Source organism: Winogradskyella echinorum (assembly GCF_014297365.1).
Lineage (GTDB): Bacteria > Bacteroidota > Bacteroidia > Flavobacteriales > Flavobacteriaceae > Winogradskyella > Winogradskyella echinorum.
Genome location: NZ_JACOQD010000002.1, coordinates 922,740 through 1,027,909 on the forward strand (window position 1 = coordinate 922,740; position 105,170 = coordinate 1,027,909).

Sequence of the window (105,170 nt, forward strand, 5' to 3'; positions counted from 1 at the left end):
ATAATCTGGATATTGCTGTAATAAATGAAAACCTTCAGATTGAAAATATTATTCCGATTACAAATAATTCTTATACAGATACAGGAATTGATGTGTTTTTTGTTCATCCAACAGTCTTAACCCAAAATGAGATTCCCGAATATATTGACATTCAGGACCAGCCCGAATTATTAATAACAGGTACCATAGTTGCTCAAGGTGCACTATTGTCAAAGTATGGTAGGCTATTTGCCCCTAGATATAGACAATCAACAGGTAGAACTTATAGACCCGAGACAGATAAGGAAACACAAGCTTCTATAATTGCTGTATCCTATAGTGATATTAAAGCGGCCTTTTTAGACTATCTAAATAATCATAATAATGGTAATAAAATCATTATTGCAGGACATTCTCAAGGGTCGTATCTTCTTGCCATGCTACTTAGAGATGTTATTGATTCTGATGAAAATTTGCGTAGCAAACTGATAACTGCGGCACTCGCTGGAATGGATTATTTATACGCTTCTGAAAATAGTTATCTAGGTGGCTGGTGGCAAAATATCCCCTTATGTACTACAACTAATGAATGTGGATGCGTTCACAACTGGACCAGTTTTGATGAAAGCCAGTCGTTACCAGAAATAGATTATGCAATGCCCCAATTTAATCCCTATTTAATCAATTCGGGTTTAGTATATAGAACCTTTAATGAAAGTGAAGATTGGTTCATTCAAGATTTTTCTTTTTATGATACGCAAACACAACCATTGAGATATTATATTGTACCAGATGCTAATTATAATCTTAGTGCAGGAAATAACTTCATTGCATTTGATAATTTATATAATGTAAGGCATAAAAGAGACGGATTAACAAAAGTTGCTTTGAGTCTAGCTCATAATCCTGAAGTTAATGATATGCGCCCTAACGATTTAGCAAATGAAGTATTTCATCCTAATTATAGCGATTGGGGCTATCATATAAAAGATTACCATATTTATTTATGGGCGCTGATGCAACAAATTGATTTAAAAATTAATAACTGTCAATAGAAATTAAGCCTATGCACAACACCGTGTATAATTCATTGCTAGCTAGAGCTTACTTACGAAAGTCCTCGCGGACTTTCTATCTGTGATTTATTTGCTAATTTGGTTGCTGAAACACGCAACGAAATCATACACAAACACGTTAGCACCAATTTGAGAACAACAATGAGAAAACCAATATTTTTAGTTTTAATTTTAATGGTCTTTTCTTGCCAAAGTAAGAAATCTGAAAAAACGCAGAATGCGGAATTGAATACTGAAACGGAAATTATTAAACCTGAAAGTTTAGTGCTTAACGATATAGTTGTCTATTTAAGTGGAGATAACGATTTGGCTCTTATAAAGCTGACTTTAATTCCGAATGGAACTTTTGATTTTTATATGAGCATTTATCCCGAACCAATGCAAGACGCTAAACCTGAATCTGACATAATAAACTTTAACGGAACTTGGAGCGGAAATGGAAAAACTGTATTGCTGAACTTTGCAGAACGAAAAAAAGACACGCTGAATTTAAATGACCTTTTTGACTCAAACTATAAAGAAGGAAATGAATTTAAAGTTATTAATCAAAATACGGTTGAGATTGACTATTCTTTGGGTAAATTAAATATTTGGGGAATTAGTTGTCTCAAATCGGGAAAATAAAAACTGGTGCTAACAATGTATAACCGCAATTACGACAGATTCGACTACGTCTGAATCCACTCGGAATTGCTAACGTCAGTGCTAAACCTAAAATTAATGCATATTGACCCGTAACTGACGGTTATACGAGACCGTTGGGCTTCATTATAACCAACCATTAACTAATGATAAAATTCTTTAGAAAAATTAGACAAAAAATGCTAACGGAAAATAAATTCAGTAAGTATCTGATTTATGCTATTGGCGAAATTATTCTTGTGGTTATCGGAATTTTGATTGCTCTTCAAATAAACAATCAGAATGAATATCGTAAAGAAAAAGCTGAAGAAATAAAAATGCTCGAAAATTTTAAGACAACCATCAAAGGGGATTTTAACGAAGTAAGTGGCTTTAGTAAAACTTTTGACGAAACAGATAGAGCTATTTACTACTTGCTAAAACATATGGAGGGAAATTTAGAATATAATGATTCATTAAAGACTCATTTTAGACAAACGACCGCTTTGTTTTCACCAAAAATTGACCAAGAAGTTTTTGCTACACTATCATCGACTGATTTGAATATTATCTCTAATGATAATTTGAAGAATGAAATTATATCATACTATTCATTTGCAAAAAGAGCTTTCGATGTAAGGATCAATCGCTATGCTAATATTATGGAAGATGCAAGCAAAAATATTTTTAGCAGTAGATTCAATGAATTATGGGGGAATACTTGGGATGACCCACACTATATTGATAACCTTCAACATAAGACAATGACACCAAAAAACTATGAAGAGCTAAAAAAGGACGAAGAATATCTATTCTTTTTAAAAAGCTTGAAAAATCAATTGTATTGGTATGTAAGGCGTCCTCTAAAACAAGCGACGGAAAAATCCGAAAGAGTGCTACAATTAATAAATGATGAATTAGAAACACTAAAAGAATAACGAAAGTAAAACTAACCAATGATAAAATTTTTTAGGAAAATTAGACAAAAACTGCTGACTGAAAACAAGTTTAGTAAATATCTGATTTATGCAATCGGAGAGATTATTTTGGTTGTCATTGGAATTTTAATTGCACTTCAAGTAAATAATTGGAATGAAAATCGGAAAATCGTGAAAATTGAAGAAAAATACTTATCGGAATTGTCCGAAGCCATAGAGTTGGATATTCTCGATTTAAAATCCAATATAAAAAACTCTCAAAAAACCATAGAAAGTATTGATTTATTATTAAATCATTTAGAAAAAAACTTACCCTATAACGATTCGCTAAATAAACATTTCACGAGAAGTTCATTATTTACAAATCTTATTACAAATTCTTCGGTTTATGAAAAGTTGGCATCAACCGGATTAGATATTATTTCAAGTGATAGCCTTCAGAAAAAAATTGTTAGATATTATGATTACTCTTCACCTTACTTAAGAAAAAATGAGGAAGTAATCGTTAATCCCCATCACAATTTGAGTGTTAGACCTACAATGATTGAGAAATTCAGCTATTCTTGGCTTTTGAAACCAGCAATTCCGAATTCTTACGAAGCATTGAAATCTGATTCGGCTTATTTAAGTCTTTTAAAAACAACGAAAGAAATAATAGCATTTAAGCAAAGAATGTCAAAAGATTTACTTGAGGAAGCTTCACTTTTGCAAGCAGACATAAAAAACCACCTAAATGATTAATTTTAAACTAAAATAACGAAAGCACAACAACGGCTATAAACAATTGCTATTACAAGGCTTATCCTGAAAATTTCTGCGGAATTTTCAGCTTGTTGTGTACTTGTAAAAGTCCGTGCCAACCCACGCAATTGTTCATAGCCGAGACCGTTGGGCGTAATGTAAAAATCCTCCTCCGAATATGACAGAATTACTAACACAAAATATATTAAACCATATTACCCTTTCTAAAAAAGAGTTAGATAACTTTTGTAATTTATTCAATCAAAAAGTAGTTCAAAAAAAGCACTTTCTTATGCGTGAAGGAGAGGTTTGCAAGTTTGAAGGTTTTGTTACCAAAGGTCTTTTTAGAGTATATCATATAGACAGTAATGGCTTTGAACAAGTACTTTATTTTGCACAAGAAAATTGGTGGATTACCGATATTGACAGTTTTACCAATGAGCAACCATCACAACTATACATACAAGCCTTAGAGGATAGTGAAGTATTATTAATTTCAAAAAAAGACAAAGAGTTTGCTTATATCAATATCCCTAAAATAGAAAAACTCTTTAGAATCATGACTCAAAAAACGCATATCGCTTTACAACAAAGAATGATTGACAATTTGAGTAAAACAGCCGACCAGCGTTATTTGGACTTTATTGAAAAATACCCCAATCTTTTTCAACGATTAACCAACCTGCAGATTGCCGCTTATTTGGGCATAAGCCATGAATTTTTGAGTAAAATTAGACGAAAAATAGCTAGTAAATAATCGTTGCCAAATCATTTATTGAACTTGTTCAATGTTTTGAAGTGGGTAATCATTGCATCTTTGTACCATCATAATAAACAGGACAAAAAAATGAAATCGATTATTTCAACAACATTATTTACAATTTTAATTTTATTCAAAATGAATGCACAAGAACAAAGTTTTAAAACAATAGAAACAAGCAAATTTAAACTTCAAATTTACAACGCATCCGAAAATAGTTTTGGTGTGGCATCTTTAATTATCTCAGGAAAAAACGATGCCGTATTAATAGATGCACAATTTACATTGGCAGAAGCTGAACAAGTCGCTCAAGAAATTAAAAACTCAGGTAAAACCTTAACAACTATTTATGTGTCTCACGGTGATCCTGATTTCTATTTCGGATTAGAGGTATTCAAAAAATATTTCCCTGAGGTTACAGCTTATGCAACGCCTGCAACAGTAGAACATATAAAAGCAACAGCCCAAAAGAAATTGGAAGTTTGGGGCGAAAGATTAGGTGATAAAATTACATCCAATGTTATTTTACCACAAGTTCTTAAAGAAAATTTTATTGCCTTAGAAGGTGAGAAACTAGAAATCATTGGATTAGAAGATTTCCCAAAAAGAACTTTTGTCTGGATTCCATCAATTAAAACAGCTTTAGGCGGCATTAATGTATTTGGCACAACATTTAATGTATGGATGGCAGATGCACAAACAACAGAAGCACGCCAAAACTGGTTATCAATCTTAAATAGCATTAGTGATTTAAAACCTGAAATAGTAATTCCGGCACACGCAAATACAAATTCAGATTTCACTATTGATGCTGTAAACCATACTAAAAATTACATTCAATTTTATGAAGAAGCTTTAAAAAGTAACACAACTTCTGAAGCGTTAATAGCAACGATAAAATCAAAATATCCGAATTTAACTTTTGAAACAGCTTTAGTGCTAGGAGCAAAAGTGAATACAGGAGAAATGAAATGGTAAGATTTATAATAATTATCAACTTGACATTGCTTTTAGTAGTGTCAAGTTGTTCGTTTAAACAGGAAGCAATGACAAATTTAGAAATCATAAAAAGTACATATGAAGGTAAAACTTCAGAAGAAAACGGTAAAAACTTGGCCAAACATGTAGCCGAAAATATTAGTTGGACAGAAGCTAAAGGTTTTCCATATGCTGGAACTTATATTGGTTTAGAAAGTGTTACCAAAAATGTTTTTCAGCGCTTAGGTAGCGAGTGGATTGATTATAAATTTACACCCGAAGATTATATTGCAAATGAAGACAAAGTAGTTGCTTATGGCACCTATTCGGGTACATATAAAAAAACGAACAAGTATTTTGAAGCAAGAGTGGCCCATATATGGAAACTGAACAATGGCAAGATTATCAGTTTTGAGCAGTTTGTGGATAGTAAATCGGTTGACGAAGCAATACGTTAAAACACTACGCCCAACACTGTATATAATTTATTGCTAGTCCTAGCCTACTTACGAAAATCCTCACAGACTTTCTATCTGTGATTTATTTGCTAACTTTAGTGTTTAAACCACGCAACTAATCATATACAAATACGTTGGTAGCATTTAAATTTATAGTGATAATTTAAAAGAATGAATCGTGAAATTATAGATATAAATGATTACACAATTTTGTTGGAAGAGGCTTCTACTAACAATAATCTAATAGATTCCTGTTATTTTGATGAGCCTGTAATAGCTGTTGCTTTTTATGGTGCAGGCGATGTTGGTCTTAATGTAAAATTTGATGGAAAAGCTAGAACATTCCATCATACTAAAGGTATGGTACTATCATTTTATGCAGATGAGAAAGTAGAGTTTGAACATCATGTTTCCAAACTAAAATCGTTGCAATGTTTAGTCATAACAACAACCATTAAAAACTTAGACAAATTGCCTAATGGTGAAGGTCAATTTTTGGAACAATTTTTATTTCAATTAATTCACCCAAAAGATCATTACATTGAAGGTCCTGTATTTAACATGAGTCCAGAAATGTTTCAATTAGTTGAACAGTTCTTTAGCAATACTTTCGAAGGTGAGATTAAAATGATGTTTTATAAAAGCCATATTACAGCTTTACTTTCTCATTATTTCGGCCAATTGGCAAAACAACAAAAAACCAAACTCAATACTTCGCAAATAGAAAAAATTAATCTCGCTCAAGAAATTTTATTATCTGATTTAGAAAACCCACCATCCTTAACTGAATTGGCACATAGAATTGGCACCAACACTAATAAATTAAAAATAGAATTTAAAGCACAGTTTGGAGTTCCTGTTTTTAAATACTTACAAAACGAACGTTTAAAAAAAGCCTACAGGTTAATAAAAAACGAACAAAAGACAATTCAAGAAGCCGCTTGGGCTGTGGGTTACGATAGTTTAGGCTCTTTCTCTAATGCATTTGAAAAAAAGTTTGGCTACAGACCTAGCCAGGTGTAAAATTCTTTTCGAATAAATCATAATTCTTTCTGAATAAGTCGCTGGAAGACAGCTCATATAAATTTGTATCATAATTTAAAAACTAAAGATTATGATCCGTAAAAATTTATTCAGCGTTATATGTGGTATACTCGTTTGGACCTTAGGAGTTAGCTTTTACCTCTTATCGTTTTATGTGCCCATCTTAGAAAATTCCGAACTACAATCTAACATTGTATTAGCTTTAGGTATAATACCTAGCGCATGTTTAGGAACATACTTATTCTATACAAAAAGTCAATTAAAACCTTCAAAATTAGGACTAACATTTGTAATTGTAGCTACACTACTAGATGTAATAATTACTGTTCCTGTATTTATTATTCCAACTGGTGGAAGCTATTCAGAATTTTTCGGAGATCCTATGTTCTATACCATAATTGTTGAGTTTTACTTCATTGTTCTCTATTACGGAAATCATTTGACCAGTAAAAAAATTAAAGCATGAAAACTATAATTTTTTTAATAACGGTTTTACTAAATGCGCTTTCTACAGGTTTTTTCTTCGCATGGTCTGTTTCAGTCGTATTGGGTACTAAAAAGGTAGGTGATTATACGTACTTGGAAAGCATGCAGCATATTAATAAAGAAATCTTAAACCCAGCATTCTTCATTGTGTTCTTTGGAAGTTTAATGGCATTGGTAACAACTACTTATTTACAATTTAACAACAAAACTGAATTTGTGTTAGTGTTGGCATCAACTATTATATATCTAGTTGGCACATTTGGAGTTACAGCCTTTGGAAATGTCCCCTTAAACAATGAGCTAGAAGCATTAAATATCAACAACCTTAACCTAATAGATCTAATGGCATTTAGAACTTATTATGAAAGTGCTTGGAATCATTTTCATGATATAAGAACAATTTCGAGCATGGTTTCATTTATACTATTACTTATATCACTATTTATTAAAAGATAATTTTAAAACAATTAATTATGAAAACAAATATTTTAGTTATCGGAGGAACCGGAAAAACGGGTCGCCGAGTCGTTGAGCAATTACAAAACAAAGGAATTGAGCCGAGAATTGGTTCAAGAAACGCATCACCAAGCTTTGATTGGGATGATAAAGATACTTGGGTAAATGCTTTAAATGGCATTGAAAGAATGTATGTTACCTATTATCCAGATCTGGCCGTTCCTGGAGCTAAAGAAGCCATACAAAGCCTAACCTATTTAGCAAAGGAACTAGGAGTTAAAAAAATGGTTTTACTTTCTGGCAAAGGGGAAACCGAAGCAGAAGCTTGCGAAAATATTGTTATGAATTCTGGTATAGATTATACAATAGTTAGAGCTTCTTGGTTTAATCAAAATTGGAGCGAAAGTTTCTTTTTAGAACCTATTTTAACCGGAGAAGTAGCACTGCCAATGTCTAATGTTTTAATTCCATTTGTAGATGCAAATGATATTGCAGAAGTCGCTGCAACCGTGTTACTAGATGATTCTTATAATGGCGAAATTATTGAAGTAACAGGTCCAGAATTAATCACTTTTAAAGATATTGTAAATATCATTTCAAAAACCAGTAATAGAAGCTTGAATTTTTACGACATCACTTTAGAGCAGTACATAGATGGTATGAAACAAATGCAAATACCTAATGATGTTGTGTGGTTAATTGAGTATTTATTTACTCATGTTTTAACTAATCCAAAAAATCAATTGGTAGTTAATGATATTGAACGCGTGTTAGGCAGAAAAGCCAAACCATTTATAGAGTATGCTAAAGAAACAGCAAAAACTGGTATCTGGAGTCAAGTTGAAGTTCAATAACTCGATACAACAAAGCGAATTGGTAATGGCGATTTGAAACTCACTTTAAATCGCTATTATTTTTTATTTTGTAATTTACTTTGCGAAAGGTATAGTGTAAAAGCTTGCTACTTTTTAAATGTAAAACCGTTGGTAAACATTAATAAGAGGCTCATGAAAAAAAGAAGAATTATTTCGTCAATACTTTTAATTATTGGATTTGCTTTAAGTGTTGCATTTATAACAAAAATTGAATTTCCTCAAGGCTTCGAAGCATATTTTAAAAGAGAATACTATAATCAATTTGGCCCCTTAGCCATAAGTGTTGAGCTTTTAATTGCAAGTTATTACCTTTTTATAGGTCATAAAAAAACAAATTTCACTTTAGCTCTTTTCGGATTCACTGCTTTACTAGATCCTTTTTTTAATGCCATAGGGCTCTTTAACAGTATAATGCCATTATACGGAACCATAGTTTTATCTATCTGTGCTCTAATATGTATAGGCTTAGCATTTGCAAACACATTTAAATTAAAAAGGTTGTCTCGCATTGCAGCAATATTAAGTGTAATCCTTGGTGTTATCATTGAACTATTTTTCAATTACATTTAGTAAACGTTACTCTACGCCTTATAAGATTAATTGCTAAGTCACTGCCAATATATACACACTATTTCAGAAAATTCTATCTAATATTTATTTGCTAAATTAGGTGCTAAAACACGCCAATAACAGCACACACAAATGTAGAACATTGAAATCTGATGCAAAGAATTTACTTTATTTTATCAATATTTTTTCTAAGTGCTTTGTATAGTTTTGGGCAAAAACAAAAAGACGAGCCCACAACATATTTAGACGATTTATCTATTGGATGGAGAAAAGATATGGATACGCTTAAGTTTATAGCTAAAAGTAAATCGTTAGCTCCAATTGAAATTTACTTTACAGAAGAAAAAAATCAGATAGAATTACAATCATTTATACTTAAACCAAAAGACAGTATACAACTCATTAATTACAGCGGAGAATTACCTGATTCTACATTCATTTCTCGTTTTAAAGATAGCATTCGTATTGGTTATTTTTTAGGGCATCAATCTCTAATAGAACCAGATTTAGATTATCTATACAGAATGCCGTTTAAAAAGAGAAAAAAATATGAGGTAAGTCAGAGCTTTAATGGCAAGTTTTCCCATAACAGCTTACAGTCTAGATATGCCATAGATTTTCAGTTAAATGTAGGCGAACCTGTTTATGCTGCACGAGAGGGTACGGTTGTAAAAGTAGTGGATTGGTTTACCAAGCAAGGAGGAAAGAATTTAATACATGCTGCTAACAAAATAGTTATTTTGCATTCTGATGGTACTTTAGCTTCATATGTTCATTTAGATTACAAAGGAAGTTTTGTTAAAGAAGGAGAAATTGTAAAAAAGGGACAAAAAATTGGAATTTCAGGAGTTACAGGATATACACGTGGTCCACATTTACATTTTGTTGTTAGAAAAGAAAGAGATATTGCAATTCCTATCTATTTTGAAGGATATAAAGGTAAAATACTAAAGAATGGGAAACGATATAAAGTAATTGAATAGAGACACTTCAACATAGTATAGTGCGCTTTTAAAGCATCTATTATTAATAAATATTCAATAACAAATTAGGATCTGGGCAATTAGCTTTGTAAAATTCTAAATCGAATTGATTGCTTACTCCTGGATAATCTCCTTCAAAATTTTGAATATCTTTTATAATTTGAAAATGCAAGTGTGGCGGATAATCTCCATTAACCTCAGCAGTACCTAACGCAGCAATTTGTTGGCCATGCTTTACTTCTACTCCAACCTCTAAATTTTTAATTGATGTTATGCTTAAATGTCCGTAAAGCGTAAAAAACTCAAACCCTCCAATGGTATGTTTTAAAATTAATGTTGGTCCATAATCTCCATAATTGGTATTATTCTTAAAGCTATGAATGATACCATTTAAAGGTGCATAAATTGGTGTATTGGCTTCTATCCACAGATCCACTCCTAAATGAATATTACGCTCGGTTTCTGGGTTAGATTGATTAAAATAATTACTACGCTCATAAATACCGCGTTGCTCTAAATAACCTCCAAATGCAACTTTGGCGTCGTTTTTCTTTATCTGATTATTGATAAAAGTTTCTAAATCTGTTGATGAAGAAATATTAACACCTTTTAATTCTTTATTGTGTATTGATAAATCTAGAGGCACATAATCTAACTTAGATATTCCTTTTAATAATGCATGTGTTTGAAGAGATTGCAGAAATACTTCGAAAGCGGAAAGGGACATAAAACTAAAATTTCCATAAAAATACGATTCTATTTCAATGGAAAAACGTGAAGACAAAATAGTTTCTGAAATAATTTCAGAAAACCAAACTCAGTAAATAAATAGTAGTTTTTCTAGTTCATAATTAAATTACTAAACTTAGCATTAACAATGATATTTCTATCCGAACTTTGTCCTTCAGGATAATTACGAATGGTCTTTTGTGTTGTTGGCTTATTATTATACTTAGAACGGTTACCTTTAAAATACATACTGTAATCTATATTTTTTGGTAAGTTAACTAAAGCATCACTATTCTCTAAAATTAGATTAAGGTTCTTAAAGGTCTCAGTAAGATTAGAAATAGTTAAATCTCCAAAACTACCATCTATAATACCTGTATCTGTTAAACGCTCTATACTAATATTAGACGACTTAGAATTAAGCACTAAATTCTTCGCATTCTTAATTTGTGCTTTATCTACAAAATTAAGATTAAGCGTACCTAAATCCCAATTATTAATAACCACTGGCGAATAAGATACATTGATGGAAGTGTCACTTCCATCAATGTTTTCTGCTACTAAAAATGAGTGCGATATATCACCTTTCATATTATAAATAACTGAAGTTAACTTTAGCTCGCCATGTCTTATGTTAGTTTTTAACTTAGCCTTTTTAGGGATTTTAATTTTAATCACCTTTTTTACTTTGCTATTGCTACCAGATTCTAATCGACCTATTAAAATAGACGCTCTTCTATTCTGCATTTCTTCTTGTCTCTCGTGCATATGTTCAGCTCTTTTGGCTAATGCTTCAGCTCGTTTCTCCATCGCTTCACCTCGCTTTTCCATTTGTTCTCCACGTTTTTCCATTTCTGCACCAAAACGTTCTCCCCAAGCTTCCATTTTTTCTTCCCACTCCTTGCCAAACTTTTCTCCGAATTCTTCACCCCATTTCTCCATGTCTTTCCCAAACTTCTCTCCAAATTTCTCTCCCCATTTTTCCATGTCTTTAGCCCATTTGCCTTCAAAACGTTTACCATATTCTTCTCCCCATTTCTCCATCTTTTCTTGGTAACCAGACTCTGCAAATTTTCTTGCCCAAGCCTCCATTTTTTTCTGAAACTCTTTACCCCCTTTTCGTTCATACTTTTTGCTCCATTCAGTTAAGTACTTTTCTCCATCTTCTTGATATTTATCGTAATCAAAATCTATAGTTGTAATCCCTTTTGGTAACTCAGGTAGCTTTGGCATTATCGGCATTTCTGGCATTTCTGGCATTTCTGGCATCTCAGCCATTTGTGGTAATATTGGCATAGGTGGCATTTCAGGCATTTCTGGCATTTCTGCTAACTGAAACTCTAGATCATTTAACAATGAAGAGTAATCATCACCTGGAAATAAACTAGAACTTCTTCCACCTGTAGATGAAATAATAACGTTATCACCAGATCCTTCCACTTTAAGATTCCAAGCTTCTAAAGCACGTTGTAGTTCTTCTTGAGATAATTTTGAACTTTCAATATAAGCTTCAACTTCTACGATATCTCTATTCCAAGTTTCTAATTCTATTTCTACATAGCTAGTTCTTAAATCTACAACGACATCCTTATTAACTTTTATAGATTGTGATACCTTACTCAACTTTTTCTGTGCATAACCAAATGTGGTTATAAGGCAAAGCATTAAAATTTTGATTGTTTTTTTCATGTTTTTTTTGATTTAACTGTTCGTTTTTTGATTTTATGATTTATTGATTGTGATTATGTAATTTCTTGTGTAAATGAATCATCATTATATTCTTGCAACTTTTCTTTAAGACGCATTACTAGGTTTAGTCTAAACTTTAAATTATCTATTAAAGCGTCTAAGGTTTCTTCATTAGGTCCATTTGCATTTAATTCTATCGTAAGCTTATCATACTCTTCATTTAATTCTTTAAGACGTTGTACATAACCGTCAAATAATTCCTTATTTTCTGGTGTTAACTGTACTTTAGATAATTCTAAATTGATGCTTGCCAAATAATAGTCTTCTACTTTCTTTAAGTCTGGCGAAACATCACCTAAGGTTTTTATGTCAGTTTCTACAACTTTAACTGGTACATCATCAGTTATTTGTGGGTTAGAGAAAAACTGAAACGCTCCATAACTCAAGCCTAACAATACAACAACGCTTGCCGCTATGCTAAAGAAATTAAACCTGTTAGACGGTTTTTTCTTAGGCAACGTTTCTTCTAACTTTTGAAGAAAACGTGCTTCATGACCTTCAGACATTTTTATATGCTGATCTTTTGGTTCTTCATTAAATAAATTTCTAAGATCTTGTGCCATTTTTCTCTGTGTTTAATGCTAATTGTAACTTTTGCTTTCCTCTAGATAATTGGGTTCTTGATGCGACTTCAGAAATATTCAGAATTTCAGATATTTCTTGGTGATCGTAACCTTCAATTAAATAGAGCATCACTACATATTTATACTTTTCTGGTAATTGCTCAATTGCTGCTTTTACCTCTTCAATTGTTATATCATCCTCTACTAACCATTCATTTTCGTAATCTGCATCTACGACGTTTAAATGATTCTCTTCGAGTTCTAAAAAACGTTGACGCTTAGATTTTAAAACATCAATACATTTATTAATAACTATGCGCTTTAACCAAGCTCCAAAACTTACCTCAGCTTTATATTGTTCTAACTTTAAAAACGCTTTTATAAACGCTTCTTGTACAATATCTTCTGCCTCCATTGTATCCTTTACAAATCGAAGCGCTACTATTAACATGCCATTGCAATATTGATTGTACAATTGCATTTGCGCTTGCCTATCGTTCTGCTTGCATTTTTCAACAATATGAATTTGAAAGGTGCTGATTTTGGTTTAGTTTTTTGATTGGTTACACATTAAAGACGTCGCTAATTTTTAAGTGTGACAAAAAATCTAAAAAAATATTCATTTTATAAGATTTACTTAAAATTCAACGTTAGTATTCTATAAATTTAGGGATTTGAATTATCTTTAAATTTTAAATTCAATTTAAGATTAATAACTATGCTTAAACGCCTCCTAATTGTCTTGTCTATATTAGCACTAGGCTTACTTTTATATTCTGTATTTGTAGAAAACATTTTCTCACCTCGCTTAAGCCCTAAAGATTCTGCTAAGATTTCTCTCAATGATTTAAATCTAAAAGTAGAATACAATAGACCTTCTAAACGTGAGCGTGAAATTTTTGGAGCGCTTGTTCCATATGACAAAGTATGGAGAACTGGTGCCAATGAAGCTACGACTTTTGAAACTAATAAAGACTTACTCATTAATGGATTGCTTTTAAAAAAAGGAAAATATACCATTTGGAGTGTGCCTATGGAAAGCACTTGGAAGGTTATGTTTAACTCCAGACAGTATGAATGGGGAGTTAACGAAAAAATGGAACCAATGTGGGATCCTAACTATGATGTTTTAGAAGTTGAAGTGCCTATTCAAAAGCTTGATAGCACAGTAGAACAATTTACTATTGCCTTTGACAATAAACTAGGAACTCTAAAACTTACTATGGCTTGGGATAACACCTTAATTGAAATGCCTATAAAAGTTGAAGAGGCTAACGAATCTTAACCCAAACTTGCAAAGTGGCAAAAAAAAAACCGACATATAAATCTGCTTTGCACGAAAATGATGGTATAAAAGAACCTGATAGCTTTAGTGCAGATTCTGCAAATGCAATTAAAGCTAAACGCCAAAAACAGGTTTCTGTTAAACATTTAGTTTCTGATATCATATCTGGTCATATTACAGCCTTAAGTCGGGCTATTACTTTAGTAGAAAGCACAAATGCATCACATACTAAAAAAGCAAATGAAATAATAACGAAGTGCCTACCTTATGCAAACAACTCTATAAGAATTGGCATTACTGGTGTACCTGGTGTTGGTAAAAGTACTTTTATTGAGGCTTTTGGAAGTTATCTTACAAAGAAGGGCAAAAAAGTCGCTGTGCTTGCTGTTGACCCAAGTAGTAGTTTAAGTAGAGGAAGTATTTTGGGAGATAAAACCCGAATGGAAGATTTAGTTAAGGATGAAAATGCTTTTATTCGCCCATCACCTTCTGGTGATTCTTTGGGTGGTGTAGCTAGAAAAACACGAGAAACTATTATTTTATGTGAAGCGGCAGGTTTTGATACCATTATTATTGAAACAGTTGGTGTTGGACAAAGTGAAACTGCCGTGCACAGTATGGTAGATTTCTTTTTACTGTTGAAATTGGCTGGAGCTGGTGATGAATTACAAGGCATAAAACGCGGTATTATAGAAATGGCTGATGCTATCGTCATTAATAAAGCAGATGGAGATAATATAAAAGCGGCTAAAACTGCTAAAGTAGAATTTAACAGGGCTTTGCATTTATATCCTCAAAAAGATTCTAGTTGGTCGCCAAAAGTATCCTTATGTAGTGCCTTAAAACAAGAAGGTATTTCTGAAGTATGGGAAATGATTGAAAGCTATATTGAAACTTCAACCTCAAACAACTATTTTGAAACCAATAGAAATAATCAAAATAAGTTTTGGCTATTGCAAACCATAGAAGAACGACTTAAGTCTAACTTTTATAATTCAACTAAAATTAAAGCCGAATTACAAACTCAAATTGATTTGGTTGAAGCCGGAAAAACGACGCCTTTTGTTGCGGCGGAATACTTGCTTTCGTTGTAATTAAAGATGAAATATTAAATCAATGAATATTAAAATAGTTCTATTTTTTTTAATGTCATTTCAATTTTGTTTTTGTCAAAAAACATATGATACTAATAGTGAATTAGAAACAAATATTTATTTTCACTCAATAAAAGAATATCTTGATTCAGTGACAAAAGGCTCGCCAGAAAAAGACTACGAATATTATATTGAAAAGAAACATATTCATTTAGATAGTTTTCCAAAATTAATTAATGGACGAAAAGTAAATTGGTTAAAAAAAATTGATTTAGAAGAATTACTCAATAAGAATCAATTAAATATTATCAATTTAGCTATAAATCCTATAATGATTGAAAAAGATAAATTTTATATTTCAATAATACCTTATTATGTTAATACAAAATTCAAAAAGTATCAAGTTTTGAAAGGAATTTTTAAATTCCAATTTGAATTTGATATTCAATTAAATGGATTGATATTTAAAAATATGATTATAGAATAATTGACATAACCATTATTCCAATATATTATCTATTTCTAATAAAGACAGTTTATTTTAGTGTAACAAAAAAACAATACTTTTGCACAGACTAAGTAACCAAACAAATGATGTATAAGTTTACTATTGTAGTTCCTGTTTACAATGAGGAGGAAAATTTAGAACGTGTTGAAACGGAACTTTCTAACTACCTGAAAATTGCATCTGTACCAACATCTGTCTTATTTGTTAATGATGGCTCTAAAGATAATAGTCAAGCTTTAATTGAGGCAATATGCGAACGCAACGAGGCTTTTGAATATATTCTATTTAAAGAAAACAAAGGACTTAGTGCTGCTATAAAAGCTGGTTTTGACTATGTAGATAGTGAATTAGTTGGTTATATAGATTCCGATTTACAAACATCTCCAGAGGATTTCAATATTCTACTTAAACACATTGACACACATGAATTAGTTACAGGTGTACGCTCTAACCGAAAAGATTCTTTTGTAAAGAATATGTCGTCTAAAATAGCTAATGGTATTAGACGTGCTTTTACCCACGATGGTATGGACGATACAGGTTGTCCTCTTAAAGTAATTAGAACAGATTATGCAAAACGTATTCCTATGTTTAGAGGTCTGCATCGTTTTTTACCTGCTATGATAATGTTACAGAATGGTAGAGTAACACAAGTTACGGTTCAGCATTTTCCTAGAATTGCTGGTACTGCAAAATTTGGACTTTGGAATCGACTTCTTGGTCCACTAATGGATTGCTTCGCCTATTTATGGATGAAGAAAAAGTATATTAACTACGACGTTGCAAAATCCAGCAAATGAAAGACTGGATAATTTACAGCATCGGATTTTTAGCTCAGATTTTATTTTCTTCACGGCTGATTATTCAATGGATAACCTCAGAAAAGCAACGTAAGGTTGTTACACCAACCACCTTTTGGACACTAAGTTTAATTGCTTCTTTCTTATTATTTATATACGGATATCTTAGATTAGATTTTGCGATAATGTTAGGTCAAAGTTTAACCTATTACATATACATTCGTAATTTACAGTTGCAAGGGCAATGGAAAAAATTCCCAAAAGTAGTTCAGTATTTGCTATTTGTAGTCCCAATCTTAATTGTTGTTTTCTATTACAACAACAATAAAATAGATATTGAATTATTATTTAAAAATGAAGCCATACCTACATGGTTATTAGTTTTAGGAATTGTAGCCCAAATAGTATTTACATTGCGTTTTGTGTACCAATGGATTCACTCTGAACGCAATAAAGAGTCAACCTTACCCATGGGATTTTGGGTGCTGAGTTTAATTGGTGCAGGTTTAATTTTAAGTTATGCCATTATTAGAAAAGATCCTGTGTTGTTTGTTGGGCATTTATTTGGACTCATAATTTATGCGCGTAATGCTTACCTAATAAGACAAACCAATGATTAAGCTCATAGAAAAATATCCTGTAATCAGTCTGTTACTTTTTGTCATTTTAATGTTAGGGTTTACAATTGATGCCATTCCTGTGACTATCATGGAAGCTCGAAATTTTATTTCAGCCAGAGAAATGCTTACTGATAATAATTGGATACTCACAACTATGAATGGTGAAGCGCGTTATCAAAAACCACCTTTACCAACTTGGATAACGGCTGCATTTGGCTTAGTATTTGGAATTAAATCTGTTTTAGCTTTACGTTGGCCAGCACTCTTATTTATAGCTAGTATTGGAATATCTACTTATTTTATATCTAAAAAATTGGATTTAAATAAATCCCATAGTTTAATCAATGGTTTTATTGTTCTTACCTCTTTTTATGTTATTGGTATTAGCATAGAAGCACCTTGGGACATTTACACGCATGGCTTTATGCTTATGGCCATCTATCAGCTACTTTTAATGTTTCAAAATAAGGAAACCACAATATTAAGAAGTCTTTTGTTTGTGTTGTTTTTAGCGTGTTCCGTATTGTCAAAAGGACCTGTTTCACTCTATGTATTATTTCTACCTTTTGTAATTGCTTATGGAATTACCTTTCGTTTTAAAGGTGGAGTACTTCACTTTTTAAAACTTATCAGTCTTCTGGTTTTTGGAATTGTTCTAGGTGGTTGGTGGTATATGCACGTTAGAGTTGCAGATCCCGAAACCTTTACTGCCATTGCAACACGCGAAACGTCTAATTGGAGCAGTTATAACGTCAGACCATTTTATTATTATTGGAGTTTCTTTGTACAGAGTGGATTGTGGGCAATACCAGCATTAATTAGCTTGTTTTATCCTTATATGAAATCTAGAGTCTCAAATTTAAAGGTATATCGACTTAGTTTCTTTTGGACAATTTTTGCAGTAATATTATTATCTGTGATTCCTGAAAAAAAATCACGTTACCTCATGCCTGTTTTAATTCCGTTGGCATTAAATATTGGGTTTTATATTGAATATTTAATTCGTGAGTTTAAAAACATCAAGGATAAAAAAGAAACCATTCCTGTTTACTTTTCATTTGGATTAATTGGAGGTATCGCAATCTTATTTTGGGTTACAGGATTCTTTTTTGGCAATTTTTTAACCAGATTTATATTAGTTAGATTTATAATCACTGCACTAATATTGTTGGTTATTGGATTTTTTATTTTTAAATTTCTAAAAGCAAAAAACATTAAAAACGTTTTTTATTTAACGGTTGGATTTATGCTAACTATAGGCTTAGTAGCATTACCAGTTTCTAAAGTTCAGGGTCAAGCAGATTACAAACCTGTTTCAGAATTAAGCACTACTCCACTTCCTTTGTATAGCATAGATAATGTAGCTCCAGAAGTCATCTATAATTACGGAGATAAAATTCCTAAAATAAAAACTGAAGAAGGTTATATAATCCCAAAAGAAAATCAATTTGGATTATTAACGGTTAGGTCTAATCCTGAAACTATTGAACAACTTTCTAAACTATATACTATTGAATTTATAGACACTTACGATTTAAATTTTTCTAATAAGGATTCTAGAGGTTATAAGTCTAGACTTGTAAATAAGCTGTATAAGCTTACTCGTAAATAAATTTGTTGAGTAAATACCTATTGAGCTTGTAAAAGCCAAAACCTGCAAGAGCACCAAAAGTCATTCCGCATAAAATATCAATTGGGTAATGTACTCCAACATATATGCGGCTGTATGCCACAATAAAACTCCAGAATAGAAGTAAAAAGATTAAGTTTTTAAAATAAGGTCGTAATACTAAACCACCAAATACTGCTGCAGCCATGGAATTAGCTGCATGACCAGAGAAAAAGCTTCTATTAGAACTGCAACGCTCAGCTATGTAACGTATCGTATCCATAATATCTTCGCAAGCACAAGGTCTAAACCGTAATACAGATCGCTTAACGATATTTGTTGTCTGATCTGTAAAAGTTATTAAAGCAGCAATTACTACAACCATTAATAACAAAGGTTTTAATCCATACTTTTTATAAATAAGAAATAAAAGGATAGCATAAAGTGGTATAAATGTAAGCTCATCTGTAATGAGTAACCACATCGCATCCCAAGTTGGCGAACCCAGCCCATTAAGGTATAAAAATAATTCTGTATCTAATTCTAAAAGTCTATCTAACATTAATCGTCGTAACGCTCTACTTCTCTATCGTAAAATTCTGTAGCTTGCTTTATATAATTTTCCGTTTCGGTTTCTAGTTCTTTTTGGTCGTGTTGATCAAATTCTTCAAACCATTCTACTTCATCATTCTCAAGATTAATAATAAATCGAGGAAACTCTGTATGTATAATAAAAATTGCATCGGGATAATCTGTATTATCTCCAAGTATAAATTTTGGTAACTCCATGTCTTAACTTTTGTCTTGTTGCAAAATTAAACGCTTTGTAAGATAATTAAACCTAAAATATAATAAAATTGCAGCTGCGCTTAAACCTGCTAGTAATCCAATCCAAATACCTAGACTACCATATGCATCTTCTTTACCTAAAAAATAACTAATAGGAAATCCAATTACCCAGTAAGAGAAAAAGGTAATAATTGTCGGAATCTTTACATCTTGAAGTCCACGCAAAGCGCCAAGCGCAATTACTTGTAAACTATCACTAATCTGAAATACTGAAGCCGCTAATAACAATGTTGCTGCTATTTTAACTACTTCTGCCGTATCTACGGCATTGGTAGGATCGTCTAAATCCACATACAAATCTGGAAGTACAGTATGAAAAACGACAAAGAACAATGCAAACACTACAGCAAAAACAAAACCAACTAAAAAGATAGATTCTGCAATACGTTTTAAAGCTCTAAAATCCTTTAATCCTTTTTGGTTACCTATACGTATCATTGCTGCAACACTTAAACCCATTGCTACCATAAACGTCATAGATGATAAGTTTAACGCAATTTGATTTGCTGCCTGTGCATTCTTCCCCAAAGTACCACTTAACCATATCGCTGCAGTAAATATAGCAACCTCAAAAAACATTTGCATGGCACTTGGTAAGCCTAAGTTGGTTAACTTTTTTAGTGGTTGTTTACTTAATTTAAAAAACTTAATATGAGTTACAAAAGCTTTCGATTTATCGCGTTTTGCTAATAACCACCATAAATAAAACAACATTACAAAACGAGATACTAGTGTACCGACAGCAGCACCAACAATACCCATTTCTGGGAAACCAAACTTCCCGAAAATTAAAACATAATTGATAGCAACGTTAAGAATATTAGCCACAATCGTAGCATACATAGGATATTTGGTTAACGATAATCCATCACTAAACTGTTTAAAAGCCTGAAAAACGATTAAAGGCACTAACGAAAACGCTACCAAATCTAAATACGGAATCGCTAATTCAACCACTTCTTCTGGTTGATCCATAACATACATAAGTGGTTTTGCCACTAACAAAATTAAAAACAGTAGCAATCCCAAAACTGTACACAGAAAAAAACCATGTTTAAAAACTGATTTTCCTTTTGCAAAATTTTTTTCGGTATCTGCTTCTGCTACTAATGGTGTAATGGCAGTAGAGAATCCAATACCTAAAGACATAGCAATAAAAATAAAACTATTACCTAAGGATACAGCAGCTAATTCTGCAGCACCTAATTGACCAACCATTATATTATCTATAAAACTCACAAAAGTGTGGCCAAGCATGCCTAAAATAACAGGAGATGCTAGTTTAAGGTTGTATTTAAATTCTTTTGTGTAGTCACTTAAAACCATGCCGCAAAAATAGTGCTTAGGTTTTAGTTGTACGAATTAATTGATGCGTTTTGATTGCGTGGTAAACGAAAGTCCTTGTGAACCAACTGTGGATGACATTACAGCTTCAAAAATAGGTTCTGAACAGTCTTTTGGTGTTATCCAATCGAAAATAAAATTAGAACCTGTACCACCAGAAACATCAGATTCTTCTATCACAATATCCAAAGTTTCCATTGGCAGTAGATACACGGGTTTTTCGATATATTGCTTTATAATTTCCCCATGAGTACCATGATAATCTGCTTTTAATAAATAAATGGTATCTGTTTCGCTGGTATTTCTCAAACTTGCCATCGCAGTAAGGTTGTATTTTTTGTGCTGAGACAAACTGTAAATCTGTGAGTATATAGATAAATACGATTTACCAACTTCTAAAGAATCCAAACCTGAAACATCTGCAGCTCTTGCATTCCAATTAATACGTTCAAACTCATCTTCGCTAATGTTGTTTTCACAACCATAAAAACTAAAAGCGATACAAAGTAAAAGAACTATCTTTTTCATAGTGTGAGGTTTTTGAAGTCTATTACTACAAAAATAACAGATTGCAATTAGTTTATAGAATTAATTTTAAGAGATTCTGTTTTAATTTAATAAGCATTAAAGTGCATAACTATTAGTTTATACACTTTAATGCTAATAACTTATATCTTATTTATTCAATAAGTTACTAATGGTCTTATGCCATTTCTCCATCGACTCAATTTCACCACTTAATTGATAACAAACATCTGCATTGTAAAACTCTAAAACATCTTCTTGTTTTAAAGGCTCAGCATAACTTAACTGTAAGCAAAGGCGTTGAATTGCTTTACCACCTTTACTCGACCTGTAAATATTGGCTGATTTGCAATCGATCACAGCAGACAAATCAATAAATTGTGTTTTATAGTCATCTTCTATTTTAGACACAAATGACAATGTTTTTTCGGTATCATTTATACCTATAGCATAGTTGCCACAAATTTCATATTGTGTTATTTCACTATCATTTTTTATCGCGAAATCTTTTAGCACTGCTAAAAAATTCTTTTCTTTTTTTCTTCTATTTATGCCTGTTAAGACAAAAGGTGATGCACAAATAACTGCGCTTATAGCACCTACTATGGCGGTTCCTGAATCCATATTATATTTATTTTATTTTTTTGATATATAACTGTTGTATGTATAGAAGACTCAATACATAGCATGCTGTTAGGTTATAAAACCTAAACTTTAAAAAGCATAAAAAGAATTACCAAAAATTATGGAACGGAAAAATGAGATCCGATTTTTTATATCGAATCCGAAGTGTTTTTAAATGATTTTTGTATTGCTTATAGGATGCAAGAAATTGTAACTGATCCGTAAGGGACGAGTTACAGTAATCTTTAAAGGATAACTTGTAATCTGGGAAAGTAATATCTGTAGTTGAAGCTAAAACAGTTTCAGCTTGCTGAATGTGTAAAAAATGAACTTTAGATGTATTAACCACAAATTCATTTTGTGATGTATCACCTTGTAACACTTCAACGTGACCTGCTGGTATGCTTGCTGCAGAAGCACATATCCCAAAACAATAAATTGTTATGAGTAATATAACTTTAGATATGTGATTAAAATCTTTCACGTTTATTATCAGCTCATTTAAGCCAGTACCTTGTTTACTTCTTTTAAGCTTTCTTCATTATCTAATAATATAACTAAGACATCATTAGCTTCAATAACCGTTGCACCTCCAGGACGCACATATTTATCATTTCGTTTTATCATAATAATGAAAGCCGAACTAGGAAAGTGCAAATCTACTATCCTTTTATTTACTGCAGCACTATCTGGATAAATTTTAAACTCCTCCATCTCAGATTTTGGAAGATTAAGAATGTAACGATCATTTTGTTCTACAGGCATTAATTTTTCTGGTAATGCAACATTTAACCACTTTGCAAAAATAGATAAGGTAGTACCTTGTATTAAAACCGAAGTCACAGAAATAAAAAAGACAATATTAAATATCATATTGGCTTTATCAATGCCTGCTAAAAGCGGATATGTAGCAAACACAATAGGAACTGCGCCACGCAAACCTACCCACGAAATATAAAAACGTCTCCTCAATTTCATTTTAAAAAACATGAGACTTAAAAACACACTAATAGGTCGTGCTACAAGAATAAGGAATACTGAAATTAGTAGTCCTATACCCATATATGGAATGATTTGAGACGGAAAAACAAGGAGTCCTAAAGTAAGGAAGAGTACAATTTGCATTAACCATGCAAAACCATCAAACATTTTTAAAATGGTAGATTTATGTATTAAATCTTGATTGCCTAAATAAACAGCACAAATATAGATGGCTAAAAAGCCATTACCACCCATAAAGTCAGTAGCAGAAAATGTTATAAACATCATTGCAATAACTAAAACTGGATAAAGCCCTTCGAAGCCAAGTTTAATATTATTAATTATCCACTTACTTAATCTACCAAAGGCAAAACCTGCTATGCCACCAAAAATCATTTGTTGTAAAAATAACGGAACAATTGATGCTAAGCTTTTATCTTGATTTATCACTAAAGTTAAAAATGCCAAAGTAAGGACGTAAGCCATTGGGTCATTACTACCACTCTCTAATTCTAACGTTGGTCTAAGGTTGTTTTTTAATGCTAAATTCTTTGATCTTAATATTGAGAATACAGCTGCTGCATCTGTAGAAGACACTATAGAACCTAATAACATACTTTCGTATATAGTAAAATCTGTAACATACCAAACAAACGTACCTAATGTAACCGCTGTTAGCAAAACACCTAAAGTAGATAACATTAAACCTTCCCTCAGAATAGGTTTTACAGCTTTAAAATTGGTATCTAAACCACCTGAAAATAATATAAAATTAAGGGATACAATTCCTATAAACTGTGCAAGTTTTGGGTCATCAAAACGAATCCCTCCGATACCATCAGAACCTGCCAACATACCTATGGCTAAAAAGAGAATAAGTGTAGGGACACCAAATTTATAAGAAGTCTTACCAACGATTATACTTATAAAAAGTAATAATGAGCCTACTAACAATATATTTTCGGTGGTTAAATTCATTAGTGTTTGCCTTGCTTATTTAGACAGCTCAAATTTAACTCATTTATTAACAGTATGTAAGTTTCAATACTTAAAAGAACTTTAAAGTTTTAATGATCTAGTTAATGCATCGTTTTAAATTATTTACTAGGTTTAAATTTGAAGAAATTTCAGAAATATATTAACACCAAGAAATTACTAATAATGATAATTTGTTTCAGTTTAGCTCAAAGTTAAGTAACTGATGAGGATCATAAAATTTGAATGTATTTGGTCATTTTACAAATTGTTGGCAGTAATTAAATATAATCATTAGTAATATCCATTTTTTATCAAAAATAAAACTCAAAAAATCAATTGGCAGTGCCACCTATTTAAACTATAATAAGGCTATATTTTGCTTTGCTTTCTCAAACTCAGCTACCATATCTCGTACAATCTCAGCTACAGGCTTTACATCATGTATTAAACCTGCTATTTGCCCAATCTCTAGTTCACCATCATCTAAATCCCCTTCAAACATGCCGCGTTTGGCTCTGGCTCTTCCTAAAAGCTCTTTAAGTTGTTCTAGTGTTGGTGCGGTTTTATAGAGGTCTTGTAACTCATTGTAGAATTTGTTTTTAATCAATCGTACTGGTGCTAATTCTTTTAAAGTAAGCTGTGTATCACCTTCTTTAGCATCAACCACTACTTGTTTAAACGCTTGGTGTGCAGAAGATTCTTTACTGGCTACAAATCGGCTACCTACTTGGACTCCATCAGCTCCCAAAATCATACATGCTAGCATTGCTTTTCCTGTGGCAATACCTCCTGCTGCAATTAATGGAATTTGCAGCTGTTCTTTTACCATTGGGATTAAGGTTAAGGTAGTCGTTTCATCCCTTCCATTGTGTCCACCAGCTTCAAAGCCTTCGGCAACGATAGCGTCTACTCCTGCGTCTTGAGCTTTTAGTGCAAACTTTACACTACTTACCACATGTACAACCGTAATACCTTTATCTTGTAACCATTTGGTCCAAGTTTTAGGATTTCCGGCAGAAGTGAATACAATTTTTACGCCTTCCTCTACAATGATATCCATAATTTCAGTGATGTTTGGATACAACATTGGTACATTAACTCCAAAAGGTTTATCAGTTGCAGCTTTACATTTTTGAATGTGTTCTCTTAAGACATCCGGATACATAGAACCTGCACCTATTAAACCTAAAATTCCTGAATTACTGGCAGCTGAAGCTAATCTCCAACCACTATTCCAAATCATACCTGCTTGGACGATTGGGTGTTTTATATTGAAAAGTTCTGTGATTCTGTTTGTCATGTATTAATTAATAATTGTAAACCCATCCCTAACCCTTCCAAGGAAGGGAATTTCTACGTTTTTATTGTTTTATAAATTTGAAAGTTTTTGAAATCGCTTCAGATGAAAGCTTTAAAAGATAAATCCCTGTCGATAAATCTGCTGTATTTATCGTTTTAGTTTCATCTTGAATTGTTTTATTCAAAATTATTTGACCTAATTGATTATAAATTGAAAGCTCTAATTCATTTAGAATTAAAGGAAATTTTATGTTTAATTCATCTGATACAGGATTAGGATAAAACCTGAAATCATCAACTGATTCTTTATCAATAGACAAAGCCATATTTAGTGCCAAATCTAAATCTGGAATACCATAGCCTAGAAAATCGTCTGGTGCATTAAATTGTGATGCAGATTGTCTCACAAAATCCATTACTTCTGTTGGAGATGCATCAGGAATCGCTTGCCATAAAGACGCGATACCTCCACAAAGAATTGGACCGCTAAATGACGTTCCATTATTTTGTGTTATCGTATTATTTTCGTCAATAACATAAGCTGCTCCACCTCTTGCGACCACATCTGGTTTCTGATAACCCACTTGCGCTGCACCACCTTGCGAACTAAATGACACATAGTTTCCATTGGCATCTACAGCTCCTATAGACAATACATCTGGCGAATCTGCTGGTGATCCAACAGTTTGCCATGCAGATGCTCCAGAGTTTCCTGCACTGACTACCACTAAAATTCCTTTTTCTACAGCAATAGAAGCTCCTTTAGAGATGAAGGCTACTTGCCCATTCATATCTGACGGTGAGTAATCATAATTTGGGTTATCAAACACACGGTAACCTAATGAAGTATTAATCATATCAACTCCCAAACTATCTGCTCGCTCAGCAGCCTCAACCCAATAACTTTCTTCAACAGGGTTTTCACTAGCTCCATCTTCTGTTCTAAATAAATAATAAGACGCATCTGGTGCTGTACCTACAAATTGGTCTTGCACAAAGCCAGCCATAGTGCTTAACACTCTTGTACCATGAGAACTTATTGCACTGGCATACACATCAGCTGTTCTATCTACAAAATCATAACCATCTAATAAACCAAGACTATCTCTTAAACGTTGAAAACCTGCCATGGTATTTACATTTGGAAAGCCAGAATCCATAACAGCAATGGTAATACCTTTACCTGTAAAGTCTTCTAAATGTAAATTATCTACATTTATCATTTCTACTTGGTTTTGAGTATCACCATAAGTAAAATTGATAGTTTCATCTTCAATAGCTGTTTTATCTTCAATAGTAGTTGAACGCGAAGCTGTATTTAAATTTTTATTCGCAAAGTCAATATAATCTACATAAGTTAATTCACTTAAAGCGTTTATGTCTGTTTCAGTTCCTCTTACATGAACCGCATTAAACCATTTAGATTTTGCTAAAACTGTAATTCCTGTTTGGGTATTTAAATCGGAAATGTAAGCTTCATTCACAGGTACATCACGCTCATCGATTGAGATATTATGATGCTGCTTTCTATCGATTGCCTTTTGAGTAAGAATTGTAATTGGGTTTGCTATAGCCACTGCTACATTGGGTTTGTCAATAAGATAAACCCAAGCATCTTCCTGAGCGTAGCTATTTATTGTTACGAGAAGCAATAAAAGCATTGTAATTTTTCTTAACATCGCTTTTTATTGCAATTTAAGGAATTCGTATTAAACTGTTCTCGATACAAATTTCTCGATTTATCAATCCAGTGATGCACTCGAACCGAAGTTTAAGAAATAACACCAGAACCAACTAACTCATCTTCTAAGTACCAAGCTACAAATTGACCTTCTGTAATTGCGGATTGTTTGTTTTCAAATTCTACGTACAAACCAGAAGCTACTTTATGTATAGTTGCTTTCTCTAGTGCTTGTCTATATCTAATTCTTGCTAATACAGGCATGGTTTCACCTTCAGCTAAAGCTAAGTCTTCTCTGACCCAGTGTAATTCGTTATTATTTACAAATAATACATTTCGATATAAACCTGGATGATTTTTGCCTTGACCAGTATAAATGATGTTGTCTTTTACATCTGTATCAATAACAAAAAGTGGTTCTACTGTGCCACCAACACCCAAACCTTTACGCTGTCCTTTTGTAAAATAATGCGCACCTTGATGTTTACCAACTACCTTTCCGTCTGCTATTGCATATTCAGGTTTTTTAGAAAAGAATTCTAATTCGTTTTCTTTTGAATCGAAATTTGGAATGGTTTGATTATAAGTTTCAAACGTATCTGCAACCTCAACAATAACACCTTCTTTTGGTTTTAATTGTTGCTGCAAAAACTCTGGAAGTCTTACCTTACCAATAAAACAAAGCCCTTGAGAGTCTTTCTTTTCGGCAGTAATTAAATCTTGCGCTTTAGCTATTTCTCTAACCTCAGGTTTGGTTAATTCACCTATTGGAAATAATGCTTTTGCTAATTGGGCTTGCGATAGTTGACATAAAAAATAAGATTGATCCTTATTATTATCAACACCAGCCAGTAAATGATGTATTTCCTTAGATGTGCCATCTTGGCTACTGACCGAAGTCGAAGTAGCTTTTCTACAATAATGACCAGTGGCTACGTAATCTGCACCAAGTTCTAGAGCGATGTCCATAAAGACATCGAATTTTATTTCGCGATTACAAAGCACATCTGGGTTTGGTGTACGTCCTTTTTCATATTCATTAAACATATAGTCCACTATACGCTCTTTGTATTGCACACTAAGATCTACAGTTTGAAAAGGAATACCCAATTTATCTGCCACTAACATAGCATCATTACTATCTTCTAACCAAGGGCATTCATCTGAAATGGTTACAGAGTCATCGTGCCAATTTTTCATAAAAAGTCCAATAACCTCGTAGCCTTGTTCTTTTAAAAGATAGGCTGCAACGCTTGAATCTACTCCACCAGAAAGTCCTACTATGACTCGTTTCATAATTATTTCCTACATAAGCAGGAATCTCTTTTTATAATTAAACTATTTGTTCGAAAAACCACGGCAAAATTACAAAATAAAAAAGGCAATCATATTAGGATTGCCATTTCAAAATTCTATTTAATAAATAGAAAAAAACTATTCGTATTTTTTAATGACAATGTTATTGGTGTGGTCTATTTCTTTAGATAATTTACCTGCTTTATAATACTTCCAAACACCTGTTTTTTTATCTGCTGTATAATTACCTTCTGAGGTAATATTTCCATCAGAATCATAGTTAATGGTTTTTCCTTCTAATATATCCGCTTTATAATGAGCTAAGCGTAGTAGTTTATCATTTTCTGAAAACCATTTTGCTTCACCATCTAACTTTCCATCTTTATAGGATGCCTTTTCGGCAACTAAACCTTTTTTATAATACACATAACGATCTCCCTCTAAATTTCCTTCGTCATTATAATGTTCTACAATCATTTTAGCTGTAGAATTTTTATGATAAAAAGTCCATTGACCAATAAAGCGTTTGCCATTCATTTTACCTTCACTAATCACTTTCTTATTGGATGCATAAAAGGTTACATCGGCTAAACTATCTTTTAAGTTAAACACTTTTACAGCACTTAATACGCTTTTCCCTTCAGATAAGGTATAGAACTTAAATGAATCTACTTCCTTACCATGAACAAAATTACCCTCGTATCGTTTTTGATTTGTTTGATGGTAGTTTTTTGTCCATAAACCGTGTCTCTTACCGGCTTCATCGAACTTATTAACTGATTTTTGGGCACTTACAGTTGTTAAAATTATTGTAAAAATTAAGCATAAAAATAATTTTTGTTTAATCATTTTGTAATTTCGTTAAACAAACTAATAAAAGTTTGACAATGTTGAACAATTTTAAAAACTCAAAAAAATGAAAATTATTTCAAAAACAATCAAAATGCTACCAGTATTTCTAATGTTAATTAGTTTTACTGCTTGTAGTAACGATGATGACAACACTAACGATCCAGGTAATGAGACAAATACTATTGTTGATTTGGCTATGGATACCCCAGATTTAAGTTCATTAGTAGCTGCTTTAGGAAGAGCTGATGGTGATCTTGCAGCGGTATTAAGTGGAACAGGTCCATTTACAGTTTTAGCACCAACGAACGCCGCTTTTAGTACATTTTTAAGCGAAAATGGATTCGCTTCTTTAGAAGACGTTCCAACTGATGTCTTATCTCAGGTATTATTGAACCATGTAATTACTGGCGAAGTAACTTCGTCTGCTTTAGTTAGTTTAGGTTCTGGTTACACAAGTTCAAATGCTACTGGAGCTGGTGGAAACAACATTAGCTTATTGTTCGACACATCAAACGGAGTTACTTTTAATAATACTGCTAGTGTTGTAAGCGGTTTAGCAGACATTGATGCAGATAACGGAGTTGTTCATGTTATTGATGCCGTTTTAGGACTGCCAGATGTAGTAGACCATGCATTAAACAACAGTAATTTTACATCGCTTACAGGTGCATTGACTTCTGAAGATTTAGTAACAACATTACAAGGCGAAGGACCATTTACAGTATTAGCACCAACAAATGAAGCTTTTACAAATTTCACTAACCCAGATGGAAATGCTTTAGCTAGTGTTCTTTTAAACCACGTTATAGGAGGAGTGATTCTATCAACCGATTTAGTTTCGGCTGGTTCAGGTTATGCTTACACTACTGCTACTGGTCCAAATGATAACGACTTAAGTATTTACTTTAATACATCAAATGGAGTAATGTTTAATGGACAGTCTACAGTTAGTACAGCGGATATTATAGGTACTAATGGTGTAATACATGTTGTAGACGCTGTTATTGATTTACCAACAATTGCAACTTTTGCAACAACAAATGATGCCTTATCTACTCTTGTGGCTGCACTTTCTTATGCAGATACTGGGTCACCTACTGTTCCATGGATAGCAACTGTATCTGATGCTACAGCTGGACCATTTACAGTATTTGCACCTACAAATGATGCTTTTGTAGATCCTACAACTGGTGTTCTTGCGGAACTAGGACTAACTGGATTTGGTGAAGGTACTGGCGAACTAAATGCTGCTACTACTGATGCTGTTTTATTAACACACGTAGTAAGTGGTAATGTACAATCTTCTGGATTACCTAATGGAACTGTTAGCACACTCGGAGGAAATATTACTGCAGATAACACAGCATTTACATTAACTGACGGAAATAACCGAGTGAGCAATATTGTTACAAGTTTAGTAGATATACAATCTGTAAATGGTGTTGTACACGTTATTGATAAAGTATTACTACCACAAGATTAAGAAGAGAATAATTGGAGAGGTTGGTTACCTCATTTTTATATTGATTGATTAGTTAGTAAAAAGCCCTTTGAACAATGTTCAAAGGGCTTTTTTAATTATAATAAAAGTAAATTATTTTCTCTTTCCTTTCTGTTGCGCTTGCTTTTGTTTTTCAGCTTGCTCCATCATCTCTGCCATTTTCTTCTGAAACTTGTTCTGTTTCTTTGGCTTCGTTTTACTAACTTCTATTTTAGCTAGTACTTTTTCTTCGTCTATTATGTAGTTTTTAATCACTAACATAATACCAATACTAATAAGGTTAGAAATGAAATAATACAAACTCAAACCTGAGGCGTAATTATTAAAGAAGACTAACATTAAAAGTGGTGAGAAATAAATCATATACTTCATCATCTTACCCATATCTGGCATACCTTCTTGCGTTGGTTGTGTTGCCATTTGCTGACCTGTAGTCATCTTCATATAGAAGAAAATTGCTACAGCTGCTAATATTGGAAATAAACTTACATGATCTCCATAAAATGGTATTGAAAATGGTAATTGTGCAATAGAATCATAAGAACTTAAATCGTCTGCCCAAAGGAAACTTTTTTGTCTTAACTCAAATGCTGTTGGGAAAAACATAAACAAGGCATAAAACACTGGTATCTGCATTAAACCAGGTAAACAGCCACTCAACGGACTTGCACCTGCCTTGCTTTGCAATGCCATAGTTTCTTGTTGTGCTTTCATTTTATTGTCTTTGTACTTAACTCTAATAGCATCTAACTCTGGCTTTAAGATTTTCATCTTAGCCTGAGATAAAAACTGCTTATACTGTACAAAAGACAACATAATCTTTACCAAAATTGTCATTACAATAATAGCAATACCATATGGTAAGAAGCCACTTAAGAATCCGAATAAAGGAATAAAAAGTGCTTTGTTAATCCAACCAAAAATTCCCCATCCAAAAGGGATACTTTCCTCTAATCCTTTTTCATAAGTTTTTAGCGTCTTAGCATCTGTAGGTCCATAATAAAGGTCAAAACTTTTATTAACCTCTCCACCATTATATACCAAAGGAAACTTTGATGTGTATAACTTAGTAAATAAGGTATCTACTTCTTCGTCTTCTACTAAATCTTTAGATGTAAGTTCAACATTTTTTAGTGCACCATCGTTAGACACTAAAATAGAACTAAAGAAATGCTGTCTATAAGAAAGCCACTCAACATCCTCAACAGTTTCCTTATCATCGCTCATCTGACCTAGCTTGTCTATCTTATCTTCGTCGTGCTTGTAGGTTAATCTTGTATAGCGATTTTCGTAACTAATACTTTTAGCATGGCGAATCTGTTTTTGTTTCCAATCTAAAATAATTGGTTGCGATGTATTAAAAACACCGCTTAAACCTTGTGATTTAATTGAAAAATCAATCATGTAATCATTTGGTTTTAACTCGTAACGATATTCCAAATATTCAGATTCAGAAACCTTAAGTTTCATAGAAACTACTGTATTATCTCCACTTTTAGAAACACTAGGCTGAAATGGGAAATCTTGAGTATTTAAAGTTCTATTATCTGAAGTGCCAAAAGTAATATTAAACGCACTATTGTTGTCTTTTACTAAATAAATAGGTACTGAATCGTAATCTACAAAGTTCTTTAATTTAACCTCAGCTAAGTGACCACCTTGTCTTTTAAACTTTAATTCAAAAACATCCGTTTCAACCGTTGTTATATCTTCACCTGGAAGCGTTAATGCATTTGCAAAAGAGCCTACTTTACTCTGTAATGCAGCCTGCTGTGTAGAATCTAAAGCTTTTACATTGCTGTAATCTTCAGAAGTTGTTACTACAGCTTCATTTTGTTTACTTTCTTTTTTCTCGGCCTCTACCTGTTCTTGTTCTGCTTTCTTCTGCGCTTCAATTTCTTCTGGTGTTGGACTATTTTGATACATCATAAATATCAAAATTCCAAAAATGAGGACAAACCCTATTATTGAGTTAATGTCAAATTTCTTTTCTTCCATATATTAGTTGTCTTTCGACTGCGCTCAAGAAAAACTTCAGCGGTAATCTTATTTAGTTTAGTTTTTAAACGCTTAACCTAATTTCTAAAACAAATTCAGAATAATAAATTAAAAGGTTGATTTGTTTAGATTGAACAACTCAAATAGTTATCCAAATTTAATTTTACGCCAAAGTGGCATACTATTTTACTTTTTCTTCTTATTAAATTTTAAAGCTGCACTCACAAATGCCACAAAAAGTGGATGCGGATTTGAAACTGTACTTTTATATTCTGGATGATACTGCACACCGACAAACCAATTATGGCTCGGTATTTCTATAATTTCTACCAAACCCGTTTCAGGGTTTAGACCTGTAGCTTTCATACCAGCCGATTCAATTTGTGCTTTATAAGCGTTGTTAAATTCAAAACGATGTCTATGACGCTCTTTTATATCTACCTCGCCATAAACTTTATATGCAATACTATCTTCACTAATTTTACAATCCCAAGCACCTAATCGCATGGTTCCTCCTTTATTCACAACATTTTTTTGCGATTCCATTAGATTAATTACAGGATCTTCTGTACTCTCGTCCATTTCTATAGAATTAGCATTTTTAAGGTTAAGCACATTTCTAGCATATTCTATAACTGCCATTTGCATCCCTAAACAAATACCTAAAAACGGAATATTGTTTTCGCGCACATAACGTACGGCTTCAATTTTTCCTTCAATACCACGCTCACCAAAACCTGGTGCCACTAAAACACCATCGAGATGACTTAGTTTAAATTCTATATTGTCTTCATTCAAATATTCTGAATGAATTGATTCTACATTAACCTTAACTTCGTTTTCTGCGCCAGCATGTATAAAAGCCTCTAATATAGATTTATATGAATCTTGAAGCTCTACATACTTACCGATTAAACCAATAGTAACTGTACTTTTTGGATTTTTATGACGCTTTAAAAATTCATTCCAACGACGCAAATCTGGAACATCACTTTTTAAATTCAATTTATCTAACACTACTTTATCTAAACCTTCGTCTAACATTAAGTTAGGCACATCGTAAATCGTTGAGGCATCAATAGACTGAATAACAGCATCTTTCTTTACATTACAAAAACGTGCCAATTTTGCTTTTAAACCATCACTTAACTCATGCTCAGTTCTACACACTAAAATGTCTGCATGTACTCCACTTTCCATTAAAGTTTTTACACTGTGCTGAGTTGGCTTGGTTTTTAATTCACCAGCAGCAGATAAATAAGGTACTAACGTTAAATGAATAACCAAAGCATTGTTATCGCCTAAATCCCATTGTAATTGACGCACAGCTTCTACGTAAGGCAAGGACTCAATATCACCGACAGTTCCACCAATTTCGGTAATTACAATATCGTAATCTCCTGAATTACCTAAAATCTGAATTCGTTCTTTAATCTCATCAGTAATATGCGGAATTACCTGTACCGTTTTACCTAAAAACTCACCACGTCGTTCTTTATCGATAACACTTTGGTATATTCTACCTGTAGTTACATTATTAGCTTGTGATGTTGGTACGTTTAAAAAACGTTCGTAGTGTCCTAAATCTAAATCGGTTTCTGCTCCATCATCTGTAACATAACATTCGCCATGCTCATACGGATTTAAGGTACCAGGATCTATATTAATGTAAGGATCTAATTTTTGAATGGTTGTTCTGTAACCTTGTGCTTGTAAGAGTTTAGCCAAAGATGCGGCTATAATGCCTTTTCCTAAAGAAGAAGACACTCCGCCTGTTACAAAAATATACTTAGGGTTTGTGGTCATGTTGCGCTGTTAAACGCAGGCAAATTTACAAAATTTAATTACTTATTCTCTATTTGTTTATGCTTTGTTGAAATGTTATGATTTAAAGCCATTTAAAGGCATAAACACAATCCTTTATTCTATTGACTATTTAAAAATTTTCATCTAACTTAGCTTACTTGTGCTGAACTTGTTTCAGTAACGTTTAATATAAGTCTGTTACTGAGCGTAGTCGAAGTATTGGGATAGACTTATCACAAAGTTAGGCACAGGCTGAAAAACCAATCAATACGTTTTTTAAGTTTTAGACAATCTGTTTCAGCTCTTTTAATAATTTCATTAGAGACTTCTGAGCAAGTGCAATTTTCATTTATATACAGTTTTTTTATTAATATAATAAAATCAGAATTACAATCAATTCGCAACTGTTACGCTTGATTGACAATCAGAAAGTGTGTCGCTTCCTCAAATGGAATTAACAACTGTAAGGAAGTAATAGAAATGTACTTAGGAATAATCTATTTTCTATTATTTAGAAACAATATTCACCTTACCAAATAATAGAAAAAATTATTGCCTTACACCAAAATACTTTCCTCTAGGATATTTAAAGATCCTAGGTATTTCGTATTCTTTTAAACGATTCTCATAATTGCTTTTTACTACAGGATTCATAGCAGCCCCATAATCACCTATTCCTGTATCATATATGTGAAGCCCTTCACCATCTGCATTAAGTAAAAAACCGGAAATTTCAACTAAATTATTTTTGTACTCAATTTGAAAGAAAACTCTTCTATCACCTTTAGTTACCAATTCAAATGCTTTCCCATTATCATCATTATACTCATAACCATCATCAAAAACAGTCCAAGTATCCCCATCTATAACAGCTACAACGTCACCGTTACCATCTCTAATTATTGTATATACCAACAATCTATTATCTTTAATAGCTAATTTTAATAATTGACCAGATGATGATGGAAATAATTGGCCAAACGAAGAAAGACTTAATACACCGTCGACAAGATCTAGGGTTGCGCCATCCTCTCTCTTTCCTATCCTCATTTGTTTTACTGGCTCACCATCAAAATTTAAATCCCCAAACTTGGCATTAATCTTTTCTACCAAAGATTGTTTCTCATTCTCTTTATCTTTTTCTACCTTATCAGTAGCAATATTTGTTATTTGGACTATAGCAATTATTAATAGAAAAGCTATTATAGATACTACAATTAATCTATGTGTATTAGTGAGTTTACTCCACTTGTTGAGAGAGATTATAAGTGACAATACAGCCACTACAAAAACTAAAATTGGTTCAAGGTATTTCATTTGACTAAATTAATAAAAAGAATTAATTTTAATGAATTGTAAACTTTAGCCGTTTATAATTAATTGCTTTGGTCGTTACTTATTTTGAAATTCCTTCGGATTTTTCTTGCGTTCGTTTTTGTTTGCTAAATTAATTGCTCAACCACGCAACTAACCACAAACAACACTAAACCCAACCAAAAATTGATTATCCAATTAAATACCGTACCTTTGCACGCGTTCTACAAAACTTTAGTGATGTAGAGCATAAATCTCAACGTCGCTAAGGCTATGTTGAGGAACTCCTCAGGGTGAGGATGTGTTACCTAGAAGTTTAAGTGTTTAGTATGTCGATTCGCTTCTTTTGTAACACCAAAAGCATATAATCGAATACATAAACTCAAGAATGAGCACATTCCAAGAACTCGGTCTTAATGAAGACCTTTTACATGCTATTACGGATTTAGGTTTTGAAAAACCATCTGAAGTACAAGCAAAAGCAATCCCACTTTTATTAGAAGAAGACAAAGACTTAGTGGCTTTGGCACAAACTGGTACAGGTAAAACTGCTGCTTTCGGATTTCCGATGTTGCAAAAAATAGATATTGATAGCAGAACCACACAAGGTCTTATCTTATCGCCAACGCGCGAGCTTTGTTTACAAATAGCCAACGAGCTTAAACTTTACGGTAAATATTGTAAAGGTTTAAACGTTACTGCTATATATGGTGGAGCAAGTATCTCTGACCAAGCAAGATCTGTAAAACGTGGAGCACAAATTATTGTGGCAACTCCTGGTCGTATGAAAGATATGATTAGCCGTAACATGGTTGATATTTCTAAAATACAATACAGCGTTTTAGACGAAGCTGATGAAATGTTAAACATGGGCTTCTATGAAGACATTACAGATATTTTATCGCATACACCAGACGATAAAAGCACATGGTTATTCTCTGCAACGATGCCAAAAGAGGTGGCTACTATTGCAAAGAAATTTATGTACGATCCTACTGAAATTACAGTAGGTAATAAAAATGAAAGTACAAGTAATGTATCGCACGAATACTATTTAGTAAACGCAAGAGATCGTTACCAAGCATTAAAACGTTTAGCAGATGCTAATCCAGATATATTTTCTGTGATTTTCTGTAGAACAAAACGTGATACGCAAAAAGTAGCCGAAAACTTAATTGAAGATGGTTACTCTGCAGGAGCATTACATGGAGATTTAAGTCAGAATCAACGTGATATTGTGATGAAATCTTTTAGAAACAGACAAATACAAATGTTGGTTGCCACAGATGTAGCAGCTCGTGGTATTGATGTCGATGATATTACACACGTAATTAATTACCAACTGCCAGACGAAATAGAAACCTATACGCACAGATCTGGTCGTACAGGACGTGCTGGTAAAACTGGTGTTTCTATGGTGATTGTTTCTAAAAGTGAAACTCGAAAAATAAAAAGTATTGAGCGCATTATAAAAAAGCAGTTTGAAAAGAAAGAAATTCCATCTGGAATGGAAATCGTAGAAGTGCAATTAATGTCTTTGGCCAATAAAGTTCATGAAACAGAAACTAATCACGAAATTGATAAGCACCTAGAAAGTATCAACGAACTATTTGCAGATACCGATAAAGAAACCTTAATAAAGAAATTCTTCTCAGCAGAATTTAACCGTTTCTTTAATTATTATCAAAAATCTAAAGACTTAACCGTTTCAGAATCGAGAGGGTCTGATAGAGAAGGTGGACGTGATTACGGAAAATCATCTAACGATACACGCTATTTTATAAATGTTGGTCGTAAAGATGGTTTTGATTGGATGAAATTGAAAGATTTCTTAAAAGAGCAATTAGAATTGGGACGCGATGATGTCTTTAAAGTAGATGTAAAAGAAAGTTTTTCATTTTTTAACACAGAAAAAGAGTTACAAGAAAAGGTATTAGCCTTTTTTACAGATTTTAAACACGAAGGTCGCTTTGTTAATGTAGAAGTCAGCGAAAATAAAGGACGTAGTGGTGGCGGAAGACGAGACAGAGGTCGCGGCCGTGGAAGAGATGATAGACGTTCTGGAGGTGGAGGTCGCAGACGCGATAGTAAACCAAGAGGTGAAAGAAGATCTTCTGATTCTGGAAACAGAACTGAAAGACGCAGCAGCAGACGATCGGATGATAACAAAAGTGAAAGACGCTCTAACGACAGAGGCGATAAAAAATATAATGATTCTAGAGGAGATAGACGACCAGAGTCTAGTAGCTCTGGATCTGATAGACCAAGACGATCTCGCAGACGCGATTAAATAATGTTAAAAGCCTCTTAATTGAGGCTTTTTTATGGGCTATACTTGTTAATTTTTTATCAAATCTGAAGTAGGCATATGTTAAAATGCGTTTAGTTTATTACCTTTACAATGTTATTCAATTACATGCGATATCTACTTATTCTATTTTTAAGTCTCACTACAGTTAATAGCTATAGCCAAGACAGTACTGCAACAGTACTACCAACTAAGGTAAAAGGAACCATCATAAGCTCTTCTACTGATGAGCCTTTGAGCGATGTAAATATTGTAAATCTTAACCAAGTAAAAGGTGTTGCAACTGATGAAAACGGAGCGTTTGAAATTACTGCAAAAGCGAATGACACACTACATTTATCGTATCTAGGTTACAAATCCTTAAAAGTTAGAGTAACAAATGATTGGCTAAAATTTGGTAATACGGAAATTGCAATGACCGAAATGGCTTTAGCTTTAGAAGAAGTTACCGTTAACCAATTGCAATTAACGGGCTACTTAGAGGTAGATATGAAGCAAATTCCTATTCAGACCAATAATCAATACCGTATATCTGGCTTACCTGGCAGATCTTATGAAGGTGGTAAAACTAATATAGCCACTAAAATACTTGGTGCTATTTTTAATCCTGCAGATTTCTTGTATAATATGTTTGGTAAAAAGCCAAATGAGATGCATAAGCTTAAAAAGATGAAGGAGGATGACGAAATTAGAAATCAACTAGCACAACGATTTGACAGAGAAATGTTATTGGTGTTACTACAAGTAAATAAGTTCGATTTAGATGAAATTGTTAACCAATGTAACTACTCAAAGGATTTTATAAATACGGCTAATGATCTTCAAATATTGGATGCTATTAGCGAGTGCTATGAAGAATACAAAGTAATACAAAGAAGTAAAGAGAGAAAAAGCGGTAAGAAAAAAGATAAAGCTTAATACTCTATGCATCAGAATGCAAGGCAATTCTATTCCCTTCAGAATCTATAAATACTCCCATAAAACCATTATCTTCTGATATTATAGTTTTTTCCAAGCCAATTTTTCCTCCGGCTTCCTCTACTCTATTGAGTTCTGTAGTAATATCTTTCGACATAAAATAAATAAGAGTTCCTTCTTTACTTGGTATATAAGAATGCTGTTTTATTAGTGTTCCGGTGGTACCATAAGATCCATTATTGTTAGGAAACCACCCCATTTTTAATCCACCAAATTCTACATCTTTAATTTTAATATCAAAAACAGTTTCATAGAACTTCTTAGCACGTTGCATGTCGTTTACTGGAATTTCGAACCAAACTACCATAATCTAAATTATTATTAAGAATTAGTATTAGATGCACTTACCATCCAATGAATACCAAATTTATCTATTACACTACCAAATTTACCTCCCCAAAATACCTCTTTAAAAGGCATTGTTGCTTTTCCACCTTCTAATAAGCCATAATATATGGCACTTCCCTGTTCCTCATCATCTGCAGCGATACTTACATGAAAATTATTCCCTTTAACCAATGGCTTATTAAAATCGTCTGAAGCTTTAAGCTCACAACCCTTGCCAAATGCCATTGTTGTATGCATTATTTTATTTTCAATTTTGGGTTTGCAGAATTCTGGAGGTCCATCTTTATAACGCATTGTCATTAAAATTTCACCATCAAAAACATCTTTATAAAAAGTTATTGCTTCTTCACAATTACCGTCAAAGGAAAGATAAACATCACATTTCATAGTGCTTAGTTTATAAGTTAGTAACTTAAAGTTACAAAATATTACCCATTCGTCTGATAATGTTCGACTATAGCCTCATAGTTTTTAATTGTTTTTTTAATCCAATCAAACCGTTTTTCTAAAATTTCATCTTCAGAAAGTTGCCAATTAATTGTAGATTTTCGAAGTTGAGCAGTTACATGCTGAAGTATAATTGCAGCAGATACCGATATATTTAAACTCTCAGTAAAACCAACCATAGGAATTTTTAGAAAACAATCTGCATGGTCCAAAACCTGTTGCGAAAGTCCTTCAGTTTCTCTACCAAAGAAAAAACACGATTTATTAGTAATATCAAAATCTATTAAATCGCAATCTTCGGCATGTGGTGTTGTTGCAACAATTTGATAACCTTTAGCTTTTAAGTCTGCAATACAAGATTTGGTAGTGTTGTAGCGATTTAGATCTACCCATTTTTGAGCTCCCATCGCTATTTCTCTATCAATACTTTTAGAATTAACTTCTTCAACAATATTTACTTCTTGTATACCAAACACATCACAAGATCGCATAACTGCACTAGTATTGTGTAATTGATACACATCTTCTGTAGCAACTGTAAAATGTTTAGTACGTTTCTTTAAAACATTATTAAAACGTTCTCTTCTATTATCTGTAAGATAAGTTTCTAAATATTCTAAAAGTTTTGAGTTTTGCATAAAACCTTATATTTAATGCTCAAAAGTAAAATTATGAAATTTAAGTCTATCATCATTTTTATCCTTTTAGCTTTTTTATCTCATCAAATAAGCTATGGGCAAGAAAAAGATAAAATATGTTTATGTAAACCTCTAAAGGAAACCAAAGAAAACGACGCCAAAGTAATAGAAATGGCTGAGTACATTGAAAATTCTTTTCATGAACTAGAAACAAAAGGTTTTAATGAAAAGTTTCATGTTAAATCATTTATAAACAATATTACGGATAATCAAGATATTGACATGGAAGACCAATATACAATTGGTTTTATGAAAGGGATAGAAGACACAGGTAAAACCTTATCTCAAAAAATAGTTAATTCTATTGATGCTGGTGAATACTATAATTTAATCAACTACCATTATAGTATTGAAGACATGACCTATTATTTTACTTTTAGAATGTTCTCTGAAGCGTCTGGTGTTAATTACCACGATTATAAAGTCTGTTCTGATGGTGAAGACATTAAATTTAATGATATATATGTTTACCTTACTGGTGAAGAAATTTCACTAACATTTCAAAGATTATTTCTATTATCAAAACCTTCAAATAAAATTTTATCTAAGGTATTTGGATTTAATTCGGGTGAAGACTTATATACGTTGGTAGAAGCTAAAAAGTTAGCAGAAAAAGGAGATTACAAAGGAGCTTACGAAAAAATTTCTGAAATTAAAGGAGCTTTTGGTAAGGAAAAATTTACTCTAATTTTAAGAGCCAGTTATGCAAGCTCATTTAACGACAAATTGTATGAAGAGGTATTAGCTGAATTTGCCGAATTATACCCAAAAGATCCTACATTATATCTAAAACTAGTAGACTATTATTTACTGAAAGGTAAATACAATTTAGCACTTGTAAATGTTGACAAACTTATATTTGAGACCAATGATGATTTTCTTAACCTTATAAAAGGGAATATCTATTTGTTAAAAGAAGAATTTAAAAATGCAGAAAAAAACTTTGAATATATGACCGTTAATTACCCAGATCTTTTAGAAGGTTATGTAGGACATATGGTGAGTCTCAATTATCAAAATCGATTTGAAGATACGTTAAGTATAGTAAAAAACCTACTAGAACAAGGCTATGATAAAGAGGCGCTATTAGAATTTATAGAAGAAAAAGATATAGAGGGCCATAATGCTCTTGAGGCTTTTGTAAATTCTAAGGTTTACCAAGAATGGAAACGAAATTCATAATGTCTTAAACATGAAACACATCGTTGTATTAACAGGCGCTGGCATGAGTGCCGAAAGTGGTATTAAAACTTTTAGAGATGCAGATGGACTTTGGGAAGGACACGATGTTATGGAAGTTGCTTCTCCACAAGGTTTTGCTCGCAACCCAGAATTGGTTTTAGACTTTTATAATCAAAGACGACGACAACTTAAAGAGGTACAACCCAACCAAGCTCACAATGATTTAGCTGAGTTAGAAAAGGATTTTAAAGTTACTATAATTACCCAAAACGTAGATAATTTACACGAACGAGCTGGCAGCACTGATGTTGTTCACCTGCATGGAGAATTACAAAAAATAAGAAGCACCGGAAACCCAAAAGATATTAGAGTTTGGACAGAAGATCTTAATTTGGGTGATACTTGTGATAAAGGCTACCAATTAAGACCTCATATTGTTTGGTTTGGTGAAGATGTACCTATGATTGAGACAGCTGTTAAAATTTGTTACGCAGCAGATATTCTTGTTATAATTGGTACGAGTATGCAAGTTTATCCTGCTGCTAGTTTAATGGATTATGTACAACCAGATACACCTATTTATTATATAGATCCTAAACCTGCTATTTCTAATAATGGTAAGGTGAATGTTATAGCAAAATCTGCGACTGAAGGCATGAAAGACCTTATAAGCCTATTAAAATAACCTGAACCAATAGTATTACTAAGCTAATCATCAGCACTCAATTTAAAAAATTCATTAACTGGTTTGCTAAACACTTGAGATAGCTTTAGTGCTAAAACTGTTGATGGCACATAACGATTAGCCTCAATAGAGTTGATGGTTTGGCGAGAGACACCAATTTTTTTTGCTAAATCATCTTGTGTTAAACTCAAAATAGCACGCTCTACTTTTATTGTGTTTTCCATTATCTGTATCGCTTTAAGGTGTGGTAAGACATCAATTGAACCATCAGCATAAAAAGAAGCGTTTGAAAATCACCCAAATCCTTATATACTTCACCACCAGAATGCACAACATTAGATACACCAAACTCTACATAAGGCATTACCAGAGTATATACAACACCAACTACAAAAGCCCATGCATAAGACTGCATTTTTAATTTTATAGTTAACTCATCTTCTTCTTTATCTCTAGCGACAGACATAAGTAACATACCTATAAGTAGTGTTTTTTGTAACAGCAGTTTTAACCACTCAGTATCACCATCCATTGCAAAAGCACGGACAAACATCATTACAATAGATAGAGCACCAATAACAACTCCTACCATCATAAACCTATGTGGCAATCTAAACCTTGTTATTTTCTCTAACCGTTTACGCTCGCAGTTTATCATTTTTTCCGTATTCATAATTGACAAATATATTTTATATTAAGTAAAATTATTTTTACTATATGACAAATATACTTTACATAATAATAAAATGCAAAAAATTTTTGCAAAACTTGATTTTGTAATATTTTTCTGCTAAATTCGATTTCATTAATAATTAAGCTATTAAATAATTTTCACTAAATGTTCATTAAAAATCTTATCTATGAAAAAAATTACTTTATTAATAAATTTACTTTTCACAATAAATTTATGTGCCCAAATACAGATTTCTAATTTCACATTCAATAATGTCTCAAGTTCTGGACCTAGTTCTCTACAAGAGTTTAATGGTGAAATTTTCTTTTCAGCGAATACTGATAATTATGGAAGAGAATTATGGTCTAGCGATGGAACTTCAAATAACACTAATTTAATAATTGATATAGCTCCTGGCGAATCTAATGGATTGGTGACATTCTTCTCTGCAATTCTGAACAATGAATTGTATTTTAATGCAAATGATAATTATGATTATTCTGGAGGTGAAATTTGGAAAACTGACGGTTCAGGAACCAATTCATCCTTAGTAACATCATATACTGGAAGATTATTCGGATTAACAACTGTTGGTAATCTTATTTATTTTACAATAAAAACTAGTAATAATAACTTACAAATATGGAAATCTGATGGTACGCAATCGGGTACTACATTAGTTAAAGACAATATTGCAATTTGGAATGTACCTACATTTCAAGGAAGTATTAATAATACTTTTATTTTTACTATTCAAGTACCCTCAACTAATAATTCTAAAGTATGGAGAAGTGATGGCACTTCTAGCGGGACGTTTGCATTAACAGGAGAAATTGATGGTAATGGCTCTACTGGGAGTACATCAGACCTTAGCCATTACATTGTCTACAATAATAATTTATATTTTATTACTCGATATTATTTGTATAAAACGGATGGAACTATTGCTAATACTAGTCAAGTGGCATCTGTTTGGAATGCTCAAAATAATTTAGTTGATTTTGGAGATACAATAGAATTAAATGGCAAAATTTATTTTTTGTTTTACTCATTAGGCCTAAAAAAACTAGCTATTTATGAATCAGATGGTACTTCAAGCGGGACTTCGGAAATTTACTCTGTTACAGGTAATGCATATTTTTATCCTGCTTATTTAAATAAATCAGGAAATAATTTAATTTTCACATCAATAAACACAAATAATGGAACTTCTCTTTATTATTTAAATACCAATAACTTTACATTATCCGAAATTATTCAAATTGATGAAAGTCCGCAAGAGCCGCCATATTTTCTGGGAAATTTTTCTGCACTATCATTAGATAGATTAAATGACAATCTTTTTTTTATGAGTTCACCTAAAGATACGTTTCCAGAAAAAAAAGGATGGGTATTCAATGAAACTTCTATGAGTTTAACCCCTTATACTGCTTTGGATGATTTATATGAAGATTATTTTGGCCAAAAAATTATATATAATAATGACTTATATTATTCTAAAAACAATCAGTTATGGAAATTTGACACAAATTCTTTAAGTCTAAGTGATGTAACAAATAATGAAGTAATTCAAGTTTTTCCAAATCCTACATCTGATTTTATAAATTTCAGTCAACCTGAAACAGTTAATGATATTAAAGTTTACGACATTAATGGTCAACTGGTTATAGAAAATCAAGTACTAATTAATGATAAACTTGATGTTAGAAATTTAAATTCTGGGATATATTTAATTGACTTTAAAAAAGATAATTTAAGAATAACAAAAAAAATAGTAATCGCTAAATAAGTTCTTTACAGAAAATAAGATAACCAAACTATTAGATTATTCATAGTTATTAGGATTAGCTCAAATAAAACTATAACATAGAGCGCAAGTACAGCATATATAAACTCTTTAGTAACATTTGTTAATTAAAAAAAAGCCCAAACAATAAAATCGTTTGGGCTTTCTCAACTATTAACCTACTTAACTAATACTATTATAAAAATTCATTTATAATTACTATTACTTAAAACTTATCTCATTACTATAGACGTAAAAACTTCCTTTTTATTTCAAAGCTTTACATATTTAACGTGTATTTAACAAAAACCCGAAACTAACGTCTCGGGTTTTCTTATTTAATAGCTAAACATTAACACTAACCATCAACTATTTATGTAGGCTATTAAATGTACTTTTACTCTGTATGCTAAAGACCGTCCAAAAATGGTTTTGTGACACTTTAGCTTAATTTATTTCTACATAAATCCTCCTCCTTGTTTTTCGTCATCATCACGTTGCTTACGCGATTTTGCTCTGTATTTTCCTCCACCAAATCGGTATGATAAACCTGCAAAAATGGTTTTAAATTCTGGTTGAAAATTCACTGTTTGTCTAAAAGGTCTTTCACTTACAATAGATATTTCTTGTGTATCAAATACGTTATTAAAGTTTAAGCTAAACGTAGCTCTGTTGTCTTCTAAGAAGCTATAACGCATTCCTAAGTTTACAAAATACATTGGGTCCATTTCAAAATTTAATCCTGTATCTGGTCCTCTATACATTGCAAAAGCAGATAAGGATAAACTCTTTGTTACTCTAAAGTTATTGAATACTCTAAAATTGTATATCACATTATTAACCTCAACATTACTTACTTCAATATCACCTTCTGTAGGATTAACTATTGTTGGGTCTAACGACTCAGCAAAACCAGTCTGTCTTCGAGAATATAAATCGAAACTAGCATTTAAACTCCACCATTTTGTTGGTCTGTAATTACTAGATAATTCTATACCATAAGCCGAGGTATTATCAAAATTATCGTTAGTTAAAATCACACGACCAGATCCTAAGTCTGAACGATCCACAAATACACCTTGGTTAATTTCGTCTTCAATTAATCTATAGAATACTCCACCAGTAATACTCCCTTTTTCTAGGTTTCTTGTATAGTTTACCTCAAGTGAGTTTGTAAATTGTGGTTCTAATTTTGGGTTACCAAATTGAGAAATTAACGGTGTATTAAACTCTGGTATAGGATTTACTTGTCCAACTCCTGGTCTATCTACTCGTCTACTATAACTAAATTGGTATGAGTTTTTTTCTGAAGGATTATAAGTTACAAACGCAGATGGATACACTTGAAAATAATCATTTTCAAATGGAAAATCTGTAGTTGTATTGTCTGTTAAATCTGTATCTATAGCTAAGGCATCAACTTGTACAGACTCTGCTCTTAATCCCACTTTATAAGACCATTTTTCTAATTGCTTACCGTATGTAGCATATGCAGAATAAATGTTTCTCTCGTAATCAAAAAGTGTTTGCGTTGGTATGTAATCACCAAATTCGTTTCTCACTCTTGCATCAGAATTATAGTCAATATTATTATCAAACAAACGTGCCTGTAATCCTACTTCTAGTTTTGCGGTTTCCGATAATGGATTGGTATAATCTAAGTTTATTGTTGTTCTGTTACGCTCTGTATTTGTTAATTCATCAAAACTTGGACGCGATCCAGAACCTGTAAAACGGTTTAAAGTTTCTAAGTCGTTATCAAAAATATTATGATCTACTTCTAATTCAATATTATGGCCTTCGTCATCAAAATTAAATTTATAGTTAGCATTATATTGTTGACTATTGTTTTCGTTTACATTATCAAATGTTTGACTTAAATCATTAGACGGATCATTTTCAAAGAAAGTTTCGGTTCTCCCTAAAGTACCACCATCAAACACATTTTGATTTGTAAAAAACGAAAGCGTATGCTTATCATTGATGTAATAATCAACTCCTATTTTAAATAAATGCGAATTACGCTCATCTAAAAAATTGAATGTTTGAGATACATCAGACTCTGTTTGGGTTAACAAACCTGTATTTCTATTATTAGAAATATTATTACCATAACTTCCGTAAAAGTTAAGTTTTCCATTTCTATAGTTCATATCAATAGAACTATTAAACTTAGGTTCTAGTTGGTAACCAAGTCCAAAATTTAAATTTCCATTAAAGCCAATATTAACGTTTTTATGAAGTATAATATTAATAATACCACTCATTCCTTCAGGATTATATTTTGCTGAAGGATTGGTAATTAATTCAATACTCTTTATAGATGTTGAAGGAATTTGTTTTAGTAATTGTGCTGCAGGAATATTTGATAATTTTCCATCAACCATTACTTGTACATTCTGGTTTCCTCTTAATGCAATGGCGCCAGTTTGTTGATCTACATTAACAGATGGAATGTTATTCATTATATCTGAGGCTGTTGGCCCAGAAGTCGTTAAATCCTTACCAACATTAATAACTTTTCGGTCTATTTTTTGTTGAATAGTCGAAGTCTCTGCCACAATAGTAACTTCATCTAAAGACTCGGCACTCTCCTTGAGCATAATATCACCCACATTTATTTTGTAGCTGTTTTTTCCAATATTCACCTGTTTTAAAATAGTTTTGTAGCCGATAAATTTAATTTCAACTTTTACATCACCTTCTGGGATTTTATCAATATTAAAAGTACCATCATCGTTGGTAATACTACCTGTAATGATTTTGTCTACCATATCCTTAATAATAACATTAACATAAGGTAAAGGCTCATTGAGCTCTGCATCCATAACGCGTCCTGAAATAGAACCGTTTTTTATATCTGAATTGGAATTGGGTTGTGCGCTTAAAATGGCTGATGAGACCATGATAAGCATTAAAAAGAAATGCTTCATTTTTTGATTGATTTTACACCAGTATTATTACACTAGTGCTTTGATTTTTGATTGATTTTGATAGTTTCTTATTGTGTAGACGACTACTTTTGTATTATGTTACCGTATTTAACATTACTTAACATCTTTTTAACATTATGAGTAAAAAAACATTAGTCTTAGGAGCTTCTTTAAAACCAGAACGCTACTCAAACATTGCTATTAATAGATTATTAAATTACAATCATGAGGTAAAAGCTTTTGGATTAAGAGCAGGAAAGATTAATAATGTAACTATAGATACAGAATTATTACCGTATGATGACATTGACACAGTAACATTATACTTAAATCCATTACGACAAAAAGCGTATTACGATTATATTATAGGTTTACAGCCTAAGCGTGTTATATTTAATCCAGGAACAGAGAATCCCGAATTTTATCATCTTTTACAACAAAATAATATTGGGTTTGAAGAAGCCTGTACCTTAGTACTCTTAGGAACTGGGCAGTACTAAAATCTTATTTTAAAAAAGAGATTTTAGCATTTACTAATGTCCCTAATGCAATACCTTGATCTAGGCCAACCTCAATTGCTGCTCTATAATGGATACCTCCATAAAGACGACTTAGCGCAGCCTCTTTAGCAGCTAACCTAAATGATTTAAAGCTTCGCATAGGTAAGCCAAATGGAAGTTCTGTAGTATCATCAAATGCAAAATTATCACCAAAAATTTCGGTTAACACTTCGGACGAAGCGCCTGAAACCACAGAGTGACCACTCGTATATTCTGGAAATGGTGGAGTTTGCAGAATTGGCGCCCATTCTAAATCTATATACTTATTAATTAGAGTTTCGGGTCTAATTAAATTACTTCTATATTTTTCGTCCCAACAGCTTATAAAAGCATCCGCAACAGCTAATGAGGTTTTGGTATAAGCATAGACTGTTTTTTCAAAATCTGAATTAGTTTGTTTACAAGCAATTTTACAAATACCTATCCAATGCGCTCCTGGTGTAATTTTTTTCTTAGCAAACATAAAGTGTCCTTTGTTTACCGAAACAAAGGGATTACAATCCCAAAAACGAGCCATAGCAATTTCTTCACTATCATCTCCTTTGGCTCTAATAGCATTATTGATATTAAAGACTTCCATTAACTCATTATGAAACGCTGTACCCTTTTCTAAAGAAAATTTTGGATGTGTTATTGGCTTAAATTGAGCGGCAGAATCTAACACAAAAGGTCTTAACTTATTCCAGCTTGGTTCTATACCTTTCATATAAGCTGGTGGAGTTGGTTCCCAACGCGATGGATCATCGGTATAAATGTTATAATCTGGCATAGTGCGTGTTTCCGCATAATTATCTGCGTTCATCCATGCGATAATTTGCTCAGATATCTCTAAACCAAAGTCTTTAGCCTTATTGAAATCTTCGTGGTTTAGCGTTTTCCAATTACTATATAAACTATCTCTGTATGCTGTAATACGCTCTTTAGAAAACACTAATTCTTTGGCTACATCAATGTAAGCTATTAAAGATGCCAATTTTAGATTAGTAGAAGCATCTGCTTTTTCAGATTTTAATTTTGTTAGTCCATTGAGTTGATTTCCCAAAGACTTATAGCTCGCATTATTTTGGTTTAATGTTTCGTATGCCGCAATATTAGGATACGCATAAATTCTACTTGCAACTGGAGGTGAAAAGATATCGTGTATCATTACTTCAGTTAATTTATCTACTGAATTATGATAATCCTCTGTGGTGATATTGATAGGCAATTCTTCCTTTTTACACGAAAAACAGATTAAGAAAATAATTACCGATAGTATTGAAGAGGTGTGCTTCATCATTTAATTCTGAAAAGAATAAAGTTTTAATTCATCATTATTAGATAGTATTATAACCAAATTCTTATCCTTCATTTTTAAGGTTTCAATTTGTTTTATTTGCTGGTTGAAAGGGTCTATACCTAAGTTTGAAACAGGCTGATAATTTGACGTGTCTTTTACCAAAAGCCCTTTTAGAGCAGAATACGAGCCATGATAGGTATTGACTTTATAAGAATTACCACCAACCATTAATTGAGCTTCATCATTAACTTCTAACTCAGAAAATGTAGTGATTGGAGCCAACTGAAATGCATCTTCAAATTTAACAAACTCACTAAAACTGCCATTATCATTTCTTAAATAGCCTGAAGCCAGTGTGTGAACTTCAAATTTTTGAGCTTTAGCAATTGACCCTTTAGTAATAGCTTCTTCTATAGTTTTACCAGCAAAGCTTTTATGATCTACATAAATTTTACTAATCACATTCATTTGTGCAGCAAGCTCATCTTTAGAATTTAAGGGATAATACTTTCCGTTTTTATTATAGGCGATTAGTGTTTCATTTTTACCATTTTCATCAAAATCAGAATAGTACATTACTAATGGCCCATCAAAATTGAGGTTAAATTTGGTGTTCAGTCCCCAATTACCAAGTAAAATGTCTTGGTCGCCATCATTGTCAATATCAAAAGTTGAAACAGTTTGCCATAGACCATTTAAATTGTCTGGCAAATCCATTACTTCTAAAACTCCTTTTTTATTGATGTAAATTTTTGGTTCGTCCCATTCTGTAGACACTATTAAATCTTTAACGTTGTCTCCATTTACGTCTTCCCATTTGGCTGACGTTACTTTAGAAAATAGTTCAAAATTAGTATCTATTGAAAAATTACCTTTTCCATCATTTACTAAGATGTTTGATTTTACAGTTTTACCAAAATCTTTGGCATCTGCAAGATTACCAACAAATAAATCTATATCCCCATCCTTATCATAATCATAGGCCTCTACTGTCGTTGTAACCAACCAGTTTATAGGAATACGTAGCTTAGACCGAACAAATTTTCCATTTTCGTTTATGTACAAACGATCTTCCTGAAATTTATCAATCTTACGTTCATTAATGCCTGATGCTATATATAGATCTAAATCGCCATCATTATCTGCGTCAAAAAATTCGGCATCGTTATCTTCAAAAGTTGCGTCATTGGTAATTTCTGTAATATTCATTTCAGAAAAACCACTTCCACTATTTAAAAACAAATGCGCAGGTTGACCGGACGAGTTTCCTATAAAAACATCTTCAAATCCATTACCATCAATGTCTGCTTTTGCAAGAGCTGGACCAAACGTTGAAATTTTATATGGTATTAATTTTTCTTCACTAAAATCGTTGTAATTATCTTCTTTGTGCGTAAAATCAATAAAATTTTCTTTTTTGAAAGTTGACTTAGAATCTATTTTACTATAATTATAAACACTGTTTCCTTCGGAATAGCTAACCTTTAAATTCTGATTAATTGTAGGATTTTTAATCGTTTGAAACTCATTATTTGGCCAAATAATTTGAATAGAATCTATAGTTACCGCATCGTCTAATCCAAAATGTAGTTTACTATCTAAAGATGATAAAAACCCTCTAGACTTAAACAATTGTTTAAGTTGACGCTTGTCGTTATTATAAACAATGGCTTTAAGTCCAATACCTTCTTTATTGGCACCTTTATACTCAAAGTCTAAAGAAATATAATTTTTTGTACTATTGGTAGTATTTTCATATAGTCCGGCAGTTTCACCAAAATTATTGGTTACCAAATCTAAATCTCCATCTAAGTCTAAATCTATATAGATGGCTCCATTAGAAAGGTTGGGTTTATTTTCTATCCAATCACCAGTTTTATTTTTAAATTTTATAGAATTGCCTTCAAACATTTCGTTAGAGACTTTTCCGCTATTCATTTCGTTAATAGAATTAAACAACCATTCTAAACCATCCTTTTCTGTACGCCCTTTAAAAGCACTAGACACATATTTTTTAAAATCTAAACCGTTTGGACGTCTTAAAATACCGTTAGATATAAATAAATCTTGATGCCCATCATTATTAAAATCTGCAAACAGTGGTGCCCAACTCCAATCGGTATCTGCCACTTGATTGAACAATGCTGTCTCTTGAAAAGAATTCCCAGAATTATTGATCTGAAGCATGTTGCGCGAATATTGATCTTTATAGCCCAATTTTTTTAGGTGAACTTGCATATTAAACATTGCATCATCACCTTCCGTTTCTTTAAGTATGCGCTCACTTTTTGGTAACATATCTAAAGTCATTAAATCTTGGTAACCATCGCCATTAATATCAGCCGCATCACTTCCCATTGAGAACCTACTTATAGTTGTAAAAGCATCAGCCAAACTTTCTGTAAAGGTTCCATCTTGATTATTGATATAATAATAATCGTCTTCATGAAAATCATTACACACATATATGTCATCCCAACCATCATTATTAAAATCCGCTACAGAAGCACTTAATCCATAACCATTAACACCACCAAAAATGTTGGCCGCGTCACTAACATCAGAGAATTTTCCGTTATTATTATTCAGTAAAACGTCTCCAACTAATTCTGCACGTTTATGTCGTAATTCAGCTTTTCCATGAGATAGTGTTGTATGTACAGCGTGATTAACAATATAAACATCTAAATCATCGTCTTTATCATAATCGAAAAAATAGGCTTGTGTAGAATACCCCTTAAAATCTAAACCATAATCTTTAGCCTTTTCTGTAAATGTACCATCACCATTGTTTATAAAGAGTTCGTTATGACCTTTAAAATCTAATAGTCCCGAAACTGCACAAACATATATATCTAGTAAGCCATCATTGTTAATATCTACCATAGTTGCACCTGTATTCCAACTAGCACTACCAGAAATATTAGCATTTTTAGAAACGTCTTCAAATTTTAAATTGCCTTTATTAATGTATAATTTATTGTCGCCAGTGTTTGATACAAAATATAAATCTGAAAGTCCATCATTGTTAATATCACCTGCAGCAACACCACCTCCATTATAATAATAGATATAGTTAATAATACTGTGTTGTGCGTCTTCTGGTACTATATTAGAAAAATCGATACCAGTATCTTTTTCCGATAACTGATTAAGAAGATAATTTTGTTTAGCTATTGTTTCGTCAACATCATTAGAACAGGCTAACAATATAGATATTGCAACCAGAGTGAGGGTTATTTTTTTCATTAATAGCGATGGTTAGTCAACTTAACAAAAGTAATAATTTTTTAACAAACATTTAACAATCACACTTAAAACCAACTGATTTTTGTAAAAAATCGAAGTTCAATACCCCAAGAAATTAACTCACAAGAAGTTAATTATTAATGGTTTATGATTTTTTATTTTTTATTAGTAATAATCCTAAAAATGTTAAAAGACCATTAATAATTAAAATTTCAAAACCAATTTCATAGCCATTAAATAACTCTTTAGAATATAAATTAAGAATATATGAAAGTAATGGCGCTATTACAGCTATTATCCAAACATACTTATCTTTAACTTGTGATTTTGTTAATAATCCAAAAGCAAATAAACCAAGTAAAGGTCCATAAGTATATCCTGCTGCTTTAAAGAGTTCCCAAATAACAGACACATCTTTAAAAATTAAATCGAACAGTAAAATCACAACAATCAATACAACACTAAATGCAATGTGTATTTGTTTTCTAATCCGTTTTCTTTCATTTTCAGGCTTATGTTCAATTTCAATAATGTCTATACAAAATGAGGTTGTTAATGATGTTAAGGCCGAATCTGCACTAGAATATGCAGCGGCTATTAACCCGAGTAAAAAGAATGCAGATGTAACGACTCCTATTTCTGGTAACATCGCAATTGTAGCAAATAAATCATCTTTTGTTGCACTTATGTTATGAATTTCGGCATACTGAGTTAACATTAAACCAAGAAGTAGAAATAGAATATTTACAAAAATTAATACAATACTAAAAGACACCATATTCTTTTGAGCATCTTTTAAATTACGACATGTTAGATTTTTCTGCATCATATCTTGATCTAAACCTGTCATAGTTATTGTGATAAAAATGCCAGAGAGGAAGCTTTTCCAAAAATACTGTGCATCATTACCATCTTCAAAATAGAAAACCTTACTTAAGTTACTTTCCTTGGCATTACTAATAACATCACCAATACTATTCAAATCTAATGCTGAAGCTAAAAATATTATCGTAACAACAACAGAGACTAACATAAATAGTGTTTGAAGCGTATCCGTGAAAATTATCGTTTTTATACCTCCTCTAAACGTGTATAACCAAATGAGAGCAATGGTTATAATTACGGTAATTGCAAAAGGAATATCAAATAAATCAAAAACCAATAATTGTAGAACTTTAGCTACCAAAAACAATCTAAAGGACGCACCTACTGTCCTAGAAATAAGAAAAGCTATGGAACCCGTTTTATAACTTACATTACCGAACCTGTCTCTTAAATAGGTGTAAATTGATGTTAAATTTAATTTATAGTAAAGCGGTAATAACACATAAGCTATAATGAGATAACCAAAAAAGTAGCCAAAAACGACTTGTAAATAACCAAATTGTTTGGCCTCTACAGCACCAGGAACTGAGATAAATGTTACACCAGACAATGAAGCACCTATCATTCCAAAAGCAACTAAATACCATGGAGCAGACTTATTTGCTTTAAAAAAAGCGGCATTACTATCCTCCTTACCTGTGAAATATGAGATTAAAACAAGTAAACCAAAATAGCATGCTATAAGTATTAGTATGGATGTAGGAGTCATAATTAGATTACTTAATTAAGATAAAATTTTTAAAAACAGTATTTTTGAGAAAAATAGCTAAAAAAAAAGAAATATTATGAAAAAGGTTGCACTACTATTTGCACTTATTGGTTTTGTGCTGCAAATCTCGGCACAAGATTACAAAAAATTAATGGCTGAAGGCACTCATACTGTAGAACATGTTGTAAAAATTGCAGAGCAGCATTTCGATTCTGTAGGAAGAGGACGTGGCACTGGTTATAAACAATTTAGGCGTTGGCAATATTTTGCGGAGCGCTCAATGGACGAAACTGGTAAACTAAAATCCCCAGAGTATTACTATAACGAATTACAAGATTATAATTCGAAAAAAAATAATGAAGGCATAGCTGCTAAAACAGTAGTTGGCACATGGGAAGAAATGGGACCAACCTATTGGAATGCTACTTCTGGCTATAATCCTGGTGTTGGACGTGTTACCTCATTTGCTGTTGATAAAAACGACCAAAATCATATTATTGTTGGCAGTGAAACTGGCGGTGTTTGGAAAAGTTTAGATGGTGGATCTAGCTGGGCAGTTTTAACAGATAATTTAGCTAATACAGATGTATATTCTTTAGCCATAGACCCATCAAATAGTTCCACTTATTTTTGGGGATCTAGAAATGGTGCAATTTTTAAATCTGAAGATGCAGGCTCAACATGGAGTCTACATGGAAGTTTACCATCTGGTTGGGTTAATAAAATATTAATTCATCCAACCAATTCACTAAAAATGTACTGCAGCGCTCAAAGTGGTGGCCTTTTTAAATCAACTGATGGCGGTATTACTTGGAGCTCAATCTATTTTGTTAATGTGAGCACAGGCTATGATATTGAGTTTAAACCCGGAAATCCAAGTGTAATATACGCTTCAGGTAATGATTTTTATATGTCAACTAATGATGGAGTTAGTTTTTCTAAGGTAAGTGGTTCTACTCCTAATCAATTTTCTACGGGACCTAAAATGATTGGTGTTTCGCCAGATAATGCTAATACAGTATATGTAATTGAAGCTTCTGGAGGTGCTTTTAACGGTTTATACAAATCTACAGATAGTGGTGCTACTTTTATAAAGCTAAATCACACTAACAAAAATTACTTTGGTTACGCTTCTGACCCAGAAGATCCAGATGATGCTGGAGCTGGACAAGCACCAAGAGATATGGATATTGCCATAAACCCAAATGATGTTAATGATGTACATATCGCTGGAATAAACACTCGCCGATCTACAGATGGTGGTCTCACATTTAGTATGACCTCTCAGTGGACGCCAAATAGTGCAACATCGGAAAACATAGGTTATTGTCATGCAGACGTAGATATATTAGAATTTGTAGGCACAGGAGCTAACACTAAACTATATGTTGGGACTGATGGCGGTATTTACAAAGCTGAAAACCCAACCATTGTCAATACTAATTTCTATACAGATTTAACACCAGGTTTAGGAATTCGCCAGTTCTATAAAATTGGAGTAAGCCAAACTAACCCAGTAATAGTTACTGGAGGTTCACAAGATAATGGATCCTCAGTTCTTGGTGCAGATGGTAATTGGACTGATTGGTGGGGAGCAGATGGCATGGAAGGCTTTGTAGACAAAACAAATTCTCAAATAATGTATGGCACCTCACAATTTGGAGGTTTTATTAAAACATTCGATGGTGGTAATAGTGTGGCTGGTGTTAGCCAACCTGATGGAAAAGGCTATGATAATTTTTGGAATTGGATTGTACCTTTTGAGGAAGATCCTATAGTACAAGATGTAATTTATTGTGCTTTTGATGAAGTTTATAAATCTTTAAATGGTGGAAATAGTTGGACATCAATATCTCAAAATTTTGGTACTAATATAGATCACCTAAAAATAGCGCCAACCAATAGCAATACTATGTATTTAGCTATTAACGGAAACTTTTGGTACACTATTGACGGAGGAACTCTTTGGCAGCAATCAAGTCTAAATCTTGGTATTAATAGAATAATTAATTCTATTGCTGTACACCCTACTGATCCTAATAAAGTAGCAATAGCAACAACAGATAACCAAAGTGTTTATATAAGTACTGATAATGGAGCATCATTTACATCTGTATTATGGGATTTACCCGGATTTACAGCGCAAGCAGTTGCCTGGCAGAATAATGGTAAAGATGGCTTATATGTTGGTATGAATTACGGTGTGTATTATACCGATAATGATTTGGGTAATACTTGGACAGCCTTTAACAATGGATTACCAAATACACGTATTAACGAACTAGAAATTAACTCGACAGATAATAAAATTTACGCTGCAACTTATGGTAGAGGACTTTGGAGATCTAGTCTTTATGACGAAACTTTAAATGTTACTAATTTTGAATTTGATGATCTATCTATATACCCAAATCCTGCAAATAACGAAGTAAATTTAAAATGGAATAATTCTGAAGATGTAAGTATTAGAATTTATAACACATTAGGTAAGTTAGTATTTTATGGAAAAAAAGTTAACCTATCTAACGCGTTAAAAATTGATGTTTCATCTTATACATCTGGAATGTATTTTGTAAAATTGAATAGCACAAAAGGAGAAATCACTAAAAAGCTAATTCTAAAATAATATTCAATTAAATACTTTAAAGTCCGATTGTAAATCAATTATAATCGGGCTTTTTTATGTCTAAAAATCAGTACCTTCGTACTTATGGAATTTTCATCAAAACTCTTAGAAAATGCGGTCAACGAAATGTCTCAATTACCAGGTATAGGTAAACGCACAGCATTACGTTTAGTTTTGCATTTATTGAGACAGCCTGAGAATCAAACATTTCAATTAGCTGATGCTTTATCAAAAGTTAGAGCAGAAATTAATTTTTGCAAATCGTGTCATAATATAAGTGATAAACCACTTTGCGAAATTTGTGAGAATCCAAATCGTAATAATCAACTTATCTGTGTGGTTGAAGATATTAGAGATGTAATGGCTATTGAAAACACAAGTTCTTTTAAAGGTTTATATCATGTCTTAGGTGGTAAAATATCTCCTATGGATGGTATTGGCCCGCAAGATCTAAACATTACTACATTAGTAGAAAAAGTAAAAGCAGGACAAGTAAAGGAATTAATCTTTGCTATGAGTCCAACCATGGAAGGAGATACCACTAATTTCTATATCTTTAGACAAATTCAAGATTATAATGTAGCTACCTCAACAATTGCAAGAGGTGTAGCTGCTGGCAACGAATTAGAATATACAGACGAAATAACGTTAGGCCGAAGTATTATAGACCGTGTTCCTTTTGAAGCTTCTCTAAAATCGTAATATTTGAAATTATCTGTAATCATATTAAACTATAATGTGAGGTATTTTTTAGAGTTATGTCTAAAAAGTGTTGAAACTGCCATTGAGAATATTGATGCAGAAATTATAGTTATAGACAACAACTCTCCAGATGATAGTTGTAGCATGGTAAAATCGTTATTTCCATCCGTTAAACTCATAGAAAACCAAGAAAACCCAGGATTTTCAAAAGGAAATAATATAGGCGTTGCTCAAGCAAAAGGTGAGTATTTATGTATACTAAATCCAGACACTGTAGTAGCCGAAGACACATTTTTAAAACTTATAGAATTTGCAGACGATAAGGAAAAACTCGGTATTATTGGTTGTCAACTTATTGATGGTAAAGGCAAATATCTTCCAGAAAGTAAACGAAACATTCCTACTCCTAAAGTTTCATTAAAGAAAATATTAGGCAAAGACAAAGATTATTACGCTAATTATTTAAAGATTAACACAACAGGTAGAGTAGATATATTAGTTGGTGCATTTATGTTCTTAAAAAAAACTGTCTATGATGCTGTTAATGGTTTTGATGAAGATTACTTTATGTATGGTGAAGATGTTGATTTATCTTATAAAGTTTTAAAAGCGGGTTACGACAATTACTATTTTGGAGAAACTACCGTTATTCATTTTAAAGGTGAAAGCACACTTAAAGATGCCAAATATGCTAAGCGTTTTTACGGAGCCATGCAGATTTTTTATAAAAAGCATTTTAAGGCTAATCTAGTATTTAATGCAATTGTGTGGTTAGGCATAAAACTAGCTTATGTTTTTAGACGACCTCCAACCGTTTTAAAAACGGAATCTAAATCGACCATTATTTATGGCAATAAAATAGATTCATCTTTAAAAAATCAATTACAACAACCTATAAAACACAATAACATAATTAATAGAGAAGTTCCAGATCATAGCATGATTATCTATGATCTCAATACGCTTAAAACAAAGGCAGTTATTGAGGATATGAAACAAAAGGCTAAACAAGAACATATAGTCTTTAGATTTTTACCGAAAAACAGTAAATTTATCCTCGGAAGTGACAGTGCTGTTACAAGAGGTGAAATCACACACTTTTAAAATCGTTATAAGTTGAATTAAAATCAATGAAATATCGGTTTTTTTATTAATTTTGCATTCAAATTGCAAATAAAGACCTTCAAATTATAAATATGGCAAAGTTTGAACTTAAGTTACCTAAAATGGGAGAGAGTGTTGCTGAAGCAACCATAACCTCATGGCTTAAAGACATCGGAGATACAATTGAAGCTGATGAAGCCGTTTTAGAAATAGCTACAGATAAAGTAGATAGTGAAGTACCAAGTGAAGTTGACGGTGTTTTAGTTGAAAAACTATTCAATGTTGATGATGTTGTACAAGTCGGACAAACCATTGCTGTAATAGAAACAGAAGGTGGAGATACTGTAGAAGTAAAAGCTCCGGCTGCAGAACCTGTAGCTGAACCAGAAGCACCTAAAGCAGTTGCTGAAGTTAGCCAAACTGTTGTCGCTGCTAAAGCAAATGTTGTGCCTATTGTATCTTCAGGTGAACGTTTTTATTCTCCTTTGGTTAAAAATATAGCCAAACAAGAAGGTATTTCTCAAAGTGAACTCGATACCATTCCTGGATCCGGAAAAGACAATCGTGTAACTAAAAACGATATTAAAGCTTACCTTGAGTCTCGTGGCTCTGCTCCTGCTCCAGTTGCTGCTCCTAAAGCTGAACCAGTAGTAAAACAAAAAGTGGAAACGCCAGTGGCTACTACCAAAACTCCAGAGAAACCAGCGGAAGAAAAATCGACAGAAAAGCCAGTTGAAAAACCAGTATTAGCCTCTGGAGATGATGAAATTATAGAAATGAGTCGTATGGGTAAACTCATTTCAAAATATATGGTAGAATCTGTACAAACCTCTGCACATGTGCAGTCTTTTATTGAAGCAGATGTCACTAATATTTGGAACTGGAGAAAGAAAGTTAAGAAAGACTTTATGGAACGTGAAGGAGAAAATTTAACCTTTACTCCAATTTTTATGGAAGCTGTAACCAAAGCTTTAAAAGAATTCCCAATGATGAACATTTCGGTTCAAGGAGATTCTATTATTAAAAAGAAAGCCATTAATGTTGGTATGGCGGCAGCATTACCAGATGGTAACTTAATTGTACCTGTAATTAAAAATGCAGATCAGCTTAATTTATTTGGTATGGCAAAACGTGTTAACGATTTAGCCAATAGAGCACGCTCAGGCCAGTTAAGTCCAGATGACATACAAGGCGGAACGTACACAGTTACTAATGTAGGTACATTTGGTAGCATTATGGGAACACCAATTATCAATCAACCTCAAGTTGGTATTTTAGCGCTTGGAGCTATTAGAAAAATACCAGCAGTTATCGAAGGACCAGAAGGAGATTATATTGGTATCCGTTACAAAATGTTCTTATCACATTCTTATGATCATAGAGTGGTCAATGGAGCACTTGGTGGACAATTTGTTAAATATGTGAAAGATTATTTAGAGGCTTGGGATTCTAATCGCGAAATCTAAAAAAAGTTCCTTTAAAAAAGGTTTTAGAATAAATTTAAAAAGCACAGTTACTTAAGTACTGTGCTTTTTTTATATAATGATAATATGGATTTCTACATATTTAGTTGTGCGTTGACCTTTAAAATTATCAATCAAATCGCAAATAGAAAATTACAGCGGAATTTACGTAAGGAGACAGTGAATTAGTAAAGTTTCACACATACTTTTTTAACCGTTTTTTAATTCTTTGTAGGAAACATAATGTTCAATTCCTTAAGTGAGCAAGGTTTATTTCCTACATTTTTACCAACAGCAAAATTCTCAAATTTCAATTCTTTATTTTCAATTAGTTTCTGCAAATAATCTGTTTCAAAACCTAACTGTTGCAATTTGTTTTTCCCAGCTTTAACATTATCTATTTTACCTAAAAAATAGTTAGAATATATCTGCACTCTTATAAGTCTTTCTTTTTCGTATATGCTTGGACTTTCAGGTAAAATTGATGCAGAGAATTCAATTGCTTTCTCAAAATCTCCATTAAATAATAATGTTGAAGCAATATCTGCTTTTAATACAAACGAATCTGGATAGTTCTCTAGAATTTTTTTATCTACATTTAAAGCTCCTTCAAAGTCTCCCATAAACATAAGACCTTGAGATTTTAAATAGAGCGCTTTGTAATTTAGCGAATCTCTTATTAAGCATTGTTCGAGAAGATTCATTATTTCAAAAAGATTTGGATTAGAAATAGTTTTTGAATGTGCCAAACGAAAATATAATTCTGCATTATTTGGATTTTCATCGATTAAAGTATTGAGCAGCTTATTTGCGTTTTGAAAGTCGTTTAATTCTTGATAATTGGTCACTTCTTGAAGTTGAGAATATATATCAACACTTTGATATTCATTTCTATTACTCCCTTTACAAGAGAAAAGTAAAAAAGTCAGGAGTATAAATATAATTGGTCTTATCATTCGTTTTCTCTAAACGTTTATAATGTGTTTGGGGATGATTTGTTACATGGTTAATCACCTAAATAAGCAACTAAATCATAGCTATAAAATCTATTTAAAATTGCGAATATGGTCTAAAACTAGTAATAACTTGCATACAGTATTGTACATATTGTTTCTTTTCTTTAAGGACTTATCCATAAATAAATATCTTTTAATATTTCCCATTCTCCATCAACCTTTTTAAACACAATTACGTGTTCACTTTTACAAAGACCAATTTTTCCACAATCAACCCAATAATAGAGTGAAGCATAATTTCCAGAATATTTTATTTTCGACAACCCGATTGCAAGACTATGTTTAAATTTCCGATTTATTTTTCTCCATCGTTTAGTATAAGAACTTGTTGAATTATCTATAAGTTCGTTAAACAACTTATTTGGTAAAGAATGGACCTCTAATGATTTTATATCTAACGAATCTGTATTTATTTTAGGATGATTGGTAAATGTAGAATCTAAATCTGGTAATGATTCAATAAAATCTTTATTCTTTACACCTTTCATATTCTTCAACATTAGGTGGTCCTCCTTAAATTCAAAGTCTAAATTTTCCATTAAAACCACTGTTTCAAATGGCTTCATTCGACTATCCACAAAATTGGCAAATTCTATATCAGAATCGAAACTTGAAATTCCAAATTCAATAGTCTTTGAGAATATGATATAATTATCTTTTGTGCTTTGTCCAAAGATGGCAAAACAACTAAAATAGATAATATGTATAATAATTGTTCGCATTATATATAGCGATTTGTTATAAGAATTTTCAACTATTTGTTTGTTAACAATTTACGAAAGACATTCAGATATAGCAAATACGCAACTACCTTTATTTAAGAACAAAATAGCAATTATTTTTTTGCGGTATTCTGCGCAGTATTTATTTCCGTTAATATTTTCCCTTCTCCATTCAGTCTATATTTATAACCTTCCCAATCTATTAATTCAATTCTATTTTCAACAATTTTAAATTCTGTTTTTCCGTCTGGATTTACAAAAATATCACTCGTACTAAAATTCCATTTAGTATTTCCATTTTTATCAATTCGGCTAACTTGAATTTCACCGTGAACGATAAAATCTTCGTCAAATTCATAAATTCCGAAACAAGTTGCAACGTCATATTGCTTTCGCCAATTAGCTGATAAATCTGCTAAATTCAGAGAATATATTTGGTCAGAACAACATATATAAATTCGGTCATTTTTAATTAAAAACGAATTTTCAGAAATTTCAGTTGTTCCGCCAGATTCCAATAATAACACACTACACTTTTCAAAATCGTTTTCTGTTATTCGAATTCCGTATTTTGAGGAAGGTTGATATTCCAATTCAATTCCTAAATCGGCTGGATATTGTTTCTTAAATCTCCGACCAAATTCCGCTGAATCCATATCAGATTCATTTGTTATTTCAATTACGGAATTTTGATAGTTTACTTTCATTTTATGGGTTAGGTCAAATTGTGTAAACGGTCTAGTGTATGATTTCCTTACGTGATTAAGAACTAAAGTTAGCAAATAAATCACAGATAGAATATTCCGCAGGAATGTTCATAAGTCGGCAGTGACCCAAGCAATTAATTATACACGGTGTTGCCCACAGTTATTTTTATTCGTTCAATATTTTTATTTGTTTCATCACCCTGGTTAAATTCAAGTCGGTCAATTGTAATTCCACATTTGTTTTTTGCAATTTCCGCATCAACAATTCGTTCCAAATAATCAATTTCGTTCACACTTACTCCGTAATAATCAAATATAAGAATATCATATTTTTCAAAATCGCATTTTATAGCTAATGCTTTATTTTTTCCGATTGTCAGATTATTCACTTTCTTTTTAGAACACAATTCTAAATATTCAGCTATAATTTTCGCTTTAGTTCCGTCAACATTTAGTTTTTCCGTTATATAATTCTCAACAGTAAATGATTTTATGATTTTCCTAAATCCACTTTCTGAATACTCTTTTGACAATTTTATTTTTGGAATTTTTTTCTCAAAGTGAATCATTAATTCGTTTCGGAAACTCTGAACCAAACTATTTCCTTTAGAATCAAAATTCGGCACGCATAACCTAATGAGTTTTCCAGATTCCACATCAAATTCAGGGATTGAAATTCCCTTAAATTCAAATTTTGGACTATGAAAAATGGTGTTGCCCACAGTTATTTTTTTGATTCAATATTTGCTTCTAAATAAATCTTATTGTCAACATTGAACTTAACAATTCCAATTAGTTCTAAATCTGATAGTTCATGACAACAAATACCAAACGCATCTTTCTCAGAATAAAGTTCAGAGTAGGTCTTTTTCAATTCAAGCACGATGTCTCTTTTCCTAAAACCATTTTCATTTTTTATTATGTAGCCAATCCTTTTTTTAATCGGAAAGTCAATTATAAGAATGGCATTGGTGCTATCAGTAACTATATTATCGACATTATATAATTTATCTAATTCCGGATTTGATATATTAATTCCACCTACACCTCCTTTTTCGCGAATATATCTTTTTCCATTATCTCCTTCGATTTGAAATGGAATTGCTGATACTATCATTCCACCATACATAACATCAGATTTAACTATCTCGAAACTTTTTTCAGATATTGTCTTTTTTTTACAACTAGAAATGGTTATTAAAACAAGAATTAGAAGAAAGTATGTGTTTTTCATAATTGTGGGCAACATATAATAAAAGCACCTATTTTAAAAAGCAATAAATTCAGCTTTATTCAACTATATTAGTACTTTAATCAATTTCAATTATTTACAAATAATTACAAACGTTTATAAACATTTGTATCTAATTACCACTTAATAATACAACTTCCCCAAGTAAAACCACTACCAAAAGCAGCTAATACCACAGTATCACCTTCTTTAATTTTACCTTCTTCCCACGCTTCAGTTAAAGCAATTGGGATGGATGCTGCCGTTGTGTTTCCGTATTTCTGTATATTATTAAAAACTTGGTCGTTATTAAGTTTAAACTTCTTTTGTATAAACTGCGCGATACGTAAATTGGCTTGGTGTGGAATTAACATATCTATATCATCTACTTGTAATTGGTTTTTCATTAAACCTTCCATAATAACTTCACTAAAACGGACCACTGCATTTTTAAATACAAACTGTCCGTTCATATGAGGAAAGTAGCTTTCGTCATTTGGGTCATTATCTTCAATTATATCATTGACCCAACGTTTCCCCATTCCTGGAGCTATTAACACTAATTCTTCGGCGTGCTCACCTTGTGAGTGTAAGTGTGTGGATAAAATCCCTTTAGTAGTATCTTCTTCTCTTGTTAAAACTGCTGCACCTGCTCCATCACCAAAAATTACAGATACACCTCTTCCTCTTGTAGTTTTATCTAAACCGTAAGAATGCAATTCACTACCAATAACAAGGATATTTTTATACATCCCAGTTTTTATAAAATTATCGGCTACAGAAATGGCATATACAAAACCAGAGCACTGGTTACGTACATCTAAAGCACCAACTGTTTTTATATCTAAAGCATGTTGTACTTGCACACCTGGACCAGGAAAATACATATCTGGACTCAACGTAGCAAAGATTATAAAATCAATATCATCTTTATCTATACCTGCACGTTCAATAGCAATTTTAGCAGCCTTTACTCCCATTGTTGCTGTAGTGTCTCCACTACCCTTTTTTACCCATCGACGCTCTTTAATACCTGTACGCTCTTGTATCCATTCGTCATTCGTATCCATCATTTTAGATAAGTCGTCATTAGTAACTACATTATCTGGCACATACTTTCCTAAGCCTATTATTTTTGAATTGTACATAAAAAATTCTTGTTTATATTCTCACGAAAGTGAGACTTAATTTACAATAAATATACAGCAAATTTACCATTTTAATTGTTTAACTCAATTCACAATTTATGAGTTATAATTTTAACATCTCTATCACATTTTAGGGCTTCAATTTTTAGTATCTTCAAGCCACTAATCAATTATCAATAAATCATGAAAACTCTCATTCGTTTATTTGCATTTTTAATGCTCTTTAATAGCTACGCGCAACAAAGCTTAAAATATCAACAACCCTCCGAAGAAATCCTAGAATTAGCAGATGTAGAACTAGCTCCTGGTGTACAGATCGACAGCAAAGGAGAACATATGGTTTTGCTTTATCGCAATCAATACAAATCTATTGCAGAACTGTCTGAAACTGAATTGAGATTAGCAGGACTAAGAATTAATCCGGTAACTAATATAGGCAGCAGAACAAATTACTATACCAACCTCAAAGTAAAAGGCACAAAAGATAAAGATGCTAAACAAGTAACTGGGCTACCAGAAAACCCAAGACTATCTGGCTTTAGATGGTCGCCAGATGAAACCATGATTGCTTGTCTTAATACCACAACAACTGGCGTAGAGGTTTGGTTGTTACATATTGCAGAAGCCAAAGCAACTAAACTCACTGATGCCAATACTAATGCTAACATGGGTAGCACAATCAACTGGTTTAATGACAATAAACATCTTTTAGTTAAAACGTTACCTAGTGACAGAAAGCCTTTAATTAATACGGCAACGGCTGTACCAACAGGACCAACTATTTCTGTGAGTGATGGTGCAAAAGCACAAAACAGAACCTACCAAGATTTATTAAAAACACCAAACGACGAATTAAATTTTGAACAATTAGCTCGTGCAGACATTAAAAAAGTTTCTATTGATGGTAAGGTACAAGATTTCTTAGATGCAGAAATGTATCGTGGTATTAGCTTTTCGCCAGATGGAAAGTATGTCATAGTAACTAAAATTAAACGTCCATTTTCTTATTTAGTAACCTATACAAGATTTCCAAGCGAAAGCATAATATACGATAGCAACGGAAAAAAGATTAGAACAGTTAATGAAGTCCCTTTAGATGAAGTAAGAGCAAAAGGATTTATGTCTACAAGAATGGGAAAACGAAATATGACATGGAGAGGAGATAAACCTGCAACGCTAGTTTGGGCAGAAGCTTTAGATAATGGAGATCCTGCTGTCGAAGCGGAATATAGAGATGCTGTTTACGAAGTAAATGCACCCTTTAATGGCAAACCAAAATTAATACTAAAAACGAAACAACGTTTTTCAGGCATTCAATGGGGAGACGACAATACTGCCGTTGCGTACGATTATTGGTGGAATACCAGAAATACAAAAACGTATATGTTTAATCCTTCTAATGCAAAAGCAAAAGTGATATCAGACCGTAATTACCAAGATGTTTATAGCGATCCAGGTAATTTTATGAGTTCTAAAAATGAGTTTGGTCGTTATACATTAAATATGGATAATGGCAAATTATATTTAATGGGAGATGGTTACAGTAAAGAAGGTCAGTTTCCTTTTATAGACGAGTACAATATAAAAACAGGAAAAACAAAGCGTTTGTATCAATCTGAATATACAGATAAATTAGAGACATTAAATTCTGCTATTGATATGAAGAAAGGGGAAATTCTTATTAGAATTGAGTCTCAGAAAGAATACCCTAACTACTACATTAGAAATATTAAAAAGAAAAACAATTTAACAGCTATTACAGATTTTGAAAATCCTTTTAAAAGCCTAGAAAAAGTTAATAAACGTGTTATTAATTACAAACGTGAGGACGGACTTGGATTAGATGGTACGCTATACTTACCTTTAGATTATAAAGAAGGTGAAAAATACCCAATGATTTTATGGGCTTACCCTCGCGAATACAAAGATAAAGCAAGTGCTTCTCAAAGTACAACCAACCCAAATGAGTTTGTATATCCATATTATGGCTCTCCAATTTACTGGGTTACTAAAGGTTATGTAGTATTAGATGGAGCGGCTTTCCCTATTGTAGGAGAAGGCAGTGAAGAACCTAACGACTCATTTAGAACACAATTAGTAGCTAACGGAAAAGCTGCTATTGATGCTGTTGATAAGCTTGGTTATATAGATAGAAATAAAGTAGCCGTTGGTGGTCATAGTTACGGAGCATTTATGACGGCTAACTTATTATCGCATTCTAACTTATTTGCTGCAGGTATTGCAAGAAGTGGAGCTTATAACAGAACCTTGACACCTTTTGGTTTTCAAAGTGAAGAACGAAGCTATTGGGAAGCTCCAGAAATTTATTATAATATGTCTCCATTTATGCATGCAGATAAAATGAAAACTCCATTACTATTAATACATGGTGTTGCTGATAACAATTCTGGTACGTACCCTTTACAAAGCGAGCGCTATTTTAATGCGCTTAAAGGTTTAGGCGCACCAGTGAGATTGGTAATGTTACCAAAAGAAAGTCATGGCTATAGAGCTAAAGAATCTATTATGCATATGCTTTGGGAGCAAGATCAATGGTTAGAAAAGCACGTGAAAAACAAGGAAGAAAAAGAAGAGAAAATTGAGAATACGGAGGCTATAAAAAATTAGTATATCTCTTCGTAATTATAGAGGCTGTCTGAGAAAATCTCTACTTGTCACGCTGAATTTATTTCAGGGTCGATTAATATATTGAACTTCATTTATTAAAGATTCTGAAACAAGTTCAGAATGACATAAGTTTTTACTTTTCAGACAGCCTATTTTTTTCTGTCATCTTGTCACAATTATACCATTGGTATTTTATTTGAATAACTGTTCATTGTAAACAAAATAATTAATAATTCTGTTTTGAAAGCATTTCGACTACGCTCAATGTGACAGAACGGTAAAAATTTAAATAACATGACAAAAGGAAGTATTAATGTATCGGTAGAGAATATCTTTCCGTTAATTAAAAAATTCTTGTACAGCGACCATGAAATCTTTTTACGTGAGCTGATTAGTAATGGTACAGATGCCACATTAAAACTAAAACACCTTACTAGTATAGGTGAATCTAAATCTGAATACGGAAACCCACAGATTGAAGTGAAAATTGATAAAGAAGGTAAAAAACTTCATATCATTGATCAAGGATTGGGTATGACAGCCGAAGAGGTTGAAAAATACATTAATCAAGTAGCCTTTTCTGGTGCTGAAGAATTCTTAGATAAATACAAAGATTCAGCTGCAGATTCGGGTATCATTGGTCATTTTGGTCTTGGTTTCTACTCTGCCTTTATGGTAGCAGAAAAAGTTGAAATTATTACTAAGTCGCATACAGGAGCTCCTGCTGCACATTGGACTTGTGATGGTTCACCAGAATTTACATTAGTTGAAGCAGATAAAGAGGATAGAGGAACCGAAATCATTCTTCATATCGCTGAAGATTCTACAGAATTTTTAGAAGAAGCTCGTATCCGTGAGCTATTGAATAAGTATAACAAATTTATGCCTATTCCTATTAAATTTGGAACTAAGGAAATAAACGACCCAGATTTTACTCCAAAAACAACAAAAGATAAAGACGGAAAAGAAACTACTGAGCCACATAAGCAAATTACAGTAGATGATATTATCAATAATCCAAACCCGGCTTGGACAAAACAACCTTCAGATTTAAAAGACGAAGATTATAGCAGCTTCTATAAAGAGTTGTACCCAATGCAATTTGAAGAGCCATTATTTAACATTCATCTTAATGTAGATTACCCGTTTAACTTAACAGGAATCTTGTATTTCCCTAAGATGACGAATGATCTTAACATTCAAAAAGATAAAATTCAACTCTATCAAAATCAAGTATTTGTAACTGATAATGTAGAAGGTATTGTACCAGAATTTTTAACGATGCTTCGTGGTGTTATAGATTCTCCAGATATTCCTTTAAATGTATCTCGTAGTTACCTACAAGCAGATGGAGCTGTAAAGAAGATTTCATCTTACATTACACGTAAGGTAGCAGATAAATTAAAATCGTTATTTAATAGTAACCGTGAAGATTTTGAGAAGAAATGGGACGATATTAAAATCGTTATTGAATACGGGATGTTATCTGAAGAAAAATTCTTTGAAAAAGCAGATGCTTTTGCTTTATACCCAACAGTAGATGGTAAATATTACACCTTTGAAGAGTTAACCAATGCTATTAAAGCTAAGCAAACGGATAAGGATGATAAAATGGTGATTCTTTATGCATCTAATAAAGATGAACAACACGCTTACATCCAAACTGCAAAAGAAAAAGGTTACGAGGTCTTATTATTAGACTCGCCAATTGTTTCGCATTTAATTCAGAAATTAGAAACGACTAAAGAAAATATTTCTTTTGCTCGTGTAGATGGTGATCACATCGACAACTTAATTAAGAAAGATGAGACAACAATTTCAAAACTATCTGACGAGGAAAAAACCAAGCTAGACGAGCTTTTAAAAGAAGTAGTACCTTCTGAAAAATTTATGGTTCAATTAGAAGCTATGGATAGTAATGCCTCTCCATTTATAATAACACAACCAGAGTTTATGCGTCGTATGAAAGAGATGCAGCAAACTGGTGGCGGAGGTGGAATGTTTATGGGCAACATGCCAGAGATGTATAACCTTATCGTTAATACAAATTCTGAACTAGTTGGCGAAATTCTAAATACCAAAACTAAAAAGAAACAAGAGCGTTTAATTAATCAAAGTTTAGATTTAGCACGTTTATCTCAAGGTTTACTTAAGGGAGAAGAACTGACGAATTTTATTAAACGTAGTTATGATATGATTAAGTAACTTCAATTTGTCATGCTGAACTTGATTCGGCATCTTACATATTATTAAAAACCACTTTGTTAATTCAAAGTGGTTTTTTTTATTAACTTTATATTACTAAACCGCTATTCTTATGAAACCTCAACACAGAAAAATACTATTAACTATTCTTATTATTGGCTTCCTCTTTTACATAGATCCCGTTTACGCAGGTCCTGGTGGCACTATTGCTAAAGGCTTGTTTAAAACTTGGTGGGGAAAACTCATTTTGTTTGTTTTATTTATTGTGCTATTTCCCCTTATTGTTTATACCTATACTGTTGAATTTTTTGCTGTTAAAAAAACAAAAAAACAGCTTAATCAGATTGGTTTAAAAAATAAAGATTTCTCATGGTTAAATCTCGAAAAAAATGTCTACAATATTTTTACAAGGGTATATGAAGCTTGGGATAAAGAAAACATGAAAGAAGTATCTGGTTATGTAAACCACTGGTATTGGCAGAACCAACAACAAGTTCATTTAGATCGTTGGAAGAGAGAAAACTTAAAGAACATTTGTAAATTAGAAAGGATAAAAAGTATTAAACCAGTCTATGCAGAAATCACTAATGAGGATAATTTTGAAGGTTCTAAAATAGCATTTGTTATTTCAGCAAATATCAAAGACTATCTTATTGATCGTGATACATATAAAATTGTAGAAGGCAAAAATGAGTATGGTGATGAAGAGCATATATGGATCATGGAATACACAGAAGGAAAATGGTTACTCGATGATATTAGAGAAGGTAATTTTAGCCTAGCTTTTGCAAAAATGAAAAATGTAGTACCAGAAATAAGCATTAATGGTAGTTTAACTACCAAATAAAAAGTCTTTAAACTGTTTAATAAAACCGCTTTATTTATTTAAAGTGGTTTTTTCTTATATAAAAAAGCCAATTAACTAGTATTAATCTATAGCATCGAATTTAACACTGTTACTCAAAAGGTTATTCTTACTTTTACATAAAACATATCTAATTCATTTTAAGTGAGTTCCGATAACTTTAAAGCTCAAGACATATTTAAGGACTTAACTTTTTCAAAAGAAGAAATTAATTTAATTAATTCCGTTTTTCAGAAAGTTGAGGTAAAAAAAGGAGATCTTCTACTTAAAATTGGTGATACAACTGCCTCAAAATATTATATTTTAGAAGGTTGCCTAAGAAGCTATCACATAAACTCACAAGGAAAAGAATTTACAATTCAATTTGGTATTAAAGATTGGTGGATGACGGATTTTTCAACTTTTCTCTATTCAGAGAAAGCCATTATGTCCATAGAAGCAATTCAAGATTCAATACTTTATAAAATATCTAAAAACGAGGAAGATTATCTCTACAACAAAATTCCAAAGATTGATCGCTTTTTTAGAATTAAGCTCGAAAAGGCGCACACATCATTCCAAAAAAGAATTCTCGCTAATCTCTCTCAATCTGCTAAAGAACGTTACATCAATTTTATGGAAACCTATCCTAATATTGAAAAGAGCATTAAGAATTACCATATAGCATCCTATTTAGGAATCACCACTGAAAGTTTAAGTAGAATAAGAAAAGAATTGTAAAACCTTTTCATTTATTAACATACATCAATTTTTAGTATAGAGAATAGTTCTAATTTTGTGCCTTAAACAAAATGGATTAAATTCTTTAACCCTAAGTATTAATAGCCCAAAAGCACAAGTAAATTTACTTGTGCTTTTTTTATAACTTTAGATTCTAAATTTCATTGAGATGAAAAAGTTAAACCATAGAATAAATTTCAATAAAAAATCTGCATTAGCAAGTATCATCTTACCTAATTTAGCAACTCAATTTATAAGTTGTAATTCTTATACAACTACGTAAAAAATAAAAAGCTAATTAGATATACAGTATGGAACTTATCAAAATTCTTTTTTTCGTCATAGGCTCATTTTTTGGAGTTGAACAAAGTCAAATATTCTCAGAAAAAACAACTGTAACAATTAACCCTACAGAAAAAACGATTATTGTTTTTAATGAAAACATACTTTCGCTAATTAAAACTAAAGAAGATAGCTTAAAAGTTAACAATGAATTAAAAGCTATCTCTCAATCTAAACAGAAATGGAGTAAAGAATTTAAAAATTATAGCAAAAAAGAACAAATTTTTTCTATATCTAATGATGGTGAAACACTTAACTCAAAAATTAGTTTAACGTACAACAACCATGCAGATTTAAAGGCTTTTGGAATAGACATTAATAAAAAAGGGCAATTTTCTATGATGAATTTTCCAAAACATCATATTAAATCAGCCGATGGTACATTAGGCGAACGCTACTGGAATTTTGACACCACTAAAACTTTTACTTTTACACTAGAAGCTTTAACCGATATTCCAGAAGAATTTAAAGTTCATATAAAAAGTTTATTACCTTATTGGAAAAATATGAAGCAATAAACCATGAAAGTTATTTCTACCAACATAGCACAACCCACAACTTTTATTTGGCAAGGCAAAAATGTGACCACTGGTATTTATAAAAAACCAACGGACGTTCCTATTTTTTTGGGTAAAGAAGAAGTAAGAGGTGATGAAGTATCAGACAGACGCGTGCATGGTGGTGTTTTTAAAGCGTGTTACTTATTTTCTGCCAACCACTACCCTTTTTGGCGCAATTTATATCCTAATCTCAATTGGACCTATGGCATGCTTGGCGAAAACCTAACTGTTGAAGATTTAGATGAAAAACAACTTATAATTGGCAGTATTTATCAATTAGGTAAAGCCAAAGTACAAATTACTATTCCAAGGGAACCATGTTTTAAGTTCGCACACAAATTCGGAACAGAAGCTGTTTTGCAACAATTTATTGATCATGGTTATTCCGGATCCTATGTTAGCGTCCTAGAACAAGGTGAAGTAAAAAATGGTGATACTTTTAAATTAATAACACAAGCCAAAGACAGTATATCCATCCACCAGCTTTTCGAATTATTGTTTGCAGAAAATAAAAACAAAGACCACATTAGCTTAATGCTAGAAAATGAATCCATTCCACAACGATTAAAAAAACGTTTAAAATTTTTTTTAAGGTGATTTAATCTTTGGTATCATTAATTATGTCGGTCTTTTTTGAAAAACACTCCAGATTATAACCCATATTCAGCCATACATCTATAATTTAAACACCTAAAACACAGTTATTTAATAAATTGTGCAATTTACAATTCACCACTATCTGACTGTTTTACAGATTAGTAAAAGGTAAAAATTAAAAAATTCCTATGCGCGCATAGGAATTTTGATAATTAAAATTTACCTTATAGCCTCTAAATAAATGTTATGAGTGAAAAGCTGATATCTCAAAAAAAACCGGCATATCCAATAAGTAATTGTCTATCAGATTATCTTAGCGAACAGGGTAGAAACATAAAAATCCCCATTTTTTATGATGATTTATTACGCTTTCAAGGAGCTATAGAAATTTTTGATAATGAGGGAAAAGACACATTATGGATTAGTTGTTATTATGCTGAATACGAACGTGATGAGATTGAGCATAGTTTAAAGCAAATGTATTCCATCTTACACTCAGATGGTAGCGACAATATTATTCCTTATTTAAATATAGATAGTATAGACTTTTGCACCTTTGGTAATACAAAACCTTTCCGTGTTAAAGTTAGAAACATTCTCAACGACAACTATATTTTCCTTTATATAAAAAAAGCAGATGCCTCTAGAATCTATGGTTTAGAATTAGAACATATATTGTCACCAAATCATATCAACTTTTTAGTACATAAAGACACCCTAATTGAAGAACATATTTCTGGAATTCCGGGAGATACTTTTATAAATAACAATTTAGATTCACTTTCCGAACAAGATAAACGAGCACTAGCCAAAGAATTTGTAAAGTTTAACGAGCGCTGTTTTGTGAGGCTTTTAGCAGATATGCGATCTTATAATTATGTTATTGTAATTACACAAGATTTTGATAGAGTTCAATACCGTATACGTGCTATAGATTTCGACCAACAATGTTATGAAGGTAACCCTAAAGTCTATAAACCACAGTTTTTAAAAGAGAATAACGCATATGTACAAATGACGATGAACGTACTGGCCAAAGAATCTATAGAACAATACGAAAAAGAAGAACGATCGCTCTTAGCTAAACGCGCAAGCAGTGAGCGCGAGCGCTTAGATGACCTTGTAAAATGTATGAAAGCAGACACTATTTCTACACCAGCTAAAATAAACGAACTTAGAGCTGCCTTGTTTAAACTGACTAAGGACGTCAACTTTAAAAAATCTAAAAACATGGGAGAACTCCTTAGTACTGGTTTAGATTTTATAACCAGAAATTATATTAACGAAAATCCATATATCATCAAATAGTATAACCATCATACCATGAAAATCAAAAAAATATTAGTTGCTAATAGAAGTGAAATTGCCATAAGAGTATTAAGGGCTTGTGCCGAAATTAATATCGCAACTGTAGCTATTTACACTTACGAAGATCGTTACTCGCAGCATCGTTATAAAGCTGATGAATCTTACCAAATTGGTGAAAATAATGATCCTTTAAAACCGTATTTAGATATTGATGAAATTGTGGCTTTAGCAAAATCTAAAAATGTGGATGCTATACATCCTGGTTATGGTTTTTTATCTGAAAACTCAGAGTTTGCGAGGCGATGTGCTGAAAACGACATCATTTTTATTGGTCCAGATCCAGAGGTCATGGATGCCTTAGGTGATAAGATTACCGCAAAGAAAATTGCTGTTAAATGTAATGTACCAATTATAGAGAGTAATAAAGGAGATTTAAACTCACTAGATACTGCTATTTCAGAAGCCAACAGAATTGGGTATCCTGTAATGCTAAAAGCGGCCTCAGGTGGTGGAGGTCGTGGTATGCGAGTTATTATAAATGACGAAGAATTAGAAGCCAACTTTAGCTCGGCTAGTAATGAAGCCCTTAATGCATTCGGTGATGGTACTATGTTTTTAGAAAAATATGTTGAAAACCCTAAGCATATAGAAGTGCAAATCGTGGCAGATAGACATGGTAATATTCGTCATTTATTTGAGCGCGATTGTTCCGTACAACGACGTCATCAAAAAGTAGTTGAAGTTGCTCCGTCCTATAATGTATCGCAAAAGGTAAAAGATGCACTATACAGATATGCTGTAGATATTACTTCTGAAGTTAATTATAACAACATCGGCACTGTTGAATTTTTGGTAGACAACAATGATAACATTTATTTTATTGAAGTCAACCCAAGAATCCAAGTAGAACATACAGTTACTGAGATGGTGACAGGAATTGACTTGGTAAAATCACAGATTTTTATTGCTGGAGGCTATAAATTATCGGATAAACAAATTAAAATATACGATCAAGACAGTTTAGCTACGTATGGTTTTGCCTTACAGTGCAGATTAACCACTGAAGATCCCGAAAATAATTTTACACCAGATTATGGAGATATAACTACTTATCGTAGTGCTTCAGGTATGGGAATTCGGCTCGATGCTGGTAGCATTTATCAAAGCTACAGTGTTAGTCCATTTTTTGATTCTATGTTAGTAAAAGTTTCGGCACACGGCAGAACACTAGATGGAGCCATAAGAAAAATGTCGCGTGCACTGAAGGAGTTTAGAATTAGGGGCGTAAAAACCAATATTCATTTTTTACAAAATGTTATTCTACATCAAACCTTTAGAGAGGGAAAAGTGAACGTGAATTTTATTCAGAATACTCCAGAATTATTCGATATTCGCTTACCACAAGATAGAACATCTAAGGCCATAAATTTCTTGGCAGAAGTGATTGTTAATGGTAATTCTGACGTTAAATTTATAGACGAGAATAAAGTATTTAGAGATCCAAAGGTTCCTAAATTTAATAGTAAGGAACCTTTTCCTAAAGGCACAAAAGATTTACTAACTGAGCTAGGAGCAGAACAATTTTGTAAATGGTTAAAGGACGAAAAGAAAATCCATTACACAGATACCACCATGCGAGATGCGCATCAATCTTTGTTGGCCACACGCATGCGAAGCTATGATATGCTGAAAGTTGCAGAAAGTTTTGCTAAAAATCATCCCAACACTTTTAGTATGGAAGTTTGGGGTGGCGCCACTTTTGATGTTTGTCTTCGTTTTTTACACGAAAGTCCATGGACACGCTTAAGACAATTAAGAGAAGCGGTTCCAAATATTTTGTTTCAAATGCTACTTCGCGGTTCTAACGGAGTTGGTTACAAAGCTTATCCTGATAATTTAATTGAAAAATTTGTAGAAAAATCTTGGGAAAACGGAGTAGATATATTTAGAATATTCGATTCGTTAAATTGGGTAAAAGCCATGGAACCAAGCATTAATTACGTCCGAAAAACCGGAGGTATTGCAGAAGCGGCATTAAGTTATACAGGTGATATTTTAGATACAACCCAAACTAAATACAACCTAAAGTATTATACGCAACTCGCTAAGGATTTAGAAAATGCAGGTGCACATATGATTGCTATAAAAGATATGGCAGGCTTATTAAAACCTTATGCTGCCACAGAACTTGTAGGTGCTTTAAAAGATACTGTAAATTTACCGATTCATTTGCATACACACGATACTTCATCTTTACAAACCGCAACCTATTTAAAAGCTATTGAAGCTGGTGTAGATGTGGTAGATGTTGCGCTAGGTGGTTTATCTGGTTTAACTTCACAACCCAACTTTAATGCAGCTGTAGAAATGATGAGACATCATGAACGAGCACATGATTTTAACATGGAAAAGCTAAATCAATTTTCAAACTTCTGGGAAGATACACGAGAGTTATACTACCCTTTTGAATCTGGATTAAAAGCTGGTACAGCAGAAGTATTTCAGCATGAAATTCCTGGTGGACAATATTCTAACTTAAGACCTCAAGCAGAAGCTTTAGGTTTAGGAGACCGTTTCGATGATGTTAAAAACATGTATGCCCAAGTCAATAAAATGTTTGGGAATTTAGTAAAAGTAACACCGAGTTCTAAAGTTGTTGGTGATATGGCCATTTTTATGGTAACCAACAATTTAACTCCTGAAGATGTTATGACTCGTGGTGAGGAAATATCCTTTCCAGAATCGGTAATTAATTTCTTTAAAGGAGATTTAGGCCAACCGACTGGTGGATTTCCAAAAGAACTTCAAAAAATAATATTAAAAAATAAAACTCCTTATACAGACCGACCTAACGCGCATTTAAAACCTATAGATTTCACTAAAGAATACGCAGCTTTTAAAAAGAAATTTCAGGTTGGTTTTACTAGAGCTATTGAAATTGAAGACTTTTTATCTTACACCTTATATCCAAAAGTTTTTGAAGCTGCACATCAAAACTATAAGAATTACGGAAATGTAGCCTTAATACCAACAAAGAACTTTTTCTATGGTATGAAACTACGTGAAGAAACTTTAATAGAACTAGAGCCTGGCAAAACTGTTATTGTAAAGCTATTATCTGTTGGTATACCAAATGATGAAGGGAAACGGATAGTCTTTTTTAAAGTCAATGGAGAGAACAGATATGTTGAAGTTTTAGACACATCGCTAAACATTAAAAAACAAGAAAATGTAAAAATTGATGTTGAAGACAGCAACCAAATTGGAGCTCCTTTGCAAGGTTCACTTTATAAAGTATTGGCTAAAAAGGGAGCTACTGTAAAAGAAAATGATCCTTTATTTATTATTGAAGCCATGAAAATGGAAACTACTGTTACAGCACATAAAGCCGGAAAAATTAAATCTATAGCATTAGATGAAGGTAGTATGGTAAAACAAGACGATTTAGTTGTTACCTTTGAGTAAGAAATAGAAATATGTCAACCAAATACAATAAAATAGGAATCAATTACAATCAAACACGTAAAGCTGATTCCTATTTAACTGAGCAGTTATTAAAACATCTCAACCCAAATAAAAAGGGTTTATATTTAGATATTGGCTGTGGTACTGGTAATTACACTTCAGAGTTACAGAACAGAGGCTTTAAATTTATTGGCATTGACCCTTCTATAGAAATGCTTCAAAAAGCACAAGCTAAAAACCAAAATATTGAATGGAAAATTGGCAGTGCTGAAAAAACAGATTTACCTCAACAAAGTATCGATGGTATTATGGGTACATTAACTATTCATCATTGGTCTAATTTGGCTAGAGCATTTTCAGAATTGGCCTATATTTTAAAACCTGAAGGAAAAATAGTCCTCTTCACCTCTACTCCAAAACAGATGAAAGGGTATTGGCTTAATCATTATTTCCCGAAGATGATAGAGGATTCTATTGTGCAAATGCCATCACTTAAAACTATAGAAGAAGCCATGGATAATGCCAGACTTAAAATTACTTCAACAGAAAATTATAATATAAAACCAGATTTAAAAGATCAGTTTTTATACTGTGGCAAACAAAACCCAGAATTATATTTTGACGAAAGCATAAGACATGGCATCTCATCTTTTAGTGCTTTAGCAAATCTTGAAGAAGTAGAAAGAGGATTGAATCAATTAAGATTAGACATAGATTCAGGAGAAATTAATTCGGTGATAAAATCTTATGAAAACAATCTTGGCGATTACTTATATATTATTGCTGAGAAAACAGAAGCTTAAACCTGTAAGTTTATCTTACCTTTGCTCATCAAATATTTGACCTTTGCAAAAGAAAAAAGAACACCCAAAAGTAAAATCTCAACTTCATCCTAGAAGCCAACATAGAGAACGCTATAATTTTGATGCTCTTATTAAAAGTTCACCAGAATTAGCCGCTTATGTTGCTCCAAACAAATATGGTGACGAATCTGTCGATTTCTTTAACCCAAAAGCAGTATTAGCTTTAAACAAAGCACTTTTGAAGCATCATTATGGTATTGAGTTTTGGGAAATACCAGAGCATTATTTATGTCCGCCAATTCCAGGTCGTGCAGATTATATTCACAATATTGCTGATTTATTAAAAGGCAATGGTTCTAAAATCCCAAAAGGAAACCACATCAAAGGTTTAGACATTGGTGTTGGAGCCAGTTGTATTTACCCCATAATTGGTAATTCTGAATATGGTTGGTCATTTATTGGAAGTGACACCAACGAAACTGCAATCACTTCAGCTAAAGCTATAGAGCAAGGTAATTCAAATTTAAAATCTAATCTAGAAATTAGACGACAAGAACAATCTAATGCATTTTTTAAAGGTATTCTTAAACCGGAAGAAAATGTCGACTTTACGATGTGCAACCCACCATTTCATGCGTCCCTTCATGAGGCGCAAAAAGCAAGTCATAAAAAAATAAAGAATCTTAGAGGAAGGGGTCAAAACAAAACCATATTAAATTTTGGTGGACAGCAAAACGAATTGTGGACTAAAGGTGGTGAAGCCCGATTTGTAAAAGACATGATTTACGAAAGTCGAAATTTCGGTAAACAATGCCTTTGGTTTACAAGCTTAATCTCAAAGCAAGTAACTTTAAAACCAACCTATAAAATTTTAGAAAAAGTGAATGCTACTGACGTAAAAACCATTGAAATGGGACAGGGTCAGAAAGTAAGCCGATTTATAGCTTGGACATTTTTATCAGAAAAAGAACAAACCGAATGGATTAATAAGCGCTTCTAACTTTATTGTGAAACTTTCATTATCAGATAGAATTAAATTTAGCATTACTGCTATTAAAAAACATGGCTTATTGATACCAATGGGTTTGGTATTTTTAGGTATTGGATGCTTTTTAATAATCCTAGGCATAAAATACGACAACAATATTCCGTTACTCGTTACAGGTAGTTTTGTCACCTTATTTATGGGTTTCTTTTTAGGATACACTATGCCTTCTAGCCTTCTCTATTATTATGAAAAGGCTGTTATTAAAAAATACGGAAGCTATACAAATGCAATAATTACAAAAAAATATATTGAAGATCAATCTTATGAAGAATGTGTAGATAACAGAGTTGATAAGATTGAATTATTTGTTTATACCATAGATTACAAATTTAATTACCATAAAGACTTCACTAATAGTTTTATAGTAGAACACAAGGCTTGTTTTGATAAGTTAGAAATAGGATCTACAATTCCTATTAAGTTTTTAAAACATAAACCTCAACAATCCGAACCAAGACGGCAAAAATTATGCAATGATTTAGATTTGAAAAGAAATCAATGTAATTAAATAGCTCTAAAACATTTGTTATACCTTTGTCTCATTGTTGACATTCCTACAAGACCAGGAATCCACTTTCTTATTATTAGCCTCTAGATTCCTGCTTTCGTAGGAATGACAAAAGTTATAAACTAAATATATGTCATTTAAAGACTTAAAACTCATAAAACCGCTACAAAAAGCTATTGAAGCTTCTGGTTATGTTGAACCTACGTTGGTACAACAACGTGCTATTCCTTTAATTTTAGACGGAAAAGATGTCATTGTATCTGCCCAAACAGGTACTGGTAAAACAGCCGCATTTGCTTTACCAATTTTACAGCAATTGTTCGATAAGCAAGATGCACCTAAACGTGGCAAAAAAATTAGAGCTTTAATTATAAGTCCAACCAGAGAATTGGCCGTGCAGATTCAACAAAATTTTAAGACCTATGCCCAGTTTTCTAATTTAAGATCTCTAGTTGTTTTTGGAGGTACTTCCATAGAACCACAAATTGATGTGCTTAAAAAAGGGGTTGATATACTAGTTGCAACTCCTGGTCGTCTACTCGATTTGCACAAACAAGATTATGTAAATCTCGATTATATTGAAACATTTGTATTAGACGAAGCGGACTTAATGTTGGCTATGGGCTTTATTGATGATGTAAAAAAGATTGAACGCCTTTGTCCTGAAGATAAACAAACTCTTTTATTCTCGGCAACCATTCCTTATAAGATAGAGCAATTAGCTAATGGTATTCTTAAAAACCCTGAACGTATAGATGTCACTCCAACAAAATCTGTAGCACAAGATGTTAGTCAGGTGTTGTATTATGTACCAAAACGCAACAAAATTGAATTGTGTTTACACCTAATGCGAAACACCATAAAAGGCAATGTTCTTATTTTTCGACGCACAAAATTTGGTGTAAATAAACTAGAACAAACCTTACTTAAAAACGGCTATACTGTAGATAGTATTCATGGTGATAAAGCGCAAAGTGAAAGACAAACCGCCTTAAACAAGTTTAAAAATGGTTATGTAAAAGTCTTAATTGCAACTGATGTAGCTGCACGTGGTATTGATATTAACGAACTTGATAACGTACTTAATTTTGATATGCCAAATGTACCAGAAACATACGTACATAGGATTGGTAGAACTGGTCGTGCCGGAAATATTGGTAAAGCATATGCTATGTGTTCTGCGGACGAAAAAAGTTATGTGAAAACTATTGAACAAAGTATTAATGTTCAAATCCCAGTAGAGACTGAACATCCTTACCCTTTAGATCCAAAAGCCAAACCTATTGTGCATAAAAAGAAAGGCAGTAAGTATAAAAAAGGTCGTAAAAGTGAAGCTTCTAAGAAAAAGAAGAAGCGTTGGTACTAATTTAGATAATTAGATTGTTAGAACTTTAGATTATTGGATTAAAAAAGCCAAAAGCGGATGCTAATGGCTAATGGCTAATGGCTAAATTACTCAAACGTCATTTCAAAAAGTAAGTAGTGTTTAATACCAAATTTCTCTCCCCATTTTTCTATATCGTCACCAGAAGTACCAACTTCGCACCAAGATTTAGATCCATCTGCTCTTTCGTATGGTAAAATATAAGCTAGTAGATAAAAAGCTTTATTGTAGCCTATATCTAAATTACTTTCGTCAACAAGATTTCTAAGACTGTAATCATCTGATTTTATGGCATCATACTTTTTAGTAACACTAAATCTTGAGAATTTAAAGGTCATTTTTAATTGATTATCGTTCGTCAATTTTGACATCACTTTCATATTTAAAACTGAATCTTTTAACGTTTCAAATTCTTTTACACCGAGATTTTTACTATCTAAAACCACTGTTTCAGTTTTAATATTCCCATCCCAAATTTCCTTTACGGTTAGTTTATAACTCTTACCTTTTAATTCTTCATCTGAAAATTTTATTTTCTGATAATCAATCCCTTCAAAACTAAGAATGTCGTGTATTTCAGAATTATCCGAAGAATACTCAGTTTCCATTTTTAAACCAGTTGGGTTATTAAAATCAACCTCTTTTTGTTGTGCTTGTAACACTCCGAAGCAAGTTAATGCTACGGCTAAAATTTTTAGTTTTTTCATAATTTAGTTTTTGTTTAATGTTTTGATGGTATCGTTGTGTGAGTATATGATACCATTGATGATATCAAAGAAAATAAGGCCAGAGGATTTCTCATTTGGGTTAGCTGGCTTAGACATTAATCGATTTCGCTCTCTACTTTTTGGCTGCATTGTTACTTCAAAGGCATCTTTACCAACTATATTCCGGGTGTTGTAGCCAATAACCTCGAGGTTGTGATTTAAATCTGGATAGAAAAAATGGATTTTAGAGTACTCAGAGAATAGATCGAAACGTTGAAAATCTTTAGTCCAGTTATAAAAATAATACTCACTATTAAAGTCGGTAATTTTATTGCCTTTACCAATTTCAGCTATTTCAATTTTTGTAAATTCCGTATTTAACAACGAATTACTTAAGCGCCCAATTCTTACTTCTTTTAAGTTAGCAAAACTATAACTGCCACTAATAACTGTCTCTGCATTAAAATATCCATTATCAAAATCAATAATACTAAGTGTATTACCAAGTGCTTTAAATCTTAGTTTAGAATTTCGAATATTCATCGTAGCACGATTATAAAAATCATCCATAAAAACTAAATTTGAGTTTTCTATAGTAGCTCTTACGTGAATGTTTTTTGGAATTTTAATGACCATTTTAGAGATGATAAGATTATTAGTGCTCTTATTCCATCTTTCAGCCTGACTAGGTTTTATATTTAATGCTTCTCGTATTTTATTTCTATAAATAGATTCTGAGTATTTTATTTCGTGTAAAATAGAGTCTAGCGACTTTCTTATAACCGGTTTAGGAAGAGAATCTTTTAAAAATTTCTTTTTATCAAATCGATCAATTAGTGATTGTTGATGATTATACACACTAGGACTAAAATTAGATTTTGATTTAGTAGAATACGTAATTTTATTATCTTCTTTTTTACCTGAAACTAATAAATGCTTTAACTGTCTTTCTTTTATCTTTTTTCTAACATTTTTAAATTCTATCGTATATTCTATATAAACTTTTTCATCTGGCGATTCAATGACTTTGGCAGTTGTGTTATTTAAGTTTAAGACCAAAGTAGTATTTGCATTAGTACTGAAGTTTTCTTTGTAAATGGTATGTTTTTCATCCATTTCAATTCCAGACGGCTTTTGAGCGTAAACAACTGTTGATGTGATGAGCACCAACAATAAGATTTTAAATTGATTTTTCATGCTGTTCGTTTTTTTGATTTAAAATTTTGATGTGCTTTTGAATATCTTTTAAAATTTGAAGTCGTGTCTGTAAATTATCGACCAAAGCTTCTATTACTAAAATGTTATTAGAATCTTCTTTAAACTGAATCGAAATATCTTGGTAATCTGCATCTAATTCATCTAACTTTTTTCTAAAGCGTTCTACTAAAACCTCATCTTCAGCAATGGCTAAAAAATTCTGCCACTCTATTTCAATATTTTGGAGGTACTCTGCTTCTACAGCTTCAATTTGTGCAACCATTGGTGACACCTCTTCTATATCTAGTTTTGAATAAAAAATGCTAAAGCCTATAGTTAGTGCTACCAGTAATACAGCTGCTATTCTCAGCCAAGAAAAAGAAGTTTTCTTTTTACTTGGTTGCTTCTGTAGTTTTTCTAAAAACTCAGTTCTATGATTTTTAGGAAGCGATTTTAAGCTATCTTCCTCTTTAAATAAATCTCTAATATCTTGCTTCATTGTACTTTACTTTTAAAAGTTCTTGTAGTTTTAATTTACCGCGTCTTAAATGTGTTCTCGACGTTTTTATAGGGATTTCTAATATCTCAGAAATCTCTTCGTGATCGTAACCTTCAACTAAATAGAGTTGTACTACTATTTTATGTTTTTCGTTTAACTGTTCAATAGCATTTAGAATATTTTGCTTAGAAATTGAGTTATCAAAATCCCAATTATCATCATCTACAACTTTTAAATTTTCTACCTCATCATTGCTGAATTCAATTTTTCGTTTCTTTAAAACATCTAAACATTGGTTAATGATAATTCGTTTTAACCAGGCACCAAATGTGGCATCTGGCTTATAACTATCCATATTTACAAATGCTTTTAAAAACCCTTCTTGCATGGCATCTTTAGCATCTTCTTCGTTTATGAGATAGCGACAAGCAATTGTAAACATGGCTTGTGCATACTTATCATAAACTTGCATTTGCGCAACCTCATTTCCTTTTTTGCAAAGTTGAATAAGCTTAGTGTCTAATTTGTGCATTTGATTGATTAGCGGTTCTATTTATAAAAACGAATAAAAATTAAAAGGGTTTCAAATTTTAGATAAAAAGATTGAATTTAATTGAATATGCCTAAATTTAGAGTAAATTAAATTTATCTAACCTAACGATGAGTCAAGATTATAACAATCCTGCGTTTAAAAAACTACTACAAAAACTTCAAGAAGAGAGTTGGCAATTAGAATTGCTAATTTCTGGTTTTGCCATATTTGGTTTGTTTACTGCTTTTCCTCATATAAGAATCGCAGCAACTGCAGCTCAAAACGATGATAAAATATATTCGTGGATAGTACTTACTGTAGTTATGGTCTCTTGTGCTATTCTAATCTTCAATCTTCTTCTACATGTAGTTTTAAGAGGTCTATGGATTGGTGCTTTGGGATTAAGATATGTCTCTGGTGATATTGACTATGAAGAACTTAATTATAGTCAAAAATTCACAAAATATCTAAAGAAAAAAGTTGGTTCTTTTGACAGGTACATTGCTAGATTAGAAAATTATTGCAGTATCATATTTGCCATATCGTTTTTATTAATTTTCTATGTTCTGGCGTTTACATTTAGTATTATATCTATTGTACTGATTATAACATCCACGCTAGACAATGATTCTATGAATGAAACTTTAGGGCTTTGGATTGGAATACCATTACTTCTATTTTTTATAACCGGAACAATTTTAACTTTTATTGACTTTTTGACCTTAGGTTGGCTTAAGAAAAAGAAATGGCTCAGCCGAATTTATTTTCCAATGTACTGGGTATTTAGTAAAATAACATTAGCTTTTTTATATCGTCCTCTTGTATATAACTTCTTAGATAATAAATTTGGAAGAAGGGTTAGCTTGGCTCTTGTTCCTATATATATTTTAATAGTATTCGCTTCTACATATTCTTATAAAACTTCTAATTATTTTAGTAATGACATGGAATCAAATAGTGTTATAGCCAATAGCAGAAACTATGAAGATGCGCTTACTGAGGACACCTTCATTGAAGATGTTGCCATTAAATCTAAAGTAGTTACCGTTAATTATTTAAAAGTTTTTATGGTTATGGATGATGATTTTGACGATTATATATTTGACCTTAACCCTTCATTAAAACCTGAAGATGATCTTAGAGGATTAAAATCTAGAATATATACCAATTCTACAGTCTCATGGTCTAAGCGTGACAGCCTAAGAGAAGCTTATATAAAAACTTTAAATGAAGTTTTTATAGTAGAAATTGATTCTATTAATTATAACAGTGAATTTATTGTAGGTGAAAGTACTAATGGACAAAAAGGCTTTGAAACTTATGTTGGTATTAAAAACTTACCAATAGGCAAACATTTATTGAAAGTACTTAGAAAACGTATTAGAAAAAAAGACACAAACCAAGTCTATTATTCTAGGATACCATTCTGGTATTATCCAAATTAAAAAGTCATCCTCTTATTAAAATAGTGTTTTAATAATGGCACTTGGATACTAAACATTATCGCCAAGAATACCACTGCATACATTAGCGATGTAGAAAAATTGAATGATATTTGCTCTAAAGGATTAGAAACATTTGATAAATCTATACGGTCTAACCAACTACTATTTGTTGCCGGTTCCATTAAATAAATATAGGCAACCAAAGCAATAAATCCACCAGCTATAATAAACCAAATAGGTTTTGATATTAGAGGCTTATACTCAGTAATTGTTGAATTAGAAACAGCTTCTACTTTAGACATTACTTTATCTGTAAACTCTATAGATGGTTTTTCTAAAGTATCAGCAGACATTAGTTTATCTATTAATTCTTCTATTTTTTTCTCATCGCGTTCCATAATTCAAACTGTTTTGAGGTTGTAAATACTGTTCTAATATAACAGCTAATTTTTTTCTAGCTCTAAAAAGCTTCACTTTAACTGTGTTTGCTTCAAGATTAATAATCTTAGATATTTCATCTAAGGATAACTCTTCAAAATAAAATAGTGTTAATAATGCACTACTATCTTCTGGTAGTTTATTAATACATTGCTTTATAAGTGTGCTCTTTTCTTCTTTAATAATATTATCTAATGCATTATCTATTGTATCTAACTTATTAAAAGTATACTCGTCTATAGCAACATCATTAAAATGTTTCTTATTCTTTTTAATACGATCTAAGCACGTATTATAAGTTACTTTATAAATCCATGTAGAAAACTTAGAGTCCCCTTTAAATTTACCTAAAGATTTAAAGACTTTAATAAATGTGTCTTGTGCTACTTCTTCTGCCTCTTCCTTATGTTTTAGCATACGTATTGCTAAAGTATAGACCAAATCTTTATAACGATCCACAAGCTGAGCATACGCTTTTGTGTCGCCTTTTTCTATAGCTGTGATTAATATTTGATCGTCGTTGGTGGTCATTTTGTATTAAGACGACTACTTTATATATAAGGTTACACAAATAGATTAATTTTATTTTTTTTGAAAAAAATTGTAACCTCAATTAAAAACTTGTCGTCTTAAGTTAAGAACACATAAAATTAATCAATTAAAAAACAAACATTATGAGTGAAGAAATATTAATACCGTTAAGCTTGTTTGCATCAATCTTTGGAATCGTTTACTTATACTTTTCTACTAGAAATAAAGAACGTTTAGCTTTAATAGAAAAAGGTGCAGATGCAAGCATCTTTAATATAGGAAAACGCTCTGGATCTTCTTGGAAAGTCATTGTTTTAAATTTAGCTTTCCTTTTAATGGGTATTGGTTCAGGAGTATTTATTGCCAATATATTAGAAACTTACACTGGTTTAGATGATAATGCTATATATCCAGCAATGATCTTTTTAATGGCTGGTGTTGGATTATATGTAGGCTTTACACAAACTAAAAAAGCACTTGAAGATTAAAATACTAATTCATCAATCAAATAGAAAAACGCCTCAATACTGAGGCGTTTTTTTATGGCATAAAAAATGTATCTATAGATTTATATGTCAACATTTGTTATGCTGAATTTATTTCAGCATCTTTAATTCTATTAATAATCTTGCTTTAAGACTCTGAAACGAGTTCAGAGTGACAAAAAAACATCATTACAATTATATGAACTTTTACAAATTTCTATTCTTATTATTGTTTTATCAACTAGGACACTCTCAGATAACGGTTAAGGATAGCATTACAAAATACCCTGTTAGTTATGCGACAATCTCTTTTGGTAATGGTAATGGCATTTTCGCAGATGATGAAGGTCAATTTTTCTTTACCAAAAAACTTTATCCAGATATCGATTCGCTTTTTATTTCGGCATTGGGTTTTAAGAATCTTAATATCTCAACAGAGAATCTTTCTGATGAATTATTTCTTCAACCTGAAGCAGATGAGCTAGATGAAGTTTTAGTTGGAATTAAACTCGATAGAAAGTATAAAAAAGAAACTCTAAAACCTTATTTAGACGATGATTATTACAATTGTTGGCTACCAACTATAGAATCTGAAATCGCCGTCTTTTTCCCAAAAACAACCTCTAAAGATCAAGAGCTTTTAACAGTACACTTTCCTATTGCTTTAGAATCTAAAGATTGGAAAAAACGTAAAAAAACTAATAATGAGAAGAAGAAATTTTCAACCTTATTTAAGGTAAAATTCTATGCTAATAATAATGGCATTCCTGGTAAAGTATTAACCTACGAAACTATTGTCTTTAGAGCTACTGAAAAAAATGGAGATGCATATGAGTTAAACGTAGATGATTATGATATTTACGTACCTAATGACGGATTGTTTGTATCGCTTCAAGTCTTAGGCTATACCAATACATCAGGAAAATTATTACCCAACAAAAAGTATAAAGAGATTGAATCTAAAGGTGGTGGCACTATTAAAATTCCAACAAATTTTAGGCCTTTACTACCTTTTACAGATGAGATTGACACTAAAAACACCTATATAAAACGTGTTTTTATTAATGGTAATAACTGGACAAAGTTTGAAAAAGGTAATGGGTTACAATCTAGTTTACTAAAAAGAGATTTATATAATTATGGCATTGGTTTAACTTATAAAACCTATAAAGAAGAATAATCTTTTGTAATTTTCGCATTGATTATATTATGGATCTAACTAAACACTGTCAACTATGTGACCATCAGAAAGTAGATTTTAAAACAGGTACCTATTGTGGGTTAACCAACAGAAAACCAGAGTTTCATATAAAATGTGTAAATGCAAAATTTGATAGTAAACTAGAAAATGAAATTAGTAATATCAATATAGATTATGAAGGTATACTAAAAATTAAATGGCGCTCTTATATTAACTTCATTGCATTTTCAATTCTTGGGACATTATTAATTTTGGCTGGTTGCTATATTGGTTTATTCTTATTTAAAAATTGGAATTATGGTCACAAATATGATAGATATCTCGGCTCTGCTTCTGTAGTATTAATATTTGGAAGCATATTATTTGTATTTCCTATTGCAACAAAATACTTATCTCACTATATCAATAATTTTAAACTTACTAAAGCTAAAAAACAAAACCTCGATAAGGTTTTAGGCCTTTATAACATTAAGTATAATATTAACATTAGTTTCCCGAAAAAAAGTAGTGATGATGATTATATAGAAGTAGATTTAAAAATTAAGAAATAATATCATCTTGAAAACAAAAACCGTAACTAAATCAACCAAATGGGTTTTACCAATTATCATTTTTTCTCAATTTGGTTGCACTTCGCTTTGGTTTGCAGGTAATTCTGTTATTGATGACTTAATTGCATCATTTAATTTAAGTTCTGATTCCTTAGGCTATATCAGTTCTTCCGTTCAATTTGGATTTATTATTGGCACTCTTATTTTTGCCATTCTTACATTAAGTGATCGTTTTTCACCATCAAAGGTGTTTTTTATTTGTGCTGTTTTAGGAGGTGTTTTTAATCTGGGTATTTTATATGCAAACAACACATTTTCAACACTTCTCTTATTCAGATTTCTTACTGGTTTTTGCTTAGCAGGTATTTATCCAGTAGGAATGAAAATTGCAGCCGATCATTTTGAAAAAGGTCTAGGTAAATCACTAAGCTTTTTAGTTGGTGCATTAGTATTAGGCAAAGCTTTTCCACATTTTTTAAAATCTTTTGGAGTTGGTTTTAATTGGGAAATTGTTATTTGGTCCACTTCTTTTTTAGCTTTTTTAGGTGGTTTATTGATTTTAGTCTTTGTGCCAAATGGTCCATATCAAAATTTAGCAAAAAAGTTTGATGTGTCTAAAATATTCAAGGTTTTTAACAATAAAACATTTAAATCTGCCGCTTTCGGATACTTTGGACATATGTGGGAACTTTATGCCTTTTGGACCTTTGTACCTATTTTTATTTCGGCATATTCTCAACTGCATAATACACCACTCAACATCTCTCTATTATCATTTATAATTTTAGCTTCTGGAACTATATCTTGTGTTTTAGGAGGTTTTATTTCAAAAACCTATGGCACAAAAAAAACAGCAGTTTTATCCCTTACAATTTCTGGTTTATGCTGTTTACTTTCCCCTATATTCTTTTTAATAGATTCTAATATAATATTTATTGCCTTTCTTATTATTTGGGGAATGGTCGTTATTGCAGACTCACCTTTATTTTCAACTTTGGTTGCTCAAAATAGCGACTCACAATCAAAAGGCACAGCTTTAACCATTGTTAATTGTATTGGTTTTGCTATTACTATTGTTAGTATTCAATTGCTGAATTTTTTAATAACTGATAATAGTAATGTACAATTTGTCTTTTTGATTTTAGCTTTAGGACCGATAATAGGATTAATATATTTGAAGAAATCGTAATCTACTCCACCTCAAAGTCAAAATAAGTTTCAGTAAAAGGCTCCCATCTTAAGGTAAAATGCCACCATTCTTTAGAATAATTTCTAAAATTATGTTTTAGCATTACGGTTTGTAACAATTGTCTATTTTTCTTCTGCTCTTCTGTAATATCTTTATAATCCACCCACGATTGTTCACCAAAAAAATCATACGGGCTTCCCATATCTAAAGGCTCGCCAGTTTCACCATCTGCTATAGTTAAATCTATAGTACTACCTCTACTATGCCCAGAACGGGATGCTATATAACCTTCTTTAAATAAATTACGCTTATTTACTCTTGGATAAAATTGCTGTTTGTTTATAGTATCATTAAGTTCTTTTGCCCAACGGATAAAATGATTGACGGCTCGTTGCGGTCTATAGCCATCATAAACTTTTAAACAAAGATTATGTAGTTGTAATTCTTCTTGAACGAGTTTTAGTTTTTCCGCAGTACCATTTGTAATTATTAATGTATTAGCCTTGTAACCATCAATTGTATCACCAACAAAGTTATTTGTAGAATAATAACGTAATTCTACATCTAAATCTGGAATTACAGAATTAGCATAAACAAATCCCTTAGGTAATGACTGATTTTGATTAAAACCCAAGGTTAAAATAGCAAACCCAACTAAATATATTAATGTTTTATATCTCATATCTAAGCCCTAATTTAGTTAAAAATATACTATGGACTTGTTTTCGCAAAAGAAACAGCATTTTAATCTACCAAATGCTGAACTCATTTATATACCCAATGCTTTTTCTAAACAAGAGGCAGATAATTATTTTAAAACCATAGAAACTGAAACCAACTGGCAACACGATGATATTACAATCTTTGGTAAAACCTACAAACAGCCAAGGTTAACAGCTCTTTTTGGAGATTCTAATCGATCTTACAGTTACTCAAATATTGTGATGCATCCTGAGCCTTTTACTTCAACACTTAAAGTTATAAAAGAAAAAGTTGAAAATTTTACAGATGTTAAATTTAATACGCTACTAATTAATCTTTATAGAAATGGTAATGATAGCAACGGCTGGCATGCCGATAATGAAAAAGAATTAGGAAAAAATCCCATCATTGCTTCTGTTAGTTTTGGTGAAGCAAGACCATTTCATTTTAAACATAGAACTTTAAAAGATCATCGTCATAAACTAACTCTAGAACATGGAAGCCTATTAATAATGAAAGGTGAAATGCAACACAATTGGTTACATCAAATTGCAAAAACTAAAAAAGAGATAAAACCGAGAATTAATCTCACTTTTAGAAAACTGATAGATTTATAAAAACAAAAAACCGAGATCCCTCAATCTCGGTTTTTCTAAAATTTGCTTTTTTTACTATGTAAGTAGATTTAGGGTCTCTAAGTCAACATAACATAATGCAAATATTAATTAATTAATCCATTGAACTAAAAACTAAATTTTAGTACATGTCAAATATATAATGAGTTTTTAATTATAACGTCTAAAATCACATTTAATCGATGAAATACATTTAATTTTAACATTTAAAGATGAAATAATGTATTTCATCGATGAAATACATTTCGTAAATGACTCAAAAAACACTAACTTCTATAATAATTTGGTATAAAAATTGTTTAAAAGTTTAAATATCAATTAACTTTATAAACATAAAAATCATAAGATGAAGCTTTATTTTATAGTTGCCTTTTTTTTTATTTCTCTAATTAGCTTTTCACAAGAGACATTACAAGCCGAATTATTTTCTGAAGAAGAACTCTCAATTAATAAACATATTGATGGAACTTTATTAATGCCCTTAAATTTAGATTCTAAAAAACCAAACTTAGCAATTATAATAGCTGGTTCTGGTCCAACTAATAGAGACGGAAATCAAAATTTTTTAAAAAACAATTCACTAAAAAAACTAGCCGAAGAGCTTTCAAACAACAATATTGCCACCTTTAGATATGATAAACGCATCGTAAAACAAATTAGACAAGGTAATGTCGATAATGATATTATGTTTGATGATTTTGTTACAGATGCTTCATCTGTTATAGATTACTTTAAAGAGAAAGATTTATACTCAAAAATATATGTTATTGGTCATAGTCAAGGGAGTTTAGTTGGTATGCTTGCTGCAAAAGATAAAGCCGATGGATTTATTTCCCTAGCTGGTGCAGGTCAAAATATAGGTAATGTAATTGTAGAGCAAGTTACTAATATGGCACCAAAACTTGGTGAAGAGGCACAAAAAGTTGTCAATAAATTAAAGGATGGACAAACAACTACGGATTATCCAAATGCATTAGCTTCTGTGTTTAATAGCGATATTCAGCCATTTATGATAAATTGGATGAAATACACGCCAACAGAAGTTATAAAAGAGTTAGAAATGCCAGTTCTAATAATAAATGGCACAAAGGATCTTCAGGTTTCAGAAAATGAAGCAAAATTATTAAAAGAGGCAAACGAAAAAGCGACACTCACAATTATTGAAAACATGAATCATGTCTTAATTGAAATTAAGGGTGATGATTTAGAAAACTCAAAGTCTTATAACGAATCGTATAGACCTACTTCAACTCATCTAATAATTAGTATTGTAGAATTTATACGATCTTAAATATTATTAAAACTTCCTATAAATGAAAAAGCATCCCAACCACGAGATGCTTTTTTCTAACTAACCAACCAATGTAATGTTACGATTTTGTAGTGTGTTGCGCTGTGGCAACTATCATAATTTTCATTACACTTAGTATATTACAAATGGCGTGCCAAACTTCATTATTTATTTTTTTTATAAAAATTGTAACAAAACTGAGGTTACATATACTTATATGTTATATCTTTATGATATCATTTTAATATCATATTGATTTTTAATGATTATTAACCAATAAACTACAAGATTATGACACGAGCATGTTCAAACTTTTATCGTTTTAAAAGAATGGTATTTAGCGAACTGCATGTGACATCTGTAAAACATTAAACACAAAACACATGAAAGAAGAAAAAATCATCGTTCCGGCAAATGGCTACTTAATGCTATTTATGTTTTTAATATTATTCTTTGGAAGTATTGTCCTAATTCCAATTACCGAAACAGGTTGGTCTGCTTTTGGTATAATAGCAGCTTTAATTTTAGCATTTGGTTTTTTAATGGTGCAACCAAATGGATCTAGAGTATTACTATTATTTGGAAAATATGTTGGTACTATTAAAAAAAATGGATTCTATTGGGTAAATCCTTTTTACACTAAAAAGAAAATATCCTTAAGAGCTAGTAACTTTGACAGTGAACGTCTTAAAGTAAACGACAAACTTGGAAACCCAGTAATGATTAGTACTATCTTAGTATGGCGAGTACAAAATACTTACAAGGCTGCTTTTGATGTAGATAATTATGAGAATTTTGTACGTGTACAAACAGATGCAGCTGTGCGTAAACTAGCGAGCATGTATCCTTACGATAATTTCGCCGATGAAGGTCTTGCAGAAGACATTACCTTAAGATCTAGTGTCAATGAAGTAAGTAATGCTTTAGAAAAAGAGATTGATGAGCGTTTGTCTATAGCTGGCATCGAAGTATTAGAAGCACGAATCGGTTATTTAGCTTATGCGCAAGAAATTGCTAACGCTATGTTGAAGCGTCAACAAGCGACAGCAATAGTAGCAGCTAGGCATAAAATAGTTGAAGGTGCTGTGAGTATGGTTGAAATGGCCATTGAAGAGCTCAACAAAAAACAAGTTGTAGATTTAGATGAAGAACGCAAAGCTGCAATGGTAAGTAACCTAATGGTCGTACTTTGTGGAGATAAAGACGCTTCACCTGTCCTAAACACTGGTACTTTAAGTCACTAATATGAATCAAAAACAAATACTTTCTATAGGTATAGGATGTGCATTAGGCACTAGCGTCGGCACAACAATTGGAGCTGTTTCTGGCGATATCGCTATAAGTACTGTATACGGCTCAATGTTCGGAACATTTATAGGTGTTGTATTAGCATTAGTGGTATTTAAAGAAAATAAAACAGAAGAGTAAAATGAAAGAATATAAAGTAGTAATACCAAAATTAGGTTTTAAAAATAGAACTCAGAAATATGAAGATCTTCTCAACCAATATGCAAGAGAAGGTTGGGAAGTAAAGCATATAGGGCAGAATTCTCCAATGATTATTTTTGAACGCGACAAAAACAGATAATGCGAATTTTTAAAGAAGAACAACGATTTAACCAATTATGGCTCATCATACTTATAATTATAAGTACGATGATGCCAATTGGTATTATAATAGGAACTTACATAAAGAACCCTAAAAGCTTTTCTTCTATAGAATTGGTATTATTAATTGGTTTAATCCTATTTGCTTCTGGCTTTATATTTCTATTTAAGTTATCTACAAGAATAGACGAAAAAGGAATACATTATAAGTTCTTTCCATTCCATTGGAGTTATAAAATTACTGCATGGCATGATATTAATAAGGCCTATATACGAAAGTACGATGCATTAAGTGAGTATGGAGGTTGGGGATTTAAAGGTGGTAAGCTTTGGAATAAATCTAAAGGAAAAGCCATAAATGTATCTGGTGATATCGGAATTCAATTAGAATTAAAAAATGGCAAAAAACTTTTGATTGGCACACAGAAGAAAAATGAAGTTGAAAGTGTTTTGGCTACTTACAAAACAAAAATTAATCATGATGGCTAAAAAGAAAGCATTTGCATTACGTATAAATGAAGACATGCTCAAAGCTGTTGAGAAATGGGCTGCAGACGAGTTTAGAAGTACCAATGGGCAAATAGAATGGATGTTAATGCAATACCTAAAAGAGCATAATAGGCAACCTAAAATAAAAGACAAACCGTTAGATAAAAAGTGATTAGAAATAATCACTTTTTTTATGCGCTTTTAATTTGGTATTTTGCAATTCTAAACTAACTAACATGGAAAATCAACCTGTATTTACTAACGATGCCATTGTATTTGGCTTGTTGATGATAGCCTTAGGCTTTGTCTTTTTTACTGAATCTAAAAAAACTGGATTTTGGCATAAATTCTATCGCATTGTTCCTGGGTTATTGATGTGTTATTTAATTCCAGCTATCTTTAATTCTGTTGGTTTAATTTCGGATGAAATTTCTCAGACTTATTTTATTGCAAGTCGCTATTTGTTACCCGCATCTTTAGTATTACTTACTCTTAGTATTGACTTAAAAGCCATATTCAATCTAGGGTGGAAAGCTTTAGTCATGTTTTTTACAGGTACAGCCGGTATTATTATTGGAGGTCCAATAGCCATTTTATTAATTTCAGCCTTTTCACCAGAATCGGTTGGAGGAGTCGGTTTTGATGCAACTTGGAGAGGTCTAGCGACTTTAGCAGGAAGTTGGATTGGTGGTGGTGCAAACCAGGCTGCCATGTTAGAAATTTATGAATTTAACCAAGAACTTTATGGAGGAATGGTATTAGTAGATATTGTAGTTGCTAATATTTGGATGGCAATTATTTTACTAGGTATCGGCAAACGAAAAAAGATAGATAATTGGTTAAAAGCAGATAACACAGCAATTGATGAGCTGCAGCATAAAGTTCAGACATTTAGTGATAAAATTACAAGAAACCCATCCCTTACAGATATAATTGTGATTTTAGCATTCGCTTTTGGAGCTGTTGGAATTGCTCATTTTGGAGCGGACAATATCTCTTCATTTTTAAAAGACAATTTTGAAGCTGTTAGTGACTCCAAAAGTGCTTTATCTTCTTTTGGCAGTGGTTTCTTTTGGCTCATTTCTATTGCAACTCTTATTGGTGTTTTATTATCTTTTACTAAAGCTAAAAATTACGAAGGAGCTGGTGCCAGTAAAATAGGAAGTGTATTTATATATATTTTAGTTGCAACTATTGGCATGAAAATGGATTTAGGTAAAATTTTAGATAATCCTGGTTTAATATTAATCGGTCTAGTTTGGATGGCTATACATGCTGGATTATTAATTTTAGTAGCAAAACTTATTAAAGCTCCATATTTCTTTTTAGCTGTTGGGAGTCAAGCTAACGTTGGTGGAGCTGCATCTGCTCCAGTTGTCGCTGCAGCATTTCATCCTTCTTTGGCTACTGTGGGAGCTTTATTAGCCGTTTTTGGTTATGTAGTTGGAACCTATGGAGCAATTCTTTGCGCAGAGCTCATGAAATTAGCTGCATCAGGTTAGTAATTTTAAATCTAAAATTAGATATTTGTGCATCTCTTACAACCAAGCATTTATACGAAGTTGTAAACTAATTATTAATACCAAAAATGACAAAATTAAATAAAATTCTAAGCCTCATCACATTAGCATTAATTACTGTTTCTTGTAGTAAAGAAAAAGAATCCAACTTTACCTTAAAAGGTCATATTAAAGGTTTAAAAAAGGGAGTGGTTTATCTTCAAAAAAATGGTGATTCTACCGATATTATAGATTTAGACTCTATGCAAATTAAAGGTGAACCAAATTTTAGCTTACATACAAATATTGATGAACCTATATTAATGTATTTAAAATTATTTAAAAATGATGGAGCGGAACATTACATTCCGTTTTTTGCAGATAAAGGCGTTACAGAAATTAATACCTCTTTAAAAACTTTTAATTATGATGCTAAAATAAAAGGTTCTAAGCAACAAGATTTATTAAATGAATATAAAGAAATGATAACTAAATTCAACAATCAGAATTTAGATCTCTTAGAGGCTAATTATTTAGCACAAAGAGATAATGACACTATAGCTTTAGACTCAATAATTAGAAGAACTAATAGTTTAATAAAAAGGAAATATGCTTTTATTATTCAATTTGCCATGAATAATAAAAACAGTGAAATAGCACCATATATAGCTTTATATGAAATGCCAAATGCAAATCCTAAATACATAGATTCTGTATATTATAGTTTAAATGATACTATTAAAAACTCATACTATGGAAAAAAATTGAATGAAGTAATTTCTAATAGAAATCCAGTAGAATAGATAAGTTTAAAATAAAACCAATAAAAAAATCCAATCTTAAAAGATTGGATTTTTTTATTAAGAGTATAAAGCTCTTTTATTTCAATTTGTTTATTTTTTCAATAAGATCTCTACCTTTAGATTCTAAATCGTTATTAATGGCTTTGAAGTGTGTTTTCTTATCTTCTACACTTCTATCATTAACACGAGCAATAAGCTCATCAAAAGTAGCAATAGCTTCATCGATTATAGCTTCACTTTCCTTAGTTGGTTTTTCAGTATTACTTAATTCCCAAACGTAAACAGCTTCAATTATATCGCCTAATACGTAGTTTATATCTTTTTTTAAATCTCTTTTATTTGCCATAATTTTATTAATTTAATAAGTTACACCTTTACAAGTTTGTTAAGGTGAATTTAGTTGCAAAAATACTAAATCCTTAGATTAAATCTTTGAAAACAATTCTAAGTTTTAAACATAAACTTCGAGAAGTTTAGCATACTTAGTATTTAAATTATATTTTTTGATTGCAGCAGGTAATAATAATGTTTCACCTTTAGCTATAATTTCATTGGAAACCTCTGTTATAACTTCTACTTCACCATCGACACACAAATAAATTATAAAAGAATCGACTAAATTCTGCTTTTCTATTTTAGAATCTAACTCAATAAAATTAGTAGTGAAAAAAGGACAGCTAACCATTTCATTTGATACATTTTTACGTTTTTTATAATCTACTCTAAAGTTGTCTTTCATATTAAAATCAAACGCATCAATAGCTATGTCGTTATGCAAGTCTCTCTCATTTCCTTTATCATCTACTCTATCCCAATCGTAAACACGATAAGTAACATCACTTGTCTGCTGAATTTCGGCCAAAAGCACTCCGGCGCCAATGGCATGTAATCTTCCGGCTTCAATAAAATAAGTATCACCTTCTTTTACTCTATCAAAATTTAAGATACTAGTAAGAGTCTTACTCTCTAAATGTTGTAGGTATGTTTCCTTATTCATTTCTTGATTAAAGCCTACTATAAGATTAGAATCTTTATCAGCTTGCATTACGTACCACATTTCTGTTTTTCCTAAAGAATTATGACGCTTTTTAGCTAATTCATCATTTGGGTGTAATTGAATACTCAAATCTTCCTTAGCATCAATAAACTTTATAAGCAATGGAAAGTTATTAGCAAAACGTTTATAATTTTTGGAACCCAATAAATCAGATTTATGCATTTCTAACAATTCCTGCAACGGTTTACCTTTAAACTCTCCATTAGAAACAATAGATATATCTCCCGGAACTGCACTTATTTCCCAACTTTCACCTAATTGTTTAGAATTAGAATTTTTATTAAGGTATCGGTGTAATTTTTCTCCTCCCCAAATCTTATCTTTTAGAATAGGTTGAAATTTTAATGGGTATAAAAGAGTTTTCATATAAATTATTCCCCTGAGTAAGTTACAAAGTTACGAGGTGTTTCGTAAAGGGTGATTTCTAAATGAAACTTAGCATCTAATTTTGCTTTTACTTTATTATAGATAACAACTGCGATGTTTTCTGCAGTAGGATTTAAGTCCTTAAATTCGGGTACTTCAACATTTAAATTCTTATGATCAAAAGCATCTTCTACTTCAGACTTTATAATATCTTTTAATATTTTAACATCTATAACATAACCTGTTTCTGGATCAATTTCTCCAGTTACACTAGCAACTAATTCATAATTATGACCATGAAAATTAGGGTTGTTACACAACCCAAAAACATCATCATTTTTCTCAAAGCTCCAGTCTTTTCTGTAAAGTCTATGAGCGGCATTAAAATGGGCTTTTCTATGTACGGTTACCTTCATTTACTAATATTAATAAATTCATAAAACTTTTCAAAAATAATTTTGAACCAAGCCGTGTAATTTTCTGGATGTAAAGCCATATCAACTTTTATGTTTTCTAATGACATCCACTTCCATTCTGCTACTTCATCCTCATTAATTTTTGGTGCATCATTATAATTACCAATCATAATATGGTCGTACTCATGCTCTGTTAAACCATTATCAAAAGGTGCTTTATAAATAAAAGAAGTCGTTTCCTTTAAATCAGTGACAAAACCCATTTCTTCTTGCAAACGTCTTTTACCTGCTTGTAAGTTTGTTTCACCATCGCGCTGATGGCTGCAGCATGTATTGGTCCACAAACCTGGAGAATGATACTTATGCAACGCTCGTTGTTGAAGCATCAATTCATTTTTATCATTAAAAATAAATACGGAAAACGCACGATGGAGAACTGCTTTTTCATGCGCTTCCATTTTTGGCATTAAACCAATCTGATTATCATTTTCATCTACTAAGATGACTTGTTCTTCTGTCATAAAACAAAATTAACACCTAATGATTTAAAAATGGTAAACTAATTCATAAAAAATAGCCGTTTAAAAAATAAACGGCTATTATAAACTTTATTTAAATTAAAGATTATTCTTTGTCTTCATCACAAGTTTTACCATTAATACTAGTAATAATAAACTCGCTACGTCTGTTTAATTGATGCTCAGCCTCAGAACAACTAGATACATTTGTTGGTTCACAGCCACAATCGTTAACCAGTCTAGATTCACCATAGCCTTTAGCAGTTAAGCGCTCTGCAGCAATGCCTTTATCTATTAAATATTGACGTGTAGATTTTGCTCTTCTATCAGATAATTTTTCGTTATATGAAGCTGGACCTCTACAATCTGTATGACTACGAATATCAATATGCATTGTAGGATACTTTGTTAAAACGGCTAATACTTTTTGTATTTCAATTTCTGCATCATATCTAATATTAGATTTATCAAAGTCGAAATAAATAATTGGAATATCTAAAATCTTAGCTAAATCATCACAAGGCTCTATTTCTTGCACGTCTTTTTCTAATAATAATTGAAGCTTTAACTCTTGCTTTTTCTTTGGTGTTGTAAAACGTTTTTCATCTGAGTTATAATTTTCTTTACTTGCCCTAACCAAATATTCCATGTTACAACCTAAATCAAATTCAAAAGTTGCATCATTACCAACTGTTTTACGTTCTATTTCATTACCTTCTCCATCATATAAAATAACTGTTGCATTAGGTATTAACTCATTTGTTTTTAGATCTTGTACCGTGCCAGTAACAAGTTGCTCACACTCCGTGATTTCAAAAGTATAGATATCATCACTTCCTTTACCACCTTCTCTATTTGAACTAAAATAAACGCGCTTGGATACCAGATTTTCGTAATATCCAAAATCGTCAAATTCACTATTTACAGGAGCACCAACATTTAAAACACTAAAGTTTTTATTAGAACTATTAACTTTCTGATCTAAATTTTCTGATTTAAACACATCCAAACCACCTAATCCTGGATATCCATTTGACGAAAAGTATAGGTCACCATTAGTATTCATAAAAGGAAAAGATTCTTGTCCTTCCGTATTTACAGCAGAACCTAAATTCTCTGGCTCGCCTAATGTACCATCTTCATTTACATCTACAACAAAAATATCTGATTGCCCATATGTACCTGGCATATCTGACGCAAAATAAAGCTTAGTTCCTGTGAGGTTCAATGCAGGATGTGCTACACTATAATCTTCACTATTAAAGTGAATTTTATGTATCTCATCCCAAGTACCATCTTCGCTTAATGTTGCTCTATAGAGTTGTAATCTATTGATTCCCGTATCATCCTCCTTGTATCTTAATTTGAAAAAGTTATTTCTAGTAAAGAACATGTATTTTCCATTAGGTGAAAATATAGCACTAGATTCGTGAAACTTAGTATTTACTTTACCTGCAATCTCTTTTACCTCACCGTAAGAAATACTGTCTATTTTTTCTACTGTAAACAGGTCTAAATATGGTTCTTCATTCCATCTATATTTACGACCACCACCTCTGGCCGAAGCAAATACAATTCCGTTTTCATATTCTGTAGTACCAAAATCTGAAAGTTCTGTATTAAATTCTAAGTTAACGACCTCTATATCCTCTCTACTTTGTTCTTCTATATTCGATTTATAATCTACCATAGACATAAAAGCTTTGCCTCTTAAATCGTTTGGTTTAAGTTCATTGAATTTTTTCATCCATTTATCAGAAGCCTCATAATCTTTAATTCCTTTAAGCGCTAAAGCATATCTAAAATAGTATTCTGTGTCTAATACTTCTTCGAGAGCCATTAATTCACCATACCATTTTGCTGCATCTTCCATTTCGTTTCTGAAGTAATAAGAATTTCCTAATTTCTGAAATAAATCCACCGACTTATAGCCTTTCTCTGCGACTTCTAATAGTACTTCACTTGTTTTTACATAAGCAAAATCTCTATAGTCATCTTTAACACTTTGTATTTTTCCGTTTTGGCCAAATACTATAGTAGTAAATATTAGCACAAACGTTAATAATATATATCTTGACATTGTTTTCATGTGGTTCTTTTTAATTGTCTTATCAATGGTCACATGCTGTTCGCAATTGATCATAAATCCTAAGTTATAAAATTTTGAGTTTGCTCGTTTCATAATCATTTTTTTAGAAGAAACGTGGTGATAAAATTCTACCTAACCTTTTAATCTCAAATCGTAATGTAATTTCGTGTGTTCCACTATTATAGTTATTTAATCCTGTTGTTGTAAGGTCATATCCATATCCAATAAACATACCAGGTGTTGCCTGAAAACCAACTAACGCACTTACAGAATCATCCCATCTCCATGCTAAACCTGCAGTAAGCGTCTTTTGAAACCAAAAGTTAGCCGATATATCTGCAATTAAAGGCGCACCAGCAACACCTTTTAATAAAAATGCTGGTTTTAGCTCCGTTGTTTCACTTAGGTTAAATACATATCCTCCTATAAAATAGAAGTGCATTCGTTCTGTAGCAATCGATTCTTGAAAATCATCATAGTGCTCAGTCTCTAAAAAATTAGGAACAGCTAAACCTAAGTACCATTTTCTTGTATGCATGTATAAACCAGCACCAATCATAGGTGAACTAAGGTTTAGATTATTATTAAAAACTACATCTGGATCTTGAAAACGACCTTTACTCCAATCAGTATCTAACATATGTAAACCACCTTTTACACCAAAAGATAGTTTTAAGTCGTTAGCATTAAGAGGTATTGTATATGAAAAATTAGCGTCTAAAAATGTTTCTCTTGCTGGTCCCAACGCATCACTTACAATATTTAGTCCCCAACCTAATCGTTCATTACGAAATGGCGAGTGAATACTTAAAGATTGCGTTTGTGGTGCACCATCAATACCAACCCATTGACTTCTATGTAAACCAACAACACTTAAAGTTTCTCTTTGACCTGCATATGCCGGATTAACACTCAATGTATTGTACATATAATGTGTGTACTGAGGATCTTGTTGTGCAAAACTATCATTAGCACTAATTAGTATAAATACTAAAACTATTAATCCTTTTATTAGTGATGATTTATGTATCATTTTAATATATTTTATATTCAGTGTTAATTAGTCTTATCTATTAATATATAACCATCCAACTCTTGGTTCTGAGCCATCACCTAAATCTAGTACATAATAATAAGTACCAACTGGTAATTTTTTAGGTTGATTAACTACTGCTCTTCCGTTAGAAGTGCCATCCCAATCATTAAGATAACCTTTCTTAGAATAGACAATATTACCCCATCTGTTATATACTTCTAATATGTTATTTGGGTATCGTTCTAAACAATCTATTACAAAAGTTTCATTAACACCGTCACCATTTGGAGAAAACTCATTATAAATAGTTAAACAAATTGGATCTACCATTGCAGTATCTTCATCATTATCTGGATTATCGTCTATTCCACCCACAGAACTTTGAACATAAGCTACGTTTAAGTAATCACCAAATCCTAGTACTTCAACTGTAATTTGAAGAATTTCTACTTGATCTGGATCTAATTGAGTTATTGTCCATTCACCATCAAATTCTGAATAGGTTCCTGCTGTAGAAATAGCTGAAACAAACACATATCCACTCGGTATTTGCTCATTTATTACAATATCTGTCGCAGTTACGTTTCCAATATTAGCAATTTCAATAGTAAATGTTACTTCATCTCCAACTGCTGGTTGTAATTCATCTACAACTTTAACAACTTCTAAATCAAAGATTGAATTTAATATTACAACGGTTGGGTCATCTGGATCACCATCACCATTATCATCTATTTCACTAACATCATTCGGATCATCACTAGTGTCTCTTACATCATCAGCTGGGTCACCTAAATTACCTCCAGGACCTTCACTTGTAACTGTTGCTGAATTTGTCACAGTTCCTAAATCTAAATCATCTTGTGTTATTTCATAAGTTGCCGTGAAAGTTGTGTTATCTATTTGTCCAGGTATTAATTGAGCAATAGGTCCTCCAACTAAATTTAATCCTGGTAATGCATCCTGAACTTCAATATTAGTAAGTACAACATTACCTGTGTTTTCCACAATAAATACATATGAAATAATATCACCTAAACTTCCTGCAATACCATCACCATTAGTATCTGCTAAAGGCAACGTAGTTTTAATTAAACTAATTCGCGGAAATGGCAGGTCTGTATCGGTTGGATCATCATCACTAGTCGCATCTGATGGATCATCACTATCATCACTTACGGGATCTCCGTTTGGATCGGTTCCGTCTGCAGTTGCTTGATTCGTTACAACTCCAGCATTGATATCGTCTTGAGTAATCGCATAGGTTGCCGTGTAAACAATTGTTCCGTTGCCTACTGCCATATCTTCTAAGTCTCCATCTCCGTCTTCATCTGTGCCTCCACTTACATACGTTGGGTTTGGTAAGGTACCGGTTCCTGTAAAGTTTGCAGCACTCTCATTGACACTCACATCAAACACTGTGACATCTCCTGTGTTGGTTACTGTATAAGTATACGTAATAACATCTCCTACACTGACTACTCCGTCTAAGCCTAAGTCTAAACTACTTGTTTTTGTAATACTTAACTCAGGGTTTTGAATAATTTCAAATGCTGTTACATCATTCGTAGGGTCTGAATCATTATTATCACCATTAACAGTATCTATATCATCCGTTTCCTCATTACTAGGATCATTAACAACTGTTACTCCATCTGATTCTGTACCCGTATCTGACACATCTGTAATGTCATCTAATGGATCTAAAAGATCACCACCTATTTGCTCTGCACTTACCGTTGCTGTATTTTCTACACCACCAGCATCTACATCACTTTGTGTAATTACATATGTTGCACTACATGTTGTATTTTCACCAGGTAATAAATTTGATACTAAACATGCAACGGTTCCTAATAACGGATCATCAACCGAGATATTTGTTAATGGTACATTTCCTGTTACAGTTACTGTAAAATTATAAGTAATAATATCATCTACTAATCCAGGGGCTCCTGCAGAAGTAACACTTCCTATACTCTTAATTAACTCTATACTAGCAATCTGTGCTATCGCTGTATCGGTTGGATCATCATCACTAGTT

Annotated in this window: 103 protein-coding genes (1 of these 103 only partly in view); 56 read left to right on the forward strand and 47 right to left on the reverse strand. The window is 32.0% G+C overall.

The features are described from left to right. The 13 genes from H8K90_RS11340 to H8K90_RS17075 all read left to right on the forward strand — a co-directional run. A protein-coding gene (locus H8K90_RS11340) for a DUF3089 domain-containing protein (RefSeq protein WP_186846071.1) crosses the window boundary here: on the forward strand, nucleotides 1-1,034 show its 3' portion. Its footprint begins 181 nt before the window's first position; the window shows 1,034 of its 1,215 coding nt (coding positions 182-1,215); the start codon falls outside the window, past its left edge; the stop codon is at nucleotides 1,032-1,034. Nucleotides 1,035-1,196: 162 nt separating this feature from the next. Beyond that, a complete protein-coding gene (locus tag H8K90_RS11345; RefSeq protein ID WP_186846072.1) occupies nucleotides 1,197-1,679 on the forward strand; it encodes a hypothetical protein in 483 nt (160 codons plus the stop codon). A gap of 164 nt (nucleotides 1,680-1,843) precedes the next feature. Further along, on the forward strand, nucleotides 1,844-2,614 hold the full coding sequence (locus tag H8K90_RS11350; protein WP_186846202.1) for a DUF6090 family protein: 771 nt from the start codon (nucleotides 1,844-1,846) through the stop codon (nucleotides 2,612-2,614). An 18-nt stretch (nucleotides 2,615-2,632) separates the two neighbouring features. Then, nucleotides 2,633-3,355, forward strand: a complete 723-nt coding sequence (locus H8K90_RS11355; protein WP_186846073.1) for a DUF6090 family protein — start codon at nucleotides 2,633-2,635, stop codon at nucleotides 3,353-3,355. Between the two features lie 178 nt (nucleotides 3,356-3,533). Further along, nucleotides 3,534-4,112, forward strand: a complete 579-nt coding sequence (locus tag H8K90_RS11360) for a Crp/Fnr family transcriptional regulator (protein WP_186846074.1) — start codon at nucleotides 3,534-3,536, stop codon at nucleotides 4,110-4,112. A gap of 90 nt (nucleotides 4,113-4,202) precedes the next feature. Continuing rightward, the gene (locus tag H8K90_RS11365; protein WP_186846075.1) at nucleotides 4,203-5,093 is read left to right on the forward strand and encodes an MBL fold metallo-hydrolase; all 891 of its coding nucleotides are present in this window, start codon (nucleotides 4,203-4,205) and stop codon (nucleotides 5,091-5,093) included. A gap of 68 nt (nucleotides 5,094-5,161) precedes the next feature. Continuing rightward, complete coding sequence (locus H8K90_RS11370; protein ID WP_186846076.1) at nucleotides 5,162-5,551, forward strand: nuclear transport factor 2 family protein; 390 nt, start codon at nucleotides 5,162-5,164, stop codon at nucleotides 5,549-5,551. Between the two features lie 171 nt (nucleotides 5,552-5,722). Beyond that, on the forward strand, nucleotides 5,723-6,574 hold the full coding sequence (locus H8K90_RS11375; protein ID WP_186846077.1) for a helix-turn-helix domain-containing protein: 852 nt from the start codon (nucleotides 5,723-5,725) through the stop codon (nucleotides 6,572-6,574). Nucleotides 6,575-6,665: 91 nt separating this feature from the next. After that, a complete protein-coding gene (locus H8K90_RS11380) occupies nucleotides 6,666-7,061 on the forward strand; it encodes a DUF5367 family protein (protein ID WP_186846078.1) in 396 nt (131 codons plus the stop codon). Then, entirely contained in the window at nucleotides 7,058-7,537 is a 480-nt protein-coding gene (locus tag H8K90_RS11385) for an anthrone oxygenase family protein (RefSeq protein ID WP_186846079.1), read from the forward strand. Before H8K90_RS11380 ends, H8K90_RS11385 begins: the two co-directional genes overlap by 4 nt. Before the next feature lie 17 nt (nucleotides 7,538-7,554). Continuing rightward, nucleotides 7,555-8,391 carry an SDR family oxidoreductase gene (locus H8K90_RS11390; protein ID WP_186846080.1) on the forward strand — a complete coding sequence of 279 codons (837 nt, stop codon included), beginning with the start codon at nucleotides 7,555-7,557 and terminating at the stop codon, nucleotides 8,389-8,391. 153 nt (nucleotides 8,392-8,544) lie between these two features. Beyond that, nucleotides 8,545-8,982, forward strand: a complete 438-nt coding sequence (locus H8K90_RS11395) for a hypothetical protein (protein ID WP_186846081.1) — start codon at nucleotides 8,545-8,547, stop codon at nucleotides 8,980-8,982. Between the two features lie 152 nt (nucleotides 8,983-9,134). Further along, on the forward strand, nucleotides 9,135-9,965 hold the full coding sequence (locus tag H8K90_RS17075; protein WP_186846082.1) for a M23 family metallopeptidase: 831 nt from the start codon (nucleotides 9,135-9,137) through the stop codon (nucleotides 9,963-9,965). A gap of 43 nt (nucleotides 9,966-10,008) precedes the next feature. Here H8K90_RS17075 and H8K90_RS11405 read toward each other — a convergent pair whose 3' ends face one another. The 4 genes from H8K90_RS11405 to H8K90_RS11420 form a co-directional block, all read right to left on the reverse strand. Next, entirely contained in the window at nucleotides 10,009-10,692 is a 684-nt protein-coding gene (locus H8K90_RS11405) for a peptidoglycan DD-metalloendopeptidase family protein (protein WP_186846083.1), read from the reverse strand. Between the two features lie 113 nt (nucleotides 10,693-10,805). Then, nucleotides 10,806-12,383, reverse strand: a complete 1,578-nt coding sequence (locus H8K90_RS11410; protein WP_186846084.1) for a hypothetical protein — start codon at nucleotides 12,381-12,383, stop codon at nucleotides 10,806-10,808. A gap of 53 nt (nucleotides 12,384-12,436) precedes the next feature. Beyond that, a complete protein-coding gene (locus H8K90_RS11415; RefSeq protein ID WP_186846085.1) occupies nucleotides 12,437-13,006 on the reverse strand; it encodes a hypothetical protein in 570 nt (189 codons plus the stop codon). Beyond that, the gene (locus H8K90_RS11420; protein ID WP_186846197.1) at nucleotides 12,990-13,547 is read right to left on the reverse strand and encodes an RNA polymerase sigma factor; all 558 of its coding nucleotides are present in this window, start codon (nucleotides 13,545-13,547) and stop codon (nucleotides 12,990-12,992) included. The genes H8K90_RS11415 and H8K90_RS11420 overlap by 17 nt, the downstream gene beginning before the upstream one ends. A 177-nt stretch (nucleotides 13,548-13,724) precedes the next feature. Between H8K90_RS11420 and H8K90_RS11425 the strand changes: the two genes are divergently transcribed. From H8K90_RS11425 to H8K90_RS11450, 6 genes are all read left to right on the forward strand, one after another. Next, entirely contained in the window at nucleotides 13,725-14,291 is a 567-nt protein-coding gene (locus tag H8K90_RS11425) for a DUF2911 domain-containing protein (protein WP_186846086.1), read from the forward strand. Between the two features lie 14 nt (nucleotides 14,292-14,305). Further along, the gene (gene meaB, locus H8K90_RS11430; protein WP_186846087.1) at nucleotides 14,306-15,385 is read left to right on the forward strand and encodes a methylmalonyl Co-A mutase-associated GTPase MeaB; all 1,080 of its coding nucleotides are present in this window, start codon (nucleotides 14,306-14,308) and stop codon (nucleotides 15,383-15,385) included. Nucleotides 15,386-15,407: 22 nt separating this feature from the next. Next, a complete protein-coding gene (locus H8K90_RS11435; RefSeq protein ID WP_186846088.1) occupies nucleotides 15,408-15,872 on the forward strand; it encodes a class I SAM-dependent methyltransferase in 465 nt (154 codons plus the stop codon). 104 nt (nucleotides 15,873-15,976) lie between these two features. Next, a complete protein-coding gene (locus H8K90_RS11440) occupies nucleotides 15,977-16,693 on the forward strand; it encodes a glycosyltransferase (RefSeq protein ID WP_186846089.1) in 717 nt (238 codons plus the stop codon). Then, nucleotides 16,690-17,313, forward strand: coding sequence for a lipid-A-disaccharide synthase N-terminal domain-containing protein (locus H8K90_RS11445; protein ID WP_186846090.1), 624 nt, complete (start codon nucleotides 16,690-16,692; stop codon nucleotides 17,311-17,313). The genes H8K90_RS11440 and H8K90_RS11445 overlap by 4 nt, the downstream gene beginning before the upstream one ends. Further along, the gene (locus tag H8K90_RS11450; RefSeq protein WP_186846091.1) at nucleotides 17,306-18,925 is read left to right on the forward strand and encodes an ArnT family glycosyltransferase; all 1,620 of its coding nucleotides are present in this window, start codon (nucleotides 17,306-17,308) and stop codon (nucleotides 18,923-18,925) included. The genes H8K90_RS11445 and H8K90_RS11450 overlap by 8 nt, the downstream gene beginning before the upstream one ends. On the opposite strand, the gene H8K90_RS11455 is transcribed toward H8K90_RS11450, so the two are convergent. The 11 genes from H8K90_RS11455 to H8K90_RS11505 form a co-directional block, all read right to left on the reverse strand. Next, nucleotides 18,912-19,484, reverse strand: a complete 573-nt coding sequence (locus tag H8K90_RS11455) for a phosphatase PAP2 family protein (RefSeq protein ID WP_186846092.1) — start codon at nucleotides 19,482-19,484, stop codon at nucleotides 18,912-18,914. The two genes, H8K90_RS11450 and H8K90_RS11455, sit on opposite strands and share 14 nt — an antisense overlap. Continuing rightward, on the reverse strand, nucleotides 19,484-19,711 hold the full coding sequence (locus H8K90_RS11460) for a hypothetical protein (RefSeq protein ID WP_186846093.1): 228 nt from the start codon (nucleotides 19,709-19,711) through the stop codon (nucleotides 19,484-19,486). Before H8K90_RS11460 ends, H8K90_RS11455 begins: the two co-directional genes overlap by 1 nt. A 3-nt stretch (nucleotides 19,712-19,714) precedes the next feature. After that, nucleotides 19,715-21,097, reverse strand: a complete 1,383-nt coding sequence (locus H8K90_RS11465; RefSeq protein ID WP_186846094.1) for an MATE family efflux transporter — start codon at nucleotides 21,095-21,097, stop codon at nucleotides 19,715-19,717. 36 nt (nucleotides 21,098-21,133) lie between these two features. Further along, nucleotides 21,134-21,643 carry a DUF3124 domain-containing protein gene (locus tag H8K90_RS11470; RefSeq protein ID WP_186846095.1) on the reverse strand — a complete coding sequence of 170 codons (510 nt, stop codon included), beginning with the start codon at nucleotides 21,641-21,643 and terminating at the stop codon, nucleotides 21,134-21,136. A 147-nt stretch (nucleotides 21,644-21,790) separates the two neighbouring features. Then, complete coding sequence (locus tag H8K90_RS11475) at nucleotides 21,791-22,264, reverse strand: hypothetical protein (RefSeq protein ID WP_186846096.1); 474 nt, start codon at nucleotides 22,262-22,264, stop codon at nucleotides 21,791-21,793. Nucleotides 22,265-22,373: 109 nt separating this feature from the next. After that, nucleotides 22,374-22,748, reverse strand: a complete 375-nt coding sequence (locus tag H8K90_RS11480) for a hypothetical protein (protein WP_186846097.1) — start codon at nucleotides 22,746-22,748, stop codon at nucleotides 22,374-22,376. Nucleotides 22,749-22,765: 17 nt separating this feature from the next. Beyond that, a complete protein-coding gene (locus H8K90_RS11485) occupies nucleotides 22,766-24,223 on the reverse strand; it encodes a potassium/proton antiporter (protein WP_186846098.1) in 1,458 nt (485 codons plus the stop codon). A 358-nt stretch (nucleotides 24,224-24,581) separates the two neighbouring features. Then, entirely contained in the window at nucleotides 24,582-25,523 is a 942-nt protein-coding gene (locus tag H8K90_RS11490) for an NAD(P)H-dependent flavin oxidoreductase (RefSeq protein WP_186846099.1), read from the reverse strand. A 61-nt stretch (nucleotides 25,524-25,584) separates the two neighbouring features. Next, complete coding sequence (locus H8K90_RS11495) at nucleotides 25,585-27,183, reverse strand: S8 family serine peptidase (RefSeq protein ID WP_246457650.1); 1,599 nt, start codon at nucleotides 27,181-27,183, stop codon at nucleotides 25,585-25,587. Nucleotides 27,184-27,293: 110 nt separating this feature from the next. Next, on the reverse strand, nucleotides 27,294-28,499 hold the full coding sequence (mnmA, locus tag H8K90_RS11500; RefSeq protein ID WP_186846101.1) for a tRNA 2-thiouridine(34) synthase MnmA: 1,206 nt from the start codon (nucleotides 28,497-28,499) through the stop codon (nucleotides 27,294-27,296). Nucleotides 28,500-28,637: 138 nt separating this feature from the next. Further along, a complete protein-coding gene (locus tag H8K90_RS11505; RefSeq protein WP_186846102.1) occupies nucleotides 28,638-29,348 on the reverse strand; it encodes a toxin-antitoxin system YwqK family antitoxin in 711 nt (236 codons plus the stop codon). Between the two features lie 67 nt (nucleotides 29,349-29,415). On the opposite strand from H8K90_RS11505, the gene H8K90_RS11510 reads away from it, so the two are divergent. After that, entirely contained in the window at nucleotides 29,416-30,834 is a 1,419-nt protein-coding gene (locus H8K90_RS11510; protein WP_186846103.1) for a fasciclin domain-containing protein, read from the forward strand. Between the two features lie 111 nt (nucleotides 30,835-30,945). Here H8K90_RS11510 and yidC read toward each other — a convergent pair whose 3' ends face one another. The 3 genes from yidC to H8K90_RS11525 all read right to left on the reverse strand — a co-directional run bounded on the left by yidC (nucleotide 30,946) and on the right by H8K90_RS11525 (nucleotide 35,973). Beyond that, the gene (gene yidC, locus H8K90_RS11515) at nucleotides 30,946-32,850 is read right to left on the reverse strand and encodes a membrane protein insertase YidC (RefSeq protein ID WP_186846104.1); all 1,905 of its coding nucleotides are present in this window, start codon (nucleotides 32,848-32,850) and stop codon (nucleotides 30,946-30,948) included. 186 nt (nucleotides 32,851-33,036) lie between these two features. Next, nucleotides 33,037-34,656 carry a CTP synthase gene (locus tag H8K90_RS11520; RefSeq protein ID WP_186846105.1) on the reverse strand — a complete coding sequence of 540 codons (1,620 nt, stop codon included), beginning with the start codon at nucleotides 34,654-34,656 and terminating at the stop codon, nucleotides 33,037-33,039. Between the two features lie 549 nt (nucleotides 34,657-35,205). After that, nucleotides 35,206-35,973, reverse strand: a complete 768-nt coding sequence (locus H8K90_RS11525) for a hypothetical protein (protein WP_186846106.1) — start codon at nucleotides 35,971-35,973, stop codon at nucleotides 35,206-35,208. Between the two features lie 385 nt (nucleotides 35,974-36,358). On the opposite strand from H8K90_RS11525, the gene H8K90_RS11530 reads away from it, so the two are divergent. Both H8K90_RS11530 and H8K90_RS11535 read left to right on the forward strand, forming a co-directional pair. Further along, complete coding sequence (locus H8K90_RS11530) at nucleotides 36,359-38,260, forward strand: DEAD/DEAH box helicase (RefSeq protein ID WP_186846107.1); 1,902 nt, start codon at nucleotides 36,359-36,361, stop codon at nucleotides 38,258-38,260. Nucleotides 38,261-38,386: 126 nt separating this feature from the next. After that, nucleotides 38,387-39,196 (forward strand): carboxypeptidase-like regulatory domain-containing protein, encoded by an 810-nt coding sequence (locus tag H8K90_RS11535; RefSeq protein ID WP_186846108.1) that lies wholly within the window; start codon nucleotides 38,387-38,389, stop codon nucleotides 39,194-39,196. Between the two features lie 4 nt (nucleotides 39,197-39,200). Here the strand turns inward: H8K90_RS11535 and H8K90_RS11540 are convergent, their stop codons facing one another. From H8K90_RS11540 to H8K90_RS11550, 3 genes are read right to left on the reverse strand one after another with little or no spacing between them, the layout of a single operon-like run. After that, nucleotides 39,201-39,563: a VOC family protein gene (locus H8K90_RS11540; RefSeq protein WP_186846109.1), complete on the reverse strand. Its 363-nt coding sequence runs from the start codon at nucleotides 39,561-39,563 to the stop codon at nucleotides 39,201-39,203. A gap of 14 nt (nucleotides 39,564-39,577) precedes the next feature. Then, nucleotides 39,578-39,991, reverse strand: coding sequence for a VOC family protein (locus H8K90_RS11545; RefSeq protein WP_186846110.1), 414 nt, complete (start codon nucleotides 39,989-39,991; stop codon nucleotides 39,578-39,580). 41 nt (nucleotides 39,992-40,032) lie between these two features. Then, nucleotides 40,033-40,689 carry a TrmH family RNA methyltransferase gene (locus H8K90_RS11550; RefSeq protein WP_186846111.1) on the reverse strand — a complete coding sequence of 219 codons (657 nt, stop codon included), beginning with the start codon at nucleotides 40,687-40,689 and terminating at the stop codon, nucleotides 40,033-40,035. Between the two features lie 33 nt (nucleotides 40,690-40,722). On the opposite strand from H8K90_RS11550, the gene H8K90_RS11555 reads away from it, so the two are divergent. Then, the gene (locus tag H8K90_RS11555) at nucleotides 40,723-41,931 is read left to right on the forward strand and encodes a hypothetical protein (protein ID WP_186846112.1); all 1,209 of its coding nucleotides are present in this window, start codon (nucleotides 40,723-40,725) and stop codon (nucleotides 41,929-41,931) included. Between the two features lie 10 nt (nucleotides 41,932-41,941). Then, nucleotides 41,942-42,616 (forward strand): SIR2 family NAD-dependent protein deacylase, encoded by a 675-nt coding sequence (locus H8K90_RS11560; protein WP_186846113.1) that lies wholly within the window; start codon nucleotides 41,942-41,944, stop codon nucleotides 42,614-42,616. A gap of 23 nt (nucleotides 42,617-42,639) precedes the next feature. Here H8K90_RS11560 and H8K90_RS11565 read toward each other — a convergent pair whose 3' ends face one another. Beyond that, nucleotides 42,640-42,840, reverse strand: a complete 201-nt coding sequence (locus H8K90_RS11565; protein WP_186846114.1) for a helix-turn-helix transcriptional regulator — start codon at nucleotides 42,838-42,840, stop codon at nucleotides 42,640-42,642. Beyond that, nucleotides 42,840-43,289: a hypothetical protein gene (locus tag H8K90_RS11570; RefSeq protein ID WP_186846115.1), complete on the reverse strand. Its 450-nt coding sequence runs from the start codon at nucleotides 43,287-43,289 to the stop codon at nucleotides 42,840-42,842. The genes H8K90_RS11565 and H8K90_RS11570 overlap by 1 nt, the downstream gene beginning before the upstream one ends. A gap of 187 nt (nucleotides 43,290-43,476) precedes the next feature. On the opposite strand from H8K90_RS11570, the gene H8K90_RS11575 reads away from it, so the two are divergent. Further along, nucleotides 43,477-45,078, forward strand: a complete 1,602-nt coding sequence (locus H8K90_RS11575) for a T9SS type A sorting domain-containing protein (RefSeq protein WP_186846116.1) — start codon at nucleotides 43,477-43,479, stop codon at nucleotides 45,076-45,078. A 455-nt stretch (nucleotides 45,079-45,533) separates the two neighbouring features. On the opposite strand, the gene H8K90_RS11580 is transcribed toward H8K90_RS11575, so the two are convergent. Beyond that, a complete protein-coding gene (locus H8K90_RS11580) occupies nucleotides 45,534-48,008 on the reverse strand; it encodes an outer membrane beta-barrel family protein (RefSeq protein ID WP_186846117.1) in 2,475 nt (824 codons plus the stop codon). A 137-nt stretch (nucleotides 48,009-48,145) separates the two neighbouring features. Between H8K90_RS11580 and H8K90_RS11585 the strand changes: the two genes are divergently transcribed. After that, the gene (locus H8K90_RS11585) at nucleotides 48,146-48,508 is read left to right on the forward strand and encodes a CoA-binding protein (protein WP_186846118.1); all 363 of its coding nucleotides are present in this window, start codon (nucleotides 48,146-48,148) and stop codon (nucleotides 48,506-48,508) included. Nucleotides 48,509-48,512: 4 nt separating this feature from the next. Here H8K90_RS11585 and H8K90_RS11590 read toward each other — a convergent pair whose 3' ends face one another. The 3 genes from H8K90_RS11590 to H8K90_RS11600 form a co-directional block, all read right to left on the reverse strand. Then, a complete protein-coding gene (locus H8K90_RS11590; RefSeq protein ID WP_186846198.1) occupies nucleotides 48,513-49,844 on the reverse strand; it encodes a vanadium-dependent haloperoxidase in 1,332 nt (443 codons plus the stop codon). 3 nt (nucleotides 49,845-49,847) lie between these two features. Beyond that, nucleotides 49,848-53,096, reverse strand: a complete 3,249-nt coding sequence (locus H8K90_RS11595; protein WP_186846119.1) for a VCBS repeat-containing protein — start codon at nucleotides 53,094-53,096, stop codon at nucleotides 49,848-49,850. Nucleotides 53,097-53,241: 145 nt separating this feature from the next. Further along, complete coding sequence (locus H8K90_RS11600; protein WP_186846120.1) at nucleotides 53,242-54,690, reverse strand: sodium:solute symporter; 1,449 nt, start codon at nucleotides 54,688-54,690, stop codon at nucleotides 53,242-53,244. A gap of 76 nt (nucleotides 54,691-54,766) precedes the next feature. On the opposite strand from H8K90_RS11600, the gene H8K90_RS11605 reads away from it, so the two are divergent. From H8K90_RS11605 to H8K90_RS11620, 4 genes are all read left to right on the forward strand, one after another. Continuing rightward, nucleotides 54,767-57,316, forward strand: coding sequence for a T9SS type A sorting domain-containing protein (locus H8K90_RS11605; protein WP_186846121.1), 2,550 nt, complete (start codon nucleotides 54,767-54,769; stop codon nucleotides 57,314-57,316). Between the two features lie 84 nt (nucleotides 57,317-57,400). Then, complete coding sequence (gene recR / locus H8K90_RS11610; protein WP_186846122.1) at nucleotides 57,401-58,018, forward strand: recombination mediator RecR; 618 nt, start codon at nucleotides 57,401-57,403, stop codon at nucleotides 58,016-58,018. Nucleotides 58,019-58,021: 3 nt separating this feature from the next. Continuing rightward, nucleotides 58,022-59,122, forward strand: coding sequence for a glycosyltransferase family 2 protein (locus H8K90_RS11615; protein ID WP_186846123.1), 1,101 nt, complete (start codon nucleotides 58,022-58,024; stop codon nucleotides 59,120-59,122). A gap of 92 nt (nucleotides 59,123-59,214) precedes the next feature. Then, a complete protein-coding gene (locus H8K90_RS11620; protein ID WP_186846124.1) occupies nucleotides 59,215-60,588 on the forward strand; it encodes a dihydrolipoamide acetyltransferase family protein in 1,374 nt (457 codons plus the stop codon). Nucleotides 60,589-60,806: 218 nt separating this feature from the next. Here the strand turns inward: H8K90_RS11620 and H8K90_RS11625 are convergent, their stop codons facing one another. From H8K90_RS11625 to H8K90_RS11650, 6 genes are all read right to left on the reverse strand, one after another. Continuing rightward, complete coding sequence (locus tag H8K90_RS11625) at nucleotides 60,807-61,541, reverse strand: tetratricopeptide repeat protein (RefSeq protein ID WP_186846125.1); 735 nt, start codon at nucleotides 61,539-61,541, stop codon at nucleotides 60,807-60,809. A 164-nt stretch (nucleotides 61,542-61,705) separates the two neighbouring features. After that, complete coding sequence (locus H8K90_RS11630; protein ID WP_186846126.1) at nucleotides 61,706-62,323, reverse strand: hypothetical protein; 618 nt, start codon at nucleotides 62,321-62,323, stop codon at nucleotides 61,706-61,708. 113 nt (nucleotides 62,324-62,436) lie between these two features. Next, nucleotides 62,437-63,030: a hypothetical protein gene (locus H8K90_RS11635; protein ID WP_186846127.1), complete on the reverse strand. Its 594-nt coding sequence runs from the start codon at nucleotides 63,028-63,030 to the stop codon at nucleotides 62,437-62,439. Between the two features lie 134 nt (nucleotides 63,031-63,164). After that, nucleotides 63,165-63,752 (reverse strand): hypothetical protein, encoded by a 588-nt coding sequence (locus H8K90_RS11640; protein ID WP_186846128.1) that lies wholly within the window; start codon nucleotides 63,750-63,752, stop codon nucleotides 63,165-63,167. Between the two features lie 2 nt (nucleotides 63,753-63,754). Next, nucleotides 63,755-64,264, reverse strand: a complete 510-nt coding sequence (locus H8K90_RS11645) for a hypothetical protein (RefSeq protein WP_186846129.1) — start codon at nucleotides 64,262-64,264, stop codon at nucleotides 63,755-63,757. A gap of 134 nt (nucleotides 64,265-64,398) precedes the next feature. Next, nucleotides 64,399-65,409 carry a 3-oxoacyl-ACP synthase III family protein gene (locus H8K90_RS11650; RefSeq protein WP_186846130.1) on the reverse strand — a complete coding sequence of 337 codons (1,011 nt, stop codon included), beginning with the start codon at nucleotides 65,407-65,409 and terminating at the stop codon, nucleotides 64,399-64,401. A gap of 183 nt (nucleotides 65,410-65,592) precedes the next feature. Between H8K90_RS11650 and H8K90_RS11655 the strand changes: the two genes are divergently transcribed. The 12 genes from H8K90_RS11655 (at nucleotide 65,593) to H8K90_RS11710 (ending at nucleotide 81,824) form a co-directional block, all read left to right on the forward strand. Continuing rightward, nucleotides 65,593-68,037 (forward strand): alpha/beta hydrolase family protein, encoded by a 2,445-nt coding sequence (locus H8K90_RS11655; protein ID WP_186846131.1) that lies wholly within the window; start codon nucleotides 65,593-65,595, stop codon nucleotides 68,035-68,037. Between the two features lie 294 nt (nucleotides 68,038-68,331). Continuing rightward, nucleotides 68,332-70,242 carry a molecular chaperone HtpG gene (htpG, locus tag H8K90_RS11660; protein ID WP_186846132.1) on the forward strand — a complete coding sequence of 637 codons (1,911 nt, stop codon included), beginning with the start codon at nucleotides 68,332-68,334 and terminating at the stop codon, nucleotides 70,240-70,242. Nucleotides 70,243-70,354: 112 nt separating this feature from the next. After that, entirely contained in the window at nucleotides 70,355-71,089 is a 735-nt protein-coding gene (locus H8K90_RS11665) for a Tim44 domain-containing protein (RefSeq protein WP_186846133.1), read from the forward strand. A gap of 162 nt (nucleotides 71,090-71,251) precedes the next feature. Beyond that, nucleotides 71,252-71,827: a Crp/Fnr family transcriptional regulator gene (locus tag H8K90_RS11670; RefSeq protein ID WP_315970275.1), complete on the forward strand. Its 576-nt coding sequence runs from the start codon at nucleotides 71,252-71,254 to the stop codon at nucleotides 71,825-71,827. 311 nt (nucleotides 71,828-72,138) lie between these two features. Beyond that, nucleotides 72,139-72,687, forward strand: coding sequence for a hypothetical protein (locus tag H8K90_RS11675; protein ID WP_186846134.1), 549 nt, complete (start codon nucleotides 72,139-72,141; stop codon nucleotides 72,685-72,687). A 3-nt stretch (nucleotides 72,688-72,690) separates the two neighbouring features. Further along, nucleotides 72,691-73,326: an MOSC domain-containing protein gene (locus H8K90_RS11680; RefSeq protein ID WP_186846135.1), complete on the forward strand. Its 636-nt coding sequence runs from the start codon at nucleotides 72,691-72,693 to the stop codon at nucleotides 73,324-73,326. 246 nt (nucleotides 73,327-73,572) lie between these two features. Next, on the forward strand, nucleotides 73,573-74,634 hold the full coding sequence (locus H8K90_RS11685) for a hypothetical protein (protein WP_186846136.1): 1,062 nt from the start codon (nucleotides 73,573-73,575) through the stop codon (nucleotides 74,632-74,634). A 15-nt stretch (nucleotides 74,635-74,649) separates the two neighbouring features. Continuing rightward, the gene (locus tag H8K90_RS11690) at nucleotides 74,650-78,099 is read left to right on the forward strand and encodes a pyruvate carboxylase (protein WP_186846137.1); all 3,450 of its coding nucleotides are present in this window, start codon (nucleotides 74,650-74,652) and stop codon (nucleotides 78,097-78,099) included. Between the two features lie 11 nt (nucleotides 78,100-78,110). After that, nucleotides 78,111-78,902, forward strand: coding sequence for a class I SAM-dependent methyltransferase (locus tag H8K90_RS11695; protein ID WP_186846138.1), 792 nt, complete (start codon nucleotides 78,111-78,113; stop codon nucleotides 78,900-78,902). A gap of 43 nt (nucleotides 78,903-78,945) precedes the next feature. After that, on the forward strand, nucleotides 78,946-79,902 hold the full coding sequence (rlmF, locus tag H8K90_RS11700; protein WP_186846139.1) for a 23S rRNA (adenine(1618)-N(6))-methyltransferase RlmF: 957 nt from the start codon (nucleotides 78,946-78,948) through the stop codon (nucleotides 79,900-79,902). A gap of 7 nt (nucleotides 79,903-79,909) precedes the next feature. Further along, on the forward strand, nucleotides 79,910-80,458 hold the full coding sequence (locus tag H8K90_RS11705) for a hypothetical protein (protein WP_186846140.1): 549 nt from the start codon (nucleotides 79,910-79,912) through the stop codon (nucleotides 80,456-80,458). A gap of 130 nt (nucleotides 80,459-80,588) precedes the next feature. Next, the gene (locus H8K90_RS11710) at nucleotides 80,589-81,824 is read left to right on the forward strand and encodes a DEAD/DEAH box helicase (RefSeq protein ID WP_186846141.1); all 1,236 of its coding nucleotides are present in this window, start codon (nucleotides 80,589-80,591) and stop codon (nucleotides 81,822-81,824) included. 86 nt (nucleotides 81,825-81,910) lie between these two features. Here the strand turns inward: H8K90_RS11710 and H8K90_RS11715 are convergent, their stop codons facing one another. From H8K90_RS11715 to H8K90_RS11730, 4 genes are read right to left on the reverse strand one after another with little or no spacing between them, the layout of a single operon-like run. Beyond that, nucleotides 81,911-82,549 (reverse strand): hypothetical protein, encoded by a 639-nt coding sequence (locus H8K90_RS11715; protein WP_186846142.1) that lies wholly within the window; start codon nucleotides 82,547-82,549, stop codon nucleotides 81,911-81,913. 3 nt (nucleotides 82,550-82,552) lie between these two features. Beyond that, on the reverse strand, nucleotides 82,553-83,746 hold the full coding sequence (locus H8K90_RS11720; protein ID WP_186846143.1) for a hypothetical protein: 1,194 nt from the start codon (nucleotides 83,744-83,746) through the stop codon (nucleotides 82,553-82,555). Further along, complete coding sequence (locus tag H8K90_RS11725; RefSeq protein ID WP_186846144.1) at nucleotides 83,730-84,245, reverse strand: hypothetical protein; 516 nt, start codon at nucleotides 84,243-84,245, stop codon at nucleotides 83,730-83,732. Before H8K90_RS11725 ends, H8K90_RS11720 begins: the two co-directional genes overlap by 17 nt. Further along, on the reverse strand, nucleotides 84,229-84,777 hold the full coding sequence (locus H8K90_RS11730; RefSeq protein WP_186846145.1) for an RNA polymerase sigma factor: 549 nt from the start codon (nucleotides 84,775-84,777) through the stop codon (nucleotides 84,229-84,231). The genes H8K90_RS11725 and H8K90_RS11730 overlap by 17 nt, the downstream gene beginning before the upstream one ends. 128 nt (nucleotides 84,778-84,905) lie before the next feature. Between H8K90_RS11730 and H8K90_RS11735 the strand changes: the two genes are divergently transcribed. Beyond that, nucleotides 84,906-86,222, forward strand: coding sequence for a hypothetical protein (locus H8K90_RS11735; RefSeq protein WP_186846146.1), 1,317 nt, complete (start codon nucleotides 84,906-84,908; stop codon nucleotides 86,220-86,222). Here the strand turns inward: H8K90_RS11735 and H8K90_RS11740 are convergent. Both H8K90_RS11740 and H8K90_RS11745 read right to left on the reverse strand, forming a co-directional pair. Beyond that, nucleotides 86,219-86,620 carry a hypothetical protein gene (locus H8K90_RS11740; RefSeq protein ID WP_186846147.1) on the reverse strand — a complete coding sequence of 134 codons (402 nt, stop codon included), beginning with the start codon at nucleotides 86,618-86,620 and terminating at the stop codon, nucleotides 86,219-86,221. The two genes, H8K90_RS11735 and H8K90_RS11740, sit on opposite strands and share 4 nt — an antisense overlap. Beyond that, nucleotides 86,607-87,191, reverse strand: coding sequence for an RNA polymerase sigma factor (locus H8K90_RS11745; RefSeq protein ID WP_186846148.1), 585 nt, complete (start codon nucleotides 87,189-87,191; stop codon nucleotides 86,607-86,609). Before H8K90_RS11745 ends, H8K90_RS11740 begins: the two co-directional genes overlap by 14 nt. Nucleotides 87,192-87,334: 143 nt before the next feature. Here H8K90_RS11745 and H8K90_RS11750 point away from each other — a divergent pair, with 143 nt between their 5' ends. From H8K90_RS11750 to H8K90_RS11765, 4 genes are all read left to right on the forward strand, one after another. Continuing rightward, nucleotides 87,335-87,679 carry a DUF6249 domain-containing protein gene (locus tag H8K90_RS11750; RefSeq protein WP_186846149.1) on the forward strand — a complete coding sequence of 115 codons (345 nt, stop codon included), beginning with the start codon at nucleotides 87,335-87,337 and terminating at the stop codon, nucleotides 87,677-87,679. Nucleotides 87,680-87,875: 196 nt separating this feature from the next. Continuing rightward, on the forward strand, nucleotides 87,876-88,856 hold the full coding sequence (locus H8K90_RS11755) for a peptidase associated/transthyretin-like domain-containing protein (protein ID WP_186846150.1): 981 nt from the start codon (nucleotides 87,876-87,878) through the stop codon (nucleotides 88,854-88,856). 29 nt (nucleotides 88,857-88,885) lie between these two features. Next, nucleotides 88,886-89,428: a hypothetical protein gene (locus H8K90_RS11760; RefSeq protein ID WP_186846151.1), complete on the forward strand. Its 543-nt coding sequence runs from the start codon at nucleotides 88,886-88,888 to the stop codon at nucleotides 89,426-89,428. 7 nt (nucleotides 89,429-89,435) lie between these two features. After that, nucleotides 89,436-90,617, forward strand: a complete 1,182-nt coding sequence (locus tag H8K90_RS11765) for an MFS transporter (protein WP_186846152.1) — start codon at nucleotides 89,436-89,438, stop codon at nucleotides 90,615-90,617. 1 nt (nucleotide 90,618) lies between these two features. Here the strand turns inward: H8K90_RS11765 and H8K90_RS11770 are convergent, their stop codons facing one another. Further along, nucleotides 90,619-91,299 (reverse strand): M15 family metallopeptidase, encoded by a 681-nt coding sequence (locus tag H8K90_RS11770; RefSeq protein ID WP_186846153.1) that lies wholly within the window; start codon nucleotides 91,297-91,299, stop codon nucleotides 90,619-90,621. A gap of 31 nt (nucleotides 91,300-91,330) precedes the next feature. On the opposite strand from H8K90_RS11770, the gene H8K90_RS11775 reads away from it, so the two are divergent. From H8K90_RS11775 to H8K90_RS11815, 9 genes are all read left to right on the forward strand, one after another. Next, nucleotides 91,331-91,936: an alpha-ketoglutarate-dependent dioxygenase AlkB family protein gene (locus H8K90_RS11775; protein WP_186846154.1), complete on the forward strand. Its 606-nt coding sequence runs from the start codon at nucleotides 91,331-91,333 to the stop codon at nucleotides 91,934-91,936. A gap of 364 nt (nucleotides 91,937-92,300) precedes the next feature. Beyond that, entirely contained in the window at nucleotides 92,301-93,245 is a 945-nt protein-coding gene (locus H8K90_RS11780) for an alpha/beta hydrolase family protein (RefSeq protein WP_186846155.1), read from the forward strand. Nucleotides 93,246-93,628: 383 nt separating this feature from the next. After that, nucleotides 93,629-94,489 (forward strand): SPFH domain-containing protein, encoded by an 861-nt coding sequence (locus H8K90_RS11785; protein WP_186846156.1) that lies wholly within the window; start codon nucleotides 93,629-93,631, stop codon nucleotides 94,487-94,489. Between the two features lies 1 nt (nucleotide 94,490). After that, the gene (locus H8K90_RS11790; RefSeq protein WP_186846157.1) at nucleotides 94,491-94,673 is read left to right on the forward strand and encodes a hypothetical protein; all 183 of its coding nucleotides are present in this window, start codon (nucleotides 94,491-94,493) and stop codon (nucleotides 94,671-94,673) included. A 1-nt stretch (nucleotide 94,674) separates the two neighbouring features. After that, on the forward strand, nucleotides 94,675-94,833 hold the full coding sequence (locus tag H8K90_RS11795; protein ID WP_186846158.1) for a DUF4177 domain-containing protein: 159 nt from the start codon (nucleotides 94,675-94,677) through the stop codon (nucleotides 94,831-94,833). Then, a complete protein-coding gene (locus H8K90_RS11800) occupies nucleotides 94,833-95,342 on the forward strand; it encodes a hypothetical protein (protein ID WP_186846159.1) in 510 nt (169 codons plus the stop codon). The genes H8K90_RS11795 and H8K90_RS11800 overlap by 1 nt, the downstream gene beginning before the upstream one ends. Next, nucleotides 95,335-95,514: an Arc family DNA binding domain-containing protein gene (locus tag H8K90_RS11805; protein ID WP_186846160.1), complete on the forward strand. Its 180-nt coding sequence runs from the start codon at nucleotides 95,335-95,337 to the stop codon at nucleotides 95,512-95,514. Before H8K90_RS11800 ends, H8K90_RS11805 begins: the two co-directional genes overlap by 8 nt. A gap of 64 nt (nucleotides 95,515-95,578) precedes the next feature. Further along, entirely contained in the window at nucleotides 95,579-96,844 is a 1,266-nt protein-coding gene (locus H8K90_RS11810; RefSeq protein WP_186846161.1) for a DUF819 family protein, read from the forward strand. 86 nt (nucleotides 96,845-96,930) lie between these two features. Then, nucleotides 96,931-97,644 (forward strand): DUF4369 domain-containing protein, encoded by a 714-nt coding sequence (locus H8K90_RS11815; RefSeq protein WP_186846162.1) that lies wholly within the window; start codon nucleotides 96,931-96,933, stop codon nucleotides 97,642-97,644. A gap of 76 nt (nucleotides 97,645-97,720) precedes the next feature. Here H8K90_RS11815 and H8K90_RS11820 read toward each other — a convergent pair whose 3' ends face one another. The 7 genes from H8K90_RS11820 to H8K90_RS11850 form a co-directional block, all read right to left on the reverse strand. Further along, nucleotides 97,721-97,990, reverse strand: coding sequence for a hypothetical protein (locus tag H8K90_RS11820; RefSeq protein WP_186846163.1), 270 nt, complete (start codon nucleotides 97,988-97,990; stop codon nucleotides 97,721-97,723). Between the two features lie 105 nt (nucleotides 97,991-98,095). Then, nucleotides 98,096-99,067 carry a type I phosphomannose isomerase catalytic subunit gene (locus tag H8K90_RS11825; RefSeq protein WP_186846164.1) on the reverse strand — a complete coding sequence of 324 codons (972 nt, stop codon included), beginning with the start codon at nucleotides 99,065-99,067 and terminating at the stop codon, nucleotides 98,096-98,098. A 5-nt stretch (nucleotides 99,068-99,072) separates the two neighbouring features. Continuing rightward, a complete protein-coding gene (locus H8K90_RS11830; protein WP_186846165.1) occupies nucleotides 99,073-99,483 on the reverse strand; it encodes a 6-pyruvoyl trahydropterin synthase family protein in 411 nt (136 codons plus the stop codon). Continuing rightward, nucleotides 99,480-100,004, reverse strand: a complete 525-nt coding sequence (gene idi / locus H8K90_RS11835; RefSeq protein ID WP_186846166.1) for an isopentenyl-diphosphate Delta-isomerase — start codon at nucleotides 100,002-100,004, stop codon at nucleotides 99,480-99,482. Before idi ends, H8K90_RS11830 begins: the two co-directional genes overlap by 4 nt. Nucleotides 100,005-100,107: 103 nt before the next feature. Then, nucleotides 100,108-102,183, reverse strand: coding sequence for an OmpA family protein (locus H8K90_RS11840; protein WP_246457654.1), 2,076 nt, complete (start codon nucleotides 102,181-102,183; stop codon nucleotides 100,108-100,110). Between the two features lie 10 nt (nucleotides 102,184-102,193). Continuing rightward, nucleotides 102,194-103,123 (reverse strand): PorP/SprF family type IX secretion system membrane protein, encoded by a 930-nt coding sequence (locus H8K90_RS11845; RefSeq protein WP_186846167.1) that lies wholly within the window; start codon nucleotides 103,121-103,123, stop codon nucleotides 102,194-102,196. A gap of 33 nt (nucleotides 103,124-103,156) precedes the next feature. Further along, a partial coding sequence (locus H8K90_RS11850; RefSeq protein WP_186846168.1) for a DUF7507 domain-containing protein occupies nucleotides 103,157-105,170 on the reverse strand: 2,014 nt, incomplete at its 5' end.

Bases quoted from the DNA above. Each gene is read 5' to 3' on its own strand.
- H8K90_RS11345 (WP_186846072.1), top strand. From the start codon at position 1,197: ATGAGAAAACCAATATTTTTAGTTTTAATTTTAATGGTCTTTTCTTGC.
- H8K90_RS11350 (WP_186846202.1), top strand. From the start codon at position 1,844: ATGATAAAATTCTTTAGAAAAATTAGACAAAAAATGCTAACGGAAAAT.
- H8K90_RS11355 (WP_186846073.1), top strand. From the start codon at position 2,633: ATGATAAAATTTTTTAGGAAAATTAGACAAAAACTGCTGACTGAAAAC.
- H8K90_RS11360 (WP_186846074.1), top strand. From the start codon at position 3,534: ATGACAGAATTACTAACACAAAATATATTAAACCATATTACCCTTTCT.
- H8K90_RS11365 (WP_186846075.1), top strand. From the start codon at position 4,203: ATGAAATCGATTATTTCAACAACATTATTTACAATTTTAATTTTATTC.
- H8K90_RS11370 (WP_186846076.1), top strand. From the start codon at position 5,162: ATGACAAATTTAGAAATCATAAAAAGTACATATGAAGGTAAAACTTCA.
- H8K90_RS11375 (WP_186846077.1), top strand. From the start codon at position 5,723: ATGAATCGTGAAATTATAGATATAAATGATTACACAATTTTGTTGGAA.
- H8K90_RS11380 (WP_186846078.1), top strand. From the start codon at position 6,666: ATGATCCGTAAAAATTTATTCAGCGTTATATGTGGTATACTCGTTTGG.
- H8K90_RS11385 (WP_186846079.1), top strand. From the start codon at position 7,058: ATGAAAACTATAATTTTTTTAATAACGGTTTTACTAAATGCGCTTTCT.
- H8K90_RS11390 (WP_186846080.1), top strand. From the start codon at position 7,555: ATGAAAACAAATATTTTAGTTATCGGAGGAACCGGAAAAACGGGTCGC.
- H8K90_RS11395 (WP_186846081.1), top strand. From the start codon at position 8,545: ATGAAAAAAAGAAGAATTATTTCGTCAATACTTTTAATTATTGGATTT.
- H8K90_RS17075 (WP_186846082.1), top strand. From the start codon at position 9,135: ATGCAAAGAATTTACTTTATTTTATCAATATTTTTTCTAAGTGCTTTG.
- H8K90_RS11405 (WP_186846083.1), bottom strand. From the start codon at position 10,692: ATGTCCCTTTCCGCTTTCGAAGTATTTCTGCAATCTCTTCAAACACAT.
- H8K90_RS11410 (WP_186846084.1), bottom strand. From the start codon at position 12,383: ATGAAAAAAACAATCAAAATTTTAATGCTTTGCCTTATAACCACATTT.
- H8K90_RS11415 (WP_186846085.1), bottom strand. From the start codon at position 13,006: ATGGCACAAGATCTTAGAAATTTATTTAATGAAGAACCAAAAGATCAG.
- H8K90_RS11425 (WP_186846086.1), top strand. From the start codon at position 13,725: ATGCTTAAACGCCTCCTAATTGTCTTGTCTATATTAGCACTAGGCTTA.
- H8K90_RS11435 (WP_186846088.1), top strand. From the start codon at position 15,408: ATGAATATTAAAATAGTTCTATTTTTTTTAATGTCATTTCAATTTTGT.
- H8K90_RS11440 (WP_186846089.1), top strand. From the start codon at position 15,977: ATGATGTATAAGTTTACTATTGTAGTTCCTGTTTACAATGAGGAGGAA.
- H8K90_RS11445 (WP_186846090.1), top strand. From the start codon at position 16,690: ATGAAAGACTGGATAATTTACAGCATCGGATTTTTAGCTCAGATTTTA.
- H8K90_RS11450 (WP_186846091.1), top strand. From the start codon at position 17,306: ATGATTAAGCTCATAGAAAAATATCCTGTAATCAGTCTGTTACTTTTT.
- H8K90_RS11455 (WP_186846092.1), bottom strand. From the start codon at position 19,484: ATGTTAGATAGACTTTTAGAATTAGATACAGAATTATTTTTATACCTT.
- H8K90_RS11460 (WP_186846093.1), bottom strand. From the start codon at position 19,711: ATGGAGTTACCAAAATTTATACTTGGAGATAATACAGATTATCCCGAT.
- H8K90_RS11465 (WP_186846094.1), bottom strand. From the start codon at position 21,097: ATGGTTTTAAGTGACTACACAAAAGAATTTAAATACAACCTTAAACTA.
- H8K90_RS11470 (WP_186846095.1), bottom strand. From the start codon at position 21,643: ATGAAAAAGATAGTTCTTTTACTTTGTATCGCTTTTAGTTTTTATGGT.
- H8K90_RS11475 (WP_186846096.1), bottom strand. From the start codon at position 22,264: ATGGATTCAGGAACCGCCATAGTAGGTGCTATAAGCGCAGTTATTTGT.
- H8K90_RS11485 (WP_186846098.1), bottom strand. From the start codon at position 24,223: ATGAATTTAACCACCGAAAATATATTGTTAGTAGGCTCATTATTACTT.
- H8K90_RS11490 (WP_186846099.1), bottom strand. From the start codon at position 25,523: ATGACAAACAGAATCACAGAACTTTTCAATATAAAACACCCAATCGTC.
- H8K90_RS11495 (WP_246457650.1), bottom strand. From the start codon at position 27,183: ATGCTTTTATTGCTTCTCGTAACAATAAATAGCTACGCTCAGGAAGAT.
- mnmA (WP_186846101.1), bottom strand. From the start codon at position 28,499: ATGAAACGAGTCATAGTAGGACTTTCTGGTGGAGTAGATTCAAGCGTT.
- H8K90_RS11505 (WP_186846102.1), bottom strand. From the start codon at position 29,348: ATGATTAAACAAAAATTATTTTTATGCTTAATTTTTACAATAATTTTA.
- H8K90_RS11510 (WP_186846103.1), top strand. From the start codon at position 29,416: ATGAAAATTATTTCAAAAACAATCAAAATGCTACCAGTATTTCTAATG.
- yidC (WP_186846104.1), bottom strand. From the start codon at position 32,850: ATGGAAGAAAAGAAATTTGACATTAACTCAATAATAGGGTTTGTCCTC.
- H8K90_RS11520 (WP_186846105.1), bottom strand. From the start codon at position 34,656: ATGACCACAAACCCTAAGTATATTTTTGTAACAGGCGGAGTGTCTTCT.
- H8K90_RS11525 (WP_186846106.1), bottom strand. From the start codon at position 35,973: ATGAAATACCTTGAACCAATTTTAGTTTTTGTAGTGGCTGTATTGTCA.
- H8K90_RS11530 (WP_186846107.1), top strand. From the start codon at position 36,359: ATGAGCACATTCCAAGAACTCGGTCTTAATGAAGACCTTTTACATGCT.
- H8K90_RS11535 (WP_186846108.1), top strand. From the start codon at position 38,387: ATGCGATATCTACTTATTCTATTTTTAAGTCTCACTACAGTTAATAGC.
- H8K90_RS11540 (WP_186846109.1), bottom strand. From the start codon at position 39,563: ATGGTAGTTTGGTTCGAAATTCCAGTAAACGACATGCAACGTGCTAAG.
- H8K90_RS11545 (WP_186846110.1), bottom strand. From the start codon at position 39,991: ATGAAATGTGATGTTTATCTTTCCTTTGACGGTAATTGTGAAGAAGCA.
- H8K90_RS11550 (WP_186846111.1), bottom strand. From the start codon at position 40,689: ATGCAAAACTCAAAACTTTTAGAATATTTAGAAACTTATCTTACAGAT.
- H8K90_RS11555 (WP_186846112.1), top strand. From the start codon at position 40,723: ATGAAATTTAAGTCTATCATCATTTTTATCCTTTTAGCTTTTTTATCT.
- H8K90_RS11560 (WP_186846113.1), top strand. From the start codon at position 41,942: ATGAAACACATCGTTGTATTAACAGGCGCTGGCATGAGTGCCGAAAGT.
- H8K90_RS11565 (WP_186846114.1), bottom strand. From the start codon at position 42,840: ATGGAAAACACAATAAAAGTAGAGCGTGCTATTTTGAGTTTAACACAA.
- H8K90_RS11570 (WP_186846115.1), bottom strand. From the start codon at position 43,289: ATGAATACGGAAAAAATGATAAACTGCGAGCGTAAACGGTTAGAGAAA.
- H8K90_RS11575 (WP_186846116.1), top strand. From the start codon at position 43,477: ATGAAAAAAATTACTTTATTAATAAATTTACTTTTCACAATAAATTTA.
- H8K90_RS11580 (WP_186846117.1), bottom strand. From the start codon at position 48,008: ATGAAGCATTTCTTTTTAATGCTTATCATGGTCTCATCAGCCATTTTA.
- H8K90_RS11585 (WP_186846118.1), top strand. From the start codon at position 48,146: ATGAGTAAAAAAACATTAGTCTTAGGAGCTTCTTTAAAACCAGAACGC.
- H8K90_RS11590 (WP_186846198.1), bottom strand. From the start codon at position 49,844: ATGAAGCACACCTCTTCAATACTATCGGTAATTATTTTCTTAATCTGT.
- H8K90_RS11595 (WP_186846119.1), bottom strand. From the start codon at position 53,096: ATGAAAAAAATAACCCTCACTCTGGTTGCAATATCTATATTGTTAGCC.
- H8K90_RS11600 (WP_186846120.1), bottom strand. From the start codon at position 54,690: ATGACTCCTACATCCATACTAATACTTATAGCATGCTATTTTGGTTTA.
- H8K90_RS11605 (WP_186846121.1), top strand. From the start codon at position 54,767: ATGAAAAAGGTTGCACTACTATTTGCACTTATTGGTTTTGTGCTGCAA.
- recR (WP_186846122.1), top strand. From the start codon at position 57,401: ATGGAATTTTCATCAAAACTCTTAGAAAATGCGGTCAACGAAATGTCT.
- H8K90_RS11620 (WP_186846124.1), top strand. From the start codon at position 59,215: ATGGCAAAGTTTGAACTTAAGTTACCTAAAATGGGAGAGAGTGTTGCT.
- H8K90_RS11625 (WP_186846125.1), bottom strand. From the start codon at position 61,541: ATGATAAGACCAATTATATTTATACTCCTGACTTTTTTACTTTTCTCT.
- H8K90_RS11630 (WP_186846126.1), bottom strand. From the start codon at position 62,323: ATGCGAACAATTATTATACATATTATCTATTTTAGTTGTTTTGCCATC.
- H8K90_RS11635 (WP_186846127.1), bottom strand. From the start codon at position 63,030: ATGAAAGTAAACTATCAAAATTCCGTAATTGAAATAACAAATGAATCT.
- H8K90_RS11645 (WP_186846129.1), bottom strand. From the start codon at position 64,264: ATGAAAAACACATACTTTCTTCTAATTCTTGTTTTAATAACCATTTCT.
- H8K90_RS11650 (WP_186846130.1), bottom strand. From the start codon at position 65,409: ATGTACAATTCAAAAATAATAGGCTTAGGAAAGTATGTGCCAGATAAT.
- H8K90_RS11655 (WP_186846131.1), top strand. From the start codon at position 65,593: ATGAAAACTCTCATTCGTTTATTTGCATTTTTAATGCTCTTTAATAGC.
- htpG (WP_186846132.1), top strand. From the start codon at position 68,332: ATGACAAAAGGAAGTATTAATGTATCGGTAGAGAATATCTTTCCGTTA.
- H8K90_RS11665 (WP_186846133.1), top strand. From the start codon at position 70,355: ATGAAACCTCAACACAGAAAAATACTATTAACTATTCTTATTATTGGC.
- H8K90_RS11675 (WP_186846134.1), top strand. From the start codon at position 72,139: ATGGAACTTATCAAAATTCTTTTTTTCGTCATAGGCTCATTTTTTGGA.
- H8K90_RS11680 (WP_186846135.1), top strand. From the start codon at position 72,691: ATGAAAGTTATTTCTACCAACATAGCACAACCCACAACTTTTATTTGG.
- H8K90_RS11685 (WP_186846136.1), top strand. From the start codon at position 73,573: ATGAGTGAAAAGCTGATATCTCAAAAAAAACCGGCATATCCAATAAGT.
- H8K90_RS11690 (WP_186846137.1), top strand. From the start codon at position 74,650: ATGAAAATCAAAAAAATATTAGTTGCTAATAGAAGTGAAATTGCCATA.
- H8K90_RS11695 (WP_186846138.1), top strand. From the start codon at position 78,111: ATGTCAACCAAATACAATAAAATAGGAATCAATTACAATCAAACACGT.
- H8K90_RS11710 (WP_186846141.1), top strand. From the start codon at position 80,589: ATGTCATTTAAAGACTTAAAACTCATAAAACCGCTACAAAAAGCTATT.
- H8K90_RS11715 (WP_186846142.1), bottom strand. From the start codon at position 82,549: ATGAAAAAACTAAAAATTTTAGCCGTAGCATTAACTTGCTTCGGAGTG.
- H8K90_RS11720 (WP_186846143.1), bottom strand. From the start codon at position 83,746: ATGAAAAATCAATTTAAAATCTTATTGTTGGTGCTCATCACATCAACA.
- H8K90_RS11725 (WP_186846144.1), bottom strand. From the start codon at position 84,245: ATGAAGCAAGATATTAGAGATTTATTTAAAGAGGAAGATAGCTTAAAA.
- H8K90_RS11730 (WP_186846145.1), bottom strand. From the start codon at position 84,777: ATGCACAAATTAGACACTAAGCTTATTCAACTTTGCAAAAAAGGAAAT.
- H8K90_RS11735 (WP_186846146.1), top strand. From the start codon at position 84,906: ATGAGTCAAGATTATAACAATCCTGCGTTTAAAAAACTACTACAAAAA.
- H8K90_RS11740 (WP_186846147.1), bottom strand. From the start codon at position 86,620: ATGGAACGCGATGAGAAAAAAATAGAAGAATTAATAGATAAACTAATG.
- H8K90_RS11745 (WP_186846148.1), bottom strand. From the start codon at position 87,191: ATGACCACCAACGACGATCAAATATTAATCACAGCTATAGAAAAAGGC.
- H8K90_RS11750 (WP_186846149.1), top strand. From the start codon at position 87,335: ATGAGTGAAGAAATATTAATACCGTTAAGCTTGTTTGCATCAATCTTT.
- H8K90_RS11755 (WP_186846150.1), top strand. From the start codon at position 87,876: ATGAACTTTTACAAATTTCTATTCTTATTATTGTTTTATCAACTAGGA.
- H8K90_RS11760 (WP_186846151.1), top strand. From the start codon at position 88,886: ATGGATCTAACTAAACACTGTCAACTATGTGACCATCAGAAAGTAGAT.
- H8K90_RS11770 (WP_186846153.1), bottom strand. From the start codon at position 91,299: ATGAGATATAAAACATTAATATATTTAGTTGGGTTTGCTATTTTAACC.
- H8K90_RS11775 (WP_186846154.1), top strand. From the start codon at position 91,331: ATGGACTTGTTTTCGCAAAAGAAACAGCATTTTAATCTACCAAATGCT.
- H8K90_RS11780 (WP_186846155.1), top strand. From the start codon at position 92,301: ATGAAGCTTTATTTTATAGTTGCCTTTTTTTTTATTTCTCTAATTAGC.
- H8K90_RS11785 (WP_186846156.1), top strand. From the start codon at position 93,629: ATGAAAGAAGAAAAAATCATCGTTCCGGCAAATGGCTACTTAATGCTA.
- H8K90_RS11790 (WP_186846157.1), top strand. From the start codon at position 94,491: ATGAATCAAAAACAAATACTTTCTATAGGTATAGGATGTGCATTAGGC.
- H8K90_RS11795 (WP_186846158.1), top strand. From the start codon at position 94,675: ATGAAAGAATATAAAGTAGTAATACCAAAATTAGGTTTTAAAAATAGA.
- H8K90_RS11800 (WP_186846159.1), top strand. From the start codon at position 94,833: ATGCGAATTTTTAAAGAAGAACAACGATTTAACCAATTATGGCTCATC.
- H8K90_RS11805 (WP_186846160.1), top strand. From the start codon at position 95,335: ATGGCTAAAAAGAAAGCATTTGCATTACGTATAAATGAAGACATGCTC.
- H8K90_RS11810 (WP_186846161.1), top strand. From the start codon at position 95,579: ATGGAAAATCAACCTGTATTTACTAACGATGCCATTGTATTTGGCTTG.
- H8K90_RS11815 (WP_186846162.1), top strand. From the start codon at position 96,931: ATGACAAAATTAAATAAAATTCTAAGCCTCATCACATTAGCATTAATT.
- H8K90_RS11820 (WP_186846163.1), bottom strand. From the start codon at position 97,990: ATGGCAAATAAAAGAGATTTAAAAAAAGATATAAACTACGTATTAGGC.
- H8K90_RS11825 (WP_186846164.1), bottom strand. From the start codon at position 99,067: ATGAAAACTCTTTTATACCCATTAAAATTTCAACCTATTCTAAAAGAT.
- H8K90_RS11830 (WP_186846165.1), bottom strand. From the start codon at position 99,483: ATGAAGGTAACCGTACATAGAAAAGCCCATTTTAATGCCGCTCATAGA.
- idi (WP_186846166.1), bottom strand. From the start codon at position 100,004: ATGACAGAAGAACAAGTCATCTTAGTAGATGAAAATGATAATCAGATT.
- H8K90_RS11840 (WP_246457654.1), bottom strand. From the start codon at position 102,183: ATGAAACGAGCAAACTCAAAATTTTATAACTTAGGATTTATGATCAAT.
- H8K90_RS11845 (WP_186846167.1), bottom strand. From the start codon at position 103,123: ATGATACATAAATCATCACTAATAAAAGGATTAATAGTTTTAGTATTT.